General features: G+C 62.9%; 111 protein-coding genes and 1 pseudogene. 67 read left to right on the top strand and 45 right to left on the bottom strand.

Annotated features, from left to right (window positions below; all coding sequences use genetic code 11):
• The 19 genes from Q6D67_RS13450 to Q6D67_RS13530 all read left to right on the top strand — a co-directional run.
• Positions 1-314, top strand: a 314-nt coding sequence (locus tag Q6D67_RS13450; RefSeq protein ID WP_304706173.1) for a hypothetical protein, incomplete at its 5' end; no start/stop codon positions are given.
• Positions 315-429: 115 nt separating this feature from the next.
• A complete protein-coding gene (locus Q6D67_RS13455; protein WP_304706174.1) occupies positions 430-1,146 on the top strand; it encodes a hypothetical protein in 717 nt (238 codons plus the stop codon).
• 1,168 nt (positions 1,147-2,314) lie between these two features.
• On the top strand, positions 2,315-2,740 hold the full coding sequence (locus Q6D67_RS13460) for a hypothetical protein (protein WP_304706175.1): 426 nt from the start codon (positions 2,315-2,317) through the stop codon (positions 2,738-2,740).
• A 91-nt stretch (positions 2,741-2,831) separates the two neighbouring features.
• Positions 2,832-3,158 (top strand): DUF6626 family protein, encoded by a 327-nt coding sequence (locus tag Q6D67_RS21815; RefSeq protein WP_370551964.1) that lies wholly within the window; start codon positions 2,832-2,834, stop codon positions 3,156-3,158.
• A 72-nt stretch (positions 3,159-3,230) separates the two neighbouring features.
• Positions 3,231-3,929 (top strand): hypothetical protein, encoded by a 699-nt coding sequence (locus tag Q6D67_RS13465; protein ID WP_304706176.1) that lies wholly within the window; start codon positions 3,231-3,233, stop codon positions 3,927-3,929.
• A 312-nt stretch (positions 3,930-4,241) separates the two neighbouring features.
• Complete coding sequence (locus Q6D67_RS21820) at positions 4,242-4,526, top strand: type I restriction-modification enzyme R subunit C-terminal domain-containing protein (protein ID WP_370551967.1); 285 nt, start codon at positions 4,242-4,244, stop codon at positions 4,524-4,526.
• 608 nt (positions 4,527-5,134) lie between these two features.
• Entirely contained in the window at positions 5,135-5,350 is a 216-nt protein-coding gene (locus tag Q6D67_RS13470) for a DUF4177 domain-containing protein (protein WP_304706177.1), read from the top strand.
• A 4-nt stretch (positions 5,351-5,354) separates the two neighbouring features.
• Complete coding sequence (gene yidD / locus Q6D67_RS13475) at positions 5,355-5,597, top strand: membrane protein insertion efficiency factor YidD (protein WP_304706279.1); 243 nt, start codon at positions 5,355-5,357, stop codon at positions 5,595-5,597.
• A 2-nt stretch (positions 5,598-5,599) separates the two neighbouring features.
• Positions 5,600-6,013: a TM2 domain-containing protein gene (locus tag Q6D67_RS13480; RefSeq protein ID WP_304706178.1), complete on the top strand. Its 414-nt coding sequence runs from the start codon at positions 5,600-5,602 to the stop codon at positions 6,011-6,013.
• A 160-nt stretch (positions 6,014-6,173) separates the two neighbouring features.
• On the top strand, positions 6,174-7,352 hold the full coding sequence (locus tag Q6D67_RS13485; protein ID WP_304706179.1) for a zinc-dependent alcohol dehydrogenase: 1,179 nt from the start codon (positions 6,174-6,176) through the stop codon (positions 7,350-7,352).
• 35 nt (positions 7,353-7,387) lie between these two features.
• A complete protein-coding gene (locus tag Q6D67_RS13490; protein WP_304706180.1) occupies positions 7,388-8,002 on the top strand; it encodes a (2Fe-2S)-binding protein in 615 nt (204 codons plus the stop codon).
• Between the two features lie 2 nt (positions 8,003-8,004).
• A complete protein-coding gene (locus Q6D67_RS13495; RefSeq protein WP_304706181.1) occupies positions 8,005-9,006 on the top strand; it encodes a xanthine dehydrogenase family protein subunit M in 1,002 nt (333 codons plus the stop codon).
• Positions 9,006-11,333, top strand: a complete 2,328-nt coding sequence (locus Q6D67_RS13500) for a xanthine dehydrogenase family protein molybdopterin-binding subunit (protein WP_304706182.1) — start codon at positions 9,006-9,008, stop codon at positions 11,331-11,333. Before Q6D67_RS13495 ends, Q6D67_RS13500 begins: the two co-directional genes overlap by 1 nt.
• A gap of 245 nt (positions 11,334-11,578) precedes the next feature.
• On the top strand, positions 11,579-12,139 hold the full coding sequence (locus tag Q6D67_RS13505) for a LemA family protein (protein WP_304706183.1): 561 nt from the start codon (positions 11,579-11,581) through the stop codon (positions 12,137-12,139).
• A complete protein-coding gene (locus tag Q6D67_RS13510; RefSeq protein ID WP_304706184.1) occupies positions 12,139-12,909 on the top strand; it encodes a YgcG family protein in 771 nt (256 codons plus the stop codon). The genes Q6D67_RS13505 and Q6D67_RS13510 overlap by 1 nt, the downstream gene beginning before the upstream one ends.
• A gap of 60 nt (positions 12,910-12,969) precedes the next feature.
• On the top strand, positions 12,970-13,587 hold the full coding sequence (locus Q6D67_RS13515; protein ID WP_304706185.1) for a TPM domain-containing protein: 618 nt from the start codon (positions 12,970-12,972) through the stop codon (positions 13,585-13,587).
• A gap of 6 nt (positions 13,588-13,593) precedes the next feature.
• Positions 13,594-14,193 (top strand): pentapeptide repeat-containing protein, encoded by a 600-nt coding sequence (locus Q6D67_RS13520; protein ID WP_304706186.1) that lies wholly within the window; start codon positions 13,594-13,596, stop codon positions 14,191-14,193.
• Between the two features lie 18 nt (positions 14,194-14,211).
• Positions 14,212-15,378, top strand: a complete 1,167-nt coding sequence (locus tag Q6D67_RS13525) for a cation:proton antiporter (RefSeq protein WP_304706187.1) — start codon at positions 14,212-14,214, stop codon at positions 15,376-15,378.
• Between the two features lie 90 nt (positions 15,379-15,468).
• Positions 15,469-16,773, top strand: coding sequence for an NADH:flavin oxidoreductase/NADH oxidase family protein (locus tag Q6D67_RS13530; RefSeq protein ID WP_304706188.1), 1,305 nt, complete (start codon positions 15,469-15,471; stop codon positions 16,771-16,773).
• 76 nt (positions 16,774-16,849) lie between these two features.
• Here the strand turns inward: Q6D67_RS13530 and Q6D67_RS13535 are convergent, their stop codons facing one another.
• Positions 16,850-17,026 (bottom strand): DUF6435 family protein, encoded by a 177-nt coding sequence (locus tag Q6D67_RS13535; protein WP_304706189.1) that lies wholly within the window; start codon positions 17,024-17,026, stop codon positions 16,850-16,852.
• A 113-nt stretch (positions 17,027-17,139) separates the two neighbouring features.
• Between Q6D67_RS13535 and Q6D67_RS13540 the strand changes: the two genes are divergently transcribed.
• The 7 genes from Q6D67_RS13540 to Q6D67_RS13570 all read left to right on the top strand — a co-directional run bounded on the left by Q6D67_RS13540 (position 17,140) and on the right by Q6D67_RS13570 (position 25,800).
• Positions 17,140-17,814: an SOS response-associated peptidase gene (locus tag Q6D67_RS13540; RefSeq protein ID WP_304706190.1), complete on the top strand. Its 675-nt coding sequence runs from the start codon at positions 17,140-17,142 to the stop codon at positions 17,812-17,814.
• 270 nt (positions 17,815-18,084) lie between these two features.
• Positions 18,085-19,356 carry a DUF2254 domain-containing protein gene (locus Q6D67_RS13545; RefSeq protein WP_304706191.1) on the top strand — a complete coding sequence of 424 codons (1,272 nt, stop codon included), beginning with the start codon at positions 18,085-18,087 and terminating at the stop codon, positions 19,354-19,356.
• Positions 19,353-20,819 (top strand): triacylglycerol lipase, encoded by a 1,467-nt coding sequence (locus tag Q6D67_RS13550; protein ID WP_304706192.1) that lies wholly within the window; start codon positions 19,353-19,355, stop codon positions 20,817-20,819. The genes Q6D67_RS13545 and Q6D67_RS13550 overlap by 4 nt, the downstream gene beginning before the upstream one ends.
• A complete protein-coding gene (locus Q6D67_RS13555; RefSeq protein WP_304706193.1) occupies positions 20,819-21,574 on the top strand; it encodes a hypothetical protein in 756 nt (251 codons plus the stop codon). Before Q6D67_RS13550 ends, Q6D67_RS13555 begins: the two co-directional genes overlap by 1 nt.
• Before the next feature lie 50 nt (positions 21,575-21,624).
• The gene (ftsH, locus tag Q6D67_RS13560; RefSeq protein ID WP_304706194.1) at positions 21,625-23,430 is read left to right on the top strand and encodes an ATP-dependent zinc metalloprotease FtsH; all 1,806 of its coding nucleotides are present in this window, start codon (positions 21,625-21,627) and stop codon (positions 23,428-23,430) included.
• A gap of 14 nt (positions 23,431-23,444) precedes the next feature.
• On the top strand, positions 23,445-25,031 hold the full coding sequence (locus Q6D67_RS13565; RefSeq protein ID WP_304706195.1) for a M20/M25/M40 family metallo-hydrolase: 1,587 nt from the start codon (positions 23,445-23,447) through the stop codon (positions 25,029-25,031).
• A gap of 1 nt (position 25,032) precedes the next feature.
• Entirely contained in the window at positions 25,033-25,800 is a 768-nt protein-coding gene (locus Q6D67_RS13570; RefSeq protein WP_304706196.1) for a hypothetical protein, read from the top strand.
• 10 nt (positions 25,801-25,810) lie between these two features.
• Here Q6D67_RS13570 and Q6D67_RS13575 read toward each other — a convergent pair whose 3' ends face one another.
• The 3 genes from Q6D67_RS13575 to Q6D67_RS13585 form a co-directional block, all read right to left on the bottom strand.
• Positions 25,811-26,293 carry a DUF4124 domain-containing protein gene (locus Q6D67_RS13575; protein WP_304706197.1) on the bottom strand — a complete coding sequence of 161 codons (483 nt, stop codon included), beginning with the start codon at positions 26,291-26,293 and terminating at the stop codon, positions 25,811-25,813.
• A gap of 65 nt (positions 26,294-26,358) precedes the next feature.
• The gene (locus Q6D67_RS13580) at positions 26,359-26,739 is read right to left on the bottom strand and encodes a hypothetical protein (protein WP_304706198.1); all 381 of its coding nucleotides are present in this window, start codon (positions 26,737-26,739) and stop codon (positions 26,359-26,361) included.
• 206 nt (positions 26,740-26,945) lie between these two features.
• Complete coding sequence (locus tag Q6D67_RS13585; RefSeq protein WP_304706199.1) at positions 26,946-27,194, bottom strand: hypothetical protein; 249 nt, start codon at positions 27,192-27,194, stop codon at positions 26,946-26,948.
• Positions 27,195-27,743: 549 nt separating this feature from the next.
• On the opposite strand from Q6D67_RS13585, the gene Q6D67_RS13590 reads away from it, so the two are divergent.
• The 6 genes from Q6D67_RS13590 (at position 27,744) to Q6D67_RS13615 (ending at position 32,832) form a co-directional block, all read left to right on the top strand.
• Positions 27,744-28,166 carry a potassium channel family protein gene (locus Q6D67_RS13590; RefSeq protein WP_304706200.1) on the top strand — a complete coding sequence of 141 codons (423 nt, stop codon included), beginning with the start codon at positions 27,744-27,746 and terminating at the stop codon, positions 28,164-28,166.
• A 5-nt stretch (positions 28,167-28,171) separates the two neighbouring features.
• Positions 28,172-28,657, top strand: a complete 486-nt coding sequence (locus tag Q6D67_RS13595) for a GNAT family N-acetyltransferase (protein ID WP_304706201.1) — start codon at positions 28,172-28,174, stop codon at positions 28,655-28,657.
• 89 nt (positions 28,658-28,746) lie between these two features.
• On the top strand, positions 28,747-29,844 hold the full coding sequence (locus tag Q6D67_RS13600; RefSeq protein ID WP_304706202.1) for a sensor histidine kinase: 1,098 nt from the start codon (positions 28,747-28,749) through the stop codon (positions 29,842-29,844).
• Positions 29,841-30,647, top strand: a complete 807-nt coding sequence (locus Q6D67_RS13605; RefSeq protein WP_304706203.1) for a LytTR family DNA-binding domain-containing protein — start codon at positions 29,841-29,843, stop codon at positions 30,645-30,647. Before Q6D67_RS13600 ends, Q6D67_RS13605 begins: the two co-directional genes overlap by 4 nt.
• A gap of 84 nt (positions 30,648-30,731) precedes the next feature.
• On the top strand, positions 30,732-31,118 hold the full coding sequence (locus Q6D67_RS13610) for a DUF6394 family protein (protein ID WP_304706204.1): 387 nt from the start codon (positions 30,732-30,734) through the stop codon (positions 31,116-31,118).
• A gap of 7 nt (positions 31,119-31,125) precedes the next feature.
• The gene (locus tag Q6D67_RS13615) at positions 31,126-32,832 is read left to right on the top strand and encodes an NAD-binding protein (RefSeq protein WP_304706205.1); all 1,707 of its coding nucleotides are present in this window, start codon (positions 31,126-31,128) and stop codon (positions 32,830-32,832) included.
• Here Q6D67_RS13615 and selD read toward each other — a convergent pair whose 3' ends face one another.
• Genes selD through rdgC form a run of 3 tightly spaced genes read right to left on the bottom strand, consistent with a single transcriptional unit; the run spans position 32,833 to position 37,037 of the window.
• Positions 32,833-35,022 carry a selenide, water dikinase SelD gene (gene selD / locus Q6D67_RS13620; RefSeq protein WP_304706206.1) on the bottom strand — a complete coding sequence of 730 codons (2,190 nt, stop codon included), beginning with the start codon at positions 35,020-35,022 and terminating at the stop codon, positions 32,833-32,835. It lies immediately after the preceding gene.
• Positions 35,016-36,119 carry a tRNA 2-selenouridine(34) synthase MnmH gene (gene mnmH / locus Q6D67_RS13625; protein WP_304706207.1) on the bottom strand — a complete coding sequence of 368 codons (1,104 nt, stop codon included), beginning with the start codon at positions 36,117-36,119 and terminating at the stop codon, positions 35,016-35,018. The genes selD and mnmH overlap by 7 nt, the downstream gene beginning before the upstream one ends.
• A 12-nt stretch (positions 36,120-36,131) precedes the next feature.
• Positions 36,132-37,037, bottom strand: a complete 906-nt coding sequence (rdgC, locus tag Q6D67_RS13630; protein ID WP_304706208.1) for a recombination-associated protein RdgC — start codon at positions 37,035-37,037, stop codon at positions 36,132-36,134.
• Between the two features lie 247 nt (positions 37,038-37,284).
• Between rdgC and Q6D67_RS13635 the strand changes: the two genes are divergently transcribed.
• The 3 genes and pseudogenes from Q6D67_RS13635 to Q6D67_RS13645 all read left to right on the top strand — a co-directional run bounded on the left by Q6D67_RS13635 (position 37,285) and on the right by Q6D67_RS13645 (position 39,473).
• On the top strand, positions 37,285-38,772 hold the full coding sequence (locus Q6D67_RS13635; RefSeq protein ID WP_304706209.1) for an FAD-dependent oxidoreductase: 1,488 nt from the start codon (positions 37,285-37,287) through the stop codon (positions 38,770-38,772).
• A gap of 139 nt (positions 38,773-38,911) precedes the next feature.
• Positions 38,912-38,998 (top strand): annotated as a pseudogene (locus tag Q6D67_RS21825) (VOC family protein); the annotation flags it as partial.
• A gap of 34 nt (positions 38,999-39,032) precedes the next feature.
• A complete protein-coding gene (locus Q6D67_RS13645) occupies positions 39,033-39,473 on the top strand; it encodes a VOC family protein (protein WP_304706210.1) in 441 nt (146 codons plus the stop codon).
• A gap of 11 nt (positions 39,474-39,484) precedes the next feature.
• Here Q6D67_RS13645 and Q6D67_RS13650 read toward each other — a convergent pair whose 3' ends face one another.
• Positions 39,485-40,243 (bottom strand): GMP synthase, encoded by a 759-nt coding sequence (locus Q6D67_RS13650; protein ID WP_370551965.1) that lies wholly within the window; start codon positions 40,241-40,243, stop codon positions 39,485-39,487.
• 106 nt (positions 40,244-40,349) lie between these two features.
• Between Q6D67_RS13650 and Q6D67_RS13655 the strand changes: the two genes are divergently transcribed.
• The 3 genes from Q6D67_RS13655 to Q6D67_RS13665 are packed head-to-tail and all read left to right on the top strand — an operon-like array spanning position 40,350 to position 44,286.
• On the top strand, positions 40,350-40,877 hold the full coding sequence (locus Q6D67_RS13655; RefSeq protein ID WP_304706211.1) for a phosphatase PAP2 family protein: 528 nt from the start codon (positions 40,350-40,352) through the stop codon (positions 40,875-40,877).
• Positions 40,878-42,014 carry an MJ1255/VC2487 family glycosyltransferase gene (locus Q6D67_RS13660; protein ID WP_304706212.1) on the top strand — a complete coding sequence of 379 codons (1,137 nt, stop codon included), beginning with the start codon at positions 40,878-40,880 and terminating at the stop codon, positions 42,012-42,014.
• Between the two features lie 31 nt (positions 42,015-42,045).
• Entirely contained in the window at positions 42,046-44,286 is a 2,241-nt protein-coding gene (locus Q6D67_RS13665) for a tetratricopeptide repeat protein (protein WP_304706213.1), read from the top strand.
• Positions 44,287-44,295: 9 nt separating this feature from the next.
• Here Q6D67_RS13665 and Q6D67_RS13670 read toward each other — a convergent pair whose 3' ends face one another.
• Together Q6D67_RS13670 and gnd are read right to left on the bottom strand one after the other, a co-directional pair.
• Positions 44,296-44,889, bottom strand: coding sequence for a YceI family protein (locus tag Q6D67_RS13670; protein ID WP_304706214.1), 594 nt, complete (start codon positions 44,887-44,889; stop codon positions 44,296-44,298).
• Between the two features lie 62 nt (positions 44,890-44,951).
• Positions 44,952-46,427, bottom strand: coding sequence for a decarboxylating NADP(+)-dependent phosphogluconate dehydrogenase (gnd, locus tag Q6D67_RS13675; protein ID WP_304706215.1), 1,476 nt, complete (start codon positions 46,425-46,427; stop codon positions 44,952-44,954).
• A 76-nt stretch (positions 46,428-46,503) separates the two neighbouring features.
• Between gnd and Q6D67_RS13680 the strand changes: the two genes are divergently transcribed.
• Both Q6D67_RS13680 and Q6D67_RS13685 read left to right on the top strand, forming a co-directional pair.
• Positions 46,504-46,875, top strand: coding sequence for an MbcA/ParS/Xre antitoxin family protein (locus tag Q6D67_RS13680; RefSeq protein ID WP_304706216.1), 372 nt, complete (start codon positions 46,504-46,506; stop codon positions 46,873-46,875).
• A 32-nt stretch (positions 46,876-46,907) separates the two neighbouring features.
• Positions 46,908-47,627 carry an RES family NAD+ phosphorylase gene (locus tag Q6D67_RS13685; RefSeq protein WP_304706217.1) on the top strand — a complete coding sequence of 240 codons (720 nt, stop codon included), beginning with the start codon at positions 46,908-46,910 and terminating at the stop codon, positions 47,625-47,627.
• A 27-nt stretch (positions 47,628-47,654) separates the two neighbouring features.
• Here the strand turns inward: Q6D67_RS13685 and Q6D67_RS13690 are convergent, their stop codons facing one another.
• Positions 47,655-48,569 (bottom strand): haloalkane dehalogenase, encoded by a 915-nt coding sequence (locus tag Q6D67_RS13690; protein WP_304706218.1) that lies wholly within the window; start codon positions 48,567-48,569, stop codon positions 47,655-47,657.
• A 176-nt stretch (positions 48,570-48,745) separates the two neighbouring features.
• On the opposite strand from Q6D67_RS13690, the gene Q6D67_RS13695 reads away from it, so the two are divergent.
• Positions 48,746-48,988: a type II toxin-antitoxin system Phd/YefM family antitoxin gene (locus Q6D67_RS13695; protein ID WP_304706219.1), complete on the top strand. Its 243-nt coding sequence runs from the start codon at positions 48,746-48,748 to the stop codon at positions 48,986-48,988.
• A complete protein-coding gene (locus Q6D67_RS13700; protein WP_304706220.1) occupies positions 48,985-49,248 on the top strand; it encodes a Txe/YoeB family addiction module toxin in 264 nt (87 codons plus the stop codon). Before Q6D67_RS13695 ends, Q6D67_RS13700 begins: the two co-directional genes overlap by 4 nt.
• Positions 49,249-49,398: 150 nt before the next feature.
• Here the strand turns inward: Q6D67_RS13700 and Q6D67_RS13705 are convergent, their stop codons facing one another.
• The 5 genes from Q6D67_RS13705 to Q6D67_RS13725 form a co-directional block, all read right to left on the bottom strand.
• On the bottom strand, positions 49,399-50,121 hold the full coding sequence (locus Q6D67_RS13705; protein ID WP_304706221.1) for an NYN domain-containing protein: 723 nt from the start codon (positions 50,119-50,121) through the stop codon (positions 49,399-49,401).
• Positions 50,122-50,198: 77 nt separating this feature from the next.
• The gene (locus Q6D67_RS13710; protein ID WP_304706222.1) at positions 50,199-50,657 is read right to left on the bottom strand and encodes a hypothetical protein; all 459 of its coding nucleotides are present in this window, start codon (positions 50,655-50,657) and stop codon (positions 50,199-50,201) included.
• Between the two features lie 18 nt (positions 50,658-50,675).
• Complete coding sequence (parE, locus tag Q6D67_RS13715) at positions 50,676-52,568, bottom strand: DNA topoisomerase IV subunit B (RefSeq protein WP_304706223.1); 1,893 nt, start codon at positions 52,566-52,568, stop codon at positions 50,676-50,678.
• Positions 52,569-52,658: 90 nt separating this feature from the next.
• Positions 52,659-53,498: a 3',5'-cyclic-AMP phosphodiesterase gene (gene cpdA, locus Q6D67_RS13720; RefSeq protein WP_304706224.1), complete on the bottom strand. Its 840-nt coding sequence runs from the start codon at positions 53,496-53,498 to the stop codon at positions 52,659-52,661.
• Positions 53,499-53,514: 16 nt separating this feature from the next.
• A complete protein-coding gene (locus Q6D67_RS13725; protein ID WP_304706225.1) occupies positions 53,515-53,973 on the bottom strand; it encodes a DUF1249 domain-containing protein in 459 nt (152 codons plus the stop codon).
• A gap of 209 nt (positions 53,974-54,182) precedes the next feature.
• On the opposite strand from Q6D67_RS13725, the gene Q6D67_RS13730 reads away from it, so the two are divergent.
• Positions 54,183-55,604 (top strand): TolC family outer membrane protein, encoded by a 1,422-nt coding sequence (locus tag Q6D67_RS13730; protein WP_304706226.1) that lies wholly within the window; start codon positions 54,183-54,185, stop codon positions 55,602-55,604.
• 41 nt (positions 55,605-55,645) lie between these two features.
• Positions 55,646-56,263 carry a class I SAM-dependent methyltransferase gene (locus Q6D67_RS13735; protein ID WP_304706227.1) on the top strand — a complete coding sequence of 206 codons (618 nt, stop codon included), beginning with the start codon at positions 55,646-55,648 and terminating at the stop codon, positions 56,261-56,263.
• Between the two features lie 8 nt (positions 56,264-56,271).
• On the opposite strand, the gene Q6D67_RS13740 is transcribed toward Q6D67_RS13735, so the two are convergent.
• The 3 genes from Q6D67_RS13740 to Q6D67_RS13750 are packed head-to-tail and all read right to left on the bottom strand — an operon-like array spanning position 56,272 to position 59,349.
• Positions 56,272-57,351 (bottom strand): prenyltransferase, encoded by a 1,080-nt coding sequence (locus Q6D67_RS13740; protein WP_304706228.1) that lies wholly within the window; start codon positions 57,349-57,351, stop codon positions 56,272-56,274.
• On the bottom strand, positions 57,348-58,064 hold the full coding sequence (locus Q6D67_RS13745) for a class I SAM-dependent methyltransferase (protein ID WP_304706229.1): 717 nt from the start codon (positions 58,062-58,064) through the stop codon (positions 57,348-57,350). The genes Q6D67_RS13740 and Q6D67_RS13745 overlap by 4 nt, the downstream gene beginning before the upstream one ends.
• A complete protein-coding gene (locus tag Q6D67_RS13750) occupies positions 58,051-59,349 on the bottom strand; it encodes a glycosyltransferase family 4 protein (RefSeq protein ID WP_304706230.1) in 1,299 nt (432 codons plus the stop codon). The genes Q6D67_RS13745 and Q6D67_RS13750 overlap by 14 nt, the downstream gene beginning before the upstream one ends.
• Positions 59,350-59,594: 245 nt before the next feature.
• On the opposite strand from Q6D67_RS13750, the gene rfbA reads away from it, so the two are divergent.
• Genes rfbA through Q6D67_RS13765 form a run of 3 tightly spaced genes read left to right on the top strand, consistent with a single transcriptional unit; the run spans position 59,595 to position 61,860 of the window.
• Positions 59,595-60,500 (top strand): glucose-1-phosphate thymidylyltransferase RfbA, encoded by a 906-nt coding sequence (gene rfbA, locus Q6D67_RS13755; RefSeq protein ID WP_304706231.1) that lies wholly within the window; start codon positions 59,595-59,597, stop codon positions 60,498-60,500.
• Positions 60,490-61,038 carry a dTDP-4-dehydrorhamnose 3,5-epimerase gene (rfbC, locus tag Q6D67_RS13760; RefSeq protein WP_304706232.1) on the top strand — a complete coding sequence of 183 codons (549 nt, stop codon included), beginning with the start codon at positions 60,490-60,492 and terminating at the stop codon, positions 61,036-61,038. The genes rfbA and rfbC overlap by 11 nt, the downstream gene beginning before the upstream one ends.
• 45 nt (positions 61,039-61,083) lie before the next feature.
• Complete coding sequence (locus tag Q6D67_RS13765) at positions 61,084-61,860, top strand: SDR family NAD(P)-dependent oxidoreductase (protein WP_304706233.1); 777 nt, start codon at positions 61,084-61,086, stop codon at positions 61,858-61,860.
• Positions 61,861-61,878: 18 nt separating this feature from the next.
• On the opposite strand, the gene Q6D67_RS13770 is transcribed toward Q6D67_RS13765, so the two are convergent.
• Genes Q6D67_RS13770 through rfbD form a run of 3 tightly spaced genes read right to left on the bottom strand, consistent with a single transcriptional unit; the run spans position 61,879 to position 65,011 of the window.
• Entirely contained in the window at positions 61,879-63,048 is a 1,170-nt protein-coding gene (locus tag Q6D67_RS13770; protein WP_304706234.1) for a cation:proton antiporter, read from the bottom strand.
• 21 nt (positions 63,049-63,069) lie between these two features.
• Entirely contained in the window at positions 63,070-64,137 is a 1,068-nt protein-coding gene (rfbB, locus tag Q6D67_RS13775; RefSeq protein ID WP_304706235.1) for a dTDP-glucose 4,6-dehydratase, read from the bottom strand.
• Positions 64,130-65,011, bottom strand: a complete 882-nt coding sequence (gene rfbD, locus Q6D67_RS13780; RefSeq protein ID WP_304706236.1) for a dTDP-4-dehydrorhamnose reductase — start codon at positions 65,009-65,011, stop codon at positions 64,130-64,132. The genes rfbB and rfbD overlap by 8 nt, the downstream gene beginning before the upstream one ends.
• Positions 65,012-65,230: 219 nt before the next feature.
• Here rfbD and Q6D67_RS13785 point away from each other — a divergent pair, with 219 nt between their 5' ends.
• Positions 65,231-65,878, top strand: a complete 648-nt coding sequence (locus Q6D67_RS13785; RefSeq protein WP_304706237.1) for a midcut-by-XrtH protein — start codon at positions 65,231-65,233, stop codon at positions 65,876-65,878.
• Between the two features lie 33 nt (positions 65,879-65,911).
• On the opposite strand, the gene Q6D67_RS13790 is transcribed toward Q6D67_RS13785, so the two are convergent.
• Positions 65,912-67,315, bottom strand: a complete 1,404-nt coding sequence (locus tag Q6D67_RS13790) for a hypothetical protein (RefSeq protein ID WP_304706238.1) — start codon at positions 67,313-67,315, stop codon at positions 65,912-65,914.
• Here Q6D67_RS13790 and Q6D67_RS13795 point away from each other — a divergent pair.
• Positions 67,314-68,537 (top strand): mechanosensitive ion channel family protein, encoded by a 1,224-nt coding sequence (locus Q6D67_RS13795; protein WP_304706239.1) that lies wholly within the window; start codon positions 67,314-67,316, stop codon positions 68,535-68,537. The two genes, Q6D67_RS13790 and Q6D67_RS13795, sit on opposite strands and share 2 nt — an antisense overlap.
• Here Q6D67_RS13795 and Q6D67_RS13800 read toward each other — a convergent pair.
• The 4 genes from Q6D67_RS13800 to Q6D67_RS13815 are packed head-to-tail and all read right to left on the bottom strand — an operon-like array spanning position 68,470 to position 75,011.
• Complete coding sequence (locus tag Q6D67_RS13800; protein WP_304706240.1) at positions 68,470-69,333, bottom strand: alpha/beta hydrolase; 864 nt, start codon at positions 69,331-69,333, stop codon at positions 68,470-68,472. The two genes, Q6D67_RS13795 and Q6D67_RS13800, sit on opposite strands and share 68 nt — an antisense overlap.
• Positions 69,334-69,367: 34 nt before the next feature.
• Positions 69,368-70,306, bottom strand: coding sequence for a branched-chain amino acid transaminase (locus Q6D67_RS13805; protein ID WP_304706241.1), 939 nt, complete (start codon positions 70,304-70,306; stop codon positions 69,368-69,370).
• A 2-nt stretch (positions 70,307-70,308) separates the two neighbouring features.
• Complete coding sequence (gene glnE / locus Q6D67_RS13810) at positions 70,309-73,203, bottom strand: bifunctional [glutamate--ammonia ligase]-adenylyl-L-tyrosine phosphorylase/[glutamate--ammonia-ligase] adenylyltransferase (RefSeq protein WP_304706242.1); 2,895 nt, start codon at positions 73,201-73,203, stop codon at positions 70,309-70,311.
• Positions 73,204-73,229: 26 nt separating this feature from the next.
• The gene (locus tag Q6D67_RS13815; protein WP_304706243.1) at positions 73,230-75,011 is read right to left on the bottom strand and encodes a GspE/PulE family protein; all 1,782 of its coding nucleotides are present in this window, start codon (positions 75,009-75,011) and stop codon (positions 73,230-73,232) included.
• Positions 75,012-75,152: 141 nt separating this feature from the next.
• Here Q6D67_RS13815 and Q6D67_RS13820 point away from each other — a divergent pair, with 141 nt between their 5' ends.
• From Q6D67_RS13820 to Q6D67_RS13845, 6 genes are all read left to right on the top strand, one after another.
• Positions 75,153-75,833 carry a TIGR00153 family protein gene (locus tag Q6D67_RS13820; protein ID WP_304706244.1) on the top strand — a complete coding sequence of 227 codons (681 nt, stop codon included), beginning with the start codon at positions 75,153-75,155 and terminating at the stop codon, positions 75,831-75,833.
• Between the two features lie 9 nt (positions 75,834-75,842).
• On the top strand, positions 75,843-77,120 hold the full coding sequence (locus Q6D67_RS13825; RefSeq protein WP_304706245.1) for an inorganic phosphate transporter: 1,278 nt from the start codon (positions 75,843-75,845) through the stop codon (positions 77,118-77,120).
• A gap of 13 nt (positions 77,121-77,133) precedes the next feature.
• The gene (gene argE, locus Q6D67_RS13830; RefSeq protein WP_304706246.1) at positions 77,134-78,285 is read left to right on the top strand and encodes an acetylornithine deacetylase; all 1,152 of its coding nucleotides are present in this window, start codon (positions 77,134-77,136) and stop codon (positions 78,283-78,285) included.
• 73 nt (positions 78,286-78,358) lie between these two features.
• Entirely contained in the window at positions 78,359-79,663 is a 1,305-nt protein-coding gene (gene argA, locus Q6D67_RS13835; RefSeq protein WP_304706247.1) for an amino-acid N-acetyltransferase, read from the top strand.
• 15 nt (positions 79,664-79,678) lie between these two features.
• Entirely contained in the window at positions 79,679-81,523 is a 1,845-nt protein-coding gene (gene ilvD, locus Q6D67_RS13840; RefSeq protein ID WP_304706248.1) for a dihydroxy-acid dehydratase, read from the top strand.
• Positions 81,524-81,526: 3 nt separating this feature from the next.
• Positions 81,527-82,744: an MFS transporter gene (locus tag Q6D67_RS13845; RefSeq protein ID WP_304706249.1), complete on the top strand. Its 1,218-nt coding sequence runs from the start codon at positions 81,527-81,529 to the stop codon at positions 82,742-82,744.
• Between the two features lie 3 nt (positions 82,745-82,747).
• On the opposite strand, the gene Q6D67_RS13850 is transcribed toward Q6D67_RS13845, so the two are convergent.
• The 5 genes from Q6D67_RS13850 to Q6D67_RS13870 all read right to left on the bottom strand — a co-directional run bounded on the left by Q6D67_RS13850 (position 82,748) and on the right by Q6D67_RS13870 (position 86,620).
• Positions 82,748-83,497 carry a cytochrome b/b6 domain-containing protein gene (locus tag Q6D67_RS13850; RefSeq protein WP_304706250.1) on the bottom strand — a complete coding sequence of 250 codons (750 nt, stop codon included), beginning with the start codon at positions 83,495-83,497 and terminating at the stop codon, positions 82,748-82,750.
• Between the two features lie 114 nt (positions 83,498-83,611).
• A complete protein-coding gene (locus tag Q6D67_RS13855) occupies positions 83,612-84,508 on the bottom strand; it encodes a DUF6279 family lipoprotein (RefSeq protein ID WP_304706251.1) in 897 nt (298 codons plus the stop codon).
• On the bottom strand, positions 84,505-84,945 hold the full coding sequence (locus Q6D67_RS13860; RefSeq protein ID WP_304706252.1) for a VOC family protein: 441 nt from the start codon (positions 84,943-84,945) through the stop codon (positions 84,505-84,507). Before Q6D67_RS13860 ends, Q6D67_RS13855 begins: the two co-directional genes overlap by 4 nt.
• 5 nt (positions 84,946-84,950) lie before the next feature.
• Positions 84,951-85,901 carry a pyridoxal-phosphate dependent enzyme gene (locus Q6D67_RS13865; protein ID WP_304706253.1) on the bottom strand — a complete coding sequence of 317 codons (951 nt, stop codon included), beginning with the start codon at positions 85,899-85,901 and terminating at the stop codon, positions 84,951-84,953.
• The gene (locus Q6D67_RS13870; RefSeq protein WP_304706254.1) at positions 85,901-86,620 is read right to left on the bottom strand and encodes a hypothetical protein; all 720 of its coding nucleotides are present in this window, start codon (positions 86,618-86,620) and stop codon (positions 85,901-85,903) included. Before Q6D67_RS13870 ends, Q6D67_RS13865 begins: the two co-directional genes overlap by 1 nt.
• 108 nt (positions 86,621-86,728) lie before the next feature.
• Here Q6D67_RS13870 and Q6D67_RS13875 point away from each other — a divergent pair, with 108 nt between their 5' ends.
• Genes Q6D67_RS13875 through Q6D67_RS13885 form a run of 3 tightly spaced genes read left to right on the top strand, consistent with a single transcriptional unit; the run spans position 86,729 to position 89,815 of the window.
• Positions 86,729-88,075: a sodium:alanine symporter family protein gene (locus Q6D67_RS13875; RefSeq protein ID WP_304706255.1), complete on the top strand. Its 1,347-nt coding sequence runs from the start codon at positions 86,729-86,731 to the stop codon at positions 88,073-88,075.
• Positions 88,076-88,093: 18 nt separating this feature from the next.
• Positions 88,094-88,816 carry an aspartate/glutamate racemase family protein gene (locus Q6D67_RS13880; protein WP_304706256.1) on the top strand — a complete coding sequence of 241 codons (723 nt, stop codon included), beginning with the start codon at positions 88,094-88,096 and terminating at the stop codon, positions 88,814-88,816.
• A 3-nt stretch (positions 88,817-88,819) separates the two neighbouring features.
• Positions 88,820-89,815, top strand: a complete 996-nt coding sequence (locus tag Q6D67_RS13885) for a D-cysteine desulfhydrase (RefSeq protein ID WP_304706257.1) — start codon at positions 88,820-88,822, stop codon at positions 89,813-89,815.
• 17 nt (positions 89,816-89,832) lie between these two features.
• Here Q6D67_RS13885 and leuA read toward each other — a convergent pair whose 3' ends face one another.
• On the bottom strand, positions 89,833-91,506 hold the full coding sequence (leuA, locus tag Q6D67_RS13890; RefSeq protein WP_304706258.1) for a 2-isopropylmalate synthase: 1,674 nt from the start codon (positions 91,504-91,506) through the stop codon (positions 89,833-89,835).
• A 291-nt stretch (positions 91,507-91,797) separates the two neighbouring features.
• Here leuA and Q6D67_RS13895 point away from each other — a divergent pair, with 291 nt between their 5' ends.
• The 6 genes from Q6D67_RS13895 to Q6D67_RS13920 all read left to right on the top strand — a co-directional run bounded on the left by Q6D67_RS13895 (position 91,798) and on the right by Q6D67_RS13920 (position 96,731).
• Complete coding sequence (locus Q6D67_RS13895) at positions 91,798-92,277, top strand: EVE domain-containing protein (protein WP_304706259.1); 480 nt, start codon at positions 91,798-91,800, stop codon at positions 92,275-92,277.
• Entirely contained in the window at positions 92,274-92,762 is a 489-nt protein-coding gene (locus tag Q6D67_RS13900) for an Lrp/AsnC family transcriptional regulator (protein WP_304706260.1), read from the top strand. Before Q6D67_RS13895 ends, Q6D67_RS13900 begins: the two co-directional genes overlap by 4 nt.
• Before the next feature lie 111 nt (positions 92,763-92,873).
• Positions 92,874-93,656 (top strand): SDR family oxidoreductase, encoded by a 783-nt coding sequence (locus Q6D67_RS13905; RefSeq protein WP_304706261.1) that lies wholly within the window; start codon positions 92,874-92,876, stop codon positions 93,654-93,656.
• Between the two features lie 128 nt (positions 93,657-93,784).
• Positions 93,785-95,005 (top strand): multidrug effflux MFS transporter, encoded by a 1,221-nt coding sequence (locus Q6D67_RS13910; protein ID WP_304706262.1) that lies wholly within the window; start codon positions 93,785-93,787, stop codon positions 95,003-95,005.
• A 37-nt stretch (positions 95,006-95,042) separates the two neighbouring features.
• Positions 95,043-96,089 carry a cysteine synthase A gene (locus Q6D67_RS13915; RefSeq protein ID WP_304706263.1) on the top strand — a complete coding sequence of 349 codons (1,047 nt, stop codon included), beginning with the start codon at positions 95,043-95,045 and terminating at the stop codon, positions 96,087-96,089.
• Positions 96,090-96,110: 21 nt separating this feature from the next.
• Positions 96,111-96,731 (top strand): NADPH-dependent FMN reductase, encoded by a 621-nt coding sequence (locus Q6D67_RS13920; RefSeq protein WP_304706264.1) that lies wholly within the window; start codon positions 96,111-96,113, stop codon positions 96,729-96,731.
• Positions 96,732-96,769: 38 nt separating this feature from the next.
• Here Q6D67_RS13920 and Q6D67_RS13925 read toward each other — a convergent pair whose 3' ends face one another.
• The 3 genes from Q6D67_RS13925 to Q6D67_RS13935 form a co-directional block, all read right to left on the bottom strand.
• On the bottom strand, positions 96,770-97,423 hold the full coding sequence (locus Q6D67_RS13925) for a thiol:disulfide interchange protein DsbA/DsbL (protein WP_304706265.1): 654 nt from the start codon (positions 97,421-97,423) through the stop codon (positions 96,770-96,772).
• Between the two features lie 110 nt (positions 97,424-97,533).
• Positions 97,534-98,169, bottom strand: a complete 636-nt coding sequence (locus tag Q6D67_RS13930; RefSeq protein ID WP_304706266.1) for a cytochrome c — start codon at positions 98,167-98,169, stop codon at positions 97,534-97,536.
• Positions 98,170-98,204: 35 nt separating this feature from the next.
• Positions 98,205-98,498: a cytochrome c5 family protein gene (locus Q6D67_RS13935; RefSeq protein ID WP_304706267.1), complete on the bottom strand. Its 294-nt coding sequence runs from the start codon at positions 98,496-98,498 to the stop codon at positions 98,205-98,207.
• A 114-nt stretch (positions 98,499-98,612) separates the two neighbouring features.
• Between Q6D67_RS13935 and yihA the strand changes: the two genes are divergently transcribed.
• Complete coding sequence (yihA, locus tag Q6D67_RS13940) at positions 98,613-99,290, top strand: ribosome biogenesis GTP-binding protein YihA/YsxC (protein ID WP_304706268.1); 678 nt, start codon at positions 98,613-98,615, stop codon at positions 99,288-99,290.
• A 156-nt stretch (positions 99,291-99,446) separates the two neighbouring features.
• On the opposite strand, the gene polA is transcribed toward yihA, so the two are convergent.
• The 5 genes from polA to Q6D67_RS13965 are packed head-to-tail and all read right to left on the bottom strand — an operon-like array spanning position 99,447 to position 105,183.
• The gene (gene polA / locus Q6D67_RS13945; RefSeq protein ID WP_304706269.1) at positions 99,447-102,170 is read right to left on the bottom strand and encodes a DNA polymerase I; all 2,724 of its coding nucleotides are present in this window, start codon (positions 102,168-102,170) and stop codon (positions 99,447-99,449) included.
• 6 nt (positions 102,171-102,176) lie between these two features.
• Positions 102,177-102,839 carry an SCO family protein gene (locus Q6D67_RS13950; protein WP_304706270.1) on the bottom strand — a complete coding sequence of 221 codons (663 nt, stop codon included), beginning with the start codon at positions 102,837-102,839 and terminating at the stop codon, positions 102,177-102,179.
• Positions 102,840-102,852: 13 nt separating this feature from the next.
• Positions 102,853-103,761 carry a heme o synthase gene (gene cyoE, locus Q6D67_RS13955; RefSeq protein ID WP_304706271.1) on the bottom strand — a complete coding sequence of 303 codons (909 nt, stop codon included), beginning with the start codon at positions 103,759-103,761 and terminating at the stop codon, positions 102,853-102,855.
• On the bottom strand, positions 103,762-104,388 hold the full coding sequence (locus tag Q6D67_RS13960; RefSeq protein ID WP_304706272.1) for a hypothetical protein: 627 nt from the start codon (positions 104,386-104,388) through the stop codon (positions 103,762-103,764).
• A 39-nt stretch (positions 104,389-104,427) separates the two neighbouring features.
• The gene (locus tag Q6D67_RS13965) at positions 104,428-105,183 is read right to left on the bottom strand and encodes an SURF1 family protein (RefSeq protein ID WP_304706273.1); all 756 of its coding nucleotides are present in this window, start codon (positions 105,181-105,183) and stop codon (positions 104,428-104,430) included.
• 92 nt (positions 105,184-105,275) lie between these two features.
• On the opposite strand from Q6D67_RS13965, the gene Q6D67_RS13970 reads away from it, so the two are divergent.
• Entirely contained in the window at positions 105,276-105,533 is a 258-nt protein-coding gene (locus Q6D67_RS13970) for a DUF2909 domain-containing protein (protein WP_304706274.1), read from the top strand.
• 5 nt (positions 105,534-105,538) lie between these two features.
• On the opposite strand, the gene Q6D67_RS13975 is transcribed toward Q6D67_RS13970, so the two are convergent.
• Genes Q6D67_RS13975 through coxB form a run of 4 tightly spaced genes read right to left on the bottom strand, consistent with a single transcriptional unit; the run spans position 105,539 to position 109,857 of the window.
• Positions 105,539-106,510, bottom strand: coding sequence for a cytochrome c oxidase subunit 3 (locus Q6D67_RS13975; RefSeq protein ID WP_304706275.1), 972 nt, complete (start codon positions 106,508-106,510; stop codon positions 105,539-105,541).
• Between the two features lie 43 nt (positions 106,511-106,553).
• A complete protein-coding gene (locus Q6D67_RS13980; protein WP_304706276.1) occupies positions 106,554-107,114 on the bottom strand; it encodes a cytochrome c oxidase assembly protein in 561 nt (186 codons plus the stop codon).
• Positions 107,115-107,124: 10 nt separating this feature from the next.
• The gene (gene ctaD, locus Q6D67_RS13985; protein WP_304706277.1) at positions 107,125-108,687 is read right to left on the bottom strand and encodes a cytochrome c oxidase subunit I; all 1,563 of its coding nucleotides are present in this window, start codon (positions 108,685-108,687) and stop codon (positions 107,125-107,127) included.
• A gap of 15 nt (positions 108,688-108,702) precedes the next feature.
• Entirely contained in the window at positions 108,703-109,857 is a 1,155-nt protein-coding gene (gene coxB / locus Q6D67_RS13990; protein WP_370551966.1) for a cytochrome c oxidase subunit II, read from the bottom strand.
• A 318-nt stretch (positions 109,858-110,175) separates the two neighbouring features.
• On the opposite strand from coxB, the gene Q6D67_RS13995 reads away from it, so the two are divergent.
• Positions 110,176-111,504, top strand: a complete 1,329-nt coding sequence (locus Q6D67_RS13995; RefSeq protein ID WP_304706278.1) for an MATE family efflux transporter — start codon at positions 110,176-110,178, stop codon at positions 111,502-111,504.
• The last annotated feature ends 108 nt before the right edge of the window (positions 111,505-111,612 follow it).

Here is a 111,612-nt window from a genome sequence, read left to right on the forward strand (position 1 = left end):
TGACCATTCGGAGGGTGCAGCTTGCACAGTTCAGGGCGGCGTTGGCAGGGCGTAGATTATTTTGCGCTTACGTATTTTCCATGTATATCAATATCTTGTTTAACATTGAGGTTGTACATGAGCATGTCTCGTCTCCTTCGTTAGTGGACGAATACGACTATGCCAGCAAACCCCAATTGCTAATATTGGTTATATTTGGACGACGCCGAAAAAGATGCGATACTTACCACTGCCAGCTAATTTGTGACTTCACCTATGGCATTTCGCCCTTCCCACGAGCGTCGTCGCTTTCTCAAGCCCAAGCCTCTGTTTGATAACCGCCCAAGTCGTTCAGGCACTAATTGGGAGCAAAGCATCTACTACTGTTGGTTCGAGTACTTGCGTAGAAGTGAGCGTTATCGCCTCGCCTGCGAGTCAGGCGGTGGCGATATGCAGAAACTCTATGACGATTTTGGCGACATACACCGTGTGACGTTTAAGGAGTGGTGGACGCAACGACTGGCAAATGGGTTACAACGAGGCATGGTTCTCTTTGCTGAGTCAGCGCTTCCTGTGCCTCGCCTGCCAGCAACACTAGAAGAGGTCAGAGACTACGAAGATCAGATAGCCTCTGGTGATGTGATTTGCGTACTGCTGCCTGGCGGGCAGACGTATTCAGACACGCTCAAGCTGGGCAAGCGAATCCTAAGCAATCACCATGATATTCATGGGCGCAAGACGAGCAGCACAGTTCGCTACAAGCTTTCGAAGGTAACGAAAAACAGCGTTCAGTCGCTACTCGACGGACTGCGAGCATTTGATATGCGCAAGGAAGGCTTCAAGTACTGGCAAATTGGCGCGATTCTCAAAGACGATGCCTACAGACGTGCGGAAGACGCTCGCTACGTTAGGACTAAAGGCAAGCAAGGCGAGCGGTACAAGCCGTACGATGTATCCCGCTTTTCTGCTGGTGATTTTTTTGACAAGAATGGGCGCCAGTTAGAGCTAGAACGCTCAGCCGATGAGCCGTATCCGCCTGACTACAACACGTGCCATTCACACGGAGAAAGGGTCTGCAGGCTCGCGCTGATAAACATTAGGGCTGCAGAAGAAGCTGAGCCCAGCGAGGGGCTGCAAGGTTGGGGCACATTTCCGTCGAAGCTTTGAAAGAGCACAGGCAACTGATAACAGCTGGGCATCGTCGAGTCTTTGTCTCTACTTGAGACAACTGCTTACTGGGACTGTATTCAAACAGAGCCACGCATCAGATATGAAAGGTTTCCTTTAGATGGAACTATTGGTTAGCATCCATCAAAAGTGATTAGAGTACCTGTGATGTGCCTAGAGTCTAAGTAGGCTCTTTGAGGCAAAAACGGCTCGATTCTGGTTGCGACGCTATTCGCGATTGATACCAAGGTATGTCCAAGTCATGGATACGCGAAACTTTTGCCGAGTTTTCACGAGACAGCCCAGACATAGCGGATGTCGTGTTCGCTATTCTAGATGACGAAACGAATAGCTGGTTTACGAGGATCAATGTAGCTCACACGTTTTGTAACGCAGCCTCAACCGCTCATATAGGTTGCCACGTTGGAATTTTACAGCCAGATGGGAGTAAGCTTGATGGAGAGGGACGTGATTCTTGGCTCAAACCCATCTGGGAGATTGGTGCTCTAGACAAATGTTTCTTGAAGTCACATGATGGCACGATAATTTCTGGCCATCCAATGGCCAAAATCTGGTAACTCTGCATATAGGTTGTCAGACGAATTCAAGCTGCTTCTGGTTAATGATGACGAGCAGTGGAAGGCACGACTTGGTGAGTGGCTATCCAATGATCGAATGCGGCAACGTCTTGCTCTTCAGGCCGCGGCAGATGAACTGGTTAGGAAACTACTTCAGAGGGCGAATACGTAAGAAGTTACACGACATATGCCACCACCAGCCATGCCTCGACAATAGACGCAAATGGGGTGGGTATGGCATAAAAAATAACAACGGCAATCAAGCATGGATTGATGATCTAAGTTACCTACATCACTCCATGAATCATGCCATCAAACTAGGTATGGCGCAGTGCCGGCGAAGAAATCAGTTAATAGCATACAAGTGCTAACCCTACTTGTAGTTCCATCATTTGGTGCTGTATTTTCCCAAAAAGCCCCTATTTTAAAATCGCTTACATAAATAACTTATGTGCCACAAAGTCTGACACGAGACGAGACGAAACATGTGAGCTTGCGAATGCGAACGCACGGAACAGACGGAGGGTACAAAATTACAACATTTATTTATGCGCTTAACTGCGCAGAGTTGAGAACAACTTGGAGAAACATTGAAACTTATCGAGATTATTACTAAAAGAAAGTTAGATGATAAAACAATATTGAAGAAATTGGATAGACATAGACAAGAAATTGAATATGAAGAGAATAGACAAAAATCGACATTCAACATGGGGATTGGCAGAACGGATGACTTAGTAAACATATTATCGTTATACAACACAGGCAATGAGCAAGATGCAGTAATGGCCGATGATTTGCTTGATATTGTGTACAACAGAATATCACCTAGAAGATTGAAAAGATCAGAAAGAATTAAAAGAACCACACATAGGGTAACTGCTGATTCTAACGACACTGCACCTGATGGCAACAGAAGAACTGACGGAAAGGGAAGAACAGGTTTACAGCCAAGTAAGACGTCAGCAGATCGAGTGGATAAGCTAGCCAACAAATCTATCCGAAGCCAAAACTAAATAGTTGCCATAGACCCATAAGAATTTTCATAGAGCAATACATACTCTAGATCTCACAGAATATTTTAGATAATACATAAAGGAGCCAACATTGATAACAGACGACATATTTGAAGAACTTCGAAAGGTACACACAAGCCTGACAGAGAACGAGTTTACTACCAGATACTTAAAGGCATCACGCAGCTACTTATGCAATCGGCGCAACCAAAAACGCGATGTGAGCAACAATGTTCTGCTTAACCTATACGCCGAGCTTAAGGGTCAGGGTAGTGTTTGGCATAAAGCCGTTGCAGGGGAACAAGATGAACGTCGGCGTATGCGCTGGCAGCAGATGGCCGAGCTACACACAGAGCTAGCCCAGCGAGTAGCAAACAGGGTACTGGAGAGGGCAGGAAGCCGAACACCTGATGCCTAAGCGGCTAGTATCATGATTGCACGCGTGGTACGTTGCCGGAAGATTTTCTACACAGATCTTAGGTACGACACCATGTTAACAGCAGCAACACATCTGCCAGGTAGCGTAATCATTGTTCCTGCCATTCCAGCTGGCGCTCTAGCAGCTTACAACAGCGACGACAGGTGGAAATGGAACGAATTTGTCGAGACGCACGTTGATCCACTTGGAACCAGCTTGCGCGAGAAAATACCTAAAAGCATGTTAGATCCAAGAACTGAGCTGTATAAAGAGCAAACACCGATATGCGGCTCACTTGTATCACTGCACTGGTTCGATCTTGATACAAAGTACATTCTCGGCGAGGTACTTAGACACCAATTCGCAGACGCGATTATTGATGGAAAACTTGAGGGCGAAGCTTGGCAGTATGACAAGATAAAAAGCGGTTTTTGCGCGGCGATTAGACTCTTTTGGGAACAAGCAAGCTGGCTAGCTTTGCACTTGGGTACTGAGTACGATTTGGATTTTCCTTTCGAGCAAGCAACTGATGGTTACTTTGAGATCGTTGACCCAATGCTTGCGCAATTTATGTTCGACCGCGCATTCAGTCAGATGGGCACTGATAATCAAGTGCCACATTATGAGGCACTAAAAGTTATATATGAAGCCAAGTTCGGTAAAGCACTGGATAGTAGAAACTTATCAGGACTTGATAATTACCTAAAAGCATTAATATCCGATTACGTCAAAGTCAGCGCTGATTATTGGAGCGTGGGAGGCTACACATAGGCACAATACACTTACTACAAATACTTAGCTGAGCTGACTACGACTGATAGATTGAGAAGTCCGCAAGGCCGCTACTGGGCAGAATGGGTGTTAAGCTATCAACGTTTTATTCTTTTTCGCTCATGAGGTTGTACTGTAATCAACCTATGCCACTTCGACACGCAATGTGTCACATTGCATATATGAACCAGCTATTCAAACCATTGACGATTTACTAGGAAAAATGCTGGCTCAGGCTACAGAGCAGACAAACTTAGGTGAGCTGAAATAGCTTAAACACGTCAAAGAAAACTAGCTGATATGCGTAAACGCATGGCGCATGCAAAACTTTCCATTACACGAACTGCACGTGTAGCGACCAGCAAAACCAACATCTACAACTTGTTAAACGACAAGCAACGTGAGTTCGTGAGCTACGTGCTACATAACTACATTGACGTAGGCGTTGATGAGCTAGACGTGAGCAAGCTTAGTACTGTGCTAACGGCGAAGTACGGAAATATTCACGCAGCACAACAGGAGCTAGGTACGGTGCAAGAAATCCAGGGCACGTTCGTAGGCTTTCAAGCAGAGCTATACAGAGAGACTAGCGCCTGATCGGCAACAATAGTGTTGCACCACAAACCATTCCCAAACACATCTCATCCAGGGAGCATAGTGGTGTTGACACACTAGTTCGCGGACCTACGCTCAAATAGTCAATACATCAAAGGCTCAATCTGGCCCCGCCTTAATAGCATAGTCTATAGCATAGCCTCGAAAACCCTACTTAACCTATTGTTTTTAAAGAGTTTTAGGTAAAGTATTCTATTGAAAATCCCCGTGTCGGCAGTTCGATTCTGTCTCCGGGCACCATTTGAAATCAACGACTTACAATTCCCTCCGCCCGGGAACCTGCGTATTTGCGGATGCCGCCGAGGCACCAAGCAGATTTTCCAAACCCAGACGCGCTCCCCGCTCAACGACCCACCCATCCATCCATACTTCACCCGTAACCACTAACCCTGCATACCCCGGTTTCCGCCAAACACTAGCGCAGTCCACGCCTACTTTTTTTTGCGATGTAGGAACAGTGAGATGCCGCCGAGCAGCAGGGGCTGGAAAAACAGGTGATGCTGGAGTCCATTGGGGCGTTGTTATACGGTATGGAACGTCCACAAGTATTTCGATAAATAAAAACTGATTCTGTCCTGCAGAGGAACCAAATGTATAAAGAATACAAAGTGGAGATAGTAACGGAAGGCGGATGCGGAACCATTTTCCTGGGATCCTCAGGACTGCCGATAAAGAAATTGGAAGCCACACTCAACCAGGCGGCTGCGGAGGGCTGGCAACTGGTATTCCAGGTCATAGAGAGGAAAAGATTCTGGCTTTTCTGGACCAGAGAAACCGTGATACTGACTCTGGGACGTGAGCAATAGCCTGATGGCGCCAGTCCAAAGACTCCTTGTTTCCTGCATAGACCGCTACCAGTCACGTGGTGGCGGACTGGAATTGTTTCGAGTGGATTGCAACTTTGAACCCAGCTGTTCCGAATACGCTCGCCAGGCCATTCTTCAGTTCGGCGCAGCTAGAGGTTTAATGCTTGCGCTAAGCAGAGTAAACAGGTGCCGTGATCATGACCAGATATCCAAGTTACACGATCCCCTACCGCCGAGAAAGATTTGACTATGTTAGAGGCGTTCACTCTCAAGCAGCGCCAGGTCCGCGAGGAAGATGAAAGGCTACGAGAAGCCATTCGTAGTTTGTCTGATTCCGAGAGGATTGATTTTTACCGAAGCTACAACGAATCCATTCGGGACCCTGACACATACGCAGTTCTGAATTGGTTTTTCCTGGCGGGCCTCCATCACTTTTATTTGGGTAACTGGGTCAGAGGTTCTCTGAACCTTGTGGTGATGGCTACTGGAATCTTTTTTCTTCTCCTGAAACCCGAACTTGGTCTTACTTTGATTGCTGGAATACTACTGATCGAAATTCCAGCATTGTTGAGAAGTCAGATTATTGTAGAACATCACAACACTCAGGTCGGCTGGAAGCTTTTACAGCAGGTACACACTGCCAGTCCTCGCACCTGGGGATAATCCTCAGCCACTAGCGCCCAACCCAATCGCGGCTGGCCGACTACTAGCAAGACCTTCCGCAATCGCCACAGCTAAATACCGGGAAACGTTCGCTTCCGAACCGAACGCGAGACATGCAGAGGAATACAGTCCTTGCACATTCCTTATGGAAGCTCGCGACATGAAAGCACTCTGCTGGCATGGCAAGGAAGACGTCCGGGTCGACACGGTCGACGATCCGGTTCTGGAGGATCCCCACGACGCAATCATCCGGGTGACCGCCACCGCCATCTGTGGCTCCGACCTTCACCTCTACGGCGCGCTGGTGCCGACGCTCAAGGAGGGCGACATCCTGGGGCACGAGTTCATGGGCGAAGTGGTCGAAACCGGCTCTGCAGTGACCGGGCTGAAGGCTGGAGACCGGGTCGTCGTGCCGTTCACGATTGCCTGCGGAAAATGCTTTTTCTGCAAAAAACAGCTGTATTCGCTCTGCGACACCTCCAATCCGAAGGCGCATCTGGCCAAAGAGCAGATGGGGCACGCGACCTGCGGCATGTTCGGTTACAGTCACATGACCGGCGGTTTTTCGGGCGGCCAGGCGGAACTGGTGCGGGTCCCGCACGCCGATGTCGGCCCGATCAAGGTGCCGGCCGGTCTGCCGGACGACAAGGTGCTGTTCCTGTCCGATATCTTTCCAACCGGCTTCATGGCTGCGGAAAACGCCAACATAGTGGATGGAGATACCGTCGCTATCTGGGGCTGCGGGCCGGTCGGCCAGTTTGCGATCCGCAGCGCGTGGATGCTCGGCGCGGCAAGGGTCATCGCCATCGATCACGTCCCGGAACGGCTCGCGATGGCGAAGTCATTCGGCCGTGCGGAGATCATCGACAGCTACGACCCGGAAGAAGTGTACGAGCGGCTGATGGACATGACCGAGGGCCGGGGTCCGGACGGCTGCATCGATGCGGTCGGAGCGGAAGCACACGGTCACGGCGCTGCAAATGCGCTGGTCGACAAGGCGAAGGACCTGGCGCACGTCAAGGGGGTGCCGAATCCCTATGTGCTGCAGCAGATCGCCAAGTGCTGCCGCAAGGGCGGTTCCCTGTCGATCCCGGGCGTGTATGTCGGGTTCGTGAACATGTTTCCGATGGGCGCGGTGATGAACAAGGCGCTCACGATCAAGACCGGGCAGACCCACATGCAGCGCTATCTGGAGCCGTTGATGAAGCGCGTGGCCGAGGGCGAGATCGATCTTTCACAGATCATCACGCACCGGCTGCCGCTTGCCGACGCGCCCCGGGGCTATGAGCTGTTCCAGAAACACGAGGATGGTTGCGTGAAGGTGGTTATGACCCCCTGACTCTCACCCTCGACAAATAGATCTTCGGAGTTGCGATGACCTCTAAAACATCCCCGCCGTGCGACGGTCTTTCGCGCCGTAATTTTCTGCGCACGACTGGCGCGGCCGGTGCAGCGTTAGGTGTCGGCATCCGGCATGCTGCGGCCCACCAGCCCGGGAGCGGCGTGCCGCCCGATGCGCAACCGAAGATCGAACTGACCGTCAACGGCAGGCTCCGAACCCTGACTGTCGAGCCGCGCACTACCCTGGTCGAGGCGCTGCGCGATACCCTGGGGCTGACCGGCACCAAGATCGGCTGCAACCAGGGGCAATGCGGTGCCTGCACCGTGTTGTTGAATGGTGACCGGGTGAACTCCTGCCTGATCCTGGCGCTGTCCGCCAACGGCGCCGAGATCACGACAATCGAAGGCCTGGCCAACCCGGACGGGTCGTTGCATCCGATGCAGACCGCTTTTGCCGAGCAAGACGCTTTCCAGTGCGGCTATTGCACACCCGGTCAGATCCTGTCCGCTATCGCCTGCATCGACGAGGGCCATGCCGGATCCGCTGACGAGATCCGCGAATACATGAGCGGCAATCTTTGCCGCTGTGGCGCCTATCCCAACATAGTCGCCGCGGTCGAATCCGTTCGCGACAGCAAGGAGGGCTGAACATGCGCAATTTCGCCTATTACAGCCCGAAGAATCTGGCGGACGCCATTGCTGCCATCCGCGACAGCGGTGGCGATATCCTGGCCGGTGGGACAACAGTGGTGGACCTGATGAAGATCGGCGTGCGCGAGCCTTCTGCGCTGGTCGACATCACCGGCCTCGCGGAACTGGAAGGTCACGAAATCGGTGCCGACCGAATCCGGTTCGGCGCCCTGGCCCGCATGGGTCACCTGGCCGACGACAAGTACCTGGTGGCTGCGGCGCCCGTTCTGACGGAGTCCCTCTGGAAGGCAGCCAGCCCGCAGCTGCGCAATGTGGCGCGTCTGGGCGGCAACATCCTGCAGCGCACCCGCTGTCCCTATTTCCGCGACACCGCCTATGCCCAATGCAACAAGCGCAGCCCGGGATCGGGTTGTGCGGCGCTGGACGGGGGCGAGACCAGCCACCACGCCATCTTCGGCGGCTCGTCCGCCTGCGTGGCGATGTATCCCGGCGACTGGGCGCAGGCGCTGATAGCCTTTGATGCCGAGATTCATACGCAAGGCCCTGGCGGCCGGCGCAGGATTCCCTTCGCTGATCTGCATGTCCTGCCCGGTGACACGCCTGAGGTCGAAACGATCCTGCAGCGGGGCGAGATCGTGACCGAGATCACCGTGCCCATCGTGCCCGCCCTGAAGGCGAGCCATTACCTCAAGGCCCGGGACCGTGAAAGTTACGCGTTCGCCAGCGCCTCGGCTGCTGTCGGGGTCGAACTGGATGGCGATGCCGTGCGCGACGTGCGCATCGCCCTGGGCGGCGTCGCTGCAACACCCTGGCGCGCCCGGGCGGCGGAAGAAAGCCTGAAGGGCAAGCCGCTGACCGAGGAGTCCGCACGCGCCGCGGGACGGATCGCTTTTGCCGACGCTCGCGAGCTGGAAGGCTCCGCCTACAAGATCAAGCTCGGAGCCGATGTGGTCGCCGGGGCGCTCATGACCGCGAAGTCGCGGGCGAATGGAGGCAAATGATGGCCCAGACGATCAATACCGCAGTCACCCGCACCGATGCCCCCCGCAAGGTCACCGGCACAGCGACCTACGCCGCCGATGTGATGCCCGCCGGCATGCTGCACGGCGCACTGGCAACATCGTCCGTGGCGGTCGGTACGCTGACCGGGATGGACATCTCGAAGGCCAAGGCCGAACCGGGCGTCCTGGCCGTGTTCACTCACGACACCCTGCCGGATTACAAGTCGGTCAAGGGCTTTTATTCGGGCGGTCCCGGCTCCGCCAGCTTCTGGCCGATGGACACTGCGCCTGTCCGGTCCTATGCGGACAACCCCAGCTCTGCCAGCTACTGGCCAATGGAAGATGTGCGCATCCGTTACGCCGGGCAACCCATCGCCTATGTCGTTGCGCAATCCGCCGCGGCGGCACGCCGCGGGGCGCAGCTGATAGAGGCGACATACGACGTCTCCGAGAGCCACATCGCCATGGACCCCGAACAAAGCTTCGTCGTGGGCGCGGGGGAGGACAGCAAGGGCATGGTGGTCACCAAGGGCGATCTGGCCCGGGGCCTGTCCTCCGTAGCGCAGATTGTAGAGGCGGAATACATCACCCCGTTTCAGCACCACAATCCGCTGGAGATGTTCTCGGCCACGGCCGAGTGGCGCGGCGACCGGCTTACCGTCTGGATGCCGTCACAGTCAGTCAGGACCCTGCGGGCCGGCATCGCCCAGGCTTACGGTCTGGCGGAAACCAGCGTACGCGTGATCTCGCCCTTTGTCGGAGGGGCGTTCGGCTCAAAAGCGGGGGTCACGCCATACGCGATGCTGACCATCGCCGCGGCCAAGGCAGTGGGCGCCCCCGTGCGCCTGATCGTGACCCGGCCGCAGATGTACACGGTGGCCACCTTCCGCCCCGAGTCGGTGCAGCGTTTCCGCCTTGGCGCCGATGCCGCGGGCAGGCTGACCGCCTTCGAACATATCGAAATCGCCCAGACCTCGCAGTTCGACCAGGTGGTGAACGCCGGCACCCACATTACCCGGGCAATGTACGCCTGCCCGAACATACACACCGAACAGCGCCTGTCCCGGTCCGACACCAATAGCGGCGGCTTCATGCGGGCGCCGAACGAGATGCAGACTTTCTTCGGCCTTGAATCGGCGATGGACGAACTGGCGATCAAGCTCGGGATGGATCCGGTCGCGCTGCGGCGCGTCAACGACACGGACAGGCATCCCGTCGAAGACGTGCCGTTTTCGTCCCGTTCGCTGATGCAAAGCTACGCTGCGGTGGCCGACAGCTTTGGCTGGGCAGACCGCACACCCGAGGTCGGATCGATGACCGACGGCGACTGGCTGGTGGGATACGGATGCGCCACGGCGACCTATCCGACCAACATCCTGGCCTCTAACGCGCGGGTGCGGATGCAGGGCACCGGCCAGGCCTACATCGAGCTGGCGGCCCATGACGTTGGCACCGGCACCTACACCATCATGGCGCAGATTGCGGCAGCTCGTCTGGGGCTGCCCGTTGGCGCCTGCGACGTGGTGATGGGCGAAGCCGACCTGCCCGTCGCACCGATTTCGGGTGGTTCGACGACGGCTGCGTCGGCCGGGTCCGCTGTCCACGACGCCTGCCTGAAGATCGGTCGCCAGATTGCGGCGCAGGTCTCAGCCATGTCCGAGGGGCCGCTGTCCGGTGTGGATCCGGCAGGCATCACGCTGGAAAACGGCGTGCTGAAGGCGCCCGATGGCCGCAGCCAGCCGCTGGTCGAGGCGTTGGCCTCGACCCCCGCGGGCGAAATTGAGGTGATCGGCGAGTTCCGCCACAAGGCGATGACCGACAAGATGATCATGACCACTTTCAAGGGTGGCTATGGCTCCGCTGGCCCTGTGACCCCCGAAATGGCGATGTTCGCATTCGGGGCAGAGATGGTTGAGGTGCGGGTACACCGCTGGACTCATGAGATCCGTGTTCCTCGACTCCACGGCGCCTTTGCGGCCGGAACCATCCTCAACCGCAAGACGGCCCACTCACAGTTGATGGGTGGAATGATCTGGGGCATCGGCTCGGCGCTGCACGAGGTGACCGAAATCGACAAGCCCCGGGCGCGCTTCCTGAACACCAACATCGCGGAATACCTGCTCTCGGTAAACGCTGATGTGCGCGAGATCCGGGTCGAAATGCTGGAAGAACGGGACGATTACGTTAATCCGCTGGGCGTCAAGGGTATCGGCGAGCTGGGGATTGTCGGCACGGCAGCGGCAATCGCCAACGCCGTGCACCATGCCACCGGCACGCGGCTGCGCCGTCTTCCGATTCGCATGTCCGATCTGGTTGGTAAGGCCTGATACCGGGGGTGCCCAAAGAGTCGCGACCGGGGAACCGGAGACGGCCCGCTCTCGAGATCGGTTGTCGCTGCGAAAACGCCGACTACCTTGAAAACAGTAACTCTGCCCCAACCTAAAATTAATACGATGCCTCCGCCTGCGGGCCGGGCGTCTTTCTTTTTCATGCAACTCGTCCGGGAATGAGCACTATGCGAACCCTTCACATACCTTTTCAACAGCGGATTTTCTGGCGGTTGACGTCTCTAATGGCACTGGTTGCGTTACTAAGCGGTTGTGGGATCAACAACATCCCCACTTACGATGAGAGAGTCACCGCCGCCTGGTCCCAGGTGGAAAACCAGTACCAGCGCCGCGCCGACCTGATTCCCAACCTGGTGGAAACCGTCAAGGGGTTTGCAGCCCAGGAGCAGGAGACGCTGACCGCGGTGATTGAAGCGCGCTCCAGAGCCACGTCGATCCAGGTGGACGAAAGCATTCTCAACAATCCCGAGAAACTGCAGCAATTCCAGCAGGCCCAGGGGGAACTGAGCAGTGCCCTGAGCCGCCTGATGGCAGTGTCCGAGCGCTACCCGGACCTGAAGTCGAACCAGAACTTCCTGGCCTTGCAGTCACAGCTGGAGGGCACGGAAAATCGTATTGCCGTCGCGCGCCGGGACTTCATTCAGTCGGTAGAGCGCTACAATACAGAGCTGCGCACCTTCCCGGGAAAGATCTGGCACAGCATCCTGTATAGCGATCTGGAGGCCCACGCCAACTTTGAAGCTACCACGGAGAATGCCGAAGAGGCACCTGCGGTGGAATTCTGATGGTTGCCCCGCTCCGCAAAAGTCTGCTGTTGGTGTTACTGCTGTTGCTCCCAGCCGCCGTCTGGGCCCAGTCAGCGCCGGAGTTTCCCGCCTTGACTGGCCGGGTGGTAGACCGGGCGGAGCTGCTCTCTCCGGAAGCGGAAGCGGGCCTGACCCAGATGCTGCAAGCCCACGAACAGGCCAGCACCGAACAGGTTGTGGTGGTCACATTGCCGGAGCTGCAGGGTTTCCCCATCGAGGATTTTGGCTATCAGCTGGGCCGGCACTGGGGTATCGGGCAGAAGGGCGAGGATAACGGCGCCCTGCTGATCGTGGCGCGGGACGAGCGCAAAATCCGCATCGAAGCAGGTTATGGCGTTGAAGGCCGGCTTACCGACGCCGAGTCCTCCTTCATCATCAATCGCATCATGACCCCGGCTTTCCGTAAAGGGGATTTTCAGGCCGGCATCGTCAACGGCGCGGCCGCCATGATACAGGTCCTCGGCGGTGAGCCCCTGGCGGCTTCCCAGGGCCGGCAGGGTGCCGCCCAGGAAAAGCCCAATTCCGGCCTGGTGGGGCTGTTCTTCGTCCTCATGTGGGTGGTGGTGTTCTTTATTGGTGGTCGCGGTGGCCGTGGTGGTCGCGGGGGCGCTGCCCTGATGGGTGCGGCCCTGCTGGGTGCCACCATGGGCGGCCGTGGCGGCGGCTTCGGCGGGGGTGGCTTCGGTGGCGGCGGTTTTGGCGGCGGGGGTGGCAGCTTCGGCGGTGGCGGTGCCTCCGGTGGCTGGTAACTCCGCACGAGTATCCGCTGGCCCTGCATCCCCTCACTCGACAATGAGAAGTACAGAATCATGACACTACTAAGCAAAAGTGATCAGGAAGCCGTTACCGCTGCCATCAACGAGGCAGAACGGCACACCGACGCCGAACTGGTAACCGTACTGGCGGCCCAGTCCGACAACTACAGTTATATTCCCTTGCTCTGGGCCGGCATCCTGGCGTTGCTGGTGCCGGGTATTGGCAATTACTTCGGCAGCTGGCTCGGTGCCGACATGTTGTTGCTGGTCCAGTGGGGAACTTTCATCCTGCTCAGCCTGCTGTTTCGGGTGCCTGGCATCAACACCCGTCTGATTCCCCGGCAGGTACGTTACTGGCGGGCCTCCAACCTGGCGCGGCGGCAGTTCCTGGAGCAGAACCTCCACCATACGGAAGGCGCCACCGGCATGCTGATCTTCGTCTCGGAGGCCGAACGCTATGTGGAGATCCTGGTGGATCAGGGCATTGCCAACATCCTGGACAACTCGGTGTGGGAAAACATAGTGGCCGACTTCACCGCCCGGGTGCGCCGGGGCGAGACCCGGCAGGGATTTCTTGACTGCATCGCTGCCTGCGGCAAGCTCCTGAAGGAGCATATACCCGCCACCCACGAACGCAACGAACTGCCCGATCACCTGGTGATTCTGCCATAGGATATGATGACCAGTATCAAGGATTGCGAACAATATTTCGAAGCTTCCTTTGAGAAGCTGGAACTGCCGGAAAAACACTACGAAGATATTGAGTTTGAAGAGTGTCGGTTTTTCGACTGTAACTTTTCGCAGACCGCTTTCAGGAACTGCAAGTTTACCAATTGTGAGTTTGTCCGTTGTAACCTGAGTTCAATGGACCTTCCCAATACGCGATTATTTGGTGTCACATTCAAAGAGACCAAGCTGATTGGTGTGGACTGGGCAAAGGCCAATTGGCCCGTGTTTCATCTTGATTTCGAGTTGGATTTTGATCGTTGTATCATGAACGATTCGTCATTTTTTGGTCTCACGTTGAATGAACTGATGCTGGTTGAGTGCAAGCTACACGATGTGGATTTTCGTGAAGGTAACTTTGCAGGCTCCGCCATGACTTACTGTGACTTCACGCAGAGTTTGTTTACGAGAACAAATTTGAGGAATGTGGATTTTAGTGAGTCCACCGGGTATGCAATCAATGTGCTGAATAACGAAGTGGAGGGCGCAAGATTTTCCCGCCATGAGGCATTGAGCTTGCTGGAGAGTTTAGGCATCGTGCTGGTTGACTAGTCTCTCCAGGAATATTTGATGGACAACCTGACCGAGAAGATCCTCCTCCTGGGCCTGGTGCTTCTGGTCGGCCTTGCGGCGGAGTTGCTGGGCAGGCGCACTACGATTCCCCGGGTGACGCTGTTGATTATCGCCGGCGTGGCCTTCGGTCCGTCACTCCTGGGTTGGCTGGAGCCCGCTGGAACGCTTTGGTTCACCGCGGTGTCCCAGGTCGCCCTGACCATGGTCGGCTTCCTGCTGGGGAGCCACCTGACCGCCCGAAACCTGAAACGCCACGGCCCCAACGTCCTGGCCTTGTCCCTTGCAGTTGTCGTCATCTCCGTGATGCTGGTGTTCACCGCTGTCTGGCTCTTGACCGGCGACCTCGTTCTCGCGTTGCTGCTTGGCGCCCTGGCTAGCGCCACGGACCCCGCGGCCACGGCGGACGTTGTGCGCGAGAGCGGCGCTGATGGGGCGTTCACCGAAACGCTTCTGGGCGTGGTCTCCGTGGACGATGTCTGGGGGGTGTTCGTGTTCAGTCTGCTGTTGGGCGCGGCGGCGATGCTGGATGGGGGTGACGGTATGGTCGCGCTGACTCACGGGCTGTGGGACATTGGCGGCGCATTGGTCCTGGGCGTCGTCCTGGGCGTCCCGGCCGCTTACGTCACGGGACGTATCTCGCGCGGCGATCCTACACTGGCCGAGGCCCTCGGACTGGTCTTCTTGTGCCTCGGCGCCGCCCGCTGGCTTGAGGTGTCATTCCTGCTTGCTGCGGTGGTCATGGGCATGGTGGTGGCCAACCTGGCAAACCACCACAGGCGGCCATTCCACGCCATTGAGCATATCCAGTGGCCGTTCATGCTGGTCTTCTTCCTGCTCGCTGGTGCCGCACTGGACCTGGATGCACTGCCAGCGGTGGGCTGGCTGGGCGCCGCATACGTCATCGCCCGGATTGCCGGTCGCCTGCTGGGTGCCTCGGCCGGCGCACGGTGGCGCGCCATGGGCAATAACATGGGCCTTTGGATGGGCGCTGCACTGTTGCCCCAGGCAGGGGTGGCTGTGGGTATGGCGCTGGTGGCCGCCCAGCGGTTTCCCGAGCGTGCCGACATATTGCTGTCGGTGGTGCTGGCTTCCACCGTGGTGTTCGAAATCGTGGGGCCACCGATGACGCGATTGGCGCTTCGGCGGGCAAAGGATGCCGCGTGACGCCAGCCCGCCACAACCAACAGATCGTTCAAATACCTCCATGTGCGACCGCTTCCACACCACAAATTCCCCGCCACCTCAGGATCAACCATGTCGGACATCCTCGCCCAATCGCTCACACTGCCCTGCGGTGTCACCCTGCCCAACCGAATAGCCAAGGCCGCCATGACCGAAGGCCTGGCCGACCCTGCCGGTGTGCCGACAGAGGAACTGGAGCGCCTGTATGGTCTGTGGAGCGACGGCGGTGCCGGGCTGTTGTTGTCCGGCAACATCCTGATCGATGCTGATCACCTTGAACGGCCGGGCAACGTGATTGTTGATCGCGAGCCCGACGAGGCGATGCGAGCCGCGCTGGCGCACTGGGCCACGGTGGCTACCCGCAACGACAACCACTTCTGGGCGCAGATAAGCCACGCGGGGCGGCAGACCCAGAAAAATGTCAATCCACATCCGAAGGCGCCCTCCCCGGTAAAGCTCGGCCTGCCCGGTGGGCAGTTCGGTGAGCCTGTCGCACTGACGGTTCCAGAGATCGAGGACATCGTGCGCCGCTTTGGTGTGTGCGCGGCAGCGGTGAAGGCCGCAGGGTTCACCGGTGTGCAGGTACACGCGGCCCACGGCTACCTGTTGTCGCAGTTTCTCAGTCCGCGCAGCAATCTGCGCAGCGACCAGTACGGCGGCGATTTGGCCAATCGCGCTCGCGCTCTGCTGGATACGGTGAGAACCGTCCGCGAAGCGGTAGGGCCCGATTTTCCGGTGGCAGTCAAACTCAACAGCGCCGATTTCCAGAAGGGCGGGTTCGCCTTTGCAGACAGCCTGCAGGTAGCGCAGTGGCTGGAAGCCGCAGGCGTCGATCTGCTGGAAATCTCCGGCGGCACCTACGAGCAACCGAAACTGATGGGTATTGAAGGTATCGAGGAGGAAGAACCGCAGCACGTGGCACATTCCACCCTGATGCGCGAAGCCTACTTCGTCGACTTTGCGCTGGCCATGCAGGAGAAAGTGTCGATTCCACTGATGGTGACGGGGGGCTTCCGCTGCCGCGATGCCATGGAGCAGGCCATCAATGCGGGTGGCGCTGACCTGATCGGGCTGGGCCGCCCGCTGTGCGTGCTCACCGATGCGCCCGCACGCTTGCTGGCCGGCCTGGACGAACTACCGCGCTATGAGTCAAACCTATCGCTCTTTCCGGGATCGCTTTCGTTTCTCACCCGGATCAAGACACTGCGCACATTGGCGAGCTTTGCCGTGCAGTACTGGTACTACGCCCAACTGGATACCCTGGGGCACACCGGCAAGGCCGAGCCAGACATGTCGGTGTTTAGGGGAACACGCAAAGTCGTGGCACAGCAAAAGCAGTGGCTCGCAGCGCGGCGCCGATTACAGAAGGTCGGGTGATATTGACGCACCGTCTGCTGCGCCTGGGCATTGAAGCCGCTTACACCGGCCGTCTCGACCCAGTCCATCATTTTTTCTATGGCTTGATTTCAATCAACTGCTTGTACAGTCTGTCTGCCTCTTCGGACAGCATGGAATAACTCCGTATGTCCCCGTTGCGCTGAGCTTGCATCGCCTCACCCAACTTGGACTCATATTCTTTCTGCAGTTTTTTCACTTGTCGCGAAGCAGAGCTTTTGAATAAACCAAACATTCCCTATCCCTCTTGGCCACGGTATAAAAGGAATACGGATGGGAACGTATTTGGTTCAGAGCAGCCTGAAAAAGTGTGTTTGACTCCGGGAAACCGCCAGCTAAAGTACCCTTATGTGCGGCCGCTTCAACATCACCAGCCTGCCCGGGCTCCAGGATCTGCTGGACTTCCTGGGTATCGACTCGTCACTTCCCGAGCCACGCTTCAATATTGCCCCCACCGAGGACATCCTGCTCCTTCGCGCTGGAGGTGGCGACATGGCCCGGTGGTGGCTGGTGCCCTCCTGGGCAAAAGAGATCGGCACCAAGTACAGCATGTTCAACGCCCGAGCTGAATCCCTGACCAAGAGCCCCGCCTTCCGCGGGCCGTTCCGGCGCCAGCGCGGCGTGGTGCCAATGTCCAGTTTCATTGAGTGGCGCATGGAGGACGGACAGAAGCAGCCCTGGGTTATCACCAACGATGAGCAATCCCTGGCGGTGGCCGCGCTGTGGGATGTGTGGGAGGGAGCGGACACGCCATTGCTTTCCTGCACCCTGGTGACAACCGATGCGGCCGATGCCTTCCGCCCCTGGCACACCCGTATGCCCGTGCTACTCACCCGCGAGGAATGCCTCCGCTGGCTGGATAACGAACAGCCGATTGACGCCGGCGACATGATGTTGGCACCCACCCTGAAATTCGACCTTGAGCTCTATCCGGTCAATCGGGCCGTGGGCAATTCCAGCAGGAAGGACGCAGCGCTGTTCGAGCCCACTGGCCAGTCTGTGAAGCTCCGGGGCCAGGGCTGACCACTCACAGCACCACTGAGTTTGCCATGGGCCATAACGTCATGTCGAAATCGGAGGTGGTTTGGAATCCACAGTTATTGCCAGATCAAAATTAACAAGACCGGGCAGAGGATTCATCGGCTTATACCCTGTCGCATTCACTACAGGCGCTGCTTATAACCCCAAAACGCCTCCGCGGAGACGCCGCTTCCACTATCATGGCAAAGGGTGGCGGCAGCGTGTCGGCATGCGAGGGACGCCAACGGCTTAAACGGACCAAAGGAAATCAATATGTCTTCCATGGTTTCAACGGATCGCCTCAGATTTCTGCTCAAGCAACTTCGCGAGCGGCTCTGGGTGAGACCGCTGATCATTTGCCTGCTATCAATTGGCATGGTTTTCGTGGCAAAGCTTTTCGATAACGCCCGATTGCGGCAATTTGTGCCGGAAATCACAATAGACTCAGTCGAGACGCTGCTGTCGGTTATGGCTGCCAGCATGCTGGTCATTGCCACGTTTTCCGTGGCCTCAATGGTTTCAGCGTACGCGGCGGCAAGCAACAGGGCCACGCCGCGGTCATTCATCCTGGTCATCGCGGACGATGCCTCCCAGAATGCTCTCTCCGGTTTTGTCGGTTCATTCATCTTTTCCATCGTGGCGATCACGGCGGTCAAAAACGACTTTTACCAGACCGGGGGCCTTTTTATCCTCTTTGTCGTTACGGCGCTCGTATTCAGCATGGTCATTTTTACCTTTGTCCGCTGGGTCGACAGCATCGCCCGGCTTGGGCGGATGAGATCGACACTGGACAAGGTTGAGAAGGCAACGCGCGACGCCTTGAAGCGGCGGCGGGATGGACCCAGCCTTCCATGCTGTGCGGTCCGATCCCACGCTGTCGGGCAGGCGGTGTGCGCAACGCAGGTCGGTTACGTGCAGCATATCGACTTCGCCTCGCTGCAAGCCTGGGCAGAGAAGGCCGAGGGGCGGGTAATCGTGGAGGCCTTGCCGGGCAGCTTCGCCACGCCAGACCAGCCACTGGCTTACGTCACCACTTCTCGCGTTGACGAGGCCGCGCCTGATTGCACCCCCGTGGTCGAGGCGTTCGGGATTGGTACCGACCGCCAGTTTGATGATGACCCGAGGTTTGGTCTGGTTGTACTTGCGGAGATAGCCGGCAAGGCGCTGTCACCCGCGGTCAATGATCCCGGCACTGCGATTGACGTCATGGGAAGGCTGGTGCGGCTGTTTCATTTGTGGTCACAGCCGGCAACAGATGGAGATGATGATCGTCCGCTGTACGATCGGGTGGAAGTGCCCGAGATCTCGGTACGGGACATGTTCGACGACGCCTTTACCGTGATTGCCCGGGATGGTGCCAGCCAGGTCGAGGTTTCGGTCTGGTTGCAAAAAGCGTTGTCCACTCTGGCGTCGCTTGGTGACGAGAAAATGCGAGAAGCCGCCCGGCATCACCGTGGCATGGCGCTGGAGCGCTCCAGAATGGCGCTGACCTTGCCGGAGGACCTGGCGGCTGTGCGCAGCGCCGCTGGCCCGGAGGAGACATGAGCGGGCATTTGCCAATCATCTACGTCAGGGGCTATGCGGGCAGCGAAGGGGCTGTCGAGGCCACGGTGAACATGCCCTACTACGGCTTCAACCTGGGCAGCACGCAGGTGCGGACCGGACCGGAGGGTGAGCCGGATTTCTTTATTTTCGAGAGCCCGCTGGTGCGCCTGATGAAAGACCACGGTTATGCCGATATCTTCGCCCGGGTCGATGACGACGGCGCCGTGAGGCTACTCAATCGAGAGGAGGAACGCTACGGGGAGCAGGGTTTTCCCCTGCGCTCGCTGTGGATCTATCGCTACTACGACCGCAGCTCGGAACGAGTCGGCGACGGCGACCGGGACAACCTGGAAATACTGGGGCACAATCTTGGGCTGCTGCTCGAGTTCGTCCTCAGGGAAACAGGGGCGCAGCAGGTGCACCTGGTTGCCCACTCCATGGGCGGGCTGGTATGCCGCTCATTGATCCAGCGGATTTTGCAGGAACGCGCCGCGGAACGGGTGGCGCGCCTGTTCACCTACGCCACGCCCCACCGCGGGATCCACTTCCGCCGCGGCCTGGGTTTCCTGACCAGTGTACGGGACCTGCTGGGGCTCAACGATTCCGACACCTTCGGCCCTGTGCGCATGCGCCAGTACCTGGGCTTCCCGGAGGACTGGGACGAGCGGAGGCTGCACGAGATCGGCGACCACTTTCCGGTGGACCGGGTGTTCTCGCTGATCGGGACCAATCACACCGATTACAATCTGGCGCGCCTGGCGGTGGGCCCCGGCAGCGACGGCCTGGTGCAGATCGACAACGCCTACGTCCACGGCAGCAGCCGCGCTTTCGTCTATCGCAGCCACAGCGGGCCCCTGGGAATCGTCAACTCCGAGGAGGGCTACCAGAATCTGCAGCGCTTCCTGTTCGGCGATACCAGCGTGAAGATCGAACTGGAGGGCTTGCGGCTGCAGGACCACCTGCGCAGCAATGAGGATTTGCGCTTTATCCTGGTCGAAACCACCGTGCTGATCCGCGGCGAGGAGGTGGTGATGACCGACCAGCGCGAGGAACACGGTTCGGCACTGACAGTGGGCGCCCGGGCCTTGGAGGAGGGCCACGAGACCCTGTTCCGGACCTACCTGGCCCGCTCCGGGCGGCCCAGCAACCGGGAGCGCTACTCCCATTTTCAGATCCGCTTGCGCCTGCTGCCGCACTATGTGAGCGAACGGCGGGTGCTGCGTGACCGCCACTACTTCGGCGAGCACCTGTTCCAGGAAACGCTGACTATCGGCATCCGCGATACGGATGGCGGCGAGGGTCGGCTGGTCCGCGCCAGATGGACAGCGATGGATACCGACCTTCCCGATGCGGGTACGCGACACCCGCGCAGTGACGACATCCGCTTCGAACTGAAATCCCGCCATTTGACGGCTGGCGCACTGGTGTTGCGGGTGCGTGACGAGAGCAGTCCGGGCCACTAATGTTTGCATCCCTGACCGCCGGGATTATCGCCTTCAGTATCGCTGCTCTGGTCATCGTCATCGCCGGCAGTCAGTTGGCGCGAGTGGCCGATGAACTCGCCGATCGCACCGGAATGGGCGAGGCGCTGTTCGGTATTCTGCTCCTCGCCGGCGTAACCTCGTTGCCCGACTTCGCCGCGACGCTCAGCGCGGCGCTGGATTCCCGCCCCGATCTGGCCATGAGCAACATCATGGGCAGCATGGCGGTGAACCTGGTCTTTCTCGGCATCGCCGACATGGTCTACCGCCAGGCCAATCTGGAACACGCGGCTGCCTCCCCCACCATCCTGATGCTGGCGGCATTGCTGATCGTACTGCTCACGCTACCACTGCTCGCCATCGTCACGCCGCCGGTGAACCTGTGGGGTGTGCATCCTGTGACGCCGTTGATAGTGCTTGGCTATGTGTTGGGGCTGGACCTGGTGCGCAGAACCGAGGAAAAACCGATGTGGTTTCCCCGCCACACTCGCCAGACGGTGGCGGACACGCCGGAACACCACCGTCATGGCGGCCTTGCGGTGGCATGGCTCAGTATTTTTGGTACCAACTGCTTCAACATGCTGGTGGTGGCTGCTGCAGATGCCGGTTATCCCGGTGGCTCCATCTATCACGACATGGCACCGGTGCAAATGACCTGGGGCCGGATCGGGTTTGAAAGCGCGCTGATACTGGCGGTCTATGCCCTGGCGCTGGTCATTGTGGTGGCGAGCGGCTGAGCGACACGATAAGGTTGGACCAAGGCCCATGCCAGCGCGGAAGTGCACCCATGAACAAGCAGCACCAGTGGAACTCCTCCTACTTTTTTGTCACTGTCCTCCTGATCCTGCTGTTTCAGAACTGGTGGGCCACCAGCCGCAACGTGGAGGTCGTCCCCTATAGCGAGTTCCTCAGCCTGCTCAATGACGGGCGCATCGCTGAGCTGACGGTAGAGCAGGAGCAGATCAGCGGCCGCTTCAAGGATCCGATCAACAGCAAGCAGTACTTCATTACCAATCGGGTGGACCCGGCGCTGGCGGAGCAGATCAAGGACTCCGGGGCGACCTTTACCGGCACGGTGCAGAACACCTTCCTCTCCAGCCTGCTGTCCTGGCTGCTGCCGCTGCTGGTGTTCCTTGCGATCTGGATGTTCGTGTTCCGCCGGTTCGCCGAGAAGCAGGGCTTCGGTGGCATGGTGAATGTGGGCAAGTCCAAGGCACGGGTGCTGGTGGAGCGCGACACCGGGGTGACTTTTGATGATGTCGCCGGGGTGGACGAGGCCAAGCTGGAGCTGCAGGAGATCGTCTCCTTCCTCAAGGACAAGGAGCGCTACGGGCGCCTCGGAGCGCGGATTCCCAAGGGTATCCTGCTGGTCGGGCCCCCGGGTACCGGCAAGACCCTGATCGCCAAGGCGGTGGCGGGACAGGCCGGAGTGCCCTTTTTCTCAATCTCGGGGTCAGAATTCGTGGAGATGTTCGTCGGCGTCGGCGCGGCCCGGGTGCGTGACCTGTTCGAACAGGCGCGCCGGGCCGCACCCTGCATCATCTTCATCGACGAGGTGGATGCCCTGGGGCGCAGTCGCGGGCTGGGCGGCTTCGGCGGGCAGGACGAGAAGGAGCAAACTCTGAACCAGCTGCTCGCGGAGCTCGACGGCTTTGATCCGCGGGAGGGCATTGTGCTGCTGGCGGCGACCAACCGCCCGGAAATCCTCGACCCCGCGCTGCTGCGCGCCGGGCGCTTCGACCGCCAGGTGGTGCTCGATCGGCCCGACCGCAATGGGCGCCATGCGATTCTCAAGGTACATGCCCAGCGGGTCCGGCTCGCGGCGGAGGTGGACCTGGCGCAGATCGCCGGCATCACCCCCGGCTTCACCGGCGCCGACCTCGCCAACCTGGTAAACGAGGCGGCCATTGTCGCCACCCGTCGCGGCGGGGAGGAAGTCGGAACCGCGGATTTCACCGCCGCGGTCGAGCGTGTGGTCGCCGGCGCCGAGCGCAAGGGCCGCCTGCTGCAGCCGCACGAGCGGGAGGTGGTCGCCTACCACGAAATGGGCCACGCTCTGGTAGCGGCGAGCATTCCGGGTAGCGACCCGGTGCACAAGGTCTCGATCATCCCCCGTTCAATCGGCGCACTGGGCTATACCATGCAGCGGCCGACCGATGATCGTTTCCTGTTGACCACCCGGGAACTGGAGGACCGCATGACGGTACTGCTGGCCGGGCGCGCAGCCGAGCTCACTGTGTTCGGCGAGATATCCACTGGCGCCGCCGACGACCTTGCCAAAGTCACGGATGTCGCGCGCCAGATTGTCACCCGCTTCGGCATGACCGAGGCGCTTGGCCAAACGGTGCTCGAGCGCCAGACCACGACCTACCTCGGCGACCAGCAGGTCGGGGTGCGGGAGAAGGACTATTCCGAGGAAACTGCCCGCGAGGTGGATCTGGCGGTTCGCGAGCTGATAGACGCGGCCTACAAGCGCGCCCAGGGAATTCTCGTTGAACGCCGGGTGCTGCTCGACGAAGGTGCGCGGCTGCTGCTTGAGAAAGAAACGCTGACACCGGAGGACTTTCCAGCCTTGTCTCCGGCCCAACAATGACAGAGGGATTTCCCATGAAACAAACCGTACGCATAGCGACCACCGCACTGTTGGCGGCAGTCATCGCCGCCGTAACCGCCCCGGTCGCAACCGCAAACCCGGCGGCTCCCGCGCGGCCAGACTTTGTCCTCCCCGCCGCGGAACCTTTCGATGCCGCTGCCGTGCCCGCCTACAGCGGCGACCACAATGCGGTCTATGCCCACATCGACGCCAACCTGGAGCAGCACCTGGCCAACATCCAACGCTGGCTGCGCCAACCCTCCATCAGCGCCCTGGATATCGGTGTGCGCGACATGGCGGAGATGGTACGCAGCGACCTCGAGGGCATGGGTTTCCAGGAAACCGCCATTGTCGAGACCGACGGCCACCCCGGGGTCTGGGGATTCTACGACGCTGGCGCCGAGCGCACGCTCATGTTGTACCTGATGTATGACGTGCAGCCGGTGGACGAGGAGGACTGGCAGAGCCCGCCCTTCGCCGCCAACCTGGTAGAACACGAACTGGGCAAGGTGCTCATGGCGCGCGGCGCCACCAACCAGAAAGGCCCCCAGCGCGCGCTGTTGAACGCCATCGAATCCATTATCGCCGTCGACGGCACCCTGCCGGTGAACCTGATGATTACCGCCGAGGGCGAGGAGGAGCTCGGTTCGCCGCACTACCCCCAGATCATCGACCAGTACGAAGATCGGCTGAGTACGGCGGACGGCGTGATCTTCCCCTTCAATTCACAAGCGCCCGACGGCGGGGCCAGCCTCAACCTGGGGGTGAAGGGCATCTTGTACTTCGAAGCCGAAGCCAGCGGCGGGGACTGGGGTGGCCCCCGGGCAGCGGAGATCCACGGCTCCTACAAGGCCATTGTGGACTCCCCGGTCTGGCGCCTGGTACAGGGGCTCTCGACCCTGGTGTCGGAAGACGGCAACACTATTCTGGTACCGGGTTACTACGATAGTGTGCGCCCACCAACCGCCGAGGAGGCGTCGCTGATAGCGGGCCTGCTGGCGACCCACGATGACGACCGCCTCAAGGACACGTTCAAGGTCGGGCGCTGGATCGACGGCATGAGTGGAGAGGAGGTGCTGCGCAACCTGATCTACACCCCCACCCTGAACATTGACGGCCTCTACGGCGGCTACACCGGTGAGGGCGTCAAGACCATATTGCCGCACATGGCCACCGCCAAGCTGGATTCGCGGCTGCCCGTGGGCCTGGACCCGGATGAAGCCTTTGGCCGGATCCGCGCCCACCTGGACGCCAAGGGCTACGAGGATATTGTCCTGCGCAAGTTGTCGTCCTACCCGGCCTCCCAGACCTCGGTGCACACCCCCCTGGTACAGGCAGTTATTGGCGTGTTCAACAAGCACGGTGCAACACCGACGGTGAATCCGCGGCTTGCCGGCAGCGCACCGTTCTACCAGTTCACGGAACGGCTCGGCCTGCCCATGGTGCCCACGGGTTTCGGTTTCGGCACCGGCGCCCACGCGCCCAACGAATTCATGCTGATCGAACCCGCGCCGGGGGTCGGTGCCGCCGGGCTCGCCGCGATCGAGAAGGCCTACGTCGACATGCTCTATGCGCTGGCCGCACCGGACCGGGGAGAGTGACATGCTGACCATCCCCACTCCACGCACACTGGGGCTAGCGCTGGCGGTCGCCCTGCTGTGCGCCGGACTGGTTTTCGCCAGGCCGCCCCTGGCCACGGAGATGGCGCGACTGATAGAAAGCCAGGGCGTCGACGCCGCCCGCGAGAGTTTTGCCGAGCTTTGGGAAAACGCCGGCGCTGAGTATGAACCGGATGTGGACGGCCTCGCGGAACTCGGCACCCGCTACCTGCGGGAAGGCAATATTGATGCCGGCATGGCGGTAATGGAGATGGTGTCCATCATCAGCCTGGCCGAGCTTGATACGGCACTGGAGTCACAGGCCGCGCTGGTGGCAGAGATGGAAGCCGCCGCGACAGAGATTGCGGCAGGGACCGGTACCCAGGCCGGGGCGGCACCCGGGGATGAGCGCCCGCAACCAGCGGCACCAGACCGCGGCCCCGCCCGCACGGACCTTGAGCGCCTGACCGGCATCTACGCCAGTGGCGAGGCACCCAACCGGGAGCTGTTTGTAACCCGGACCTGTGACGGTTTCCTGGTGGTCGGCCCCCTGTGGGCGGATACCGCGCCCTGGTACCTGCGTTCGGAGGGCGAGGCGGCTTTCACTTTCCGACAGGATGAGCTGCAGTTCCAGCTTGAGTTCGCTACCGGCGATGATGGCGCGGCACGGCAGCTCAGCCACACTATTCGCGGCCTCGCCACCCCCATGCAGCGCCGCGGCCCATTGCCGGGCGACTGGCCGCGCTGCACGCCGGCCGCGGAAATGCGCTGACCGGGGACGATCAGTCCCGACTGCGGGACAGGATGGGGCGCATCAATTGTGAGTTTGGGTCCTTGATAATGCCCTGCGGAGGACGCGCCGGTTGCGGCCGCTGCGGCGGATGAAAGCCGGGCCGCCAGGGCCGGAACGGTACCTGCGGCGGCAGATAAATGTACTCGTAACGCACCTCGGGCTGCGCCTGGCGGACGCCCGCTACGACCGGCTCGCGTGCAGCCCGCTCTCTTGCCGCCTCGCGCTGCGCCTCCCGTTCACGCCGATCCGCAGCCATGCGTTCGGTGGTCTCCCGCATGGCTTCCAGCTGCTGCCGGGACTCTTCTGCAGACACCGGCTGCGGCGTGTCGATAGCGATAACCTCCGCCGCTGCGAGGTCGTCTGGCGGAACATCGGAAAATCCGACAACGCCGTTACTGTCTACAACCCGGTAAACGTTTGTTGAGTCCGCCGCTGCGCCGCAGGCTAAAAAGAAGAAGAGACTGACCAACACACCTTTTACCATTTGCCTTCAATCTTCCAGAACAGCCCGAGTTCCGCGTTGCTGTTCGACCAGCATCAGTCGTCAGCTCGACGGCCACGGGCGCGCCGCCGCTCCTCTGTCGCATGGGCATAGATCTCCGTGGCTGCCGCGCCCGGAAAGCGCCGGTCATCATCCCGGTGCCGCCGGTCCTCATGCCGTCGGTAACGGCAGTCGCACTGCAGGCGACCGCATTCCGGCAGGGGCAGCTGAGGAACATCCACCTGGAGAAAGCGCTGTTCCTGTAGGCACTGCACCGCCGCACAGGCATCCCGTCCAGGCTCAATGGTGCAGGCGCGATACGGGAAGGACGCCGTAGCACTCGCCGAAGTCCCCGTGGTGCGCTGTTTTTGAGGTCCGGATGTCTCGCCTGCTCCCAGCGCGGACTTGAGCACCTCCCAGATATTGCTGATCGTCATGGCTCTGAACCCGAATAGCGCTCTGTAACATCCACAAACCATGAATGGTAGCACAAGGCGCCGTATAACTGCTCACGAACACCTCTCCAGGTTGCCTGGGACGACTGTGGGTGAAGAAATGCAGGAAACGGGCCTCTTCTGGATCCTGCAGCCGGCCCATTACGCCGGGTATGCAGGTTCGCCACTGCTTGCAGCGGCGAACCTTCCTAACTGAACAATATATCGTCGCCAGTGCAATCGTCGTCGGCCCGACGGCCATAGGCATGGCGCCGCTCCTCTTGCATATGAGGATACGTCAGGGTCGCTATCGCACCCAGCAAGCGCCGGTCCTGATCCAGGTGTCGCCTGTCCTGATGACGCCTGTAGCGGCAGTCGCACTGGAGGCGACCACACTCGGGTAGCGGCAGCATGGGAGCATCTGCCTGGAGAATGCGCTTGTCCTGCAGCCTGGTCACAGCAGCACAGGCTCCCGGTCCCGGTTCAATGGTGCAGGCGCGGTACCGGGAGGTGGATTCATACGAGTTTGCGTAAGGCCTCGCTCTACCCCGTTTTGCAACTGAAGGGGCACGGCCTGCTCCCAGCATGGACCTGAATGTTTGCCAGATAGTGCTCATGACCGGACCTCCGGGCCAGATTGTCGAGCGCCCGGCAGGGCACAAGAAAATGAACTGCCCGGATTTGCCTGTGGACACCGAGCAACCTCAACGACGGAACTTGAGATGGGTCAAGCTCGCCCCGCTTTGCCTGACATATAATGCAGATGAGGTATGAGGCGTCCGTTCGGTGAACCACATAGTTGCAACCATCGGCTAACGCCTCAGGGAGAAAGACCATGACCGCACCGCAACTGAACGACATCGAACGTCCGTCGGTGGCGGACGTGCTCGCCGCGGCCGGCAAACACTGAGATGCGAGCGGGGGAACCCGTGCCGGGGATGAACGGGTGCCGTAGCGTGCGGTTCAGGCTACCATTGCTGCTTGTGCCCCCGGGATTCCCCCCCGCCATGCTGGTATTTGTCGTCAATGCATTGATCGTCTCTCTGGCCGTGGTCATTCACTATGAGGCCCTGCACCGGCTAACCCGATACCTGCCCCGGTTACCCGTGGTGCACCGCGCCCGCATCGCCATTGGTGTGCTCGGCGCGCTGGTTGCGCACGCGGTGGAAGTGTGGATTTTTGCGCTCGCCTATTACCTGCTGACCACCCGGTTTAGCTGGGGCAGCCTTAGCGGCAGTTACGATGGCACGGTGCTGGACTGCGTGTACTTCTCCTTTACCGTGTATTCAACGCTGGGCTTCGGCGACATTTTCCCGGAGGGTGAAATCCGCTATCTGGTGGGCATCGAGGCGTTGACCGGGCTGGTACTGATCACCTGGACCGCCTCCTTCCTGTACTATGAAATGCAACGCAACTGGAGTGAAAAATAAACGCTATGTCCCGACTCGCTATCCGTAAAGCCCGCCCTGAAGACTGCGCCCTGATTCTGCGCTTCGTCCGCGACCTCGCTCTTTATGAAAAGGCGCTGGATGAGGTCAAGGCCACCGAGGCTGACCTGCACGGCCTGCTGTTCGCCGAACACCCGCGCGTCTTTGCCCTGATCTGCGAAATCGACGGGGAGGCCGTCGGTTTCGCCCTGTACTTCTACAATTTCTCTTCCTGGCTGGGCCGCCTGGGATTGTATCTGGAGGACCTTTATGTGGACCCGGCGCAGCGCGGCAATGGCGCCGGGAAGGCGCTACTGCAGTACCTGGCGCAACAGGCAGTGGCCGAGGGCTGTGGCCGCTTCGAGTGGAATGTACTGGACTGGAACGAGCCCGCCATCCAGTTCTATGAGTCTTTTGGCGCCCGCCCCCAGAGCGAGTGGGTGGGCTACCGGCTGAGCGGCAAGGCGCTGGAGGACTTCGCCGCCGGCAGCTGAGCGGCTCGCCCGCGCCGGGATGCGATGAAGCGCGGCTCCGCTGCGACGAAGCGTCTTTGCGCGCAGGCAAAGGTCCGTATACTGCGCCCATGCGCATCAATGAGTTACTGCAAAACAAACGGTACCTTTTCTGGGTGTTCCAGTTCGCCGGCTGGAGCGGCTGGGGTGTGTCCTATTACCTGGGTATTCTGGTCGGGGGCGATCCGCCCAGGCACTATGAATGGTACCTGCTTGTTATCAGCCTGATCGGCATCGGCCTGACCCTGGGACTGCGCGCGCTCTATCACTACACCTGGGACATGTCGATCGCACGCCGTATCGTCGCCCTCCTGCTGGGCTCTTACCTGGCCGGGCTAACCTGGATGGCTATCAGGGCAACTATCTATGCCAACGTGTTCCCCGATGATCCCGGCAAGATTGGCGGCCGCGACCGCAACGCGTGGTACGACTACTTCGACGGCTCGGTATCCGCCTTCTGGGTAATGCTGGTGTGGAGCGGCCTGTATTTCGGTATCAAGTACTACCTGCTGGTACAGGAAGACAAACAGCGCCTGCTCAAGGCCATGTCCATGGCCCAGGAGGCGCAGTTGAAGATGCTGCGCTACCAGCTCAACCCGCACTTCCTGTTCAACACCCTCAACGCCATCTCCACGCTGATCCTGGACCAGCAGACGCAACTGGCGAACACCATGGTCAGCCGGTTGAGCCGGTTCCTGCGCTACTCGCTGGACAACGACCCGATGGCCAAGGTCACCGTGGCCGAGGAATTCGAAGCCCTGACGCTGTACCTGGATATCGAAAAAGTGCGCTTTGGCGAGCGCCTGCAGCTACACTTTCACCTGGAACCGGAAGCGCGGGAGGCCCTGGTGCCCTCCCTGCTGCTGCAGCCACTGGTGGAAAATTCCATCAAGTACGCCATTGCCAACGCGGTGGGCGGTGGCAGTATTGGCGTCAGCGCCTGCGTCGACAACAACGAACTGGTGCTGGCGGTGGCCGATGACGGCCCCGGCCTGGACATGCGCGTCGGCCGCAACCCCAAGGGGGGCGGAGTCGGCCTCAACAATATCCGCGATCGCCTGCGGGAACTGTATGGGGAGCGGCAATCTTTCCGTCTGGGCGCGACCGAACCCCACGGCCTGACGACGACCGTCCGGCTGCCACTGGAAAGAGCCAAGGTGAGTTCATGAACCCGCTGACCGCTGTCATCGTAGACGACGAGAACCTTGCCCGGCGGGGCCTCGCGTTGCGCCTGCAACAGATTCCCGAGGTCGCCATCGTTGCCGAGTGCGCCAACGGCGAAGAGGCCCTCGCCGCCATTGCCGAACATGAACCGGAACTGGTGTTCCTCGACATCCAGATGCCCGGCATGGACGGCTTCGAGGTCCTGGCGCGGCTGCAGGCCGACACCCTGCCGATGATTGTCTTTGTCACTGCCTACGACGAGTACGCCGTGGACGCCTTCAAGGTGCACGCGGTGGACTACATCCTCAAGCCGGTCGACGAGCAGCGCCTGCAGGAAGCGGTAACCCGGGCCCTGGAACAGCGCGAGCAGCAGCAGTCGGCGCTGGGCAAGGCCAAGCTGATGGAACTGGTCATGGGCATCACCGGCGCCAGCGCCCGCTCGGTGGAGGCGATGGCCTCGGGCCAGGGGCGCCTGTCCTGGCCGGAAAGACTGACCATCCGCGACGGCGGCGCCATCAGCTTCATCCGCGTTGCGGACATTGAGTGGATAGACGCCGCGGGCGACTACATGTGCATCCACGCCCAGGGCAAGACCCACATCATGCGCGTCACCATGAAGGAGCTGGAGGCAATGCTGGACCCGGCGCGTTTTCTGCGCGTCCACCGCAGTACCATCGTCAACGCCAGCGGCATAATCGGCGCCCGCAGCCTGGACAGCGGCGAGTACCTGCTGCAGCTGGAGAGCGGCGCCCAGGTGAAGGTCAGCCGCGGCTACCGCGAGCGGGTGCGGGAACTGCTGGAAGCCTAGTACCCTGCCTGCAATCACTGCGGGGCTGGCAACCGCGCGCCAGTCGCGCATAATGGTGCCAGGTCTTGTCAGGGAGTGGTGTCCATGAACATGAGTAAAGTGGTGTTCGGTTTTTTCGTACTGCTGGCGGTAACGCTGAACTTCGGCTTTTTTATCGGCGATATCGACAACCCGGAGCACCACGATGTCTATGAACTGTTCGCGGCCCTGGTGGTGGGCCTTATCGCCACCGTGCTCAAGTTCGGCGAGCGCTCGCAGATGGGGGCCATCCTGCTCGCCTCCAGCCTGGTGGTCGACCTGCAGTTGATTGCAGCCGTGGTGGTGTGGGCCATGGCGGTACACGTCACCGGCGTGGGCCTGACCCCAAAGGTGGTGGCCTCCATCGTGTCTCTCTCCGGGGGCGCGCTGCTGGCCAACCTGGTGTCGCTGGTGCTGCTGACCCTGGATACCGCCGGACTCAGCAGACGCTAGCGCCCACGTGACCAGCCCCGCCAACTACTCGCTGGTATTCCTGTTCCTGCGCCGCATGCGGGTGCCGCTGACGGTGCTGATCCTGGCCTACAGCATCGCCACCGTGGGCTTCACCCTGATTCCGGGCACTGACGACCAGGGCAACCCCTGGCGCATGAGCTTCTTCGAAGCGTTCTATGTAGTCAGCTACACCGGCAGCACTATCGGCTTCGGCGAGGTACCCTACGACTTTTCCCAGGGGCAACGCCTGTGGACCATGGTCAGCATCTACCTGACCGTCATTGCCTGGCTGTTTTCCATCGGTTCCATCGTCTCCCTGCTGCAGGATCCGGCCTACCGCCGCGCCATGCGCCGGGCACGGCTGGCGCGGCTGGTGAGCAACCTCAACGAGCCTTTTTACCTGGTCTGCGGCTACGGCGATACCGGGCGCATGCTCACCCGCGCACTGACCGATCGCGGCCACCAGGTGGTGGTGGTGGAGCGCAACCAGGAAAAAATCGAGCTGCTGGAGGTCGGGGACTTCCGGGTACCGGTCACCAGTTTCTGCATGAATGCCAGCCTGCCGGACAACCTGGTGGAGGCGGGACTGCGCAACCGCTGGTGCAGCGGGGTGATCGCCGTCACCGGTGAGGGCCACGTCAATCTGAAAATCGCCATCAGCGCCACGCTGCTGAATCACAAGGTGGCGGTGTATGCCAGCTCCCACACCCGCAGTGACGCGGACAATATGCGCTCCTTCGACACCGACCATGTGGTCAATCCGGTCGAGGAATACGAGCGGCGCCTGCAACTGGCGATCGACAAGCCGGACCTGTTTCGCCTCTACCACTGGCTCAACTCCGGCCCCAACGCGCGCCTCACCAAACCGGTATCCGTCCCCCGGGGCAAGTGGATTGTCTGCGGTTTCAGCCGGGTCGGGCGGGCAGTCTGGAAACTGCTGCAGGAGCGGCATATGGAGGTGGTGGTGATTCATCCGGACCCGGAACAGTCCGGCTGCCCGGAGGGTACCATCGCCGGCCGCGGCACCCAGGCCGAGGAGCTGGCGGCGGCCGGCGTCGAAGGTGCGGTGGGTATTGCCGCCGCCACCGACGATGACGCCGACAACCTGTCGATCCTGATCACCGCGCGAGCACTCAACCCGGACCTGTTCCATGTGGTGCTGGAGAACGGGCTCTCCAGCCACGCCCTGTTCCGCGCCGCGCAGCCGGACTTTCTCGGCCAGCCCAGCAGCGTTGTCGCGGGTACCATCCTCAGCCGCATCAGCTCCAGCCTGGTGGAACCCTTTACCCGGCAACTGCTGCTGCAGGACAACGACGTTGCGCGCCAGGCCCTGGCTGCTTTCCTCCGCCACCAGAGCGACCACCCGCCGCAGTTTTCCTCCGGCCGGGTCAGCGCCCGGCGCACACCGGCCCTCGCCCGCGCTCTGGAAGAAGGCCGCGAGGTTACGGTGGGCAGGCTGATGGCCGACCCCCGCGACTGGCAGCAGCGCCTCCACCTGGAGGTGCTTTTTGTGCGCCGGCAGCAACAGGATATCCTCTTTCCCCCGGATGAATTTCTGCTGGCCCTGGGTGACAGACTGCTGCTGGCAGGGCGCGACGGCGAGGCTGCACGCATGCTCGCGGTGCTGGAAAATGATGAACGCCTGGAATACATCCTGACCGGCAATGACCGGCAGCAGGGGTTGGTCTGGCGGTGGCTGGAGCGCCGCAGCTGATCAGGTGCAGCGAATCTGCTCGCCGTCCCCCGCCGCTACCTCGCCGATGATCGTGGCACAGGCATAGCCGGCAGCGCGCAAGGCCCCTTGCAACGCCCCTGCCCGTTCGCGGGCAATCCCCACCAACAGTCCGCCGCTGGTCTGGGGATCAAACAACAGGTCCCGCCGCGGCTGCGGCACCAGCGCGCAGCTTGCCAGCCGCGCATTGGCCGGATGCATGCTGCTGTGGAGGCCAGCCTTCAGGCTGGCCAGGGCTCCGGGCAACGCCGGCACCGCATCCAGCGACAGCTCCGCATGCTGGCCCGGGCGCAGCATTTCCAGCAGGTGACCCCAGAGCCCGAAGCCGGTGACATCCGTAGCCGCAGCGGCGCCGTGCTCCAGCGCCAGCCGGGCCGCGGCATAATTGCTCTGCAGCATGACCTCCGTCGCCGCGGTGATGTCGCGGCCGTCCGCCCGCAGCTGCATGTGGGCCGCGAACAGGGTGCCGGTCCCCAGCGGCTTGGTCAGCAGGAGCTGGTCCCCGGGTTGCAGCCCCCGCTTGGGCAGCAGCCGGCCGGCGACGAGAGGCTCCCCGGTCACCGCAAAACCCAGCGCCAGCTCCGGCCCCTGCAGGCTGTGCCCGCCCACCAGGCGGCAGCCCACCGGTTCAAATTCCTTCAGCGCCCCGGCCAATAGTTGCACCAGTTCGCGTTGCTGCAGGGCCGGGCTGCAGAAGGGCAGCGTTACCGCCGCCAGCGCGGACCGGGGCCGGGCGCCGCTGGCGTAGAGGTCCGACAACGCGTGATTGGCGGCGATGCGCCCCATTACCCAGGGGTCGGACACCAGCCCGCGGAGGATATCGAGGCTCTGCAACTGGATACCGCCCGCCGGCGCCTCCAGCACCGCGGCGTCGTCGGCGCTGCCTGGCTCCGGGCACAGGCCCGGGTAGAGCAGACGCAGCTCGGCGAGCGCCGCGGCCAGGCTGTCGCCGCCAACCTTGGCGCCGCAGCCGCCGCAGGGCGCCTGGGCGCCCGCCGCCAGGGCTTCGGGCAGGCTGTCCGCCGCCAGGGCCGGCATCGCCTCGGGCAATTCCTCGAAGCGGGCCATGAAGCTGCGATCGATGCGGTCCTTCCAGCGCCAGACCCAGGCCCCGGTCGCGGCGAAAGGACCGCGATCCGCCGTGGCTCGCCGCTCGCCCAGCGAGAGCAGGGACAGGAAGCGCTGTTGGGGGCGGTGGCTACGCAGGGGCCGGCCCAGCAGGTAGTTGTGCAGGTTGGCAGCGAGCACCGGCGCCTGGCGCACCGCGTACACCCCGGCCTTGGGCCGTGGATGGGCCAGCTGGGTGGCGATATCGCCGGCGGCAAATATGGCATCGTCAGTCACCGACTGCAGGGTGTCGCGCACGGCCAGGAAACCGCCCTCGACAGTGTCGAGACCGCTGGCTTGCGGCCACGACGCCGCCACGGCGCCAGTACACCAAAACAGCGCGTCGAAGGGTGCAGTGCGCCCATCGTCCAGTTCCAGACAGCCGGCGCTGACGCTCGCCACGCGGTTGCCGCAGTGGACCGCAATGCCTGCGTCCGCCAGTGCGCGGCGCACCGCTGCCCGCGCCAGGCCGTTGTAACTCTGCAGTATGTCCTCTGCTGCGCAAAACAGGGTCAGCTGCAGGGGCTTGCCCCGCAGGCGTCGGGACATGGCCAGCGCCAGTTCAACACTGCCAGCGCCGCCGCCGACCAGGGCCAGCCGCAGCGGCCCCGCGCGCCCGGGCAGGCTGGTCTCAAGCTCCTGCCAGCGCTGCCACAGATCCGCCACCGGCTTGACCGGGACCGCGTGTTCCCGTGCTCCGGGAACGCTGTCCAGTTCCGGTTGGGAGCCGATATCCAGGCTGAGCACGTCAAAGGCCAGCGGCGGGCGCTCGGGCAGGGTCAGGGTGCGGGCCCGCAAATCCAGGCCGCTGACCTCGGCGGCAACAAACCGCACCCCGGCCCACTGGCACAGGCGCGCCAGGTCGATATGGGTTTCCTCAAACCGGTAGTGCCCGGCTATCAACCCCGGCAACATGCCGGAATAGGGGGTGTGGCTGGCGGGTGACACCAGGGTCACCTGGACCCCGGCAACAGGCCGCATGGCCAGCATCCGCAGTGCCAGGGCGTGGGCGTGGCCACCGCCGACCAGCACCAGGTCCCGGGCGAGCTGCGCCTGCTTCAGCAAGACAGCCCCGCCCGGGCAAAGCGGATCACCTCGTCGCGGCGCCCCTGGAACAGGATCCTGCCCGCGCGCTGGGTCAGCTGGTAGCTGTACATGGGGTCGTAGTAGGTTTCCAGCAGGGCGCTGATCCAGGCCCGGTGCTCTGCGATGTCGCCGCTGGCGCGCTGCTGCGCGAAGGCCTTTTCCATCTGCGTGCGGATGGCCAGGTGGCGCTCACCGCCCAGGCGCTTGCGGATACGGTCCAGCCCCTCCAGCAGCCGGGTGCGGTGCAGGGCGGGGCCTTCCACCAGCCCTTCGCTGGCGCTGTAGCGCTCGCCGAGATCGACAATATAGTCCTCCAGGATCACCTCCACCCGCTCCGCCAGGCTCTCCTCGACCACCAGCATGGGCGCGTCCTGCATCCGCTGGCGCAGGTTTTCCGGCAGCGCCACACGACCGATCAGGCGACCCTCATCCTCCAGCAATACCGGGCCATCGCAGCGCTGCAGCAACTGCAGGAGACCGATACTCAGTGCGTTCTCGAAGTCGATCTGGCTGGGCTGGGCTTCGGGCAGGTGGCCAAAAGTGGAACCGCGGTGCCGCGCCAGCCCCTCCAGGTCGAGGGCGCTATCGACGGCGGCGACCACCCGGGTCTTGCCGGTGCCGGTGCGGCCGCTGATCAGCACCAGTTGCGCCCGCTGCAGGGAGCGCTCCAGCTCCTCCAGCAGGAACCGGCGCAGGGCCTTGTAGCCGCCGCTGACCCGGGGATAGACGATGCCGGCATCCGCCAGCCACTGTTGTACGGTCTGCGAGCGCAGACCGCCGCGCCAGCAATACAGGCAGCCATCGGGATGGCTGCGGGCAAACTCGCTCCAGGCCGCGAGCCGCCGTTCCTGTTCGGTGCCGGACACCAGTCTGTGGCCCAGCTCGATGGCCGCGGCCTGGCCCTGTTGCTTGTAGCAGGTTCCAACCTGGGCCCGCTCCTCGTTGCTCAAAAGCGGCAGGTTGCGGGCGGTGGGAAAGGCGCCGTGGGCGAACTCCCCCGGCGAGCGCAGATCCAGAAACGGAGTCCCGGCCAGAAACAGCTGGCGGTAGTCGGAAGTTTCCGGCAGCGCGGCCATGACCGGGAGCGGCTACTCGACTTCGCCGCCGAACAGGCCCATGACCCGTTCCTGCAGGCGGGTGACAACGTCGGACATGAGGGCGAAATCGGCGTCCAGCCGCGCCGCCTGATCCGCTTCCGGCAGGTCCGCGTTCTCCTTCATCAACTCATCCGAGAATTTCAGGCGCCGCAGGCAGAGATCCTCCGCCAGCACCAGGGACACCCGCTCTTCCCAGCTCAGGGCCAGGCGCGTGACCTGCTTGCCGGCGTTGAGGTGGGTTTCCAGCTCCTCGCCCAGTAAATCAACGCCGCGGCAGCGCACCACGCCGCCCTCTTCCCCCGGCTCGCGCAGCTCGCACTCGTCGCCCAGGGCAAAATCATTGGGCAGGGACTGATGGGCCAGCCAGGCGGTCATGGTGGCGGTAGGTGCATTGTTGACCTGGGGCAGCACTACCGGGAAGCTGCCGATGCACTCCCGCAACACGTTGAGCAGCTCCTCGGCGCGGGCCGCGCTGGTGGCTTCCACAAACACCCAGTTGGCGCGGGTGTCGATATAGGCGTACAGGTAGGCGGAACGGGTAAAGGCCCGGGGCAGGAAATCCAGCACAATTTCGTCCTGCAGGTTGAGACGCTCTTTGCGATAGACCTTGCGGCCCTGGGCCTCCTCAATTTCCGCCACTTTCTCCGCGAGTTGCTCGCGCACCACCGTGGAGGGCAGCAATCTTTCTTCCCGCCGCAGCCGCAGCAGGAAACGGCCATCGACGACGTGCACCAGCGCGCTGGTGCTGTCGCCAAGGGCCGGCACCCAACCCGCGGACACCGGCTGGGTGGCGCTGCAGTGCTGGAATTCGCGCTGCGCCAGCTGTTGCTCCATCTGTTCCGCTGTTACCTCAAAGGGGGTGGTGAGGCGATACGCCCGCACGTTTTTGAACCACATAAAATACTCCGCTGGGGGTGGGGGCTCGGCCTGCGCGGCCCGACCTGCGCGGCTCGGGCTGCGCGCCCCGTCCAAAAGACGGGGATTGTACCTCAACCCGGGCCGCCGGGCATGGGGATTCCCGCCCCGGGAACGCGGTGTCGGCACAAGTAAATCGCAATCGCGTACAACATGTTGGGCCGGACGCGTTGAGGGACCGGGAGCAAGCCGGTTTAATCGCGGCAGACTCACAGCAGAGGCGAAAGCGATGACCAGTAGCAACAAGACCAGCCCCAGCCACCCGCGCAAGCTTGCCGACGTGAGCGCCTGGGACCTGGAGACCGATGTCGCGATTGTGGGTTTCGGCGGCGCCGGCGGCTGCGCTGCCATCGAGGCCGCCGATGCCGGCGCCGAGGTCATTATCTTCGAACTGGCCAGCGCCAGTGGCGGCTCCACTGCGCTATCCAGCGCTGAAATTTACATGGGCGGCAACGGCGGCACCCGGGTGCAGCGGGCCTGCGGCTTCGAAGACAGCACGGAAGACATGTTCCAGTACATGATGGCCAGCGCCGGCCCCCAGGCCGACGCGGCCAAGATCCGCAACTACTGCGAAAACAGCACCGGGCACTTCCAGTGGCTGCTGGACCTGGGGGTGCCGTTCAAGGACAGCTTCCACGCCGAGCGCGCGATCATGGCCCTGACCGACGACTGCCTGCTCTACACCGGCAGCGAGAAGGCCTGGCCTTTCAACCAGATCGCCAGACCCTGCCCCCGCGGCCACAATCTGTACGTCGAGGGCGACAACGGTGGCCCACTATTCATGAAGATCGTCACCGACAACGTCGACCGGCGCGAGCGTATCAGCGTGCATTACGAGAGCCGCGCCCTGACCCTGATCATCGACGAGGACGGCACTATAGCCGGCCTGGTGGTGCGGGAAAACCAGCGCGAACTCAACGTCCGCGCGCGCCGCGGGGTCATCCTCTGCGCCGGCGGCTTCTGCATGAACGAAGACATGGTGCGCAAACACGCGCCAATGCTGACCCGCGGCACCCAGCCTATCGGCAACCCCGGGGACACCGGCACCGGCATCCTCATGGGTACCGCAGTGGGCGGCGCCGCCATCAATATGCACGAGGGCTTTGTCACCCTGCCGTTTTACCCGCCGGCCAGCATGACCCACGGCATCGCCATTACCGACAAGGGCCAGCGCTTCATCAACGAGGACTCCTACCACGGCCGGCTCGGCGCCTTCGCCCTGCAGCAGCCCTCCGAGCGCCTGTACATGGTGCTGAATGTGGAGGACTACGCGGATTACGAGACCGTCAGCTATCTAGGCGCACCAGTGGCCGCGACCGGGGACACAGTGGCCGAGCTGGAAGAAGAGCTGGGGCTGCGCAAAGGCGCCCTGGTCCACACCATCGCGCTCTATAACGAGGACTGCGCCGCGGGCGAGGACACTCTGTTCCACAAGGCCGCCGAGTGGCTCAAGCCCCTGCAGCCGCCTCTGGTGGCGCTTGACCTGACCCCCGGCCGCGGCGTCTTTGTGCCCTACTTCACCCTGGGCGGCCTCGATACCCTGCCCACCGGAGAAGTGGTCAACGAGCAGCGCGAAACCGTACCGGGCCTGTACGCGGCGGGGCGCACCGCCTGTGGCATTGTGCGCCGGGCGGAGGGCTACAGCAGCGGCATGTCCGTGGGCGACGCCACCTTCAGCGGGCGCCTGGCGGGCCGGCAGGCGGCGGCGCGGGTTTAGCCAAAAGGGGTCAGGTCCGTTATGAGAAATGGGGTCAGGTCCATTATTGTAGCATTCGGTCGAATGCTACAATAATGGACCTGACCCCAATTACCTGACCCCAATCACGGACACCGCAACCATGAAATACCTGCACACAATGGTCCGCGCCAGCGACCTCGACGCCTCCCTGGACTTCTACTGCAACAAGCTTGGACTGGAGGAAGTGAACCGCCACGAGAGCGAAGGCGGCCGCTTTACCCTGGTCTACCTGGCNAACCATGAAATACCTGCACACAATGGTCCGCGCCAGCGACCTCGACGCCTCCCTGGACTTCTACTGCAACAAGCTTGGACTGGAGGAAGTGAACCGCCACGAGAGCGAAGGCGGCCGCTTTACCCTGGTCTACCTGGCCGCGTCCGGAGATGTGACGCGTGGCCGGGAAGAGAGCAGCCCGCTGCTGGAGATCACCTGGAACTGGGATCCGGAGGAGTACAGCGGCGGCCGCAACTTCGGCCACCTGGCCTACCGGGTCGAGGACATCTACGCCACCTGCCAGCGCCTGCTGGACGCGGGTGTCACCATCAACCGCCCTCCCCGGGACGGCCACATGGCCTTTATTCGCTCACCGGACGGCATTTCCATCGAGCTGCTGCAGGCGAACGCTTCGCTGCCGCCAAAGGAGCCCTGGGCGTCGATGGCGAACACCGGAAGCTGGTAAGCCCTGTTGCCTCAGGCCTTGAGAAACGCGAGTATCCAGCGCCCGATGCGCTCGGTGTCCGGGATTTCTCCCAGGGATGCCACGCCGGCGGCGTAAGTGGGCTCGCCGATAATCTCGCGGCGAAATTCCATGATCTCGCGTGAGTAGGCGGGCACGAATTCCGGGTGCCCCTGAAAGGTAAGTATGTGCTCACCAATCTGCACGACCGCGTTTTCACAGAACTCACTGCTCGCGAGCACCTCCGCACCCGGTGCGTTTTCAACTACCTGGTCCTGGTGGCTCACCAGGATGGCGAACTCGGCTTCACCCTGGTCGTGCCAGTGAGGCCGGCGCGAGAAGTGGTGCCGGTGCAGCCCCACGCCCCAGCCTTTCGAGGATTTTGCAGTCTCGCCACCCAGGGCATGGGCTACCAACTGGTGGCCAAAGCAGATCCCGACCAGCTTCTTGTTGCGCCGGTCGAGTTCGCGCACGAATTCCATCAGGGTCGCGATCCAGGGCTTGTCGTCGTAGACACTGCTCTTGCTGCCGGTCATCAGGTAGGCATCGACCTCGTCGATGTCCTGCGGGTACTCGCCCTGCTCCACATCGTACACGGCGAACTCCAGGGACCGGTCCAGCTGACCCAGCAGGGCGACGAACATATCCGGGTACTCGCCATAATCCGGCACCCATTCCGGCCGTACCGTGTCAGTCTTGAGAATACCCAGTTTCACCAATAGCCCCCGGTTTCGTTCCAGATCGAAAGACAGCATGGTAGGTAAGCCACCCAAGACTGTCCATACCTCCTTTGGTGGGGCCCTGGCCGGGCGCCTATTGTCATGAAACTGACACGGTTCCGTCATGTTTCTGCCATGCAAGCTCCGCAGAATGGGCACCATGAAGATGCTCCTTGCCATCCACAGGCTCGACCTTCAACTGCTGGCCCGCATATTCTCCCAGGGCGAGCGGCGGATGGTACGCCCCCTGGCGCGGGCACTCTCCCGCTCTGGCGACGGCTACCTGCACCTGCTGGTGCCGCTGCTCCTGTTGCTGCTGGCGGTCGATGGCGCCACCCTCTTTGCCGGCCTGCTGGCGCTGGCCCTGCTGCTGGAGCGCGGGCTGTACTGGAGCCTGAAGAACAGCCTGAAGCGGCGCCGGCCGCAGGAGGCGGTGCCGGGTTTCCGCAGCCTGGTCACCGCCGCCGATCAGTTCAGCTTCCCTTCCGGGCACAGCTCCGCTGCCTTCCTGCTGGCGACGGCCCTCGCCGTGGTCTACGGCGGCCCGGTCATCGCCATGTTCCTGTGGGCCAGCGGCGTCGCCCTGTCGCGGATACTGCTGGGCGTGCACTTCCCCGGTGACACCGTGGCCGGCGCGCTCATGGGCAGCAGCATCGCCCTGCTCTGTGCCGGCCTGTTGGGCCTGTAGATGAGGATACTCTACGGGGTTCAGGCCACCGGCAACGGCCATATCAGCCGCGCCCGGGCGATGGCGGAAGCCTTGAGCGAGCACGCAGTCGACGTCACCTGGCTGTTTTCCGGCCGCGAGCGCAGCCAGCTGTTCGATATGGCGCCCTTTGGCGACTTTCTACACCGTCGGGGCCTGACCTTCGTCACCCAGGGCGGTTCGGTGCGCCACTGGCAAACGCTGCGAGAGAACCACCTGCCGCAGTTCCTGCGCGATGTCAGGGCGCTGCCGCTGGCGGGCTTTGACCTCGTGGTCACTGATTTCGAGCCGGTAACTGCCTGGGCGGGCCGTCGCGCCGGGGTACCGACCATCGGCATCGGCCACCAGTATGCTTTCGGCCCCGCTACCCCGCTGGCAGGCGATCACTGGCTGGCGCGGCAGATCATGCGCCGCTTTGCGCCCGTGGAACGGCCCGTGGGGCTACACTGGCACCCCTACAGCGACGATGTCCTGCCGCCAATTCTGGACCTGCCGGATTGCGCGGGTGAGGCCCGTAACCACGTCCTGGTGTATCTACCCTTCGAGGACCAGGTGGCGGTCAGCGCCCTGCTGCAACAGTTTCCCGCGACCAGCTTCCGGCTCTACGGGCCCGGGCTGAGCATTGGCGAGGAAAGCAACGTCAGCCTGCGACCCACCAGCGTCGCAACCTTCAAGCGCGACCTCGCCAGCTGCTCCGGGGTTATCTGCAACAGCGGTTTCGAATTGATCAGCGAGTGTCTGCAATGGCACAAGCCGGTTCTCACCAAGCCCCTGGCCGGGCAGGTGGAGCAGCTCTCCAATGCCCGCGCCCTGGGGGAACTGGGCCATGCCACGATCGTGAACCGCCTGGACCGGGACTCGCTCGAGCCTTGGCTGCTGCGGAGACCGGCACCGCCGCTGCTGCGCTACCCGGATGTGGCCGCCGCCCTGGCGGGCTGGCTGGCCGCCGGCGCCTGCAGTGAACTTGCGACCCTGCAACACCAACTGTGGCGGGACACTGCGCGGGGGTTCCCAGTGAACACCTGCACGCCCGCCCTGCCAACCCGGTTGTCGACCACCCCACTCTGGCGTCCGGTCCCGCAGCGGCCCGAGTTGGGCAAACTGGCCAGCTTGGGGTAGCCTGTCGCCTCCAACCGTGGAGGCCGTCCGCTTGCTATCCCTCGTTTTACTGAGTCTGCTCGCCGCCGGCGCCCAGGCCGAACCATTCGTTGGCACCGAGCGCTGTATCGACTGCCATCAGGCTGAGCACAGCCTGTGGCGGGACTCGCACCACGATCTGGCCATGCAGGCACCCGCGGAAGCTACGGTACTCGGCGACTTCAACGGGGCGACGTTCAACCACCGCGGGGCAACTACCACCTTTTCCCGGGACGGCGACAATTTTATTGTCCGCACTGCCGGCGAGGACGGCAGCCTGCAGGACTTTCCGGTGCGCTACGTGTTCGGGGTCGAACCTCTGCAACAGTACCTGCTGCCGCTGTCTCGTGGCCGCTTGCAGGCCTTCGACATCGCCTGGGATACCCGGCCCGCGGAGGCGGGTGGCCAGCGCTGGTTTCATCTCAACCCGGAAGAGGTGAGCGACCACAGCGACCCCCTGCACTGGACCGGCCCCTACATGAACTGGAATACCCGCTGCGCCGAGTGCCACAGCACCAACCTGGAAAAACGCCATGACGCCGACAGCCGCAGCTTTGACACCCGGTTCAGTGAGGTCGACGTCGGCTGCGAGGCCTGCCACGGCCCCGGCGAGCGGCACCTGCAATTGGTGCAGGAAGACCGCGCCGGCGCAGAGCCCAACAGCGGATTCCCCACCGCGCTGGCGCAGCGGGGTGACTGGGTCTTCAGCGAACAGGCCGCCATCGCCCAACGCACGGCACCGCTCAAGTCCAACGCCCAGATCGACGGCTGCGGCCGCTGCCACTCCCGGCGCGGCAACCTGGGTACCTATCACTACGGCAAACCCCTGCTGGACACCCACCGGCTGGCCCTGCCCGAGGAGCCGCTGTACTACCACGATGGGCAGATCCGCGACGAAGTCTTCGTCCACGGTTCCTTTATCCAGAGCCGCATGCATCAGGCCGGCGTGGTCTGCAGCAACTGCCATGAACCCCACAGCCTGCAGCTGCGGGCGCCGGGCAACGGGGTCTGCGCCCAGTGCCACAAGGCGGAAGTCTACGCACAGCCGGAGCACCATCATCACGCACCGGACTCCGCCGGCGCCGACTGCGCCAACTGCCACATGCCGGCAACGACCTACATGGTGGTCGATCCCCGTCGGGATCACAGCATGCGCATCCCGCGGCCGGACCTCAGCGTGGTGATGGGTGTACCCAACGCCTGCAACCAGTGCCACACGGACCGGGACGCCCAGTGGGCGCTGGATGCGACCCGCGCCTGGGGTGTGCGCTTCAGTGCCACCGCCGATCACCCGGCCCGCGCCCTGCAGCAGCTGGCGGCGGGCAACCGCTCCGCCGTGCCACGCTTGCAGGACCTGGTCCGGAACTCCGACGCCGCACCGGTGATGCGGGCCACCGCGCTGGCGGCGATCGGGCGTGCCGGTGAGCAGCCCCCCACTGACGTTCTTGTTGGCTTGCTACAGGGGTCCGACCCACTGCTGCGTCTGGGGGCCGTGCAAAGTCTGGAGGGGGTGCCGCTGGGCCGCCGGTATCAAATACTGCAACCCCTCATCACCGACAGCGTAACCAGCGTGCGCATGGCCGTGGCCGAGGCGCTGGCCCCGGTGCCGCTGGCTCAGCTGAACGAGGGAGCGGAACCCCTGCGGACGCTGTTTGCGGAGTACGTCGCGATCCAGGGGCAACACGCGGACATGCCCGGTGTGCAATTACAGCTTGGCTTGTTCCTGCTGAATCGCGGCGACCTGCCCGCGGCCGAGCGGGCTTACCGGGAGGCGTTGCACCTGAACCCGCAGCTGCTGCCGGGGCGCCTGAACCTGGCGGACCTGCTGCGCAGCATGCAGCGGGACGATGAGGCCCGAGAGCAATTGCAGGCGGCGCTGGCCGCGGCCCCGGACAGCGGCGCGGCCCTGCATGCCATGGGGCTGCTGGAAACGCGCACAGGCAACCGGGAACAGGGCCTTGCCTTGCTGCAGCGAGCCGCGGAGCTGGAGCAGCAGGGGGTGCGCCACCGCTATGTCTATGCCATCGCCCTGCACGACAGCGGCGAGCCGCGGGCCGCGCTCAGCCAGCTGCAGGCCGTGCAGCGGGCCACTCCCGGGGATCCAGGGGTACTGTTGGCACTGGTGAACTACAGCGAGGAACTCGGGGAGATGGAGCGGGCCCTGCACTGGGCCCGCGAACTGCTGCAGACGGCGCCGGAAAACCCTGCCTACCAGGCGCTACAGCGTCGGCTGGCCAGGGGCGGCGCCCGCTGAGCGCCGGGATCAGGACCTGGCGGGTACGAACACCAGGTTGAAGGTGACCGGCACCGCGGTACTGATGGCGTTCAGGCCCGCCACTTCCCGCAGGGCCTCGACACCCGCCCCCAGCTCGAAATCGCCGGCATTGACCACCACCGGCCGCGCACTGATTACCCGCAGCAGGCTGCCCTCGCCGCCACTCACCAGCACCGGTACCGTGAGGGTAGCCTGCTGGCCGTGCAGGGACAGAACCACTTCGATGTCAGTAGTGACCACGCCGCCATCCGTGACCACGGCCAGGATGTTGGGATCCACCTCGCTGTGGATATTGGCGGCGGGAAACTCCATGGTCCGGAACAGCATCTCGCGCATGCGCTCATTGCGAATCGGGATCATGGTCTCGACGCTGTCCAGGTCAATCCCCAGCTGCACCTTACCCTCGCTGCCGATAAAACCGACCATCTCCGTGAAATGATGACTCTCCGCCACTGCGCCGTTCTTGATCGACAGGAAATCCAGGCTGGAACGGCTGTTGTCCAGCTCCCACTGGGCCTGGGCCGCGGCCGCGCCGGCGAGCAGGGCACACAGGCCCAACAGTCTGGTCAGTTGCAAAAGCATGGCAATCTCTCCGTCAGGTTCGTATTCAGGGAACCCCACTATAGGGGGTTTGTACGCAAAAGTTAAAAATGGTCCGGAACCTGGCGCGCGCTGATCCAGTCCGTGTGGAATGTTTCGCCCCGGGGCCGGTCGCTGCGCTCGTAGGTGTGGGCGCCGAAAAAGTCCCGCTGCGCCTGCAGCAGGTTCGCCGGCAGCCGCGCGCTGCGGTAGCCGTCGTACCAGGCCAGCGCCGCGGCAAAGGCCGGCACGGGCAGGCCCAGTTGCAACGCGGTCACCACCGCGCGCCGCCAGGCCGGCTGCGCCTCGGCTATCGCACTGCGAAAGAAATCGTCCAGCACCAGGTTCTCCAGGCCCCGCGCGCGCCTGAAGGCGGCGGCGATATCTTCCAGAAACACCGAGCGGATGATACAGCCACCCCGCCACAGCATGGCAACAGCGGCGTTATCCAGTTCCCAGCCAAACTCCGCGGCCGCCACGTCCAGCTGGGCGAAGCCCTGCGCGTAGCTGACCAGTTTGGAGGCGTACAAGGCCCGGCGCACATCATTGATGAGTTGCTCGCGGTCGCCGTCGAAGGCGGTCTCCGGCCCGGACAGGACAGCGCTGGCGCGAACCCGGGCAGCCTTTTGCGCCGACAGGCAGCGGGCGAACACCGCCTCGGTGATCAGGGTAGTGGGGACCCCCAGGTCCAGGGCGTGCTGGCTCATCAACTTGCCGGTACCTTTCTGGCCCGCGGCGTCGAGAATCTGGTCCAGCAGATAGTCGCCGGTTTCAGGGTCCATGACGGTGAATATGTCCCGGGTGATCTCGATCAGGTAGCTGGCCAGTTCGCCCTCGTTCCAGTCGCGGAATACCTGGTAGAGTTCACCATTGTCGAGCCCGGCGCCCTCGCGCAGCAGGAAATAGGCCTCGCAGATCAGCTGCATGTCACCATACTCAATGCCGTTATGCACCATTTTCACGTAGTGCCCGGCGCCGCCTTCGCCCACCCACTCACAGCAGGGAATATCGTTGTCTGGCCCCACCTTGGCGGCAATTGCCTGGAAGATATCGCGCACCGCCGGCCATGCCGCGAAGTGGCCTCCGGGCATGATCGAGGGGCCCTTGAGCGCGCCCTCCTCGCCGCCGGATACCCCGGCGCCGATAAAGCCGAGGCCTGCCTCGCGCAGGGCAACGGAGCGCCGGTTGCTGTCGCGATAGTCACTGTTGCCGCCATCGATGATGATGTCGCCGGGCTCAAGCAGCGACTGCAGCTCCGCGATTACCGCATCCACCGGCGCACCGGCCTTGACCATCAGCATCACCCGCCGCGGTCGCTGCAGGGAGTCGACGAATTCCTGCAGTGAACTGTAGCCGTGAATCCGCTCCGCACTGCCCGCCCAGACCTTGTCCTCCGGCTCATTGATCAGGCCATCGACGAAGTCGCGCATGGTCGCGGCGGTGCGGTTGTAGACCGCTACCGAGAAACCGTGGTTGGCCATGTTCAGGACCAGGTTCTGTCCCATGACCGCAAGACCGATAAGGCCGATGTCGTTGTGCATGTGCTCGCTCCTGAGTGTGCATATCTTACAAATATAGACTATATTGTGCATTAGCGACATATAACAGGAAGCCGTAATGACCGCCGCCACCCAGCCCTCAACGCAAGCCGACCAGGTCCTGGCCAAAGCCGTCCTGCGGTCAGCGCAACAGCTGGGCCTGAGCCAGGCGGAACTGGGCTCGGTGCTGGGCCTGCACCGCACCGGCATCAGCCGCCTCAAGCACAACGGCAGCCTGGCCCCGGACAGCAAGCAGGGCGAGTTGGCCCTGCTGTTGATACGCCTGGCACGGGCCCTGTATGCCCTGGCCGGGGGTGATGAGCTGTGGATCCGCCACTTCATGCACAGCCCGAACCAGATCACTGGCGGGGTCCCCGCCGCGCAGGTGCAAAGCATCCAGGGCCTGATCGCCGTGCTGCGCTTCGTCGACGGCATTCGCGGCAAGCTGTGACACTCTGGGAACGTTGCGCTGGCCCGGCCCACATGGGTCCGGTGCAGGGGCGCCTGTTCCGGCTGGTGGAAAGCCAGGAGCGCGTCGCCACCCTCGGCTATGTGGACAGCCTGGAAGAGCAGGCCCTGCTCGAGGAACTGCTGGAGAGCAGCAAACCTGGCTTCCCTGCATACTGCAGGGCCAACCTCCACTACCTTCTCGCCACACCTTTCCGCTACCCACCCCTGGCCTGGGGTTCGCGCTTCGGTGGCAGGCACGAGCCGGGCATCTTCTACGGCGGTGGCTGCCAACGGGCGACCCTGGCAGAAGCGGCTTTCTACCGGTTCGTGTTCTGGCATTCCATCCAGGCCGACCCGCCGGCCGCTGTACTGCACTCCGAGCACACCCTGTTTACCGCGCCCTACCGCTCCGAACGCGGGGTACGGCTCCAGCGGCCGCCCTTCGAGCGCCACCGTGAGGTTCTGCGCGACCCCGCTGACTACCGGCAAACCCAGGCCCTGGGCCATGCCATGCGCGAGGCGGGCGTTGAAGCCTTCGAATACGTCTCGGCGCGGGACCCCGAGGGCGGCAACTGTGTGGGGCTGTTCACCCCGGCGCCGTTCACCCGGCGCGCGCCCACGGCGCTGCAGGCCTGGTTCTGTGAACTCAGCGCCGGAGAGGTCGCCTTCAAGCCCCAGGCCGGCGCCGAGGTGCTGCGGTTTTCCCTGAAGCTGTTTCTGGTCGATGGGCGGCTGCCGCGGCCCGCTGCTTGAGCCCGCGAAACAGCGCCAATCCCGGGGCTATAAAGCTACCCTTTCCTGCAGGAACCGGACGACCACTGCCGCCAGGGCCTCGCCCTGGTCCTCCTGCAGAAAGTGGCCGCCTTTTTCAATCGTGACGTGGTCCAGCCCCCGGGCACCCGGGATGAATTTCTGAAAGTAGGTGTCGACACCCGCGGTTACCGGGTCTGAGTCACTGAACGCGGTAAGGAACGGCTTCTGCCATTGGCTGAGGACCTCCCACGCTTTGCGGTTGGGTTCAGAAGCTGGATCGTCCGGGCTGGCCGGTACCAGCATGGGAAACTGGCGCGCGCCTTCCTTGTAGCTTTCATCCGGGAATGGCGCGTTATAGGCGTCGAGCACCTCCTGGGCCAGGGGCGTGACGGTGCCGCCCTTGATGACGCCGGCGACGTGAAACTCTGGTGTTTCCTGCGAGAACTGGCGCCATTTCTCGAAGGCCGGACCCAGGTCTTTGTCGCCGGTGGGAAGGAAGGTGTTGGCGGCTACAACGGAGCCGAAGCGCTCCGGATTCTCCGCGACCAGGCGCAAGCCCAATAGCCCGCCCCAGTCCTGACAAACCAGGTTAATGGCCTGCAAATCGAGCTGATCCAGCAAGGACTGCATCCAGCCCACATGCCGGGCGTAGGTATAGTCCTTGCGAGCTGCTGGCTTGTCGGAGCGGCCGAAGCCGATCAGATCCGGCGCAACGGCCCGAAAGCCTGCCGCGGTGATGATGGGAATCATCTTGCGGTAGAGATAGCACCAGGACGGCTCACCGTGCAGCAGCAGGACTATCGCTCCGTCCTGTGGCCCCTCATCCAGGTAATGCATGCGCAGCTCACCACCGTCAAAGTCGCTCACTTGCAGATAGTGGGGTTCGTAATCAAAACCGGAAAGGCGCTCGAAGCGGCTATCGGGAGTTCGCAGGGATTTCATGGACTACTCCTCTACATTGAGTTTTTCTGGCTGTGAGATTCATGAGGTTAAAATACATGGTTACAGTAAACCAACCGCACTGGTCCCTCCATGTAACCAGCCTGTATAAATTGTAGCCATTGACAGGCGTACGCAATAACGTACCATCTGCTGTGGTAATGGACCGGAGGTGCGCCATGACAGGAATCACCGCTACTGAAGCACGCAGTAACCTTTATCGACTTATTGATGAAACGGCAGAATCCCATCAGCCCGTGTTGATCACAGGCAAACGGAACAAGGCCGTGCTCGTTGCGGAAGAGGACTGGGCGGCCATTCAGGAAACCCTGTTCCTGCTGTCCGTGCCGGGTATGCGCGAATCCATCCGGGAAGGCATGCAAACACCGACCAGCGAGTGCGATGAGGAACCGGGCTGGTGACATGGAAGTTGGTTTACACCAAACAGGCACAAAAGGATGCCAAAAGACTTGCAGCAAGCGGCTTGAAACCGAATGCGAAGGCGCTGTTGGATTTGCTCGCAGAAGACCCCTTCCGCAGACCCCCGGCTTTCGAAAAACTGGTGGGCGACCTTGCCGGTACCTACTCGCGCAGAATCAACATACAGCGCCGGCTGGTCTATCAGGTTACTGAAGACGAAAAGGTGGTGAAGATATTGCGGCTCTGGAGTCACTATGACTAGTGCGGCCCAGACTCTGGTGTTGCTACGCGCCAGTACAGAAGCATGGGCAAGGCCGCCAGTCACGCAGCCGCGCCGCGAGTGTGGACTTGCCGGAGCCGGAGTTGCCGAAGATCAGGATGCTCTGCATTGATCAATCCCTTGACCGGCTGCTCACTTGCGTACATCCCTGATGAACATGGCGGTTCCCCGCATCTCGATTTCAAACAGCTCACTGGCACGTATCAGGTCACCGAGTTTCCTGTAGCCGTAGTTGATAGAGGAAAAAGAACTGTTGTTGGAGATGTAGTGCGCCACCCGGCTCATATGGGCCCAGCCGTCATCATCCGAACTCTGCTCCACTGCGGTTCTCAGCAGCTTCACCAGCCCGGCGTCCTGTCGGAGTTCATTCCGGCTCTTTTTGGCTGATTTCTGCGGGCTGTCCGGCTTGTCTTCCTTGTCTGCAACCAGATTTTCCGTGTAGATGAATGTCGAGCATGCATCGACGAAGGGCAGGGGGGTCTTTTTTTCTCCGAAGCCAAAAACAGTCAACCCGCTCTCCAGTATTCTCAACACGAGGGGGGTAAAGTCACTGTCGCTGGTCATCAGGGCGAAGGCGTCAATCCTGTTGCTGTAGAGCAGGTCCATGGCGTCAATGATCATCGACGCATCGGTGGCGTTCTTGCCCCTGGTGTAGGCGAACTGCTGGATCGGCCGTATGGCGTGGGGATGCAGGCGCTCTACCCAGCCCGACAGGGAAGGACTTTTCCAATCGCCGTGTGCGTGGCGCACGTTGACCATGCCGTGTGTGGCCAGCTCCTCCAGCACACCTTCGATGGCGTTGTGACTGACATTATCACAGTCGATGAGAAGTGCTATCCGGTTCTGTTCCGCCACTGCCAACTCCTGATTGTCTGCAAAGGTTAATTCCGTGCCTGGAAAGGGTACGGTCGGTCGCGCGCGCTTGCCATCAGTCAATCACAACCGCGGAGTAGCGCTCTGTGACCCGCATTTCGCCCCCCGGGAACTGCACAGTCTGCAGCCGCAGGCGAGGCAGGCCCGCAGGGTCCAGTTCCAGCCGCGCGGTCGCCGATGAGTACATCTCCGGCGCCCAGCGCCATGTATTTATCGTTGGCGGAGAGGATTGCGGAGACCTGCTCGCCAGCAAACTCGCCCCACACCGACAGGCGCATTGTGTCCCGGCGAGGCTTGGCAGTGCCAACGCTCCACAACTTGCCCTGCAGGTCCGCCGCCAGGGCGCCCGCAGCGGTGATATGGAAGTCGAGGCTCACCGTTTGCGCCTTCAGCAGCCGCGCTTCCAGCTGCGCGAAGGCTGCGGCGGGCGCTGGCGGCGGGCCCTCTGTTCGCGCCGGCAAGGGCAGCAGCGCAATGACCAGCGCCATCCAGCCAGTGACACAACCCAACAACTTCATGCCGGAGCCCTCCCCGGTTCAGATCACTGCAATATCCGCCAGGTCGCCCTTGCTTTCCAGCCAGGCCTTGCGGTCACCGGCGCGCTTCTTGGCCAGCAACATGTCGAGCATGCTGTTGGTGCCGTCGCCCGCATCCAGCACCAGCCGCACCAGGCGCCGGGTGTCCGGGTCCATGGTGGTCTCGCGCAGTTGCAGCGGGTTCATTTCCCCCAGCCCCTTGAAGCGCTGAACATTGACCTTGCCCTTCTTTTTTTCCGCTTCGATGCGGTCCAGCACGCCCTGCTTTTCACTCTCATCGAGAGCGTAGTAGACCTCCTTGCCAACGTCGATGCGGTACAGCGGAGGCATCGCAACATAGACATGCCCCGCCGCCACCAGCGGCCGGAAGTGGCGCACGAACAGGGCGCAGATCAGGGTGGCGATGTGCAGGCCGTCGGAATCGGCGTCGGCGAGGATGCAGATCTTGTGGTAGCGCAGGCCGGTGAGGTCCTCGCTGGCAGGGTCCATGCCAATGGCGATCGAAATATTGTGTACCTCCTGGGAGGCAAGGATCTCCTGGGAGTCCACCTCCCAGGTGTTCAGGATCTTGCCGCGCAGGGGCAGGATGGCCTGGAATTCGCGATTGCGGGCCTGCTTGGCGGAGCCGCCGGCGGAATCGCCCTCGACCAGAAACAGCTCGCCCCGGGTCGGGTCCTCACCGGAGCAGTCCGCCAGCTTGCCCGGCAGGGCAGGGCCCGAGGTCACTTTCTTGCGGGTCACCTTGCGTGCGGTGCGCAGCCGGTTCTGGGCACTGTTGATGCACAGCTCGGCAATGCGCTCGGCCTCCAGGGTGTGCTGGTTCAGCCACAGGCTGAAGGCATCCTTGGCCACGCCGGAGACAAAGGCCGCGGCCTCGCGGGAGGACAGCCGCTCCTTGGTCTGGCCAGAGAACTGCGGGTCTTCCAGCTTCACCGAAAGGATATAGCAGCAGCGGTCCCAGATATCGTCCGGCGTCAGGCGCACGCCGCGGGGCAGCAGGTTGCGCAGTTCACAGAATTCGCGCACCGCTTCCAGCAAACCGGTGCGCAGGCCATTGACGTGGGTGCCGCCCTGGGCGGTAGGAATCAGGTTGACGTAGGACTCGGCGATCACCTCACCACCCTCGGGCAGCCACTGCAGCGCCCAGTCCGCGGCCGCACTGCTGCCGCTGAAACTGCCCACGAAGGGCTGCTCGGGCACGCAGAGATAGTCGCTGGTGGCATCGCAGAGGTAATCGGTGAGCCCGTCCTCGTAATACCATTCCTCGGTCTCGCCTTTTTTCTCGTCGAGGAAGGTCACCCGCAGGCCAGGGCACAGCACTGCCTTGGCGCGCAGGACATGCTGCAGCCTGGGCACGGAGAAATTCACCGAATCAAAGTACTGGGCATCGGGGGTGAAGCGGATCGAGGTGCCGGTATTGCGCTTGCCACAGCTGTCGATAACCGCCAGCTCGGTGCTTTTCTCGCCGCCGGCAAAGTTCATCCGATAGACGTTGCCGTCGCGGCGGATGGTAATTTCCAACGCCTGGGACAGGGCGTTGACCACGGACACACCTACGCCATGCAGGCCGCCGGAGAACTGGTAGTTCTTGTTGGAAAACTTGCCGCCGGCGTGCAGGGTGCAGAGAATGACCTCGACCCCGGGCTTGCCCTGGCCGGGATGGATGTCCACCGGCATGCCGCGGCCATCATCACTGACGGTGACGGCGCCGTCGCGATGCAGGATGACGTCGATCCGCGTGGCATGTCCGGCGAGGGCCTCATCGACGCTGTTGTCGATGACTTCCTGGGCCAGGTGGTTGGGTCGGGTGGTGTCGGTGTACATGCCGGGGCGTTTGCGCACCGGCTCGAGCCCGGTCAGGACTTCGATATCTTCCGCGTTGTAGTTGCTCATTCCTGCCTGTGGTTTCCTGAAGCTGTGTTTTTCGGAGCCGGGCCATTGTACCCCAGCGCCGGGGGCTTGCAGACTGTTGTGCGGGGATGGCTATAAATAGCCGTGGGAATCCAGATCCACCTGAAAGGAGACACCCTCGACCCGGGATACCCCGGATTCAATTTCGCCATTCGCGCGCAGCTCAAGCCAGCGGTAGCCCGGCGCGGCCGCATCGGCCCTGAACTCATCGCTGCCGGGGGCAAACTGGACGCAGGTGGAGGGCGAGGCCATCAGTTTGCGGCCCCCCCAATCGCGGTCGACCTGCTGGTGGATGTGGCCCCAGAGCACTCCGCGCACACCGGGGTAATCGGCGAGCACCGCAAACAGCTCGTCGGCATCGGCAACCATCTGCTCATCCAGCCAACGACAGCCAATGGCCACCGGCTGATGGTGCAGGCAGACCAGGCTGAACAGCTGCTCGCGGGCGGCCTCATCCAGCGCCTCGCGCAGCAGCTGCAGCTGGCCCTGACCCAGCCGACCGCCGACTTTCCCCGGCACCTGGGAATCCAGCATCACCAGCTGCCAGCGGCCGAGGCGGATATCATTGCTCAGCAGGGTGCCGTCGGTGTCAACCTGCTCCATTTTGCTGCGATCGTCATGATTGCCGGGCAGCCAGAATTGGGCCGGACAGAGCTGGTCAAAATAGCGACGCAGGCGCTGATAGGCCTCGAGGTATCCGTGATTGGACATATCGCCGGTGCCCAACAGGGCATCGATGCGCGGCTGTTGACTGCGGGCCAGACTGATCACTGCCTGCAGGGAATGATCCGTATCCATGCCCAGCAGGCTGCCGCCGGATTCACGGCACAAATGAGTGTCGGTAAGCTGCAATACGCGCACCGTATCGCCGCTGACAGCGACCCGGTGACACCGGCGACCAACGGCAGACACGGTCATCTCCGGTACGTCAGCAACCGGCGCGCCGGGGCAAAACCGGCTGCTGCACACGGCCATTGGCCAGACAGTGCTCCAGCCAGTCGCCCAGAAACTGGTTCTGCTGCAACTTCTCGTCCTGCTGGAACATGTTGGCATTGGGGTAGGAGTAGCGAGGCTGGATCTGGTGATGTGCCTGAAACGCGCCTACTTCCAGCATGCCGGCATCGTGATAGGCGCGGACATCAATGGTGAGGTGCCTGAGCCAGCGCGCCTCACCGTGACTCTGGTGCAGGCGGAAAAACGTCGTATAACGACTGCGCTCCAGGACCTCGAGGCGAACGCGTGCCTCGGCGACCGCAAACTCACGGGAGTTGCCCTGTTCGTAGTCGGGAAACAGTCGCAGCAGGCGCGCATAATTGGCCTCGCACAAAGCGTGCAGGCGCGCCAGATCCATCTTGAACGGCCGTTTTCTGGCCCGCTGTACTGTCATTTTCATTCCCGGATTGTGGGGCGGTGATACCGCTGCCGGACCGGTGTTGGCTACTGACCGGACCCCGAGCGAAACCTGAGTGTAGCATTTGTGCTGGCAAAAACCGTGAGTATATTACCCGTTTTGCGACCTGCTTAACGTATGCGCTGCAGGGCGCAGACTGCTACACTCGCATGCGAGAATTTCCCCGGCAAATTTGAGGATTCAGGATGAACAAGACAGGAGCCGCACTGCTGGTGCTGGCACTCTCCCTGGGTATTGCGCCGGCAGGGGCTGAATCCCTGCGCGATATTTACGAACTGGCCCTGGCCAACGATGCCCAGCTCAAGGCCGAGGCAGCCCAATACCGCGCCAATCTGGAGACCGAGAAACTTGCTCTCGCGGCGCTGCTGCCGCAAGTAAACGCAAACTACGACTACACCGACCGCGACCAGGGCACTACCGGGGAAAGTTTCTCGCTGGATGGTGGCGTCGACGGCGGGGTGAGCGCGGTACAGACCCAGACCGACATCGACACCAGCCGCGAGGGCTACCAGGTCAACCTGAACCAGGCCCTGTTTGACCTTCCGGCCTGGTTCACTTTCCAGTCCGGGCAGGAGTTTAGCAAGCAGGCGGAGGCCACTTTTGCCGCCAACCAGCAGAACCTGATCGTGCGGGTGTCGGAGGCTTACCTGCTGGTCCTGCGCGCCCAGGACAACCTGGAGGCGTCGCGGGCACAGGAACGCGCATTCGAACGGCAGCTGGAGCAAACCCAGCAGCGTTTTGAAGTCGGCCTGATTGCGATCACCGACGTCTACGAGGCCCAGGCTGCCCGCGACCTGGCTCAGGTTAACCGCATTGTCGACGAGAATAATGTGGCAGTTGCCCTGGAGCGGCTGTCGGTGCTGACCGGGCGCGAGCACGCCAACCTGAATGTGCTGGAGCCGGATTTCACTGCCACGCCGCCGGTACCCGCCGACCGCACGGCCTGGGTGGCCTTTGCTCTGGAAAACAACTTCAACCTGCAGGCTGCGCGCTATGCGGAAGAGGCTGCGCGCCAGCTGGCCAAGGCCAATCAAATGGAGCACGCGCCCAGGCTCAGTGGCAATTACATCTACTCTGACTACGATACCGACGGCACCCTGCGCCGGACCCCGTCGACCGGCTTTGACACCTCACCCAATAGCGAGCTGGATGAAAATACCTGGCAGATCCGCCTGGATGTGCCGCTTTTCAGCGGCGGGGCAGTGAGCGCCAACCGCCGCCGGGCAGCGGAGGAGTTCAACGTCGCCCGCGAAAACCGCATCAATCTCTCGCGCAACACGGTCACCAATGCGCGCTCCCTGCACATGACCGTGATCAGCGATGTGTCGCGGGTGGCCGCCCGGGAACAGGCCATTGTGTCCTCGCAGAGCGCGCTGGATGCCACCCAGGCCGGGTATGAAGTCGGCACCCGCAACGTGGTGGATGTGCTGAACGCCCAGAACACACTGTTTGCCGCCCAGCGCGACTATGCCAACAGCCGCTATGACTACATTCTCAACAGCATGCGGCTGAAAGAACAGGCCGGCCTGCTGAGCCCCGAGGATATCCAGACGCTGGACGCGGTGCTGGTGCCACCGCCGCCGCCCACCGCCAACACCTCACCCTGACCAGGAACCGCGCCGGGCCAGTGCCTGGCGCTGTACACCCCATGATTCCCGACCTTCCCGCCGATATGGACGACATCAAGGGCTTTCTGTTGCCCGCGGAAGCCGAGGCGCTTTATCGCTGGGCGCTGCTGGGCAGTGAACAGGGCCCGGTGCTTGAAATCGGCAGCTACTGCGGCAAATCCACGATTTACCTGGGCCTGGCCGCGCGGCAGCACAACGGCACTGTCTTCGCCCTGGACCACCACCGCGGTTCGGAGGAGCACCAGCACGGTGAGATGTTCCACGATCCGGCCCTGTATGACGGCGAACTGGCGGTTGTGGATACCTTCCGCGAGTTTCGCCGCAACATCAGCCGCGCCGGTCTCGATGAAGTAGTGGTGCCGCTGGTGGCCGGCTCCGCCGCCGCGGCCCGGCACTGGCAGACACCGCTGTCGATGCTGTTTATCGATGGCGGCCACAGCCTGGATGCCGCGCTGACGGATTACCGCTGCTGGGCCGGCCACCTGCAACGGGGCGGGATCCTCGCGATCCACGATGTCTACCTGGATGCGGCCGCAGGCGGGCAGGCGCCGCGGGCAATCCATCGCCTGGCATTGCAGTCGGGGTTGTTTGAGCACTGCGAACAGGTTGCCAGCCTCGCTGTCCTGCGCAGGCTCTGAGGTGGCCGCTACTGATCCCGGCGCAGGCGCTGTTCCGCCGGGGCCGATGGCGCCTGCAGCAGCTCGACCCGGGTGAACAGGTTGGCGGCGCCGGTGAAGCCGGTGAGGGCATCGGCGGCCAGCAAAATGGCAGCGGCTGTCCAGGTGGGCTGCTCTTCGGGCCACAGCAGATCTTCCGCGAACTGGTAGCCAGTCCAGTAGGCACCGTCATCCGTGCGCCACTGATGCAACCAGCTATACAGCTCCACCGCCCGCGCATGGTCGCCCGCGGCCAGTAGTGCCATGACCAGTTCGCAGGACTCCGCCACCGTGACCCAGGGCTCGTCTGCTACGCAGCGACAGCCGAGACCATGGTGCACAAATTCGTCCCAGCGCGCCGCCAGCCGAACCCTCGCCGGGGCCCCCTGGACCGCGCCACTGAGCACCGGGTAGAACCAGTCCATGGAGAAGCGGGCCTTGCTCGCCCAGCCGCGGTCAAAGCGTTCCGGGCGGGAGCGCAGGGCGGCGCCCAGGCTGGTGCGGGCCCGATACCAGTGCGCGCGCTCCTCGCCCAGGGTCAGCGCGATATTGCAGGCACACTCGAGGCTTTTGTAGATAGAGCTGCAACCCGTAACCAGGGCATCCCGCAGCGGCGTACCTGCGGTATCAACCGCCCAGTCGATCTCCCCGTGAACGCTCTGCAGGCCAACAACAAAACCGATCGCGCCGTCGACCACCGGCCACATTTCACGCAGAAAGTCCGTGTCCCCGCTTATCAGGAAGTGATGCCAGACACCGGTGGCAATATAGGCGACAAAATTGGTTTCCCGCCGATGGTCGTTGTCGACGATATCGCCCCGATAGGATGCCCACCAGCTACCGTCGGGCAGCTGCAGGCCCGCCAGCCAGCGATAGGCGCGCACCGCTGCCGCGTGTTCACCACCGATGGACAGACCCATGGCCGCTTCAACGTGGTCCCAGGGGTCCGTGTAGCCGCCGCTGAACCACGGAATCTCGCCGCCGGGCTTCTGGGTTGCCAGCAGGAAATCGACCGTGGGCCGCAGGAACTCCTGCGGGAACAGGCCGCGGCTGAGATAGAGCCCGCTCACAGGCTGGCCTCCTGACGAAAGTAAAACACTACGCTCTTGCCCATGATCGGGTTGAGCCACTTCTCCAGGGTTCGGGTCAGCCATGGCGCGCGCAACATGTCCCAGACCAGCAGCCTGTGATACTGCCGCACCAGCCAGTGCTGCTCGCCCTCGCGCCAGAACAGGCAGCGCAGCCACCAGTAGGGTCCGTGCAGGGCGTGGGCACCGTGGCGGTGGAAACCCACAAAACCCAGCTGCTCGACTTCTGCCCACAGGCGCTCGGCGCGGAAGATTCTCAGGTGCCCGCCCGGAGTCTGGTGATAGCGTTTGCTGAGAGCCCAGCACAGGCGTTCGGGCCAGCGCCGCGGCACACTGACACAGAGCAGGCCAGAGGGCTTGAGCACCCGGCGGACTTCCCTGAGGGCGGCGCGATAATCGGGAATGTGCTCCAGCACCTCGGAGCAGATCACCTTGTCGAAGCTGGCGTCGGGAAAGGGCAGCGCCAGCGCCGACGCCTCGGTGAGATCCAGCTGCTTGCGCTCGTTGCCAGGCTCTGCAAACTCCGCGAATCGCTGCTGCGCTTTTCTCAGATCCTCGCCGGAGAGATCCACACCGACCGCGTGCACCTCGCCCAGGATGTAGGCGGCGATCACGTGCCGGCCTTCGCCGCAGCCGAGATCCAGCACACGCTCTCCCCGATGCAGGGCAAAGTAGCGGAAATCAACGGTTTGCATCGGCAATAACCCTGCGATAGTAGTCGTCCATGGCCTGCGCGCAAACCTGCCAGCTGAAGCGCTCCAGAATGCGCTGGCGCCCGGCCACGCCCAGCTGTTCGCGGCGCTGGGGGTCAAGTAGTAACGATTCGATAGCTTGTTCCAAAGCGTCGGCATCTCGGACCGGAACGATAATGCCCGCATCGCCCACGACTTCCGGCAGCGCGCCGCCATCGGTAGAGACCACGGGCACCCCGCAGGCCATGGCCTCGCCCGCCGGCAGGCCGAAGCCTTCATAAATAGAGGGAACTACGGCAATGCTGGCCTCGGCGTAGTAGTGGACCATCTCGGCAGTGGATATACCGTTGACGAAGCGAATATTCCCGGCAATATCCAGGCGCTTGATCAGGCGCTCGGTGCGCCCGCCCGGCTGGGGCTTGCTGACCAGCAGCAATTCCAGCTCGGGGTACCGCGGCAGCAGGCGGGCAAAGGCCTGCAGCAGGTAACGCAGGCCTTTCAGCGGAGCGTCGGCCGACGCCGTGGCCATGATACGCAGCGGCTTGCGGATTACCCCGGGCAGTGGGCGGAACTCCTCCGTATCTATACCATTGTGGACCAGGGCGATACCGGCAGGCTGCAGGCCGAAGTCCCGGGCGATATCCTGCCGCGAGTAGTCCGAGACCGTGACCACGTGGTGCAGTTGCTTGATTACCTTCCTCTGCATTTGCAGGAACCAGTGCCAGCGCCGGATCAGCAGACGCTGGTGCCAGCGCGGCGCAGCGCTCAGGGCGATGCGCAGATCGCTGGTAATGGGGTGGTGCACCGTGGTCACCAGCGGCAGTCCCATGGCCTGTAGCTGGACCATGCCATGGCTGAGGCTCTGGTTGTCATGAATCAGGTCGTAGTCCTGGCGGTGCCGGCGCAGATAGCGCACCGCGCGACGCCCGAAGGTGTAGGGCTCGGCAAAGCCCCCGGTGAGCTTGCTGGTCCACTCGATGATATTGCTCAAGGAGCGCAGGTGATGCGGCCGCAATGACCACAGGCCGTTTTCGTACAGGTCCAGGCTCGGCAGCTCGATGAGGCGCACCCGGGGGTCGACCTCGGGATAGGGCGGGCCGGAAATCACGTCCACCCTGTGCCCGGCATCTACCAGCGCCTTGCTCAGATATTTGATGTAGACGCCCTGGCCTCCGGCGTGGGGCTTGCTGCGATAGCCCAGCAGCGCAATCCGCAGCGACGGCCGCACTGCTGCCAGTGCTGCCGGCGCGGGAGAACTGGCCTCCGCCACCGCTGTGCTGGCAGCCAACTCGCTCGCTGCTGTGTCCAGATGCCTGATAGCGGCGTCCCTTTTTTTGGTCAACAGAGGGGGATACGGGCTGCCGATCACGCAAGGTAGACAAATGTGCAGCGCCCAGGATACGAATTCTAGCAGCGAACTGCGCCGCAGCACCAGCCCCGCAACCGGCTTGGCAGGCTCCAATGCCCGCGGCTTATCGTAATTTGGCGGCCTTTTCCCGTATAATCGCCGCTTTTCCATCGACCGGGGTTGGTATGGAAACGACCAGATACAAAGGCATCATCCTCGCGGGCGGGTCCGGAACGCGGTTGCACCCGCTGACCAGCACGGTGAGCAAGCAATTGATGCCGGTGTACGACAAACCGATGATTTATTATCCGCTGGCAACCCTGATGCTGGCGGGCATTCGCGATGTCCTGATCATCACCACGCCGCGTGACCAAACCGCCTTCGCCGACCTGCTGGGCGATGGCAGTCGCTGGGGAATCAGCATCAGCTACACCGTGCAGCCCAGCCCGGATGGCCTCGCCCAGGCATTCCTGCTGGGAGCGGAATTTATCGGCCCCAATCCGGTGGCACTGGTACTCGGGGACAACATTTTCTACGGTGGAGGCTTTACCCAGAGCCTGCGCAGCGCCGCCCGGCGGGAACACGGCGCCTCGGTGTTTGCCTACTATGTGCAGGACCCGGAACGCTATGGGGTGGTCAGTTTCGATGCCGCGGGCGTGGCAGTTGATATCGAGGAAAAGCCGGCCCGGCCGAAATCCCACTACGCGGTGACCGGCCTCTATTTCTACGACAATGATGTCGTCGACATAGCCCGCAGCATCCGTCCTTCCACCCGCGGGGAACTGGAAATCACTGACATCAATACCGCCTACCTGGCCCGCGGCGACCTGCGGGTGGAAGTGATGAGCCGCGGCACCGCCTGGCTGGACACGGGCACCCACAATTCCCTGCTGGATGCCGCCAACTTCATTCGCGTGGTGGAGGAACGCCAGGGCCTCAAGATTGCCTGCCCGGAGGAAGTCGCGTTTCGCATGGGCTACATTGACGCCGAGCAGCTGCTGGCGCTGGCGGCGCCGCTGGAAAAAAGCGGCTACGGTCTGTACCTGCGGCAACTGCTGGAACAGGACGGAGTGTTGAGCAATGATCTTTGAGCCAACCCCCCTGGCGGGCCTGTACCTGCTGCAACCCAAAGTTTTCGGTGACGAACGGGGCTTTTTCCTGGAGAGCTGGAACGCCGAGACCTTTCGCGAAGCGGGCTTTGATCTGGACTTCGTGCAGGATAACCACAGTCGCTCGGCCCGCGGCATCCTGCGCGGCCTGCACTTTCAGACCGAGCACCCCCAGGGCAAGCTGGTGCGGGTGACCTCCGGCGCCGTGTTCGATATCGCGGTGGATCTGCGCCGCTCCTCACCTACCCTGGGCCAGTGGTACGGGGTTGAACTCAACGCGGCGAACCACCGGATGCTGTGGGTGCCCCCCGGGTTTGCCCACGGATTCTATGTGCTGTCCGAGTACGCCGACTTTCAGTACAAGTGCACGGACTACTATCACCCGGCCAGCGAAGTGTCCCTCGCCTGGGACGACAGCACCGTAGGCGTCAACTGGCCGATCCCCGCGGGGGAACAGCCGCGCCTGTCGGCCAAGGATGCGGCGGGGCTGGCCTGGGCGGACCTGCCCCTGTTCGACTGAGGCCCCGGCAACGACTTGCCACACCCAAACCGAAAAGGAACCAGCATGGCCAGAGATTATTTCCAGCTACAGGGCAAGACCGCGCTGATTACCGGGGCCTCCAGCGGACTCGGCGTACACTTTGCCCGGGTACTGGCCGAGGCGGGAGCGACAGTCATCCTGGCGGCCCGACGTGCGGACAAGCTTGCTGCGGAGGTCGCTGCACTACGTGCTACAGGCGCGCAAGCCAGCGCCGTCGCCATGGACGTCACCGATCCCGCCAGTGTCGACAGTGCATTCGCCGAGATCACCGGCGACAGCGGCAACATCGACATCCTGGTCAACAATGCGGGCGTCGCCGACGATCCGATCCGGTTTCTGGATACCGGCGAGGAGGAGTGGCACCGGGTAATCGATACCAACCTCAACGGCGCCTGGCGCGTGGCGCGCGCCGGAGCACGACACATGGCCGAAGCAGGAATCCCGGGCAGCATCGTCAATATCGGCTCAATCTACGGCTTGCGGACCGGGGCGATGAAGGTCGCCTACAACGTGTCCAAAGCCGGTGTCGTGCAGCTCACCAAAGCCATGGCCATAGAGCTTTGCCGCCAGCAGATCCGGGTCAATGCCTTGTGCCCGGGCTGGTTCCTGACCGACATCAACAAAGAATACTTTGAGAGTGAGCGCGGGGAGCGCTATATCAAGACCATCCCGGCGCGGCGGATGGGCGCGATGGAGGACCTGACCGCGCCGCTGCTGCTGCTCGCGAGCAATGCGGCCGCGGGCTACATGACCGGCAGCGTGCTGACGGTAGATGGCGGCATCGCCGAATCGCCGATCTGAGCGGCCGCACACAACCGCTCATTTCTCGGTTGTTTGCTGGTCTGCTTGTGCCCGCAGCGACCAGCGCACCGCCAGAGGTCCGAGCAGCTCGAACACTACCGTGGATGCAAGCACGATGGTCAGCAGCAATTCGCCATGGTCGGGGAAGGCGTTGCTTGCAGTCAGGGCCATGGCCACGGCAACACCCGCTTGCGACAGCATGGCAACGCCAGTTCTGGCTCCCTCCACCGGATTGCGCCAGACTGCTCCGGTCAGGTAGCCACCCGCGACCCTGCCGGCAATGCGCAGCAGGAAGTAGGCGATCCCGACCAGCCCGCCCGCAAGCAAGGAGGACATTTCCAGGGACGCCCCCGCCAGAATGAAAAAAAGCAGCAGAAAGGGCCACTTGATCCCCTCGATAGCGTGAAAGGGGCGTGTGTGGTGTTGCGCCAGATTGGTCACCGTCGCCCCCATCACCACCGATGCCAACAGGAAGGAGACTTCCAGCTTCATCGCCAGCCCGGCGCACAGGAACACCAGACCCAGTGCTTCAACCAGAATTGGCTCGCCGTCGCGGATGCGACCGGTGAGAAAAGCCATCGGCAGCCCAATTCCAAATCCAAGGGCAACAGCGCCACCGATTTCCCACAGCCCTGTCAGCAACGAGACGTCAGTACTGGTGCTTTGGATCCCAGCTGCAATCACCATGCAGAGACTGAAGATTATCAGCCCCCAGGCGTCGTCAACGGCAACGATGCCGAGCAGCCGACGCCCGAACCGGGAGTGCTCGCAGCCTTCCTCAAGCACAACATCAGTCGTTGCGGCAGGGTCTGTTGCGGTGGCAATCGCAGCCAGAAGCAGCGCCAGCACCAGCCCCTCGCCCAGCGCCAGGATGCCGAAAAAGACTACCGCAAATGTACCGGCGGCAACGCCGAGGGAGAGTACAAGAATTTGCTTGCCCTGCTCGCGGAAGAGCCGGGTTGTCATGGAGCCGCCAATAAGAAACCCGAGCATCGTCAGCGCAACATCAGACACCATCGGAAACCAGTCCTCCCGTGCCTCGGCAAAGACATTCAGGGCCGAAGGGCCCATGACGATGCCGGCGAGAATGAGAAGAGTCACACGGGGCAGCGGTGTTTTCAAACACAGCAGATGCACGCCCAGTCCGACGAGGAAAAAGGCGGCAAGCGTCAGAAAGGTGTCTGCCATACATCTCCAGTCCGTTTATCGTTAGCGATGTAACAGTGGCCGCCACCAGTTTTCATTGGCCAGATACCAGTCGATAGTGCGGCGAATACCGGTTTCAAAGGTCTCGACGGGGGAATAACCCAGCTCCCGGGTGATTTTGTTCGCATCAATGGCATAGCGCCAATCGTGGCCGGCGCGGTCTTCGACAAAGCGGATCAGGTCGCGGGCACTGCCACCGCTGGCGGCAGGGGCCTGGGGAAAGCGTTCACCCAGGGCACTCTCAGCGCGAAAACGGCGGTCCAACTCATCGCACAGCAGTTCGACAATGGCCAGATTGCGCCATTCATTGTTGCCGCCGATGTTGTAGGTTTCCCCGACAACTCCATCCTGTAACACCAGTTCGATGCCCCGGCAGTGGTCCTCGACATACAGCCAGTCGCGGATATTGCTGCCGTCGCCGTAGACCGGCAGCGGCAGGCCGCGCAGAATATTGGTCAGGCACAGGGGAATCAGCTTTTCCGGGAAGTGGTAGGGGCCGTAGTTGTTGGAGCAGTTGCTGGTAGTTACCTGCAGGCCGTAGGTGTGGTGGTAGGCGCGCACCAGATGGTCCGACGCGGCCTTGCTGGCGGAGTAGGGCGAGTTGGGCTGATACTGCTGGGCCTCGTGGAAGCCCGGATCCTCCGGCGCCAGCGAGCCATAGACTTCATCCGTGGAGACATGGTGAAAGCGGTGCGGCGGCGGCTCGGCGCCACCCAGCCAGTATTCCCGCGCCGCCTGCAGCAGGCTGTGGGTGCCCACGACATTCGTTTCAATAAAGGCGTCGGGGGCGGTGATGGAGCGGTCGACATGGCTCTCTGCAGCGAAATGCACCAGCGTGTCCACCCGGTGCTCCTGCAGAATGGCGAGCACCCGTGGGTTGTCGCAGATATTGGCCTGCACGAAGTGAAAGCCCGCGGACCCTTCCAGGCCGGCGAGATTCGCGCGATTGCCGGCATAGGTCAGCGCATCCAGCGCCACGATGCAATCATCGGGATATTTTCGACGCCAGTAGTGGACAAAGTTGGCGCCGATAAAGCCGGCGGCGCCGGTCACCAACAGGGATCTAGCCATCACCGTGTTCCTTGAGGTCCTGCAACATGGCGCGCAATTGTACCCTCCAGTGAACCGGCGCAATAGCCAGATCCCGCCAGCTCTGCTGCTTGTCCAGCACGCTGCAGGCGGGCCGCCGGGCCGGTGTTGGATACTCGCTGCCGGGGATCGGGCGCACCTCCGGGCTGCGGGCGAGCAAACCCGCCGCCAGACCCTCCTCGGCAATTGCTACCGCAAAGTCATACCAGCTGCAGACACCGGCATCGCTCCAGTGGTAGATACCCTGCAGCAGGGGCCTGTCCACCGCAGCCCACAGTGCCTGGGCCAGGCTTCGGGCCCAGGTTGGAGTGCCGATCTGGTCGCAGACCACCGCGAGGCTGTCGCGCTCCGCCATCAGGCGCAGCATGGTCTTGACGAAATTGCCGCCAAAGCGCGAATACACCCAGCCGGTGCGCACGATCAGCGCCCGGGGATGCGCCGCCAGCACCGCGCGCTCCCCCTCCAGCTTGCTGCGGCCATAAGCCCCCAGCGGTGCCGGCGCGGCATCGGGCGCGTAGGGATGACCGGATTCACCATCGAAAACAAAATCGGTGGAGACGTGCACCAGGCCAGTACCGGTACTGGCGCAGGCGGCGGCGAGGTGCCCCGCCCCCTCGGCGTTGATGCGCAAGGCCAGGGCCTCTTCCCCTTCGGCCCGGTCCACCGCGGTGTAAGCCGCCGCATTGAGAACCCAGTCCGGCCTCAGTTCCCCCAAAACCTGGCGCAGGTCCTGCGGTTCGGTAATATCCAGGGCGGCGCGGTCGAGGCTCACGACGCGCAAATCCTCTGGGGCAAGCAGCTGTAACTCGCGACCAAGCTGGCCGCCGGCGCCGGTAATGAGGACGGTTGGGGTCACGCAATCTCCTTTGTGGGCGCGGCGCGGGCCGCGCAGAATGGCGCACTATGGTAAAGGCTGGCGAGGGAGATGCCCAGCGTCAGCAGGACCGCCGCAGGGCGAAAGCAGCGCGATTGCAGCAATGTTTGTGAGGGCCACAGCAGACCTGCAAGCATCAATTTGAGATTTCCTCACTTTCTGGTTACTCTCGGACAAAACAATTCACATCTGGGGAAAATCATGCCAAACCTGCTTTACACTTGTTCCTGGCGCTGCTCGCGCGCCGCACTCACCATTTTTGGACTCACCGCCCTCGCGGCGAGCAGCGGCGCCTGGGCAGGTGCGCCCATAGGCGGCACTATCACCCACGGCCCGCTCTCGGCAACCGCGGTTCCGACGACGGGCGGTTTTGCGCTGATCCTGCTGGCGGCGCTGATGCTGGTGGCAGTGGCGCGGGTGATCAAGTCCCGGCAGCTGAACGGAGGCCAGTTCATGCTGGCGGCGCTGGTAACCGGCGCCATCGCCAGCGGTGCCAGCGGCATCAAATTGGTGTCGGAAGCTCACGCATTGCGACTACTACCCAACGCGGTCTCCCTCAGCGATCCTGCGGGCGGCACCCTTAACCTGGTCCAGAATTTGAACTGCGTTAGCAACGAGACCGGGGTCGCCCAGCAAATTCTCGATATCCAGATCAATGTGCCTGTTGCCAATAACGGTGGCCAGGCGAATGGCGGCGCACCTACCTGTCCCGACGGTCCGATAACCAATGGGGGCAGCTTCGTGGCTGTGCCGGAATGTTCCGATAATCCCCCCACCGTGCTGCAGCCCGATGGAACCTGCGCGGTCGATATTTCCCTCACCTCAAACGACCAGCTTCCCCTGGGTTAGGATGCCACGCTCCCGGCGCAACCGGGAGCGCGGTCACTGCCCCTGCGGCAGACGGAACGCCATATCATCCGCAGTGAACTGCCAGTAGTGCAGGGTATGTAGCCGCAGTTCATCAATCCCGCGATAGTCGGCCTGCAACCAGACCGGGCCCAGATGAGACAGGGGCAGTTCGTCCCGGTACATCTGCCGGCCTGCGCGCCAGCCTTCCACCACCAGGGTCTCGCCCTCGGCCTGCTCCCAGGCGACGCCGAAATAGGCGCCGACAAAATCGAACACTTCACCCGGGTACAGGCTGGTCACGGTAGCCGGATACCCGGAACTGTTGTAAGCCACACCCTCGCCGCTGGCGAGCACATTGACGTATCCCGGCCCACGGTAGTGCTGGTTGTCGATGGCAAGCAGATAATCGAAGGCGAGACCGCGATAACCCACCGCCAACTTCTCGATTACTGAGCGCTCCAGGTCGTCGAAATCCAGCACCAGCGGCGCCGGCTGCGGTGTCGTGGCGGCGCGGGCATCGTTGATGGCGCCCAGCACCACCGGGGCATCCCGCACCGCGAACTGGTGCAAACCGGCGCCAGCGGACCCCGCAGCCTGTTCCAGCCGCCAGTCACCGGGGTACGCAGGGAAGCTGAATCGGCCCGCTGCATCCGCGACGACTGCGCTGCGGCTGCCGTCCGGCGCAACCGCCACCAGAGCGTCGGCGCCCACTGCCTGACTGCCGCTCACCGCAAGCAGCTGGGCCAAGCCGATCACCGGTGGCGGTGACGCGGTCACCATGCCGGCGGGTGTACCGGGGCGCTTTTCAAAGCGGGTGGTATGGGAACCGGTGCCGCTGGTGATCTCCCAGCCGGGGGGCAGCTGCAGTTCGAAGCGATAGTCCCGGTCGGGCTCGCCGATATCGGCGCTGGAGCTGTCCAGGTGGACAGCAAAATTGGCATAGCCGTTGATGTTGGTGCGCGTCATGCGCAGGCTGCCATCCGGACGTTCCAGCAGGATGGCGACCGCGGCCATCGGCACATCATCCGGGTCGAGCACGCCGTCCCGGTTGCGATCCCGATAGGCAAAAACCGAGATATTCATGTTACCCGGGCTGTTCTGCTGCCAGTTGCGGCGGGGATACCAGTCCGTATCGCGGCTGATCTCGGGAACCGCGGCGGGGACGGGGGCGGAGGGAGCGCTGATTTCCGCCGGTCGCGCCAGGAATACGTACCACAGCAGGGCCGCCGAAGCGGCGAAGATCAGAATAGCAACGATGACACGGCCCATGCCGGACTCCAGAACCAGCGCCAGCAGAAGGCCCAGCTGGCAGACAAAGTATGTTAAGTGCTGAAGCGGCTTGTGCCCACCCCGTGGCAACAGCGCGCAGCCGGGCAGAAGTTGCATGTGGCGTTGCCAGCGTTCATCATCCGGCCCGAACAAAAAGGGAAGGGTCATGGAAATAGCCTCAATCACAGACTTCTGGGAACTGCTGGTAACGGTCTGGCAACACGGCGTGTACGGGATCGATTTCGTCCATATCCTGGTGGCGTTACTGGTTTTTCTGATCGCCCTGGCGATTCGCAATCTGTTTACGCGCCATGTACTCGGTGCCCTGCAGCGAAGGGCGCAAAAAACCGATTCCCAGATCGACGATGTTCTGCTGGAAGCCATTCGCAAGCCGCTGCGCTTTGTACCCGTTGTGCTGGGCGTGTTTTTCGCCACCAGTGTGCTCAAGGTAGACGACTCACTGGCGGCCTTTCTCTATAATATCAACCGGTCACTGGTGGTCTTCACCCTGTTCTGGACTTTTCATCAGCTCACCGGCCCGCTGGGCGTGGTATTGCAAAGGACCAATCGCTTCCTGACCGAAGCCATGATCGACTGGATCGTAAAGCTCTCCAGAGTGCTGTTCATCGTCGTTGGTGTGGCCACCATTCTGGAACTCTGGGGCATTGCGGTCGGCCCGGTCATTGCGGGCCTGGGCCTGTTCGGGGTCGCGGTCGCGCTGGGGGCACAGGACCTGTTCAAGAACCTGATCGCCGGTTTTTTTGTCATCGGCGAGCGTCGGTTCCAGCCGGGGGACTGGATCAACGTCGAGGGAATAGTCGAGGGGACGGTGCTGCAGATCGGCTTTCGCACCACCACTGTACGACGCTTCGACCGGGCGCCGGTCTATGTCCCCAATGCAAGACTGGCAGACAACGCAGTCACCAACTTTTCCCGCATGACGCACCGCCGCATTCGCTGGATGCTGGGCCTTGAGTACAGGACCAGTCTCGAGCAGCTCCGGGAAATCCGCGATGCCATTGAGCGCTACATCCTCGACAGCGACGAGTTCGCCAAACCCGACGAGGTAGCCACCTTCGTACGCATCGACTCTTTCAATGACAGCTCCATCGATATTCTCCTGTACTGTTTCACCCACACTACCGTCTGGGGAGAATGGTTGGAGATCAAGGAGCACCTTGCCTACAGGATCAAGGAGATTGTCGAGGCTGCGGGAGCCGGTTTCGCCTTCCCGAGCCGCTCCCTGTACCTGGAAAACCAGGCCGACGCGCCCGAGGTGTATCCGCTTTCGCCGCCCCGGGATTCGGTTGAATCACCTGCGGCTACGGCAGACGCTGCTGCAGCCACTGATCGAGATCAGCCAGCACCTGCAGGCGCTCAGGCTCGTTGAAAATCTCGTGGTACAGGCCGGGATAAAGGCGCAGGCTGTTATCCGCGGAGCCGACCCCTGCGCTGAAAGCCTGTGAGCCCGCGGGTGCCGTCATCACGTCCGCCTCGCCATGCAGCAGCAGCAGCGGCAGGGTGATTTCCGCGCGGCGCGCATTGACCTGCGCCATGGTGGCAAACAGCTCCGCCACCAGCCGCGCGCTGACCTTGCCGTGGTGCACCAGAGGATCCGCCTGGTAATCTGCGACCACCTGCGGATCCCGACTGACCTGGCTGGCGTCCAGCTTGAGCATCCCGAGGGTAGGCCAGACACGGGCGAGAAGACGATTGATCCACAGCAGGACGGGGGAGGGCGGCTCCGGCACCGCCAGGGCGGGTGCAGACAGGACCGCGCCACTGAACTGGCCCTGGGCATCCAGCAGCAAGCGGGCGGCAATCAGGCCGCCGAGACTGTGGCCCACCAGAAAACAGGGCGTCGCGGGATACCACTCGCCAATCAGCGCCCGCAGCTGCAACAGGGGCTGCAGGAACTCGGCGAAACTGCCGGTGTGAGCCCTGTGGCCCGGGGAGCAGCCGTGACCAATATGGTCGGGGGCAACCACCGCAAAGCCCCGGGGGCAGAAAAAGTCGGCGAACCCCTGGTAGCGACCGCTGTGCTCGCCGAGACCGTGGGCCAGCAGAATTACGCCGCGGCGGCTGCCACTGGCCCGCCAGTGGCGGTAGAACACGCCACCGGCAAGCTTTGCTTCCTGCGCCGGGACCACAGCGGTACCCGCTGTACTTGCGCCAGCATCATTCATGGACAACCCTCGTCAGTGCTGGGGAGACTGCGCTTCAGGCAACGGGCGTCAGCCACTCCGGATGCTGCGGCCGGTTACCGCGCACCGAATCGAAGTACATGCTTTGCAATTGTTCCGTCAGCGGGCCGCGGGAGCCGCTGCCGACCCGGCGCCCGTCCAGCTCGCGGATCGGTACCACTTCCGCGGCAGTACCGGTGAAGAAGGCCTCGTCGGCGATGTAGACCTCGTCGCGGGTAATACGCCGCTCGCGGATTTCGTAACCGAGTTCCGCCGCCAGGGCGAAGATCGTGTTGCGGGTGATCCCGTCGAGGCAGGAGGTCAGGTCCGGAGTGAAGATCTGGCCGTCGCGCACCAGGAACACGTTCTCACCGCTGCCTTCGGCTACGTAGCCTTCGTTATCCAGCATCAGCGCTTCTTCTGCGCCGCTGTCCAGCGCCTCGCGCAGGGCGAGCATGGAATTGATGTAGTTGCCGTTCGCCTTGGCCTTGCACATGGTGATATTGACGTGATGGCGGGTGTAGGAAGAGGTGCGCACCTTGATGCCGCGATTGCGCGCTTCCGGATCCATGTAGGACGGCCATTCCCAGGCCGCCACCATGACGTGGGTCTTGAGGCCGTCCGCGCGCAGGCCCATGCCCTCGGAGCCGAGGAAGCACATGGGGCGCAGGTAGGCCTCGGTGAGACCGTTTTCCCGCACCACCGTACGCTGGGCCTCGTTCAGGGTGTCCTTGTCGAAAGGCATGTCCATGCCCAGGATATGGGCCGAGCGAAACAGCCGGTCAGTGTGCTCCCTGAGCCGGAACACGGCGGTGCCGCGATCGGGGGTCAGGTAAGCCCGCACCCCCTCGAACACGCCCAATCCGTAGTGCAGGGTGTGAGTGAGGACGTGGACCTTGGCTTCCCGCCACGGCACCAGCTCGCCGTCCAGCCAGATAACGCCATCCCGGTCTGCAAAATTCGGTGTTGCACTCATCTTCAGTCCTGCTGTTCTGTAGGTTTGTCCTGCGCCGGGAAAAGGCGCTGCCATGCGGCTTCCACACTGGCTCTCTGTTCGCGATACTCGTCGCCGGGCACCCTGCCCGGCAGTTGTTGCAGCGCCAGTTGGTGAGCGACTGACCGGAACGCCAGGTAGGCTTCGATCAGCGCCTTGCTCTCGCGCTGCGCAACCAGCCCGGCCCCGGCCAGGGTTTCCAGAATGCGGATGTTGTCCGACCAGCGCGCCAGCTCGGGCACGCGGTGGGACCACGCCAGAACCGCATATTGCACCATAAATTCAATATCAACGATACCACCAGCGCTCTGCTTGAGGTCAAATTCCTGCCCCTCTGGCAGCTTCTTCGGCAGCAGCTCCTTGCGCATGCGCTCGCGCATGGCGACCACTTCAGTCGCCAGGGCCTGCTCGTCCCGGGCCCGGCAGAGGATATCCCGGCGCACTGCATCCACCCCGGCTCCAACCGCGGGGTCACCGGCCACCAATCGCGCCCGCACCAGGGCCTGGTGCTCCCAGGTCCAGGCGGTGTCCTCCTGGTAACTGCGAAACCCCTTGAGGCTGCTGACCAGCAGGCCGGAAGCGCCGGAGGGCCGCAGGCGCATGTCAACATCGTACAGCTGGCCCATGGCCATGCGGGTTTCCAGGATATGGATAATGCGCTGGCCCAGGCGGGTATAGAACTTGACGTTGTCGATGCTGCGCTCGCCGTCGGTTACGCCCTGCACATCCGCGTCGTAGACGAATACGAGATCCAGGTCGGAGGCGTAGCTGAGCTCTATGCCGCCCAGCTTGCCGTAGCCGAACAGGGCAAAACCATAACCGTCCGGGTCGCGCTGCGGCTGGCCAAAGCGGGCGCTGATGTCGGTCCAGGCCACGGCCAGCACCTGCTCGAGAATTACCTCGGCTATCCAGGTGAGGTTGTCGCTGACCCGCATCAGGGGCAGGCGCCCGACCAGCTCACTGGCGGCAACCCGCAGTACCTGGGAGGCCTTGAAGTAGCGCAGGGCATCCATCTGCGCCTCCAGGTCGCCCGGTTGCAGGCGCGCTACCTGCTGGCGCAGCTCGGTGGCCAGCAGGGCCTTGTCCGGAGCGGTGTAGAGGCTGCCGCGGTCCAGCAGTTCATCCAGCAGCACCGGGTGCCGCTCCAGCTGCTCCGCAATCCAGGGACTGGCATTGCACAGCAGGACCAGCTCCGCCAGCGCCGGCGGGTTCTCCAGCAGCAGGGCCAGATAGGCGCTGCGCCGCAGCACGGCAGTGACAAAGGGCAGGGTGCGCAGCAGGGCCCGGTCGGGGTTATCGGCCTCGGCGCAGGCGAGCAGCAGGCGCGGCATGAACTGCTGCAGCCGCTCCTGCCCCTCTGCCTGCAGCGTGGCAACCCGGGTACTGCGCTGCAGAGCCTGCAGCCGCTCCAGGCTGGCCGCAGGCTCGCGGTATCCGACCTCCGCAAGGGCTTCTGCGTCCAGATCATCGCCCCAGGGCGGCAACTCATCCTCCGCGTCGTCATGTTCGTCCTCGGGCGCCGCGATCAGGTCGCGAAAGTGCGCCGTGACCCGCTCGCGGTGCCCCGCCAGCTCTACCAGGTAGCTGTCCCAGTCCGCGAAGCCCATCACCGTCGCCAGTGCCAGGCGCTGCTGCGGGTCCGCGGGCAGCGCCTGGGTCTGCTGATCCTGATAGCCCTGAATCGCGTGCTCGCTGTCGCGCAGGAACAGGTAGGCAGCGCGCAGCTCGGCGACTGCTGCCGCGGGCAGACAGCCGAGCTCGACACACTCGTCGAGAACCCGCAGCAGCTCCCGCTGCTGCAGGCCGAGATCGCGGCCGCCGCGGATCAGCTGGAAGCACTGGGCGATAAACTCCACTTCGCGGATACCGCCACTGCCCAGCTTGACGTCTTCCTGCAAACCGCGGCGGCGCACTTCACTGTTGATCATCTGCTTCATGCTGCGCAGGCTTTCGATGACCCCAAAGTCCACGTAGCGGCGGAACACGAACGGGCGCAGCATTGCCATCAGCTCCGCACCGTGGGCAGCGCTCCCGCTCACGGGCCTGGCCTTGATCAACGCATAGCGCTCCCAGTCCCGGCCCTGGTCCTGGTAGTACTCTTCCAGCGCGGCAAAATTGAGTGCCAGCGAGCCACTCTCGCCATAGGGCCGCAGGCGCATGTCGACCCGAAACACAAAGCCGTCGGCGGTTACCTGGTCCAGGGCGGTGATCAGGCCCTGGCCCAGCTTGGTGAAGAACTCGGTATTACTGATTCTGCGGCGCTCGCCGTCGGTTTCACCGGATTCGGGATAGGCAAAGATGAGGTCGATGTCCGAGGAGACATTCAGCTCCCGGGCGCCCAGTTTGCCCATGGCTATGACGATCAGCTGCTGGGCTTCCCCACTGCGGCGCCCGCGGGGCACGCCGAAGCGTGCCTCCAGCTGTTGCTGCAAATGCGCCTGGGCCAGGGTAATGCAGGCTTCCGCCAGCGCCGAGGTATCCTGCATCGTTTCCAGGGTGTCAGCGTCACGGCAGAAGTCGCGCCAGACGATGCGCAACATGTGGCGCGCGCGAAAGCGCCGCAGGACCGGATGGAGTTCCGCCCCCGGCTCCGCCAGCCGCTGCTGCAGTTCCGCCTGCAACTCGCCAGGCTGCAGGCTGCGCTGTAACAGCCCATCTTCCAGCAATGCGGCCAGCAGCCGCGGCTGACGCCGGATCAGGCCGGCGACAAAGGGGCTGCAGGCCAGCACCCGGGCCAGCGCGCCCGCGATTGCGGGATGCGCCTCCAGCGCCCCGGTCAGATCGGCGAGCGCAGCGGCGTCATGATGGTCCAGAACATGCCGCCAGGCGGTAGCGGCGGCGCCGGCGAGGTCCTTGGGTAAACTATCGATGGCAATCATTGCGCTAGCGGAGTCCTGTGCGGTTATCAGGCGTCGAACATGGGAGCCACACGCATGACCTCCTCGACAGTGGTCTGGCCGGAGGCAACCCGGGCGGCGCCGGCCAGGCGCAGAGTGCGCATGCCTTCGGCCATGGCAACCCTGCGCACCTCGCGCGCCTCCATCTGCGGCGTAATGCAGGCCGCCACGGCGGGGCTGTTGACCAGCAGTTCATAGATCCCCTGGCGGCCCATGTAGCCGGTATCCCGACAGGCCTTGCAGCCCACCGGGCGCGCCGTGCGCTCGGGGGCGGGCAGCTCGAAGGGTTGTATCAGCTGCTCCCAGGCATCCGGATCCGTGGGGGCAAAAACCTTGCAGGTGGTGCAGAGGATGCGCACCAGGCGCTGGGACATGATGCCGCGCAGGGTGGCCTTGATCAGGTACGCTGGCATCCCCAGCTCCAGCAGGCGGGCCACGGAGCCGGGGGAGTCGTTGGTGTGCAGGGTCGACAGCACCAGATGGCCGGTGAGGGCCGCCTGTACCGCCATGTGGGCGGTCTCCAGGTCGCGGATCTCGCCGACCATGATGATGTCCGGGTCCTGCCGCATCAGCGCGCGTACGCCGGAGGAAAAATCCAGCTTGATGCCGTGGTTGACCTGCATCTGGTTGAAGGCGTCTTCCACCATTTCGATCGGGTCCTCGATGGTGCAGACGTTGACCTCTGGCGTCGCCAGCCGGCGCAGGGTGGAATACAGAGTGGTGGTCTTGCCGGAGCCGGTGGGGCCGGTGACCAGTACGATGCCGTTGCCGGCAGCGGTCATCGCCTGCCAGCGACGCAGATCCTCGTCTTCCAGCCCCAGTTCGGCAAAGCTTTTCTGCAGCAGATCGGGGTCGAAGATCCGCATCACCAGCTTCTCCCCGAATGCCGTCGGCAGGGTGGACAGGCGCAGCTCCACCTCGCCACCGCCGTGGGGTGAACGGGTCTTCAGTCGCCCGTCCTGGGGCCGGCGCTTTTCCGCCACATCCATGCGCCCGAGGATCTTGATCCGGCTGGTGACCGCGGCGCACACCTGCTGCGGTAAATCGTAGACACTATGGAGGACACCATCGATACGGAACCGCACATGGCCCTGGCTGCGCCGGGGCTCAAGGTGAATGTCCGAGGCGCGCTGCTCGAAGGCATACTGCAGCAGCCAGTCGACAATATTGACGATGTGCTGGTCATTGGCATCGGGCTCCTGCATCGACCCCAATTCCAGCATCTGCTCCAGGTTGGCGACGCCGGGCGCAGCGCCGGGGGCCGGGCCACTGCTGCGGGCACCGCGCACCGAGCGCGCCATGCTGTAGAACTCCGCGGTGTGACGAATGATGTCCCGCGGGTCGGCCAGCACGCGGCGGATGCGCTTGCGCAGGACGTGCTCCAGGTTGCGCTCCCAGGCACGAATCCAGGGCTCGGCGCTGGCTACCACCACTTCGTCTTCGGTAACTTCCACCGCCAGAATGCGGTGACGCTGGGCAAAGGCCCTGGACATGACCTCGCTGATCGCGCCGACATTGATTTTCAGCGGGTCGATTTCGTAAACCGCCTGACCGGTGCGCTCCCCCTGCCAACGCAACAACGCCTCCATGTCCAGGGTCTGGCCCGGGCGCGAGGGATCGGGAATTTTCTGTTCTGCCAGGAAGACCAGCGGGTGCACGCTGCCGATGCCGAGCCTTGCCAGCCGCTCGTGATCGGCGGCGTCGAGGTGGCCCGTGGCGTGCAGCTCCGTCACCAGGGAATACAGGTCCAGGGGCCGCTCGGCGTACTCCGGGCCGAATTTCGCGTTCATAGGTCAGAGCCTCACGGGTCCGTCTGCGGTTTTCGGGCCATGCTATCACAGCCGCACGGCCGGGCGAGGGCGACCCGAGGGCGGTGTGACAGACGCCCACCCCTCCCCTATACTTCGCGCCTGCATCCAGGGGAGCACCTCATGCCCAGCTCGAATCCGCTAAGCACTCTCTTCGGCAGATCGCCGATCAGGCCGATCCAGGAACACATGCAGGTCGCCAACGATGCTGCCCAACTCTTGCCTGAGTTTATTGAAGCCGCCCAGAACGACGACTGGGAAAGCGCCAAAGAGATCTTCAAGCGCATAGGCAAGGCCGAGCAGGAAGCCGACAAGCTCAAGCGCTCCGTGCGCCGCCATCTTCCCAACAGCCTGTTCCTGCCCGTACCCCGCACCGATCTGCTGGAGCTGGTTACCATCCAGGACCATGTCGCCAACACCGCCAAGGATGTCGCCGGCCTGATGCTGGGGCGGCAGATGCAGTTTCCCGAAGCCCTGGAGAAACCTCTGCTGGAGTTCGTCCGCGCGTGCACCGCCACCTGCGAACAGGCCCTGGTGGCGATTCGCGAGCTGGATGAATTGCTGGAGGTGGGTTTCAGTGGCCGCGAGGTAGTCCACGTCGAGGGCCTGATCAAGGAACTGGACAAGCTGGAAGGTCGCACCGACAAGCAGTCCCAGGCCCTGCGGGCGCAGCTGTTCAAGCTGGAGAAAGATCTCTACCCGGTGGATGTAATGTTCTATTACAAGATCATTGAACTGCTCGCCGGCCTTGCCGACTCCGCTGAGCGGGTGGGGCACCGCCTGCAGATCCTCATAGCCAAATAGGAACCACTGATGGAGATTATCGCGGAATACGGCACCATTCTGCTGGTCCTGGCCTGCCTGTTCGGGTTCTTCATGGCCTGGGGCGTGGGCGCCAACGACGTCGCCAATGCCATGGGCACCTCGGTTGGCTCCCGGGCGCTGACCCTCAAGCAGGCTATCCTGGTGGCGATGATCTTCGAGTTTCTCGGCGCCTATCTGGCCGGCGGGGAGGTCACCTCCACTATTCGAAAGGGCATTATCGATGCCGAGTCCATGGAAGGCCGGCCAGAGCTCATGGTCTACGGGATGCTGTCCGCGCTGCTTGCCGCGGGCACCTGGCTGATGATCGCGAGCATCAAGGGCTGGCCGGTCTCCACCACCCACTCGATCATCGGTGCCATTGTCGGCTTCGCGGCGGTCGGTATCGGCGTGGAGGCGGTGCACTGGGCCAAGGTCGGGACAATTGCTGCCAGCTGGCTCGTCTCACCCCTGCTGGCGGGCACGATTTCCTATGGTCTCTTCATGAGCGTAAAGATACTGATCCTCGATACTGAAGACCCTTTCCATCGTGCGAAAAAATTCATCCCCGTGTACATGTGGATGGTGGGCTTCATGATCTCCATGGTTACCCTGTTAAAGGGTTTGAAGCATGTTGGCCTGGACCTGGATCTGGGGCTGGGCAGCAGCTTTGCCAACGCGCTGCCAGTGGCGGTGGTGATAGGCCTGGCTGTGGCCGGTGTCGGCAGCCTGCTGCTGCGCCGGGTCAGGGAACTGCCCAACCAGGAGCACCGCTACACCAACGTGGAACGGGTGTTCGGCATCCTGATGATCTTTACCGCCTGCGCCATGGCCTTTGCCCACGGTTCCAACGATGTCGCCAATGCGGTCGGCCCGCTGGCAGCAGTGGCCAACACCGTCATGTCCGGCGGCATTATTTCCTCCCAGGCGCCGCTGCCCTGGTGGATCCTGATGGTCGGCGCGCTTGGGATCGTGGTGGGCCTTGTCACCTATGGCTGGAAAGTAATCCTGACCGTGGGCCGCAAGATTACCGAGCTGACTCCCAGCCGCGGTTTTGCCGCGGAACTGGGTGCGGCCTCCACCGTGGTGCTGGCCTCGGGTACCGGCCTGCCGATCTCTACCACCCACACCCTGGTCGGAGCCGTGCTCGGCGTCGGTTTTGCCCGCGGCATCGCCGCGCTCAACCTGCGCACCATAGGTACAATATTCATGTCCTGGGTGATCACCCTGCCCGCAGGCGCGGGTCTGGCAATCCTGTTCTTCTTCATGTTCAAGGGCATATTCGGCTAGGTCCGGGAGAGCGATGAGCCAACACGAGCAGCAGATCATCCGTCAGCTCCGGGCCCTGGTCGGCACGGCGTCGGTCAGCTCCACCGACCCCTCATGGGATCAGGGTAATCGCGGCGTGGTCGAACTGCTGGCAGGCTGGCTGGGCGACCTGGGTTTTGCAACCGAGATCAGTGCTGTCTCGAACGACGGCCGCAAGGCCAATCTGATTGCCACCCTCGGCAGCGGCCCCGGTGGCCTGGTGCTGGCGGGGCATACTGATACGGTGCCCTTTGACGAGGGCCGCTGGCGCTCTGACCCGCTGCAGCTCACCGAGCGCGACCACCGTCTTTACGGGCTCGGCAGCACCGACATGAAAGGCTTTTTTCCCATCGCCATTGCCGCCGCCCAGGCCTTTGTCGACAGGCCGCTGCAACAGCCGCTGATCATCCTCGCCACCGCTGACGAGGAGAGCTCGATGAACGGCGCGCGCACACTCGCCGCCGCCGGGCAGCCACGGGGGCGGGCGGCGATCATCGGCGAGCCCACCTCGCTGGTACCGGTGCGCCTGCACAAGGGCATCATGATGGAGTCAATCCAGGTCACCGGCAGCGCTGGCCACTCCTCCAATCCCGCGCTCGGCGTGAATGCCATTGATGTCATGCACGGCATCCTGTCCGAGCTGATGCTATTCCGGCAGGAACTGGCCCAGCGCTACAGCAACAGCGCCTTCGAGGTGGCATTTCCCACTCTCAATCTGGGCTGTATCCACGGCGGCGACAGCCCCAACCGGATCTGCGGCGGCTGCGAGCTGCACTTCGACCTGCGCCTGACCCCGGCTGCGGCGGCAGCGGGCGTGCGCGAGGACCTGGAACAGCGGCTGCAGCGCATCGCCGTCGAGCGCGGCGCCGGCATCGTCTTGCGGCCTCTGGTTGAGCCCGTGCCGCCCTTCGAGCAGGCCGCGGACAGCGAGCTGGTGCGGCTGGCGGAACAGCTCACCGGCCACAGCGCCACGGCCGTTGGCTTCGCTACTGAAGCGCCGTTCCTGCAGGCGCTGGGCATGGAGACGATCGTGATGGGGCCGGGCTCCATCGACCGCGCCCACCAGCCCGACGAGTACCTGGAGCTGGACCAGATCCAGCCCTGCATCGACCTGCTGGAGCAGTGCATCGCCCGCTACTGCCTGTAAATATTCCATTAGTCCCGGGAGCGCGCTTTCGGTACCCTTGACGCCCATTGCAAGTGAAACCGGAAGCATCGACGTGACCACCCCCGGCCGCAACCATATCCGCTGGTTCAGGAATACGGCGCCCTATATCAACGCCCACCGATCCCGGACTTTTGTCCTGATGCTGGGAGGCGATGGCGCCCAGGACCCCAACTTTGCCACCATCCTCCACGACATGGCCCTGCTGCACAGCCTGGGGGTACGCCTGGTACTGGTACACGGTAACCGGCCCCAGATTGACGCCCGCCTGGAACAGGCCGGTATCCCCAGCCGCTTCCACGACAACATGCGCATAACCGACAGTGCCAGCATGCACCATGTGACCGATGCCGCCGCCTCCCTGCGGGCGCAGATCGAGGCCCTGCTGTCGATGGGCCTGCCCAACTCTCCCATGCAGGGGGCGGGAATACGGGTCTGCTCGGGCAACTTTGTTACCGCCAGGCCGCTGGGGGTCGTGGACGGCGTGGATTATCAGCACACCGGTCGCGTGCGCCGTATCGACAGCGCGGGTATCCAGCAGCAGCTGGCGGCGGGCTCCATTGTGCTGCTGTCCCCGCTGGGCTACTCGCCCACCGGGGAAATCTTCAACCTGATGCTGGAGGACATCGCGGTGCACTGCGCCGCCAGCATCGGCGCCGACAAGCTGCTGCTGTTCGGCGCCGCAGCCGGTATCAGCGGCAGTGACGGCAGTTTGCTGCGGCAGCTCACGGTAGCGGACCTGGCGGGCCTGGAAGTCCAGGACCCGGAACAGGCGCAGCTGCTGGCAACCGCACGCCGCGCCTGCATCGCCGGAGTGTCACGCTGCCACATCATCAGCTATCGCGACGACTGTGCCTTGCTGGAGGAACTGTTCACCCACGATGGCAACGGCACCCTGGTGGCCAAGGACGATTTCGAGCAGACCCGCAGCGCCACTATCGACGATGTGGGCGGTATTCTCGAGCTGATCGCGCCGCTGGAGCGGGACGGGGTATTGCTGAAGCGATCCCGCGAGCTGCTGGAAAACGAAATCCGCCAGTTTCGCATTATTGAGCGGGATGGCCGCATCATCGCCTGCGCGGCTCTCTACCCTTTCCTCGACGAGGGCTGTGGCGAAGTCGCCTGCATCGTCTCGCATCCGGACTATCGCGGCGGCCGCCGCGGCCAGCGCCTGTTGCAGGAGCTGGAGCGGGAGGCCCGCAAACAGGGCCTGGACCGTGTCTTTGTGCTGACCACCCAGACCGCGCACTGGTTTCTGGAGCAGGGCTTCGAAGAGTGGCCACGGGATGCGCTGCCGGCGCAGAAGCAGGCGCTGTACAATCTACAACGCAACTCCAAGGTCTTTTTCAAGACCCTTTAGGACTAGGATACAAACATGCCCGCATACCGCTCCAAAACCTCCACCCACGGCCGCAACATGGCGGGCGCCCGCGCTCTCTGGCGAGCCACCGGCATGCAGGACGGCGACTTCGGCAAGCCGATCATCGCCGTGGTCAATTCCTTCACCCAGTTCGTGCCTGGCCATGTACACCTGAAGGACATGGGCCAGCTGGTGGCGCGGGAGATAGAGGCCGCCGGCGGCGTGGCCAAGGAGTTCAACACCATCGCCGTGGACGACGGTATCGCCATGGGCCACGACGGCATGCTCTACAGCCTGCCCAGCCGGGACATCATTTCCGACTCGGTGGAGTATATGGTCAACGCCCACTGCGCCGACGCCATGGTATGCATTTCCAACTGCGACAAGATCACCCCCGGCATGCTCAATGCCGCGCTGCGCCTGAATATCCCGGTGGTGTTCGTGTCCGGCGGGCCGATGGAAGCGGGCAAGACCAAACTGTCCGAGCACAAGCTGGACCTGGTCGACGCCATGGTCATCGCCGCCGACACCGACGCCAGCGACGAGGACGTGGCCGAGTACGAACGCTCGGCCTGCCCCACCTGTGGGTCCTGCTCGGGCATGTTCACCGCCAATTCGATGAACTGCCTGACCGAGGCCCTGGGGCTTTCCCTGCCCGGCAACGGCTCCACCCTTGCCACCCACGCCGACCGGGAGCAGCTGTTCCTGCGCGCGGGCCGGGTGGTAGTGGATCTGTGCAAACGCTACTACGAACAGGACGATGCCAGCGTACTGCCGCGCAACATCGCCAATTTCCAGGCCTTCGAGAACGCCATCAGCCTCGACATCGCCATGGGTGGCTCCACCAACACCATCCTGCACCTGCTGGCAGCCGCGCAGGAGGCGGAGCTGGACTTCAATCTGCAGGACATCGACCGGCTCTCGCGCCAGGTGCCGCAGCTGTGCAAGGTAGCGCCCAACACGCCGCTCTACCACATGGAAGATGTGCACCGGGCGGGGGGCATCATGGCCATTCTCGGCGAACTGGACCGCGCCGGGCTGCTGCACCGGGACTGCCCGACAGTGCACAGCTCCAGCATGGCTGCGGCGCTGGAGGAGTGGGACATCGTGCAAACCCGGAATGACGCAGTGCATACCTTCTACAAGGCCGGCCCCGCGGGCATTCCCACCCAGACCGCGTTCAGCCAGAGTACCCGCTGGCCGAGCCTGGACCTGGACCGGGAGGGTGGCTGTATCCGCAACCTGGCGCACGCCTTCTCCAGCGAGGGCGGGCTGGCGGTGCTGTTCGGCAACATTGCCCTGGACGGCTGCGTAGTGAAGACCTCCGGCGTCGATGAGAGCATCCTCAAATTTTCCGGGCCTGCCTACATCTGCGAAAGTCAGGAGGGCGCCGTGGAAGATATCCTCGCCGACAAGGTCAAGCCCGGTGACGTGGTGATCATCCGCTACGAGGGGCCGCGCGGGGGCCCCGGCATGCAGGAAATGCTCTATCCCACCAGCTACCTGAAATCCAGGGGCCTGGGCAAGGACTGTGCCCTGCTCACCGACGGCCGCTTTTCCGGCGGCACCTCGGGGCTGTCTATCGGCCACGTCTCCCCTGAAGCGGCAGCGGGTGGTGCCATTGCGCTGGTGGAGCAGGGTGACATCATCGAGATCGACATTCCCAGCCGCAGCATCAACGCGAAGTTGAGCGACGCGGAGCTGGCGGCGCGCCGGCAGACTATGGACGGCAGGGGCAGGGAGGGGTGGAAACCGGCTGTGCAGCGGCCGCGCAAGGTCAGCACCGCGCTCAAGGTTTACGCCAGCATGGTCACCAGCGCAGACAAGGGCGCTGTGCGAGACCTGTCACTGCTCGATTAGGAGATGGCAACCGCGGCGCGCGTATCGGCCTTTGCCGAGCCCGCCTTCAGACGCTACTTCTGGTCTACCTGCCTGTCGACGCTGGGCACCTGGGTGCTGCGCTTCCTGCTGGGCTGGAGCGCCTGGGCGCTCACCGGCACCGCCACCTGGGTGGGTATTGTCAGCGCTGCAATGCTGCTGCCCACCTTCCTGCTGTCCCCCGTGTTCGGGGTGGTCTCGGATCGCATCAATCCCCGCAATGGCATGCTGCTCACCCTGTTGGGCCAGGGCCTGGTGGCCGCTGCGGCGGGCAGCGCCGAGTTGCTGGGGGTGTTTGGCCTGGGGCCGCTGCTGTTGCTGTTGCTGGCCATGGTCGCCGGCGCCATCACCGCAGCCCACCAGCCCCTGCGCCTTGCATTACTGCCGCTGTTGGTGCCCCGGGGTGTACTGCCGGGCGCGATCGGCGTCTCCGCCATTGTGTTCAACAGCTCCCGCATAATCGGCCCGGCCCTGGGGGGCTGGCTGCTTACCCGGGCATCGGCCGGGACCGCGTTCCTGGTCGCCGCCGGTCTGTTCGCGGCGGGGCTGCTGTTGCTGGCGCGGATACGGCTGGCGCCCCGCGCTGCGGCAGAGGCGGGCTCTACGCTGCTGGGAGAAATGCTCGCGGGGCTGCGCTTTGTGCGCTCGCATCAGGGAATTCGGGTCATTCTCGCCTTTACCCTGCTCAACGGCCTGCTCGGCCGCACGGTGATCGAGCTGCTACCGGCTATTTCCGGGAAATTGCTGACGGGTGATGCCGGCACCCTGGCGACCCTGACCGCGACGGCCGGGGCCGGGGCTATCGTCGGCGGGCTGCTGCTGGCGCGGCGCCGTAATGCCGGCGACGGCCTGCTGCGGCTGGTGGTGTGGAGCCAGGTCGCAGGGTCGCTGTCGCTGCTGCCGATCGCCTGGGCCGCAAGCACGTTGCGGCTGGGTGCGATCATATTCGCCCTGAGCATGGCGATGACGGTCGCCGGCATCGGCAGCCAGGCACTGGCGCAGCTGTCGACAACAGACGCCTTCCGCGGCCGGGTGATGAGCCTGTGGGTAATGGTGACCATGGGCGCCCCGGCGCTGGGTGCACTGGCGCTGGGCCCGGCGGCGGACCGGCTCGGTTTTCCGCCCATCCTGCTGGCCGCCGCGCTGCTGGTGGCGGGTGCCAGTATCTGGCTTTACCAGCGGGACGGCGCCCGGGCGCTGTAGTACCTAGTCCCGGGGCTTGCGGGGGAAAACCTTGGCGCCAGTGAACATCGCTGAAATCAGGCCGCTTCGCTCGCGAATCTCGCCCACGACCACCGCTGCGATATGAATCGGTATAAGGGCCATCAGGGCAAAGAAAGACCACTTGTGGACGGTGATGAAGGGGGTGCGCAACTCGCGCATGGCAGCATAACCTTCGGGATCCAGCAATTCCTTCTCCCCGGGTTTCAGGCCCACCAGTTTGCTGTGGTCCTCCCCCGCCCCGGTCGCCCACTCGGCAAATTCGTGCCCGAACGGCGGCAGATAGAGATCGGTGCCCGCGAGCACCAGCCCGGTAATCATTTGCGCGCTGAGGAGGAGGAACAACAGTCCCACCATCAGCCGCCCCAGCGGATTGTGACCGCGATAATGCGGTGCATCACCGGACCTCAGGCTGCGCAGGTACAGCTTGAGTTCGCGGAACCAGGCACCTCCAAAGGGCAGGGCTGCGCCCCAGCGCGCATAGCGGTTGCCGAAAAAACCCCAGACGAAACGCCAGCACAGGTTCAGCGCAAAGACGTAGCCGGTCCAGGCATGGATGGTCTTCAGCGTGACCTTGCCGTCGCTGCTGACTCCCAGGGCACCGGCGTTCAGGATCACCACACCTATTCCTGCCAGCAGCAGCACGCACAGCACATTGATCCAGTGGAACCAGCGTGTGGTCGCATCCCAGACCGGATAGGCCTGCAACGTCTCCCCGGAAACTTCCCTGACCATAACTATCCTCCGTGTCCCTGCGTATCTGCACGCGCCCGTAGACAAGGATAATGCAACAAAATGAAGCTGGCATTAAGAAACCGGCACAGTCCTGTCCTGAATCAATGCTCCGGTTCAGTTTGCCTGCAGCACGACGGCTTCAGCTTCTTGTTCACCCTGCTCCACCAGCGCCACCAGATCCCGGCGCAACTTGCCCAGTTCCCGCCGCAGGTGTGCATCCTGGCGTTCGGTGCGGCTGTTGAGCAGGCCTGCGACGGCCAGTTGGATGACCAGGGTATTGTGGTCGTAGGTGCTGCGGTAATCGGCGGACACCGTCTCGCCACGCGTCTCCAGAGCCTCGCGCAGATCTGCCTGCCAACCGGGCTCTCGCTGCAGAATAAGGTCCAGCCGCCCAATCCACTGGGCGCGGGCTTCCAGCCAGAGACTGTCGGAGCGCCGCAGCTCAGCGCAAGCGGCAGCCAGCCCCGCTTTCTGCTCGCGCTGCAGACGCCCGATATACTTGCGCGCGTTATCCCGCAAGCGCTCACAGGCATCGTCCCGGTACTCGGCCTCGTCCCGCTCCAGGTATTCTTCCTCATACTCGTCCTGCTGCTCCCGCAGACCGGCTATGAACTCGGCCATTTGCTGATCCCGCAAATCCTCGCCCAAAGCCAGCATCCAGTCCAGGGCCCGGTCCTGCAGGCGGTAGATAGCCACTTCGGCCTCCTCCGTCAGGATGCGCATATCCGCCGCGGTCAGTTCCCGGTCGAGCTTGCCCTCAACCCGGTCGAGCAGAGCGATGTAGCGGGGCAGCTCCTGCTGTCGGTGCCAGGCCAGAAAAGCCTGTAGCTCGGACTTGAGTAGACGTCCCTGGTCGCGGTCGAGGCTGACGTAATCGCCCAGGTACCAGGGCACCAGGAAGTCCAGGCGGTTGTAGGCGAATCGGGTGCTGCTGCAGCCGGCCAGGCAGACCAGCAGCAGCGCCAGGATCCAGAGCCGCGCCCCGGCGCGGGCAGGCAAGGCGGTAGTCATGGATAGTCGAGACCATCGGTGGCAAACAGCATCTCCATGTTACGGAATGCCTTGAACTCCAGATGATTGCCGGCCGGGTCGCGGATGAAACAGGTCTGCTGTTCGCCCCGGCGCCCGGCGAAGCGCACCGTGGGCTCGATGACAAACGGAATGTCCTGCTGCCGGAGCCGTGCGATCAGGGCGTCGAGGTCCACCCAGGGGAGAATGACCCCGAAGTGCGCCGCCGGCACCTCCTCCCCATCCACCGGATTGCGCGACACCGACGGCATGGCCTCAGCGGGCACCAGGTGGGCCACCAGTTGATGGCCCCAGAAGTCGTAGTCAATCCAGCGGCTGGCAGCGCGGCCGCGGGGGCAGCCGAGCAGATCGCCATAAAAATGGTCTGCTGCCACCAGGTCGTCCACGGGCAGGGCGAGGTGGAAACGGGGGTAGTCCATGCTGTTCACCAGGGTAGTCTGTCGAGGTCGAGATTACCGCCACTGATGACCGTCACCACGCGGCGACCGCGGAACCGCTCCGGATGCTCCAGCAGGGCGGCAAAACTGACCGCGCCGGAGGGCTCGACCACGGTCTTCAGCCGGGTCCACTGCAGGCGCATGGCGGCGACGATATTGGCATCGGTCACGGTGACGATGGTATCCACATACTGCTGGATCAGGGCGAAATTCAGCGCGCCGAGACCGGCCAGCAAGCCGTCGGCAATAGTATTGGGGGCAATCGAGGGCTGCAGTTCCCCCAGGCCGAAAGAGCGAAAGGCGTCATCCGCTCCTTCCGGCTCGGCGGCGACCACCTCCACCTCCGGGCGCAGGCTCTTGATAGCCACGGCGACCCCGGCCAGCAGGCCACCGCCGCCCACCGGCACCACAATCACCTCCAGGTCCGGTACCTGCTCCAGGATCTCCAGGGCCACTGTGCCCTGGCCGGCGATGACCCGCGGGTCGGCGTAGGGATGGACAACGTGCGCGCCGGTGCCGGCGACCACACGCTCCAGGGTCGCCTCGCGGGCGGCCAGGGTCGGCTCGCAGCTAATGACCAGGCCACCGTAAGCGGCCACCGCGTCCTGTTTGGCCGACGGCGCATTCGCCGGCATCACGATATGGGCGGCGATCCCGCGCCGTCGCGCCGCCATGGCGAGGGCGGCACCGTGGTTGCCCGAAGAGTGGGTGGCGACACCACCTGCAGCTTCCTCGTCAGACAGGCTGAACACCGCATTGCTGGCACCGCGGGCCTTGAAGGCGCCAACCTTTTGCAGGTTCTCGCACTTGAAGTGCACCCGCGCGCCGGTATGCGCGTCCAGCAATTCGCTGCTGTAGACCGGGGTAACATGGACATGGGCGGCGATGCGCTCACGCGCGGCGGCGATATCGGCGAGGCTGGGGGCGGAACTGGCCATTACTGTTTTCCCTGATTAACTGAAGTGCGCGGCACCGGCTTGGGCTGGACGAACTGCAGCTGCCAGCCCGCCCGGCGCCAGACCAGGTAGCCCAACAGAAAGTTGGCTTGCAGCAGCAGACTCAACACCCACTCGAAAGCGTCCTCCACCGTGTCGTACCATACGCCATCCCGGGCCTGCAGAACCACTGTCAGCACACCCAATGCCAGCAACAGGCAGCACAGCCACCACATGCCCCGGGCCAGGCCCTGCACTTGCGGCAACCGCGCTGCCAGACCCCGCAGTTGCATACTGAGCAGCAGCTGGGCGAGAAAAGTGAAGGAGAAGAACAGCACCGTGCCCGCCCGCCGCTGCAAGCGCCAGGCAGTACCGGCCTCGCCCAGCACGCTCACATACAGCACCAGCCCCAGGCAGGCGAGCAGGCCCAGCACCAGCATCCAGCGCAGGCTCTGCATACTGCCTGCCGCGGGCTGCAACCCGCGCAGCCAACTGTAATTGCACCACCAGTACAGCGCCAGCACTACCGCCGCCGGCAGCATGATACCCCGGAACACATAGCTGGCCGGTGGCTGGCGCCCGGTAGCGCTGATCGAGGTACAACTGTCGATATAGGGGTTGCACCATTCCACCAACCCATGGCTCGCCGCTACCAGCCAGGTCAGGTGGACCGCAGCGAACGGCAGGACCGCTGCCAGCAGAGCGAGAATGCGCAGGTTCATGGCGCCAAGTCTAGTACCCTGCCTCCTGGATATCGATACATTCTGACGCAGGGTACTGGCATTGCCCTGTGCTATCCTCGCCCATTTGCCAAAGGATCAGCAGCCACCATGGAGCAATTGCAGCACCTCTCGGCGAGCTTTGCCAACGCAGTGTGGGGCACACCCCTGGTGCTTCTGCTGCTGGGCGGGGGCCTGTTTTTCGCCATTTACTCGCGCTTCATGCCCTACCGCCACTTCGGCCACGCCTTCGGCATCATGCTGGGACGCCACGACACCCCCGACCAGCCCGGAGAGCTGAGCCACGCCCAGGCCCTGGCGGCCGCGCTGTCCGGCACCATGGGCCTGGGCAATATCTCCGGCGTGGCCCTGGCCATTGTCGCCGGCGGCCCCGGCGCCGTGTTCTGGATGTGGATGTCCGCGCTGGTCGGGATTGCGACCAAGTTTTTCACCTGCACCCTCGGGGTCATGTACCGGGGCAAGGACAGCGAGGGCAAGCTGCAGGGCGGGCCCATGTACATCATCCGCGAGGCCCTGCCGCGGGGCTTTTACCCGCTGGCAATCCTGTTTTCCCTGGCCGGGCTGGTCGGCACCCTGCCAATCTTCCAGGCCAACCAGTTGACGGCGCTGGTGCGGGAAAACCTGTTCCCCGGCGGCGAGCCTTTGCTGACCAGCTTCCTGATCGGCTGCGCCATGGCCGCGGTGGTCGCCTTGGTCATTTTCGGCGGCCTGCAGCGGGTGGCCAAAGTCGCCATCGCGCTGCTGCCGATCATGGTCATCACCTATCTCGCCATGACCTTGTACCTGTTGCTACTGCACTACGCCCAGGTACCCGGTCTGTTGGCCAGTATTGTCACCGACGCCTTCAACCCGCAGGCCGTGGGCGGCGGCCTGCTGGGGGTAATCCTCATCGGAGTCAGCCGTGGCGCCTTCTCCAATGAGGCCGGGGTGGGCACCGAGGTGATGGCCCACGGCGCCGCCAAAACCAATGAGCCAATCAGGGAGGGCCTGGTGGCGATGATGGGGCCGGTGGCGGATACGCTGATTGTCTGCACCTGTACCGCGCTGGTCATCCTGCTGGCGGGCACCTGGACCGACCCCGGCGACCTGACCGGCATCACCCTGACCGCCAACGCCTTCCGCGCGGACCTGGGCACGCTGGGAGTGGGCCTGCTGCTGTTTGTCACCCTGATCCTCGCCAGCACCACCATGTTCACCATGTGGTACTACGGCGCCAAATGCTTCGGCTTTCTGTTCGGCGCCCGTCTGCAGCACTATTACCGCTGGTTCTTTGTGCTGGCGGTGGTGTTTGGCGCCAGCGTCAGTATCGACGTGGTGTTCAACCTGATTTCCGGCTCCTACGGCCTGATGGCGATACCCACCATGCTCGCCACCCTCATGCTGGCCGGTCGGGTCAAGGCAGCCGCGAAGGAATACTTTCACCGCCACCCCTACTAGCTACCAGGAGCACCAGGCATGTCCGGCAGCAGCAAGCGCAGCCTCACCGTTGGCGTCCTTGGCGGGATGGGGCCAGAGGCCACGGTGGACTTCATGGCCCGGGTGCTCGCGGCCACTCCCGCCCGCGTCGACCAGGAACATATCCGCATGCTGGTGGACCACAATCCCGGGGTCCCCGATCGCCACGCCGCCATTGCCGGCACCGGAGCGGACATTGGCCCCGAGCTGGCGGCGATGGCGCGGGGGCTGGAGACCGCCGGGGCGGACTTCCTGGTCATGGTCTGCAACACTGCGCACGCCTATACTGACGCTATCCGCGCCGCAGTCCGCATTCCCTTCGTCAGTATTGTCGATGTGGTCATGGCGGCGGTGGCCGAACACCCGGCCCGCGTGGTCGGTGTAATGGCCGCGGACGGTTGTCTGCAGGCGGGCCTGTACCAGCAGGCATTGGCGGCGGCGGGGCGCGAGCCTCTGCTGTGGACGGCGGCGGAGCAGGAGCGGTTCATGGCGTTGCTTTGGCGGCTCAAGGCAGGCGAGCGCGGGCCCGCGGTACGCTCCGGCCTGCAGGCGCTGGCCGCCAGTCTGGAGTTTGCCGGCGCCGAACTGCTGCTTGCCGGCTGTACCGAGATCCCCCTGGTCCTGGAGCAGGGGGACACCGGGGTCAGGTTGCTGTCCTCAACCGACCTGCTGGTACGACATACGGTGGCACTGGCTCTCACTACATCAATCCAAGAGGAATAACCCATGCATCTGGCCCGTTTTCCCCGCATCAAACTGGCGCACCTGCCCACCCCGCTGGAGTACCTGCCACGGCTCAGCGAACACTTGGGCGGGCCGAAAATCTTCGTCAAGCGGGACGACTGCACCGGCCTGGCCAGCGGTGGCAACAAGACCCGCAAGCTCGAGTTCCTGCTCGCCGATGCCCGCCAGCAGGGCGCCGATACCGTTATTACCCAGGGCGCGGTGCAGTCCAACCACGCCCGCCAGACCGCCGCCGCGGCCGCTCGCCTGGGCATGGCCTGCGAGCTGTTGTTCGAGAACCGCATAGCCGAACCCAGCGAGGTCTACCTGAACTCCGGCAATGTCTTCCTCGACCACCTGCTCGGTGCCAAGACCCGCCATTATCCCGGCGGGGCTGACATGAACGCAGCCATGGAAGAGGTGGCCGCGGAAGTGCGCAGCCGCGGCGGGGCGCCCTACATCATTCCGGGGGGCGGCTCCAACCCCATCGGCGCCCTCGGCTACGTCGACTGCGCGCTGGAGCTGCTGCAGCAGGTCAACCAGGCGCAGCTGCACGTCGACTGCGTAGTGCATGCCACCGGCAGCGCCGGCACCCAGGCCGGGCTGGTCACCGGCCTGCGCGCCACCCATTCGGACATCCCGGTGCTGGGAATCGGGGTCAATGCCCCCAAAGAGATACAGGAAGAGCGGGTCTACAAGCTGGCGACGGCCACGGCGGACCTTATCGGCGCCGGCAACTGCGTGCGGCGGGAAGACGTGGTCGCCAACTGCGACTACATCGGCGCCGGCTACGGCGTCCCCACCGAGGCCATGCGTGACGCCCTGGTGCTGCTGGCGCGGCTGGAGGGCCTGTTGTTCGATCCGGTCTACAGCGGCAAGGCGCTGGCGGGCCTGATCGACCTGGTAAAGCAGCGGCATTTCCGGGCCGAACAGAACATCGTGTTCCTGCACACGGGCGGCTCCGCCGGACTGTTCGGTTACCGCAACGACCTGCTCTGACGCCGTCGCTGTGCGCGTCAGGCCGCGGCGGTCTGGCCCTGCTCCGCGGCCTTGTTGATGGCGCCCAGGATCCCCTCCAGTGAGGCCTGGATAATATCCGGGCTGCGGCCGACACCACAGTAGCGCTCGCCGTCTATGTTGAGCTGGATATAGCACACCGCTTCCGCATCCGCGCTCTGGCTCAGGGCATGCTCACTGTACTCCACCAGCACGATCTGCCGGCCGGTAAAGCGCTGCATGGCGTCGACAAAGGACGCTACCACGCCATTCCCGGTGCCGTTCAGTGTGCTGCGACTGCTGCCCTCCAGCAGTTCCGCGCGCAGCTGGTCGACGTTGTCGGCGCGGCTGACCTGATAGTCACCCAGGCGCCAGCGGCCGGCGCCGGACAGGTAGGTGCGCTGGAACAGGTCGTGGATGGCCTGCGGCGACAGCTCCGACTCCTGCTCCTCGGCATGGGCCTGCACCACCGGGCTGAAGTCGATCTGCAGCCAGCGCGGCAGCGCGTAGCCGAAGTTGCTCTCCAGCACATAGGCAACGCCGCCCTTGCCGGACTGGCTGTTGATGCGGATTACCTCCTGGTAGGAGCGGCCGATGTCCGCCGGGTCTATGGGCAGGTAGGCGACCTGCCAGGGGGCGCGCTCATCGCGTCGCGCCAGGCATTTCTTGATCGCATCCTGGTGGCTGCCGGAGAAAGCGGTGAACACCAGTTCGCCGGCGTAGGGGTGGCGGGGATGAATCGGCAGCCGGGTGCATTCCTTCACGGTCTGGATGATTTCGTCCATATGGCCCAGCTGCAGCTTGGGGTCCACGCCCTGGCTGTAGAGGTTCATGGCCATGGTGACGATATCCATGTTGCCGGTGCGCTCACCGTTGCCCATCAGGGTGCCCTCCACCCGGTCGGCGCCCGCCAGCACGCCCAGCTCCGCCGCCGCCACGCCACAGCCGCGGTCGTTGTGGGTGTGCAGGGAAATCAGCAGGGACTCCCGGTTGGCCACGTGATCGCAGAACCACTCGATCTGGTCCGCGTAGACGTTGGGGGTGCTCATCTCCACGGTAGCCGGCAAATTGATGATCACCGGCTTTGCCGGGGTGGGCTGCCAGACGGCGGTCACCGCATCGACCACCTCCACGGCGAAGTCCAGCTCGGTGCCGGTGAAACTTTCCGGGGAATACTCGAAGACCCACTCGGTTTCCGGGTAGTGCGCCGCGGTGTCGCGCACCAACTGGGCGCCCTGGGCGGCAATATCAATGATTCCGGCCCGGTCGAGGCCGAACACCTGCTCCCGCTGCACGGTGGAGGTGGAATTGTAGACGTGCACGATCGCGCGCCGGGCCCCGCGCAGGGCCTCGAAGGTCTTCTCGATCAATTCGGGGCGGGCCTGGGTCAGCACCTGGATGGTGACATCATCCGGAATCCGGCCCTTTTCAATCAACTCGCGGCAGAAGTTGAAATCATGGCTGGAGGCGGAGGGAAAGCCGACCTCGATCTCCTTGAAACCGATCTTGACCAGCTGGTCCCAGAGGCGGGACTTCTGGCGCCCGGTCATGGGCTCGATCAGCGCCTGGTTACCGTCGCGCAGGTCCACACTGCACCAGCTTGGGGCGCGGGTGATCTCCCGATCCGGCCAGCGCCGGGAGGTCATCCGGATGGGCTCGAACGCCTGGTATTTTCGGTAATCAAACTGGCTCATGCTCGCCTGTCCTCTGGTGCTGTTTGCTTTGGTGAAACATGGAGGCTGTTCACCTGCGGGTCGCGCGGATTGTAGCCCGCCTGACCGGCCCTCGTGAGGCCTCGCTCTGTTACACGGCGCCGGGGTGGTGCGGCGTGCGGCGGCGACAGGTGATGCTTCAGCCGAGTGCACAGTATAGGCGCATACCCGTGGTGTTTTGCTGCAAATAACCAAGCGCAAGCGGCTATTATTGGTTTATTATTGTTCATTAATAGATATTTCTGAGATTATTCTCCACGGAGGGCGCAAACAATGGCCTGTTGGTTGCTCAAAACCGAACCCGATACCTTCAGCATTGATGACCTGGCGTCGCGCCCGCAGCAAACCGAGCCCTGGGACGGTATACGCAATTACCAGGCACGCAACTTCATTCGCGACGGCATGCAGGTGGGTGATGACGTGCTGGTCTACCATTCCAGCTGTGCCGTGCCGGCGGTGGTCGGCCTGGCCCGTGTGGCCAGCGAGGCGCGCCCGGACCCGAGCCAGTTCGACCCCGAATCCCCCTACTGCGACGCCGGCAGTGACCCCGATAATCCACGCTGGCTGCTGGTGGATGTCCACTATGAACGTCACCTGTCGCGGCCGCTGCCACTGGCGGAACTGAAGCAGCACGCCGAAGCCCTGGGCGACTTCGCCCTGCTCAAACGCAGCCGCCTGTCGGTGATGCCGGTCAGCGCTGCCCAGCGGGATTTCATTCTGGCGCTCGCTGTGGACGGGAGTGCCGGCGCATGAAACTGGACCGCACCGACCGCCGCATCCTCGACATCCTGCAACGGGACGGGCGCATCAGCAACCTGGAACTGGCCGAGCGCATCGGCCTGTCAGCCACACCCTGCTCCCGGCGGGTGAAGCGGCTGGAGGAATCCGGGCTGATCCGCGGCACCGCCACTCTGCTGGACCAGTCGCGGCTGGGGCTCAAGCTGACCGCCTACATCGGGATCAGCATGGACCGCCACACCCCCGACCGCTTCGACGCCTTCGAGGCCCGGGTCAGCGAGTTTCCCGAGGTCATGGAGTGTTCCGTGGTAACCGGGCAGAGCGCGGACTATCTGCTCAAGGCAGTGGTGCCGGATATGCAGTACTACGAGCGCTTTCTGCTCGGCAAGCTGACGCGGATACCCGGCGTGACCGGGGTGCACTCCAGCTTTGAACTGCGGCGCGTGGTGCAGAACACGGCCCTGCCCCTGGACCATATCAGCAACGAAACCGAAGTCTGAGCAGGTGCCGCCGCCCGCGACACAATCCGGCCACATTTGCTGGCCGCTGCGGGGCTTGCCCGCCCGCCGTGCTTGCGGGCATTATCGAATAAAACCCAACGGAGCTGTGGCATGAAGGCAATGAAGGACAAGGTGGCGCTGGTCACCGGCGGCGCCAGCGGCATGGGCCGCATCATCGCCCTGCGACTGGCGGGCAATGGCGCGCGGGTTGCCATCTTTGACGTGAACGAAGAAGGGCTGGAGGCCACGGCCGCCGGGCACGACAATATCACCGCCATCCGCTGTGACATCGGCGATCTGGCGGATGTCGAGGCCAAAGTTGCGCAGGTGCAGGAGACCCTGGGGCCCATCGACCTGCTGGTCCACGCGGCAGCGCTGATGCCCAGCCACAAGCTGGTCGACCACACCCACGCGGGCATGGAGCGCCTGTTCCGGATCAACTATTTCGGCACCACCTACATGGTGCAGGCGGTCCTCCCGGAGATGCGCAAGCGGCGCAGCGGACGGGTTATCGCTTTCGGCTCCATCGCGGGCCATGCGCTGGTAACTCACATGGGCGGCTACTGCGCCACCAAGTCCGCGGTCAACACCTATATGGAAGTACTGCAGAATGAATTGCGCAACTCCGGGGTTCGGATCCACCTGGTCTGCCCACCCGCGGTCAACACGCCCCTGATCGATCAGACGCTCGCCACCGACAGCCCCGGCAGCCTCATCGAAGCGAAAAAGTCCGGTCGGCTCTCAGACCCGGAAAAAATTGTCGACGCCATAGAAAAGGGCGTCGACCGGGACAAGGACATTATCTACCCTGGCGAAGCCCGTCTGCTGATGCTGTGGCACGCCCTGTTCCCGCGCCTGTGGTGGAAGACCGTGCTCAAGTTCGAGAAAGACTGAACCGGAGCGCCGGCCGCCGCAGCGGCGGACCGTCGGACCGTCGGAGCGCCGGAACGCCGGAACGCCGGAACGCCGGAACGCCGGACCGCGTATGCCACCGGGGGTGCCCGTGTTAGCATCCCCGCCCCATGACAAACCGACACCTCACCGCTGACTCCCGCTGGCTGCTGGTGCTGCTCGCGGCGCTGGTTGCGCTCGGGCCGCTCAGCGTGGACATGTACCTGCCCGCCATGCCGGCCATGCGCGCCGCGCTCGACACCAGCGTCGGCAACATCCAGCTGACCCTGAGCGTATACCTCGCCGGTTTTGCGCTATTCCACCTGGCGTGCGGGCCCCTGGCAGACCGCTACGGACGCAAACCGGTGATTATCGCCGGCACCCTGTTGTTTGTCCTCGGCTGCATCGGCTGCAGCCTGGCGACCACGGTGGAGGAGCTGCTGCTGTACCGGTTTTTGCAGGGTATTGGCGCCTGTGTCGGGCCCACCCTGGCGCGCACCATCACCCGCGACCTGTTTGGTCCCAGGCGGGCGGCACGGGCGCTCTCACTTATTGCCATGCTGATGGCACTGGCGCCCGCGGTGGCGCCGAGCCTGGGCGGCCTGCTGATGCTGGTGTTTCCCTGGCCGAGTATCTTTGTCTTCCTCGGGAGTTACGGTGCCCTGATGCTGCTGCTGGTGCAGCGCTACCTCGGCGAATCCCTGCCCGCCCCGCAAAGCCTGCACCCGCGCACCATTCTGCGCAATTACAGCACTTTGCTGCACAGCGGCCCCTTCATGACGGTGGTGGTCACCAGTTCCCTGGGCTACGCGGGCCTGATGGTCTACCTCGCCTCAGCCGGGTTCGTCTACCTGGAGATGCTGAATGTACCGGTGCTCTACTTCGGGCCGATATTCCTGACCACCGTAGCTGGCTATATCAGCGGCAGCGCGCTCAGCGCCCGCCTGGCGAGCCGCCTGGAATCTCCCAGTGTGCTGCTGCTGGGGACGGCGCTGGCGGCGACTGCGAGCATCTGCATGGGCGCGGCCGCCAGCGTTTTTCCGCAGAGCATACTTGCCCTGATGCTGCCGATGATGCTCTTCACCGCAGGGTTGGGGCTGACTCTGCCCCACGCCATGAGTCTGGCCCTGCTGCCGTACCCCCACATGGCGGGCACCGCCTCGGCCCTGCTGGGGTTTATCCAGATGGCAATCGCAGCTTCCGCCGGCGCGCTGGTCAGCCTGTTTCTGGAGGATTCGCCCCGGCCGATGCTGATCGCCATGGCGGTGCTGGCGTTGCTCGCGCTGGCCCTGGCGCAGCGGGTCCGCAGGCAAAGCTTCACTGTCCCGGAGCCGGCTCCGCGTCGGCAATGAGCTGAACCGCCACGTTGGCGGCAAACAAGGGGAGGCTATGGCATACTGCGGCGACCCCGCCACGGAGACTACCGCCTTGCACAGCGCCGCAGATGTAACCCAGCTGATCGGCAATACGCCGTTGCTTTACCTGCGCGAGGTCTCGGAGCGCACCGGCTGCCGTATCCTCGGCAAGGCCGAGTTCCTGAACCCGGGCGGCTCGGTCAAGGACCGTACCGCACTGGGCATTATCCGCGCCGCCGAGGCCAGTGGCGAACTCCGCCCGGGCGGCCGGATTGTTGAGGGCACCGCGGGCAACACCGGCATCGGCCTGACCCTGCTGGCGAATGCGCTGGGCTACAAAAGCACGGTTGTCATGCCGATCAGCCAGAGCAAGGAGAAGATCGACACCCTGGAACTGCTCGGGGCCGACCTGCACCTGGTTCCCGCGACCTCCTACAGCGAACCGGGGCATTACATTCACACTGCCCAGCGGCTGGCGGAAAAATGCGCCTGCTCCGAAGCCGCGGGCGCCATCTGGGCCCGCCAGTTCGACAACCTTGCCAACATGGCCATTCACCGCGACACCACCGGTGAAGAGATCTGGACCCAGACCGGCGGCGAAGTTGACGGCTTCATCTGTGCGGTAGGAACCGGGGGCACACTGGCGGGCGTCTCCCACGCCCTCAAGTCCCATCGGCCTGACATCACCATCGGTCTGGCGGATCCACAGGGCGCATCCCTCTACCACTATTTCAACGATGGGAGTCTGGCCGCCAGCGCGGGCAATTCCATCGTCGAAGGCATTGGCATCAACCATATCACCGGGAATATCGCCGAGGCTCAAGTGGACACCGCGTTCATTATTAGCGATGAAGAGGCTCTGCCGCTACTGTTCGACCTGCTGCAACACGAGGGACTGTGCCTGGGCGGTTCGGCCGGCATCAACATCGCCGGCGCGGTACGGCTGGCGGAGCAAATGGGGCCTGGACACACCATCGTCACCATCCTCTGCGACTACGGCAACCGCTACCAGAGCAAGCTGTTCAATCCCGCATTCCTGCACAACAAGGGCCTGCCGGTGCCGGCCTGGCTCGATATCTGACTCCAATCCATGAGGAACGCAATGAAGATAGGCATCATCAGCGGCAGCCACCGACCGGACTCCCAGAGCAGCAAGGTCGGGCGTCACATTGAGCAGACCCTGACGCAGCAGGCGCTGTGCGAGAGTTGCTGGTTCTACGACCTGGGCGGCAACCCACTGCCGCTGTGGGACGAAGGGGTGTGGGATCAGGACAACCAACACTGGCAGCAGCAGCTGGAACCCCTGCGGCAGGAACTACACAGTTGCGACGGCTTTGTCATGATCTCACCGGAGTGGCACGGCATGGTGCCGGCGGGATTGAAGAACTTTCTGCTGATGTGGGCGGCGGGTGGCGAACTGGCGCACAAGCCGGCCCTGATTGTGTCGGTCTCGGCCTCGCTAGGCGGCGCCTATCCAGTGGCGGAGCTGCGCATGAGCGGGTACAAAAACAGCCGTCTTTGCTTCCTGCCCGAGCATCTGATCGTGCGCAATGTCGGGTCTGTGTTCAACGCCGACAGCAAGGATAATGACCCGAAGTCGCAGCAGTACCTGAGCGACCGCCTGCTTTATTGCCTGCAGCTGTTGCGGGAATATGCCCTGGCCCTGCGCCAGGTACGGCAGAGTGGCAAGGCATCCCTGGAGGTCTACAGCACGGGGATGTAGCCGAGCCGTGCTGCGCCCGGCCCAGCAACCTGGTTACTTCAGGAAGCGCTGGCCGTTGCGGCGATTGCGGCGCGTTCCTTTGCAATGAGGAAATCGGCGATTTTCAGCATGTTGGCCTGGCTGCCGGCCTTGCGAGTGCTGATGCGATACTTGCCGTTCACCATCATCTCTGGCGTACCGGTGATCTTGGCTGCCCGCGCCCGGCTGTTGGCCTGGCGCACCTGGCTTTCGACCCCGAAGGCACTGAACGCCTTGTCAAATTTCTCGCCGCTGACCCCGTTGTCAGTAAACAGCTTGCGGATCTCCGCTTCCGAGGCGAGGCGTTTGCCATCGACATTCATGGCCTGGAACATCACCGTGTGCATGGAGTCGAGCACCCCCAGCACGTCTGCGGCATAGTACATTGCCGCGTGCAATTCCATGGGCTTGTTCCAGACTGCCGGGGAACCCACGAAAGTGACATCGTCACCTAGCGATTCCTTCCACCGACTTACCAGCGGCTCAAACGTGTAGCAATGGCCACAGCCGTACCAGAAGAACTCCACCACCTCGACCTTGCCCGGGTCAGCGGTGCGGATAGCCGGCGTGATCAGGTCGTAGTGGGTGCCTTCTTCCCAGGTTTGTGCGTCCTGGGCAGTAGCCGCCAGCGGGGCCAGTATCATCAGGGCAAGAACAAGGAAACGCTTGAGCATGGGTCTCTCCATGATTGTATGTTGTTAGTCAGACCATGAATCCGGCGCGGCGTTCTGCCCCTGACAAAAAAGGTGGCCGGGGCCACCTTGCAGGGGGCTGCGCGAACTGTCTATCTGAGACCAGCGGCGTAGCTGGCGACGGCTTCTATTTCCATATCGCTGAGGCCAAATGCGTTGCTGCGCATGATCCTGGTATCGCCGTCGTTGGTACGGCCGGTCGGATCCTCATAGCCTTTGCGGTACTCACGCAACTGGGTGGCAATATATTCCGGATGCTGGCCCGCCAGCGCCGGATACCCCGCCAGGGCATTGCCCTTGCCAGCAGGTGAGTGGCAGCCGGTACAGGCCGCCACTTTGCGCTCGGCGACGCCGGCACGGTAGACCTTCTCACCGAGAGCCACCAGGTCGGGATCAGTCTGGCTGCCACTGATTTGCTTGGCAGCGTAAAAAGCCGCGATATCAGCCAACTGCTGGTCGGACTTGCCGTCGAGCAGGCCAGCCATGGTCGGGACCGGGCGGGCACCGTCGCGAATATCCATCAGCTGCTTGTACAGATAGCGCGCACCCAGCCCCGCGATCTTGGGGAAGGTTGGAGCCATGCTGTTGCCGTCGGCGCCATGGCAGGCTGCGCAGACGGCCGTCTGTGCCTCTCCCGAGGCGGCATCGCCCTCGACAAAGGGTACCGCCGCACCGGCCGTGTGAGCGAAACCCAGCAGGGCGCCGCAGAGAACAAGAACTTTCTTCATGACACTTCCAGATCTGGCTAGGTAAGACCGGCAGATTACTCTGCGGGTGTGGACATGTAGGTGATCAGGGCGGCGTAGTCTTCATCGCTGCAATCAAAACACATGCCCTTGGGTGGCATGGCGTTGAGGCCGTTCTTGACCGACTGCACAAGCGCATCCATGCCTTTTTCCATCCTGGGCGCCCAGGCAGCTGCATCACCAGTCTTGGCAGCCCCGGCGACACCCGCGTTATGGCACACCGCACAACTCTTGTTGTACTTGTCCATGGGCGGCTGCGCCATGGCACTGGCGGCAAACAACATTGCACTGACCGCTAACAATTTCTTCATTCTACACCTCGGCTGATCGCTGGGTTGTGCTGGCGCGGGAGAATTTCCCACGGCCAGTAAAAAAGCTGTAGCATTATATACGACTTACCCAACGCAAAAAAGGCAACTCCCCCAATGCAGACCCCGGCCCCGGCCAATCCCGACTATCGCAGCGCCAACTTTCTCACCAGCGCCAGCAAGCTGTCCCAATGCCCTGAAGACGACGGCTGGGAGGTTGCGTTCGCCGGCCGCTCCAATGCAGGAAAATCTTCTGCAATCAATAGCTTGACCGAAAACACCAAGCTCGCCCGGACCTCCAAGACACCGGGCCGCACCCAGTTGATCAACTTCTTTTCCCTGAGTGAACAGCAACGCCTGGTGGACCTGCCGGGGTATGGCTTTGCCAAAGTGCCGTTGGCGGTGAAGCGGGAGTGGGTCCGACAACTGGAAAATTACCTGCAAAAAAGGCAGAGCCTGCGCGGGCTGGTACTGTTGATGGACGTGCGCCACCCTTTGCAGACCTTCGACCAGCAGATGCTTACCTGGGCAATCACCGCCGGAATGCCGGTACACATACTCCTTACCAAGGCCGACAAGCTCAAGAACGGGCCCGCCCGGAGCACCCTGCTGCAGGTGCAAAAGGAGTTGCGACAGTACGGCGACCTGGTAAGCGTGCAGCTGTTCTCAGCGCTCAAGCACAGCGGCCACAAGGAACTCATCGCGGTCCTCAATGCCTGGCTCACGCAGCCCGGAACGCCCGATGAAGGTGGCAGTCTGGAAGAGGAGGGTGGCGAGGCGGAACCCGGGGCATAAAAAACCCGGTTGCCCGTAGGGGGACAGGCAACCGGGACAGCTTGGGTCTCTGGGGAAGAGACATGCCCCGCGAAAGGTCTATGGAGAGAAACCTGCGGGACTGTAGCAGCATGCTACGGTAAGTGAGACCGGCCCTGCTGGGAAAGGTTCCGCGCTTCAGTGCGCTTCATCCCAATTTTTTCCAACACCGGCTTCGACCAGCAACGGAACTGCCAGCTCCGCCGCCTCGCTCATCAGCCTGCAGAGGGTCTCGCGAACCTCGGGCACCGCATCGGCCGCCACCTCCAGTACCAGTTCGTCGTGTACCTGCATGATGGTGCGGGCATCCACAGAGGACTGCTGCAGCCAGCCATCGACCCGCAGCATCGCCTTTTTGATGATGTCCGCCGCCGTGCCCTGCATGGGCGCATTGATCGCGGTGCGCTCCGCGGCCTGGGCCCGCATCTTGTTGCGGGCGTTGATCTCCGGCAGGTAGAGCCGGCGCCCGAACAGGGTTTCCACATAGCCCTGCTCCCGGGCGCTGGCCCGGGTTCTGTCCATATACTCCTGCACCCCCGGGTAGCGCTCAAAGTAGCGCTGGATGTATTCCTGGGCTTCGCTGCGGCCCAAATGCAACTGGCGCGCGAGGCCAAAGGCGGACATACCGTAAATGAGCCCGAAATTGATGGCCTTCGCCTTGCGCCGCTGGTCTCCGGATACCGATTCCAGGGACACGCCAAACACCTCGGCCGCGGTCGCGCGGTGGACATCGAGGCCGTCGCGGAACGCCCGCAACAGGCCCGCATCCGCAGACAGATGCGCCATGATGCGCAATTCAATCTGGGAGTAGTCGGCAGCAACAATCAGGTAGCCTTCGGGGGCAATGAAAGCCTGGCGGATGCGGCGACCCTCTTCGGTCCGGATCGGGATATTCTGCAGATTCGGGTCGGAGGAGGACAGGCGACCGGTCGCGGTCACGGCCTGGTGGTAGGACGTGTGCACACGGCCGGTCGCGGGATTGACCATATCCGGCAGCTTGTCGGTATAGGTGGACTTCAGCTTGCTGAGTCCGCGGTATTCCAAAAGCAGCTTGGGCAGGGGGTAGTCCAGCGCCAGTTCCGCCAGCACTTCCTCGGCGGTGGAGGGGGCGCCTTTGGGCGTCTTGCGCAGGACCGGTAGCTCCAGCTTGTCGAACAGGATTTCGCCGAGCTGTTTGGGGGAGCCGAGATTGAACGCCTGGCCGGCGAGGTCGTGAGCATCGGTCTCCAGTTGCCGCAGGCGCTCGCCCAATTGCCCGCTCTGCTGCCGCAACAGCCCCGTGGAGAGCAGCGCACCCGTGCGTTCAATCCGCGACAGCACCGGCACCAGCGGCAACTCGATGTCAGTGTAGACCGAACTCGGACCGGGCAGGGCCTGCAGGCGCGGCCACAGGTTCTGGTGCAGGCGCAGGGTGACATCTGCGTCCTCGGCCGCGTAGGGCCCCGCTTCCTCCAGCTTGATCTGGTTGAACGTCAACTGCTTTGAACCCTTGCCGGCGATGTCCTCGAAATGGATGGTCTTGTGGCCCAGGTACTTGAGCGCCAGGCTGTCCATGTCGTGGCGGGTGGCGGTGGAGTCCAGGATGTAGGATTCCAGCATGGTGTCGTGGCGGATGCCACGCAGAGTAATGCCGTGATTGGCCAGCACGCTGGTATCGTACTTCAGGTTCTGGCCCACCTTGCCCAGCTGCTCGTCCTCCAGCAGTGGCTGCAGCTGCGCCAGCACCGATTCCCGATCCAGCTGCTCCGGCACCCCAAGGTAGTCGTGGGCGAGGGGAACATAGGCTGCCTCTCCCGGCGCCACGGCAAAAGACACGCCGACAATTCGCGCCTCCATGTAGTTGAGGCTGGTGGTTTCAGTGTCGAAGGCGAACAGTTCGGCGCTCTGTAAACGCGTCAGCCACCGGTCCAGCTCATCCTGGCTGGTGACGATCTCCCAGGCGCCGGCAGTCTGCCCGGAAAGTTCGGACTCGGCCGCGGCACCCGTATCCAGCAGCTCTTCCAGCCAACTGCGAAATTCGAGACGGCTGAACCACTCGCGCAGCACCTCCGGGTCGGGCTCCCCGTTGTGCAGGTCCGCAATGGTTTCCGCGAGCGGCACGTCGGTCTTGATAGTGGCGAGTTGATAGGACAGGTAGGCGCGGTCCCTCTCCGCCTCCAGCTTGGCAGCCATGGATTTGGCGCCGCGAAACTCCAGTTGCGCCACCTTGTCCAGCGCCGCGTAGATTTCGTCCAGCCCACCGAGGCCCTGCAGCAGGGCGAGGGCGGTTTTCTCGCCGACCCCCGGAACACCGGGAATGTTGTCGATTTTGTCCCCCATCAGGGCGAGGAAATCGATGATCCGCGCCGGCGGAATGCCAAACTTCTCCTCCACCCCGGCCTCGTCCAGGCGGAGGTCGGTCATGGTGTTGACCAGGGTCGTGTTTGAATCCACCAGCTGCGCCATATCCTTGTCGCCGGTAGATATCACCACCGGGCGGCCCTGGCGGCTGGCCTCACGTGACAGGGTGCCAATGACATCGTCCGCCTCCACCCCCGGCTCGCAGATCAGCGGCAGGCCCATGGCGCGAACAATGGCGTGGATCGGCTCAACCTGGCTGCGCAGCTCATCGGGCATGGGCGGGCGCTGGGCCTTGTACTCCGCGAACAGTTCGTCGCGAAAGGTCTTGCCCTTGGCATCGAAGACCACCGCAATGGGGCTTTCGGGGTAGTCCTTGCGCAGGCGCCGCAACATGCTGATCACACCCTTGATCGCGCCGGTAGGCTCGCCAGTGGAGGTATTCAGCGGGGGCAGGGCGTGAAAGGCCCGATACAGGTAGGAAGAGCCGTCAACCAGGACGATCGGCACGGTGTGGTCAGCCATGGTCGGCTAGCGATCCCACAAAACGCGGATTGAGCGGTACGTAACTTTCATCTGGGCGAGGTCCAGCGGTGCCTTGAAAAAGGCATGGTAATCGCCCCGGGGGTTGATGAGTACCACATTGGCGCTGTGATCCACGAGGTAGTCTTCACCCTGTCCCGGCACCTTGCGGAACGGAGTATTGAGCGCGGTGGCGAAGCGGTGGATATCGAGAAACTCTCCGGTGACGCCGATGAATTCCGGGTTGAAGAACGGCACATAGCTGGCCAGTTGCTCCACACTGTCGCGCGCCGGGTCAACCGACACCATGATCACCTGGGTATCTGCGACCTCGGTTCCTTCCAACTGCTGCATGAACTGGTCGAGAAAGGCCATGGTGGTGGGGCAGATGTCGGGGCAGTAAGTGAAGCCGAAAAACAGCAGTGACCACTGGCCCTCCAGGGTTGCGGGTACAAAGGGCTGGCCGCGGTGGTCAATCAACTCGAAATCGCCGATGTCCCGGGGCGTTTGCAGCAGAAAGGCGCCGTTGGCCTGCATCTCGGCCGCCGACATTACCCGCGGCTGGCCGATACGGTTCACGAAGCCGGCGATGATCACCAACATGAATACCACTACACCGATAACCGTGAACCGGATACCGCGGGTCTGGCTGGCTGTCTTGCTGTTGCTCATGGGTAGTGGGGCCTCAGGCAGTGGTCATCGGAAACAGGTAGTGATCGGCCAGCATGATCACAAACAGGGCCATCAGGTAGACAATCGAATATTTGAAAGTCTCCATCGGTGCCCGGGGATTCCTGTTGCGCATCAATTCCACCGCCCAATACAGGAAACCCGCGCCCAGTACCACGGCACCGAGCAGGTATAGCGGCCCGCTCATGCGGGTGACGAACGGCAGCAGGGTAATCAGGAACATGATGATCGTGTAGAGCAGGATGTGCAGCCGGGTGAAAGCATCGCCATGGGTCACCGGTAGCATGGGGATATCGACCGCGGCGTACTCGTCCTTGCGGTGAATGGCCAGCGCCCAGAAGTGGGGCGGGGTCCAGGCGAAGATGATCAGCACCAGCAGCAGGGCATGGCCGTGAATTTCCCCGGTGACGGCAGTCCACCCCAGCAGCGGCGGCGCGGCGCCGGCCAGGCCGCCGATGACGATATTCTGCGGCGTGGCGCGTTTCAGGAACATGGTGTAGACCACGGCATAGCCCAACAGCGACGCAAAGGTCAGCCAGGCGGTCAGCGCATTGACCCAGATGAGCAGGATCGCCATGCCCACGACACCCAGCACCAGGGCGAACAGGCTGGCCTGCAGGGGCCCGACCCGGCCCTGGGCAACCGGGCGCTTGCGGGTCCGGGCCATGCGCTGGTCTACACGCTGGTCGACCAGGTGATTGACCGCAGCGGCGGCCCCCGCGCACAGGGCAATGCCCAGATTGCCCAGGATCAGGGCATCCAGTGGCACCATTCCCGGCACCGCCATGAACATCCCGATCACCGAAGTCAGGATCATCAGCAGCACTACGTTGGGCTTGGTCAGCTCCTTGTAGTCGCGCCAGGTGGCTTTGCCGGCCACCGGCATGTCTGTAGTAGCACCCATTCAGTCCCCGGAGTTCTTCAGCAGGAATTTAAGATCCGAGATCACGTCTTTGTAACTGTCGTCCTCAGCATACGCCATCATCACCCACCCTGCCGGATCCACCAGGTACCAGGACTCCGCGGCCGCCATCGCTTCCGGGAACAACGCCGGCCAGGCCGCAGCGTCAAGGCGCAACGCCGACAGGCCAGCATGCTCACGCGCCAGTAACTGGCTGAAGTCAGTCGGCACGGGCTTGCCGTCGCTGAGCGCTGACACTGCCAGGGCGGTATCTGTCAGTGCCCGGTCAGTTATCAGCATCCGGCGCACCCGCGGGAACTCCTTGCCCAAGGCCATGTGGATCTGCCGGGTCAGGTACAGCTTGTACTCGCAGCTGGTGCCGCATTCGGGGCCACTGTTGGTTACCAGCAGGGTCCACTGCCGGTCGGTATTGGTCCAGGGCAGCGGCGTACCGGACGGGGCTGCCAGATCCGCGGCCGCCAGTTCCCGCGGCGGGTCCAGCAGGGTGCCGCGGTTGGCGGTACCGAGCAGCTCCACGATGTCGAGATCCCCCCGGACCACAAACCACCACAGCCAGGTCGCGGCGAGCACCATGGTAACGGGAATGCCGGCAATGAGCAGCATCACCATTCTGCCCCTGTTGGGAGCTGTCACCGGTTGCTGCATTGGTCAGGCCTCGTGTTGTTTGCGGGTAAGCAGCTGCCACAGGTTGGAGCTGCGCAGGAGGAAGAAAAAAGCGAGTACCGCCGCCATGCTGAACCACTGCACAGCGTAGCCCTGGTGCTTCTCGGGGCTGGCATTGACCAGCTGCCAGGCAACCGTCAACGCCCCCGGCTGGCCGCTGTCGATCCGCACCGGATGCGGGTACAGCGCGGCGCCGGTAACTGTTGCCACCAGCGGCGCCAGGGTCTCGGTATCCAGCGCCTGGATCCGCACCGGCCAGGGTGGCGCCGGATGCTGCTCCCCCAGCAGGTAAGGTTTGCCCGGAGTAACATAGATGTGCCCGGTCAGCGTCACCGGACCATCGGGCTCGGCCACCTGCGGCAGCACCAGGCGGGCGGGATCGCTGGGCACCCAGCCCCGATTCACCAGCACCACCCGGTCACTGTCCGCCAGCGCCAGCAGCCCAACCACCTCGTTGCCGAAACGGCCCTGTTGGACGCGGTTGTCCAACAACAGGTAATGCCCGGTCAGGAATTCCCCTTGCAACGAGACGCGGCGGTACGCCAGCTGCCCGGGCTCACTGCCCGCCAGCGCCGTCAGCGGCACCGGAGCTTCGCTCTGCCGCGCGCTCCAGCGTGCTTGCAGCTCGGCTTTCTCTTCGGCGCGCTCCAGTTGCCAGAATCCGAGGGCAATCAGGGCCGGCAACAGCAATGCCGTCGCCAGGGTGATGCGCCACTCAAGATCAAGCTGTAATCCGGCCATGCCTCAGCCCCGTTCAGTTAAAGTCAGATGCGCTGCGCCCGTCCGCCGCGGGGCTGGTCTATACTGCGCTGTTTGCAACCGGGAGAAGACCATTGTTGAAAATCGCGATCGTCGTTTTGATGCTGGCATTGCTTGCCAGCCTGGGAAGCGGGTTCTACTTCCTCATGGTCGACCAGGGCGACAAGAGCAAGCGCAGGACCTTTCACTCGCTCGGGGTGAGACTGGGCATTGCCATCACACTCGCAGGCCTGATCGTCTACGGCGTTGCCAGTGGCCAACTCGGCCACCGCAACCCCTGGGACGCCGGACCGCGTCCGCTGCCATCCCAGGAGCAGGGGAGTAGCGACTGACCGCGCTACAGGATATAGACAAACAGGAAGAGGAACACCCATACCACGTCGACAAAGTGCCAGTACCAGCTGGACGCTTCGAAGCCGAAGTGATCGTCGGTCGTGAAATGGCCACCTTTCACCGAGCGCAGCCACTGGATCAGCAACATGGTCATGCCCATGATCACGTGGAAACCGTGGAAGCCGGTAAGCATGAAGAAGGTGGAGCCGTAGATGCCGGAGTTCAGGGTCAGGCCGAAGTGGGCATAGGCCTCATAGTATTCGAGAATCTGCAGGCTGACGAACAACATCCCCAGGGCCACGGTAATGCCCAGCCAGATATTGAACTTGCGCTTGTTGCCGTCGAGGATGCCCATGTGCGCAATGTGCACGGTCACACTGGATGACAGCAGCACGATGGTGTTCCACATTGGCAGCCACAGGTACCAGGCGGCCGCATCGGCAAACGCCATGCTCTTCTCATAGCTCTGGAACGAGCCCATGTTGGCAATGGGCTGGCTGGCAACGCCACCGACCGCTTCCTGCGGCGTTTGCGCCATCGGCCAGGCGTACTGGAAACCTTCCCACAGCAGGTGGTTCATCCTGCCGCCTTCGCCTTCACCGGCCAGCCAGGGTCCAACCAGGGTGCGGACATAGAACAACGCGCCAAAGAAGGCGAAGAAGAACATGACCTCGGAGAAGATGAACCAGAACATGCCCAGGACATAGGATTTCTTCAGCTGGGCGCTGTTGAGGCCGGCGATGTTTTCCCGGATCGCGGTCCGAAACCAGGCGAACAAGGTCGCCGAGAAGAAGAACAGGCCGAACCAGAAGATACTCCAGGAGCTGGTCGTCGCACCGTCGCCAAAGGTCATGTCATTCATGACGCTGGCGGCCCCAAAGGTGCTCAGGAGCAGACCGATAGTGGCACAAACTGCCATCTTGCTTTTTTCCGGTACGTAATACTTCTCGTACTCTGTGGAACTCTGGGTCGTCATGGTGTTTCTCCGGTTAAATCACGCGGCCCCCCCGGGCCGGGCGTCAGCGGGCAGCGACAGCGCCACCCACCATGTCTGTTACGTCAAAAATCGTGTAGGACAGGGTAATCGTCCTGATGTCCGCGGGCAGGTCCCGGTCGACAATAAACTGCAGCGGCATCTCCGTGGCAGTCTCAGCGTCCAGCGGCTGCTGGTTGAAACAGAAGCATTCGGTCTTGTGGAAGTACGCCGCCGCCCGGGACGGCGATATGCTGGGAATCGCCTGGGCTACCATCGGTCGCGGCAGCGGATTACGCGCATGGAACACGGTGTCATTGCTCGCGCCCGGATGCACAACCATGCGGGTCACGGATGGGCCAAACTCCCAGGGCATGCCCTCGTTGTTGGTGGCGACAAACTGGATCGTGATGGAGCGCGATTCGTCGACCCCGGCCTGTACCGCGGTATAGGCCTCGCCGCTGGTCTTGCCGTTGATGCCGAGCGCGTCACAGAGCACGTCATACAGCGGCACCATGACCACGAAGACGAAGGCAAACATGGCGACTGCCGTCGTTGCCAGCTTGACGACAGTGTCCAGGACCGGATTGCTGCTGACTCTCAACATGGAACCGACCTCACTTGACCCGCGGTGGCGTCTCGAAAGTGTGGTAGGGCGCCGGCGTGGCAACCGTCCACTCCAGGCCTTCAGCGCCGTCCCAGGTCTTTTCATCGCTGGTGGGCTTGCCGGCCACGATCGTGGCTATCACGTTGTACAGGAACAGGATCTGCGATGCGCCGTAGATAAACGCACCGATACTGGACAACATGTTGAAATCGGCGAACTGCAGCGCATAGTCGGGAATACGGCGCGGCATGCCCGCCAGGCCGACGAAGTGCTGGGGGAAGAAGGCGATGTTGAAGCCGATAAACGAGATCCAGAAGTGGGTCTTGCCCATGGCCTCGTTGTACATGCGGCCACACCACTTCGGCAGCCAGTAGTAGATGGCGGCACTCATGGAGAATACCGCACCCGCCACCATCACATAGTGGAAGTGGGCTACCACGAAGTAGCTGTCATGGTACTGGAAGTCGGCCGGGGCAATGGACAGCATCAAGCCGGTGAAGCCGCCGATGGTGAACAGGACCAGGAAGCCCATGCAGAACAGCATCGGGGTTTCGAAGGTCATGGCGCCGCGCCACATGGTCGTTACCCAGTTGAACACCTTCACCCCGGTGGGTACGGCAATCAGCATGGTCGCGTACATGAAGAACAGCTCACCGGCAACCGGCATGCCCACCGTGTACATGTGGTGTGCCCACACGACGAAGGACAGGAAGGCGATGGAGGCGGTGGCGTAGACCATGGAATCGTAGCCAAACAGCGGCTTGCGGGCAAAGGTCGGGATGATCTGGGACACTACGCCGAAGGCCGGCAGGATAATGATGTATACCTCGGGGTGGCCGAAGAACCAGAAAATATGCTGGAACAGCACCGGGTCACCGCCACCGGCCGCGGAAAAGAAGCTGGTGCCGAAGTGGACATCCATCAGCATCATGGTGACGGCGCCGGCCAGGACCGGCATCACCGCCACCAGCAGGAACGCGGTGATCAGCCAGGTCCAGACGAACAGCGGCATCTTCATGTAGGTCATGCCGGGCGCGCGCATGTTCATCACCGTGGCGATGATATTGATCGAGCCCATGATGGAGGACAGACCGAGCACGTGGATGGAGAAGATAAAGTAGGTCACCGAGGGCGGCGCATAGGTGGTCGACAGCGGCGCGTAGAAGGTCCAGCCGAACGCCGGGGCGCCGCCTTCCATGAACAGGGTGGAGGCGAGGATCAGGAATGCCGGCGGCAGAATCCAGAAGCTCCAGTTGTTCATCCGCGGCAGGGCCATATCCGGCGCCCCGATCATCATCGGGATCATCCAGTTGGCCAGCCCCACGAAGGACGGCATGATGGCGCCGAACACCATCACCAGGCCGTGGAGGGTGGTCATCTGGTTGAAGAACGCAGGATCGACCAGCTGCATGCCGGGCTGGAACAGCTCGGCACGGATAATCATGGCGAATGAGCCGCCAAGAATGAACATGGCAAAGGAGAACCACAGGTACATGGTTCCGATATCTTTGTGGTTGGTGGTAAACAGCCACCGGCTGAGGCCCTTGGCGGGACCGTGATGATGAGCGCCCATCGTTAACTCCTCCAATTAGCCCCGTTTGTGATTGTAGACGTCAATGGGCTGGATCATGTCACCCATGTTGTTGCCAAAGGCGTTGCGCTGATAGGTAATCACCGCCGCCATCTCCACATCATTGATCTGGCCGCCAAATGCCTGCATGGCAGTACCTGGCACGCCGTTGATTCCAACCTCCAGGTGGCCGCCGACTTCACCCGTGGCGATCGCGCTGCCGGCAATGGCGGTACCAACACCACCCTCACCATTGGCGCCGTGGCAGGCAAGGCAATTGCGCTCGTAGACCGCTTTGCCGCGGGCCATCAGTTCGTCCATGGTGAAAGTCTGGGCCATCAGCTCGCGGATTTCCGCAGCCTCGGATTTTTTGACTGCCATCCAGTCGGCGTATTCTTCCTTGCTGACAACATTTACCACCACCGGCATGAAACCGTGGTCCTTGCCGCAGAGCTCGGCGCACTGGCCGCGATAGACGCCCTCAACGGTGGCTTTGGTCCAGGTTTCGTTGATAAAGCCGGGAATGGCATCCTTCTTCACCGCGAGCTCGGGGACCCACCAGGAGTGGATCACGTCGTTGGCGGTGACCAGGAAACGCACTTTGGTGTCGACCGGGATCACAACCGGCTCGTCCACTTCCAGCAGGTAGTGTTCGCCTTTGGCTTCGGTGTTGTACACCTCACTCTGTGGGGTACGCAGGTTGCTGAAAAACGACACGTTTTCGCCGTCTGCGTTCAGATATTCGTACTTCCACTTCCACTGGTAGCCGGTGATCAGGATATCCATCTCGGCGTCATCGAAATCATAGATTTCGAGCAGGGTGGAGGTAGCGGGGACCGCCATGCCGATCAGGATCAGGAAGGGCACCACGGTCCAGGCGATTTCCACCTTGGTGCTCTCGTGGAAAGTCGCGGGGGTTACGCCGCGGGATTTGCGGTGATAATAGATCGAGTAGAACATGACCCCGAACACAAGTGCGCCGATGATGACGCAGATCCAGAAGATCAGCATGTGCAGGTCGTAGATATTCTGGCCGACGTCCGTGACCCCCGGCGACATGTTCACCTGGTTTACCTTGCTGCCCGCAGCCAAAGCACCGGCACTTGCCAGGCTCAGCAGCATCAGCACAGGACCAAGCGCCAGCTTGAACAGCCTGTTCGCTTTCAACAACATTCCCGTGTCTCCCTCGTAATCACCGACTTTTCGCCCAACCGAGACTGCACTACCGCCATTTATTACCGCAAATGGTCTGCGACTTCCACGCACTGGCGGGCATGAACACCCGGGCCGTGGCCCTTCGCCTGGGGAAGGGAGAATAAAGAGGTTTTTGCTCGTTTCAGCCGTTTCCGCTCTACTGCGACTGGCAGCCGCAGTTTGGAGCGCGGGGATTATAGCGAAACTTGCGGGCAAAAAATACTAAGATGCTGATTTAGTGAGGGTTTGGTGGGACGCAATCGAGCAGGGAGAACCGGCATCCCGAGATCGCTACATATGGTTGGCAGAGACCCGCTGGACCACAAAATATGGCGTATAGCCTGGCCGGCAATCCTGTCCAATATTTCCATACCGCTGCTGGGACTGGTCGACGCCGGCATACTCGGCCATCTGGATGACAGCCGTTATCTGGGTGCGGTGGCCATCGGCAGCGCGCTGTTGTCGTTCCTTTACTGGGGATTCGGCTTCCTGCGCATGGGTACGACGGGGCGGGTAGCCAGGGCCATGGGGGCGGGCACACCCAATAGTGCCAACCTGGAACTCTACAGGGCTCTGGTGCTGGCCCTGGCGCTCGCCATGCTGGTCTGGGTTCTGCATCCCCTGTGGCTGGGCCTCGGTCTTGCTCTCATGGCTCCGGATCCCGGCCTTTTGCACCTGGCCGACAGCTACGCCAGCATCCGGCTGGCCAGTGCGCCGGCCGTGCTCGCGACCTATGCCATGGTCGGCTGGTTCATTGGCCAGCAGAATACCCGCTGGCCCATGCTGGTGTTGCTTGCCACCAATCTGGTGAACATTGTGCTGGATGTGGTGCTGGTGGTCGGCCTGGGCCTCAACAGCGACGGCGCGGCACTGGCGACCGCAATTGCCGAATACCTGGGTTTCGGTCTGGCGGTTTACGGCGTGTTGCGTACAGCCGGCCCGAGCCTGCGTGGCCCATCCCTGGCGCCGTTGCGCCGTTGGCGGGGATACCTCTCGCTGCTGCGCAGCAACGGCCACCTGTTTGTGCGCACCATCACCCTGCTCGCCGCCTTCGCGTTTTTTACCGCCATGGGCGAGAAGCTGGGCGGTCCAACACTGGCAGCCAATGCCCTGCTGATGCAGCTACTGATGCTCACAGCCTATGGCCTGGATGGATTTGCCTACGCGGTGGAGGGTCTCGCAGGCAGCAGGGCCGGGGCGGGAGACCGGGACGGGTTCTACCACGCGGTGCGCCGCTGCGGCTTCTGGTGCGGTGTCGGCGCGGTGTTCTTGAGCATTGCATTCCTGCTTCTGCAACAGCCCCTGTTTGCGCTCCTGACCAGTCTGCCGGAAGTCCGGGAAATCCTGCACAGCCACCGCCTGTGGCTGGTGCTGCTGCCGCTGGTGGCGGCACCGACCTACCTGCTCGACGGAGTCTTCATCGGCACCACCGAAACCAGCTACATGATGGTCACCATGTTGGCCAGTGCCCTGCTGGTCTATCTTCCGGTCTGGTATCTGAGCCAGCCCTGGGGCAACCACGGCCTGTGGCTGTCATTCACTCTGTTCAATGCTGCCCGCGGGCTGACACTTTATGCCTGCTACCGCGCCCTGTCGCGCCGCGATGGCTGGTTTCGAGAGGGCTGACGGGTGGGTCCGGCTGACGGCGGCGATACAAACTATGCTAGTATCATAAACCATTAATTACGAAACATAATGTCGAGACATTTTGAGATCTGCATCTTGCCGAGAGAA

It is taken from the genome of Haliea sp. E1-2-M8, assembly GCF_030649675.1.
Taxonomy (GTDB): domain Bacteria; phylum Pseudomonadota; class Gammaproteobacteria; order Pseudomonadales; family Halieaceae; genus Haliea.

What these genes read in the sequence shown, in the direction of transcription:
- Q6D67_RS13455 (WP_304706174.1), top strand. Translation starts at nt 430, where the DNA reads ATGCAGAAACTCTATGACGATTTTGGCGACATACACCGTGTGACGTTT.
- Q6D67_RS13465 (WP_304706176.1), top strand. Translation starts at nt 3,231, where the DNA reads ATGTTAACAGCAGCAACACATCTGCCAGGTAGCGTAATCATTGTTCCT.
- Q6D67_RS21820 (WP_370551967.1), top strand. Translation starts at nt 4,242, where the DNA reads ATGGCGCATGCAAAACTTTCCATTACACGAACTGCACGTGTAGCGACC.
- Q6D67_RS13470 (WP_304706177.1), top strand. Translation starts at nt 5,135, where the DNA reads ATGTATAAAGAATACAAAGTGGAGATAGTAACGGAAGGCGGATGCGGA.
- yidD (WP_304706279.1), top strand. Translation starts at nt 5,355, where the DNA reads ATGGCGCCAGTCCAAAGACTCCTTGTTTCCTGCATAGACCGCTACCAG.
- Q6D67_RS13480 (WP_304706178.1), top strand. Translation starts at nt 5,600, where the DNA reads ATGTTAGAGGCGTTCACTCTCAAGCAGCGCCAGGTCCGCGAGGAAGAT.
- Q6D67_RS13485 (WP_304706179.1), top strand. Translation starts at nt 6,174, where the DNA reads ATGAAAGCACTCTGCTGGCATGGCAAGGAAGACGTCCGGGTCGACACG.
- Q6D67_RS13490 (WP_304706180.1), top strand. Translation starts at nt 7,388, where the DNA reads ATGACCTCTAAAACATCCCCGCCGTGCGACGGTCTTTCGCGCCGTAAT.
- Q6D67_RS13495 (WP_304706181.1), top strand. Translation starts at nt 8,005, where the DNA reads ATGCGCAATTTCGCCTATTACAGCCCGAAGAATCTGGCGGACGCCATT.
- Q6D67_RS13500 (WP_304706182.1), top strand. Translation starts at nt 9,006, where the DNA reads ATGGCCCAGACGATCAATACCGCAGTCACCCGCACCGATGCCCCCCGC.
- Q6D67_RS13505 (WP_304706183.1), top strand. Translation starts at nt 11,579, where the DNA reads ATGGCACTGGTTGCGTTACTAAGCGGTTGTGGGATCAACAACATCCCC.
- Q6D67_RS13510 (WP_304706184.1), top strand. Translation starts at nt 12,139, where the DNA reads ATGGTTGCCCCGCTCCGCAAAAGTCTGCTGTTGGTGTTACTGCTGTTG.
- Q6D67_RS13515 (WP_304706185.1), top strand. Translation starts at nt 12,970, where the DNA reads ATGACACTACTAAGCAAAAGTGATCAGGAAGCCGTTACCGCTGCCATC.
- Q6D67_RS13520 (WP_304706186.1), top strand. Translation starts at nt 13,594, where the DNA reads ATGACCAGTATCAAGGATTGCGAACAATATTTCGAAGCTTCCTTTGAG.
- Q6D67_RS13525 (WP_304706187.1), top strand. Translation starts at nt 14,212, where the DNA reads ATGGACAACCTGACCGAGAAGATCCTCCTCCTGGGCCTGGTGCTTCTG.
- Q6D67_RS13530 (WP_304706188.1), top strand. Translation starts at nt 15,469, where the DNA reads ATGTCGGACATCCTCGCCCAATCGCTCACACTGCCCTGCGGTGTCACC.
- Q6D67_RS13535 (WP_304706189.1), bottom strand. Translation starts at nt 17,026, where the DNA reads ATGTTTGGTTTATTCAAAAGCTCTGCTTCGCGACAAGTGAAAAAACTG.
- Q6D67_RS13540 (WP_304706190.1), top strand. Translation starts at nt 17,140, where the DNA reads ATGTGCGGCCGCTTCAACATCACCAGCCTGCCCGGGCTCCAGGATCTG.
- Q6D67_RS13545 (WP_304706191.1), top strand. Translation starts at nt 18,085, where the DNA reads ATGTCTTCCATGGTTTCAACGGATCGCCTCAGATTTCTGCTCAAGCAA.
- Q6D67_RS13550 (WP_304706192.1), top strand. Translation starts at nt 19,353, where the DNA reads ATGAGCGGGCATTTGCCAATCATCTACGTCAGGGGCTATGCGGGCAGC.
- Q6D67_RS13555 (WP_304706193.1), top strand. Translation starts at nt 20,819, where the DNA reads ATGTTTGCATCCCTGACCGCCGGGATTATCGCCTTCAGTATCGCTGCT.
- ftsH (WP_304706194.1), top strand. Translation starts at nt 21,625, where the DNA reads ATGAACAAGCAGCACCAGTGGAACTCCTCCTACTTTTTTGTCACTGTC.
- Q6D67_RS13565 (WP_304706195.1), top strand. Translation starts at nt 23,445, where the DNA reads ATGAAACAAACCGTACGCATAGCGACCACCGCACTGTTGGCGGCAGTC.
- Q6D67_RS13570 (WP_304706196.1), top strand. Translation starts at nt 25,033, where the DNA reads ATGCTGACCATCCCCACTCCACGCACACTGGGGCTAGCGCTGGCGGTC.
- Q6D67_RS13580 (WP_304706198.1), bottom strand. Translation starts at nt 26,739, where the DNA reads ATGACGATCAGCAATATCTGGGAGGTGCTCAAGTCCGCGCTGGGAGCA.
- Q6D67_RS13590 (WP_304706200.1), top strand. Translation starts at nt 27,744, where the DNA reads ATGCTGGTATTTGTCGTCAATGCATTGATCGTCTCTCTGGCCGTGGTC.
- Q6D67_RS13595 (WP_304706201.1), top strand. Translation starts at nt 28,172, where the DNA reads ATGTCCCGACTCGCTATCCGTAAAGCCCGCCCTGAAGACTGCGCCCTG.
- Q6D67_RS13600 (WP_304706202.1), top strand. Translation starts at nt 28,747, where the DNA reads ATGCGCATCAATGAGTTACTGCAAAACAAACGGTACCTTTTCTGGGTG.
- Q6D67_RS13605 (WP_304706203.1), top strand. Translation starts at nt 29,841, where the DNA reads ATGAACCCGCTGACCGCTGTCATCGTAGACGACGAGAACCTTGCCCGG.
- Q6D67_RS13610 (WP_304706204.1), top strand. Translation starts at nt 30,732, where the DNA reads ATGAACATGAGTAAAGTGGTGTTCGGTTTTTTCGTACTGCTGGCGGTA.
- mnmH (WP_304706207.1), bottom strand. Translation starts at nt 36,119, where the DNA reads ATGGCCGCGCTGCCGGAAACTTCCGACTACCGCCAGCTGTTTCTGGCC.
- rdgC (WP_304706208.1), bottom strand. Translation starts at nt 37,037, where the DNA reads ATGTGGTTCAAAAACGTGCGGGCGTATCGCCTCACCACCCCCTTTGAG.
- Q6D67_RS13635 (WP_304706209.1), top strand. Translation starts at nt 37,285, where the DNA reads ATGACCAGTAGCAACAAGACCAGCCCCAGCCACCCGCGCAAGCTTGCC.
- Q6D67_RS13645 (WP_304706210.1), top strand. Translation starts at nt 39,033, where the DNA reads ATGAAATACCTGCACACAATGGTCCGCGCCAGCGACCTCGACGCCTCC.
- Q6D67_RS13655 (WP_304706211.1), top strand. Translation starts at nt 40,350, where the DNA reads ATGAAGATGCTCCTTGCCATCCACAGGCTCGACCTTCAACTGCTGGCC.
- Q6D67_RS13660 (WP_304706212.1), top strand. Translation starts at nt 40,878, where the DNA reads ATGAGGATACTCTACGGGGTTCAGGCCACCGGCAACGGCCATATCAGC.
- Q6D67_RS13670 (WP_304706214.1), bottom strand. Translation starts at nt 44,889, where the DNA reads ATGCTTTTGCAACTGACCAGACTGTTGGGCCTGTGTGCCCTGCTCGCC.
- gnd (WP_304706215.1), bottom strand. Translation starts at nt 46,427, where the DNA reads ATGCACAACGACATCGGCCTTATCGGTCTTGCGGTCATGGGACAGAAC.
- Q6D67_RS13680 (WP_304706216.1), top strand. Translation starts at nt 46,504, where the DNA reads ATGACCGCCGCCACCCAGCCCTCAACGCAAGCCGACCAGGTCCTGGCC.
- Q6D67_RS13685 (WP_304706217.1), top strand. Translation starts at nt 46,908, where the DNA reads ATGGGTCCGGTGCAGGGGCGCCTGTTCCGGCTGGTGGAAAGCCAGGAG.
- Q6D67_RS13690 (WP_304706218.1), bottom strand. Translation starts at nt 48,569, where the DNA reads ATGAAATCCCTGCGAACTCCCGATAGCCGCTTCGAGCGCCTTTCCGGT.
- Q6D67_RS13695 (WP_304706219.1), top strand. Translation starts at nt 48,746, where the DNA reads ATGACAGGAATCACCGCTACTGAAGCACGCAGTAACCTTTATCGACTT.
- Q6D67_RS13710 (WP_304706222.1), bottom strand. Translation starts at nt 50,657, where the DNA reads ATGAAGTTGTTGGGTTGTGTCACTGGCTGGATGGCGCTGGTCATTGCG.
- parE (WP_304706223.1), bottom strand. Translation starts at nt 52,568, where the DNA reads ATGAGCAACTACAACGCGGAAGATATCGAAGTCCTGACCGGGCTCGAG.
- Q6D67_RS13725 (WP_304706225.1), bottom strand. Translation starts at nt 53,973, where the DNA reads ATGACAGTACAGCGGGCCAGAAAACGGCCGTTCAAGATGGATCTGGCG.
- Q6D67_RS13730 (WP_304706226.1), top strand. Translation starts at nt 54,183, where the DNA reads ATGAACAAGACAGGAGCCGCACTGCTGGTGCTGGCACTCTCCCTGGGT.
- Q6D67_RS13735 (WP_304706227.1), top strand. Translation starts at nt 55,646, where the DNA reads ATGATTCCCGACCTTCCCGCCGATATGGACGACATCAAGGGCTTTCTG.
- Q6D67_RS13745 (WP_304706229.1), bottom strand. Translation starts at nt 58,064, where the DNA reads ATGCAAACCGTTGATTTCCGCTACTTTGCCCTGCATCGGGGAGAGCGT.
- rfbA (WP_304706231.1), top strand. Translation starts at nt 59,595, where the DNA reads ATGGAAACGACCAGATACAAAGGCATCATCCTCGCGGGCGGGTCCGGA.
- rfbC (WP_304706232.1), top strand. Translation starts at nt 60,490, where the DNA reads ATGATCTTTGAGCCAACCCCCCTGGCGGGCCTGTACCTGCTGCAACCC.
- Q6D67_RS13765 (WP_304706233.1), top strand. Translation starts at nt 61,084, where the DNA reads ATGGCCAGAGATTATTTCCAGCTACAGGGCAAGACCGCGCTGATTACC.
- Q6D67_RS13770 (WP_304706234.1), bottom strand. Translation starts at nt 63,048, where the DNA reads ATGGCAGACACCTTTCTGACGCTTGCCGCCTTTTTCCTCGTCGGACTG.
- rfbB (WP_304706235.1), bottom strand. Translation starts at nt 64,137, where the DNA reads ATGGCTAGATCCCTGTTGGTGACCGGCGCCGCCGGCTTTATCGGCGCC.
- Q6D67_RS13785 (WP_304706237.1), top strand. Translation starts at nt 65,231, where the DNA reads ATGCCAAACCTGCTTTACACTTGTTCCTGGCGCTGCTCGCGCGCCGCA.
- Q6D67_RS13795 (WP_304706239.1), top strand. Translation starts at nt 67,314, where the DNA reads ATGGAAATAGCCTCAATCACAGACTTCTGGGAACTGCTGGTAACGGTC.
- Q6D67_RS13790 (WP_304706238.1), bottom strand. Translation starts at nt 67,315, where the DNA reads ATGACCCTTCCCTTTTTGTTCGGGCCGGATGATGAACGCTGGCAACGC.
- Q6D67_RS13800 (WP_304706240.1), bottom strand. Translation starts at nt 69,333, where the DNA reads ATGAATGATGCTGGCGCAAGTACAGCGGGTACCGCTGTGGTCCCGGCG.
- Q6D67_RS13805 (WP_304706241.1), bottom strand. Translation starts at nt 70,306, where the DNA reads ATGAGTGCAACACCGAATTTTGCAGACCGGGATGGCGTTATCTGGCTG.
- glnE (WP_304706242.1), bottom strand. Translation starts at nt 73,203, where the DNA reads ATGATTGCCATCGATAGTTTACCCAAGGACCTCGCCGGCGCCGCCGCT.
- Q6D67_RS13815 (WP_304706243.1), bottom strand. Translation starts at nt 75,011, where the DNA reads ATGAACGCGAAATTCGGCCCGGAGTACGCCGAGCGGCCCCTGGACCTG.
- Q6D67_RS13820 (WP_304706244.1), top strand. Translation starts at nt 75,153, where the DNA reads ATGCCCAGCTCGAATCCGCTAAGCACTCTCTTCGGCAGATCGCCGATC.
- Q6D67_RS13825 (WP_304706245.1), top strand. Translation starts at nt 75,843, where the DNA reads ATGGAGATTATCGCGGAATACGGCACCATTCTGCTGGTCCTGGCCTGC.
- argE (WP_304706246.1), top strand. Translation starts at nt 77,134, where the DNA reads ATGAGCCAACACGAGCAGCAGATCATCCGTCAGCTCCGGGCCCTGGTC.
- ilvD (WP_304706248.1), top strand. Translation starts at nt 79,679, where the DNA reads ATGCCCGCATACCGCTCCAAAACCTCCACCCACGGCCGCAACATGGCG.
- Q6D67_RS13845 (WP_304706249.1), top strand. Translation starts at nt 81,527, where the DNA reads ATGGCAACCGCGGCGCGCGTATCGGCCTTTGCCGAGCCCGCCTTCAGA.
- Q6D67_RS13850 (WP_304706250.1), bottom strand. Translation starts at nt 83,497, where the DNA reads ATGGTCAGGGAAGTTTCCGGGGAGACGTTGCAGGCCTATCCGGTCTGG.
- Q6D67_RS13855 (WP_304706251.1), bottom strand. Translation starts at nt 84,508, where the DNA reads ATGACTACCGCCTTGCCTGCCCGCGCCGGGGCGCGGCTCTGGATCCTG.
- Q6D67_RS13860 (WP_304706252.1), bottom strand. Translation starts at nt 84,945, where the DNA reads ATGGACTACCCCCGTTTCCACCTCGCCCTGCCCGTGGACGACCTGGTG.
- Q6D67_RS13865 (WP_304706253.1), bottom strand. Translation starts at nt 85,901, where the DNA reads ATGGCCAGTTCCGCCCCCAGCCTCGCCGATATCGCCGCCGCGCGTGAG.
- Q6D67_RS13870 (WP_304706254.1), bottom strand. Translation starts at nt 86,620, where the DNA reads ATGAACCTGCGCATTCTCGCTCTGCTGGCAGCGGTCCTGCCGTTCGCT.
- Q6D67_RS13875 (WP_304706255.1), top strand. Translation starts at nt 86,729, where the DNA reads ATGGAGCAATTGCAGCACCTCTCGGCGAGCTTTGCCAACGCAGTGTGG.
- Q6D67_RS13880 (WP_304706256.1), top strand. Translation starts at nt 88,094, where the DNA reads ATGTCCGGCAGCAGCAAGCGCAGCCTCACCGTTGGCGTCCTTGGCGGG.
- Q6D67_RS13885 (WP_304706257.1), top strand. Translation starts at nt 88,820, where the DNA reads ATGCATCTGGCCCGTTTTCCCCGCATCAAACTGGCGCACCTGCCCACC.
- leuA (WP_304706258.1), bottom strand. Translation starts at nt 91,506, where the DNA reads ATGAGCCAGTTTGATTACCGAAAATACCAGGCGTTCGAGCCCATCCGG.
- Q6D67_RS13895 (WP_304706259.1), top strand. Translation starts at nt 91,798, where the DNA reads ATGGCCTGTTGGTTGCTCAAAACCGAACCCGATACCTTCAGCATTGAT.
- Q6D67_RS13900 (WP_304706260.1), top strand. Translation starts at nt 92,274, where the DNA reads ATGAAACTGGACCGCACCGACCGCCGCATCCTCGACATCCTGCAACGG.
- Q6D67_RS13905 (WP_304706261.1), top strand. Translation starts at nt 92,874, where the DNA reads ATGAAGGCAATGAAGGACAAGGTGGCGCTGGTCACCGGCGGCGCCAGC.
- Q6D67_RS13910 (WP_304706262.1), top strand. Translation starts at nt 93,785, where the DNA reads ATGACAAACCGACACCTCACCGCTGACTCCCGCTGGCTGCTGGTGCTG.
- Q6D67_RS13915 (WP_304706263.1), top strand. Translation starts at nt 95,043, where the DNA reads ATGGCATACTGCGGCGACCCCGCCACGGAGACTACCGCCTTGCACAGC.
- Q6D67_RS13920 (WP_304706264.1), top strand. Translation starts at nt 96,111, where the DNA reads ATGAAGATAGGCATCATCAGCGGCAGCCACCGACCGGACTCCCAGAGC.
- Q6D67_RS13925 (WP_304706265.1), bottom strand. Translation starts at nt 97,423, where the DNA reads ATGCTCAAGCGTTTCCTTGTTCTTGCCCTGATGATACTGGCCCCGCTG.
- Q6D67_RS13930 (WP_304706266.1), bottom strand. Translation starts at nt 98,169, where the DNA reads ATGAAGAAAGTTCTTGTTCTCTGCGGCGCCCTGCTGGGTTTCGCTCAC.
- Q6D67_RS13935 (WP_304706267.1), bottom strand. Translation starts at nt 98,498, where the DNA reads ATGAAGAAATTGTTAGCGGTCAGTGCAATGTTGTTTGCCGCCAGTGCC.
- yihA (WP_304706268.1), top strand. Translation starts at nt 98,613, where the DNA reads ATGCAGACCCCGGCCCCGGCCAATCCCGACTATCGCAGCGCCAACTTT.
- polA (WP_304706269.1), bottom strand. Translation starts at nt 102,170, where the DNA reads ATGGCTGACCACACCGTGCCGATCGTCCTGGTTGACGGCTCTTCCTAC.
- Q6D67_RS13950 (WP_304706270.1), bottom strand. Translation starts at nt 102,839, where the DNA reads ATGAGCAACAGCAAGACAGCCAGCCAGACCCGCGGTATCCGGTTCACG.
- cyoE (WP_304706271.1), bottom strand. Translation starts at nt 103,761, where the DNA reads ATGGGTGCTACTACAGACATGCCGGTGGCCGGCAAAGCCACCTGGCGC.
- Q6D67_RS13960 (WP_304706272.1), bottom strand. Translation starts at nt 104,388, where the DNA reads ATGGTGATGCTGCTCATTGCCGGCATTCCCGTTACCATGGTGCTCGCC.
- Q6D67_RS13965 (WP_304706273.1), bottom strand. Translation starts at nt 105,183, where the DNA reads ATGGCCGGATTACAGCTTGATCTTGAGTGGCGCATCACCCTGGCGACG.
- Q6D67_RS13975 (WP_304706275.1), bottom strand. Translation starts at nt 106,510, where the DNA reads ATGACGACCCAGAGTTCCACAGAGTACGAGAAGTATTACGTACCGGAA.
- Q6D67_RS13980 (WP_304706276.1), bottom strand. Translation starts at nt 107,114, where the DNA reads ATGTTGAGAGTCAGCAGCAATCCGGTCCTGGACACTGTCGTCAAGCTG.
- ctaD (WP_304706277.1), bottom strand. Translation starts at nt 108,687, where the DNA reads ATGGGCGCTCATCATCACGGTCCCGCCAAGGGCCTCAGCCGGTGGCTG.
- coxB (WP_370551966.1), bottom strand. Translation starts at nt 109,857, where the DNA reads ATGTTGTTGAAAGCGAACAGGCTGTTCAAGCTGGCGCTTGGTCCTGTG.
- Q6D67_RS13995 (WP_304706278.1), top strand. Translation starts at nt 110,176, where the DNA reads ATGGTTGGCAGAGACCCGCTGGACCACAAAATATGGCGTATAGCCTGG.